Annotated in this window: 90 protein-coding genes and 3 pseudogenes (1 of these 93 running past the window's edge); 53 read left to right on the top strand and 40 right to left on the bottom strand. The window is 70.4% G+C overall.

Features of this window, described 5'->3' with window-relative positions; translation table 11 throughout:
• Both ABT025_RS13880 and ABT025_RS13875 read left to right on the top strand, forming a co-directional pair.
• Positions 1-29, top strand: the final stretch of a protein-coding gene (locus ABT025_RS13880; protein ID WP_350993461.1) for an SDR family NAD(P)-dependent oxidoreductase. The gene continues 706 nt to the left of window position 1, outside the view; only the last 29 of its 735 coding nucleotides appear in the window; its start codon lies off the left edge, out of view; it ends in the stop codon at positions 27-29.
• Between the two features lie 22 nt (positions 30-51).
• Positions 52-570, top strand: coding sequence for an HAD domain-containing protein (locus ABT025_RS13875; protein WP_350993459.1), 519 nt, complete (start codon positions 52-54; stop codon positions 568-570).
• A gap of 16 nt (positions 571-586) precedes the next feature.
• On the opposite strand, the gene ABT025_RS13870 is transcribed toward ABT025_RS13875, so the two are convergent.
• Positions 587-1,456, bottom strand: a complete 870-nt coding sequence (locus ABT025_RS13870; protein ID WP_350993457.1) for a UbiA family prenyltransferase — start codon at positions 1,454-1,456, stop codon at positions 587-589.
• A gap of 118 nt (positions 1,457-1,574) precedes the next feature.
• Between ABT025_RS13870 and ABT025_RS13865 the strand changes: the two genes are divergently transcribed.
• The 7 genes from ABT025_RS13865 (at position 1,575) to ABT025_RS13835 (ending at position 7,269) form a co-directional block, all read left to right on the top strand.
• Entirely contained in the window at positions 1,575-2,630 is a 1,056-nt protein-coding gene (locus ABT025_RS13865; protein WP_350993455.1) for a type III polyketide synthase, read from the top strand.
• 12 nt (positions 2,631-2,642) lie between these two features.
• Positions 2,643-3,170: an isoprenylcysteine carboxyl methyltransferase family protein gene (locus tag ABT025_RS13860; RefSeq protein ID WP_350993453.1), complete on the top strand. Its 528-nt coding sequence runs from the start codon at positions 2,643-2,645 to the stop codon at positions 3,168-3,170.
• The gene (locus tag ABT025_RS13855) at positions 3,167-4,180 is read left to right on the top strand and encodes an NAD(P)/FAD-dependent oxidoreductase (RefSeq protein WP_350993451.1); all 1,014 of its coding nucleotides are present in this window, start codon (positions 3,167-3,169) and stop codon (positions 4,178-4,180) included. Before ABT025_RS13860 ends, ABT025_RS13855 begins: the two co-directional genes overlap by 4 nt.
• 183 nt (positions 4,181-4,363) lie before the next feature.
• Positions 4,364-5,149, top strand: a complete 786-nt coding sequence (locus ABT025_RS13850) for an SAM-dependent methyltransferase (protein WP_350993449.1) — start codon at positions 4,364-4,366, stop codon at positions 5,147-5,149.
• A gap of 37 nt (positions 5,150-5,186) precedes the next feature.
• Positions 5,187-5,822 (top strand): class I SAM-dependent methyltransferase, encoded by a 636-nt coding sequence (locus ABT025_RS13845; protein WP_350993447.1) that lies wholly within the window; start codon positions 5,187-5,189, stop codon positions 5,820-5,822.
• 142 nt (positions 5,823-5,964) lie between these two features.
• Positions 5,965-6,312 (top strand): DoxX family protein, encoded by a 348-nt coding sequence (locus ABT025_RS13840; RefSeq protein WP_350993445.1) that lies wholly within the window; start codon positions 5,965-5,967, stop codon positions 6,310-6,312.
• Positions 6,313-6,846: 534 nt separating this feature from the next.
• On the top strand, positions 6,847-7,269 hold the full coding sequence (locus tag ABT025_RS13835; RefSeq protein WP_502971940.1) for a hypothetical protein: 423 nt from the start codon (positions 6,847-6,849) through the stop codon (positions 7,267-7,269).
• Between the two features lie 28 nt (positions 7,270-7,297).
• Here ABT025_RS13835 and ABT025_RS13830 read toward each other — a convergent pair whose 3' ends face one another.
• Entirely contained in the window at positions 7,298-7,807 is a 510-nt protein-coding gene (locus tag ABT025_RS13830; RefSeq protein ID WP_350993441.1) for a MarR family winged helix-turn-helix transcriptional regulator, read from the bottom strand.
• 116 nt (positions 7,808-7,923) lie between these two features.
• Between ABT025_RS13830 and ABT025_RS13825 the strand changes: the two genes are divergently transcribed.
• On the top strand, positions 7,924-8,337 hold the full coding sequence (locus ABT025_RS13825) for an organic hydroperoxide resistance protein (protein WP_350993439.1): 414 nt from the start codon (positions 7,924-7,926) through the stop codon (positions 8,335-8,337).
• Positions 8,338-8,454: 117 nt separating this feature from the next.
• On the opposite strand, the gene ABT025_RS13820 is transcribed toward ABT025_RS13825, so the two are convergent.
• Together ABT025_RS13820 and ABT025_RS13815 are read right to left on the bottom strand one after the other, a co-directional pair.
• Positions 8,455-10,290: a serine/threonine protein kinase gene (locus ABT025_RS13820; RefSeq protein ID WP_350993437.1), complete on the bottom strand. Its 1,836-nt coding sequence runs from the start codon at positions 10,288-10,290 to the stop codon at positions 8,455-8,457.
• 167 nt (positions 10,291-10,457) lie between these two features.
• Entirely contained in the window at positions 10,458-11,216 is a 759-nt protein-coding gene (locus tag ABT025_RS13815; protein WP_350993435.1) for an IclR family transcriptional regulator, read from the bottom strand.
• A gap of 285 nt (positions 11,217-11,501) precedes the next feature.
• Here ABT025_RS13815 and ABT025_RS13810 point away from each other — a divergent pair, with 285 nt between their 5' ends.
• Positions 11,502-13,835 carry an FdhF/YdeP family oxidoreductase gene (locus tag ABT025_RS13810; RefSeq protein ID WP_350993433.1) on the top strand — a complete coding sequence of 778 codons (2,334 nt, stop codon included), beginning with the start codon at positions 11,502-11,504 and terminating at the stop codon, positions 13,833-13,835.
• Between the two features lie 150 nt (positions 13,836-13,985).
• Here ABT025_RS13810 and ABT025_RS13805 read toward each other — a convergent pair whose 3' ends face one another.
• From ABT025_RS13805 to ABT025_RS13780, 6 genes are all read right to left on the bottom strand, one after another.
• A complete protein-coding gene (locus ABT025_RS13805; RefSeq protein WP_350993431.1) occupies positions 13,986-14,378 on the bottom strand; it encodes an SgcJ/EcaC family oxidoreductase in 393 nt (130 codons plus the stop codon).
• 197 nt (positions 14,379-14,575) lie between these two features.
• Complete coding sequence (locus ABT025_RS13800; protein WP_502971942.1) at positions 14,576-16,579, bottom strand: galactose-binding domain-containing protein; 2,004 nt, start codon at positions 16,577-16,579, stop codon at positions 14,576-14,578.
• 306 nt (positions 16,580-16,885) lie between these two features.
• Positions 16,886-18,142, bottom strand: coding sequence for an MFS transporter (locus tag ABT025_RS13795; RefSeq protein ID WP_350993427.1), 1,257 nt, complete (start codon positions 18,140-18,142; stop codon positions 16,886-16,888).
• A gap of 14 nt (positions 18,143-18,156) precedes the next feature.
• Positions 18,157-19,524, bottom strand: a complete 1,368-nt coding sequence (locus tag ABT025_RS13790) for a GH1 family beta-glucosidase (protein WP_350993425.1) — start codon at positions 19,522-19,524, stop codon at positions 18,157-18,159.
• 446 nt (positions 19,525-19,970) lie between these two features.
• Entirely contained in the window at positions 19,971-20,630 is a 660-nt protein-coding gene (locus ABT025_RS13785) for a TetR/AcrR family transcriptional regulator (RefSeq protein ID WP_350993423.1), read from the bottom strand.
• Between the two features lie 188 nt (positions 20,631-20,818).
• A complete protein-coding gene (locus ABT025_RS13780) occupies positions 20,819-23,353 on the bottom strand; it encodes an ATP-dependent Clp protease ATP-binding subunit (protein WP_350993421.1) in 2,535 nt (844 codons plus the stop codon).
• 237 nt (positions 23,354-23,590) lie between these two features.
• Here ABT025_RS13780 and argB point away from each other — a divergent pair, with 237 nt between their 5' ends.
• Positions 23,591-24,499: an acetylglutamate kinase gene (argB, locus tag ABT025_RS13775; RefSeq protein WP_350993419.1), complete on the top strand. Its 909-nt coding sequence runs from the start codon at positions 23,591-23,593 to the stop codon at positions 24,497-24,499.
• Positions 24,500-24,617: 118 nt separating this feature from the next.
• Here the strand turns inward: argB and ABT025_RS13770 are convergent, their stop codons facing one another.
• Together ABT025_RS13770 and ABT025_RS13765 are read right to left on the bottom strand one after the other, a co-directional pair.
• Positions 24,618-25,139, bottom strand: coding sequence for a GNAT family N-acetyltransferase (locus tag ABT025_RS13770; RefSeq protein ID WP_502971939.1), 522 nt, complete (start codon positions 25,137-25,139; stop codon positions 24,618-24,620).
• Between the two features lie 4 nt (positions 25,140-25,143).
• On the bottom strand, positions 25,144-25,356 hold the full coding sequence (locus ABT025_RS13765; protein WP_350993415.1) for an MbtH family protein: 213 nt from the start codon (positions 25,354-25,356) through the stop codon (positions 25,144-25,146).
• Between the two features lie 155 nt (positions 25,357-25,511).
• On the opposite strand from ABT025_RS13765, the gene ABT025_RS13760 reads away from it, so the two are divergent.
• On the top strand, positions 25,512-26,618 hold the full coding sequence (locus ABT025_RS13760; protein WP_350993413.1) for an alpha/beta hydrolase-fold protein: 1,107 nt from the start codon (positions 25,512-25,514) through the stop codon (positions 26,616-26,618).
• A gap of 250 nt (positions 26,619-26,868) precedes the next feature.
• Here the strand turns inward: ABT025_RS13760 and ABT025_RS13755 are convergent, their stop codons facing one another.
• The 8 genes from ABT025_RS13755 to ABT025_RS13720 form a co-directional block, all read right to left on the bottom strand.
• Complete coding sequence (locus tag ABT025_RS13755; protein ID WP_350993411.1) at positions 26,869-28,569, bottom strand: ABC transporter ATP-binding protein; 1,701 nt, start codon at positions 28,567-28,569, stop codon at positions 26,869-26,871.
• The gene (locus tag ABT025_RS13750) at positions 28,556-39,445 is read right to left on the bottom strand and encodes a non-ribosomal peptide synthetase (protein ID WP_350993409.1); all 10,890 of its coding nucleotides are present in this window, start codon (positions 39,443-39,445) and stop codon (positions 28,556-28,558) included. The genes ABT025_RS13755 and ABT025_RS13750 overlap by 14 nt, the downstream gene beginning before the upstream one ends.
• 58 nt (positions 39,446-39,503) lie before the next feature.
• Entirely contained in the window at positions 39,504-41,291 is a 1,788-nt protein-coding gene (locus tag ABT025_RS13745; RefSeq protein ID WP_350993407.1) for an ABC transporter ATP-binding protein, read from the bottom strand.
• Positions 41,292-41,331: 40 nt separating this feature from the next.
• Positions 41,332-42,393, bottom strand: coding sequence for an iron-siderophore ABC transporter substrate-binding protein (locus ABT025_RS13740; RefSeq protein WP_350993405.1), 1,062 nt, complete (start codon positions 42,391-42,393; stop codon positions 41,332-41,334).
• Between the two features lie 114 nt (positions 42,394-42,507).
• Positions 42,508-43,350, bottom strand: coding sequence for an ABC transporter ATP-binding protein (locus ABT025_RS13735; protein ID WP_350993403.1), 843 nt, complete (start codon positions 43,348-43,350; stop codon positions 42,508-42,510).
• A gap of 39 nt (positions 43,351-43,389) precedes the next feature.
• Entirely contained in the window at positions 43,390-44,451 is a 1,062-nt protein-coding gene (locus ABT025_RS13730) for a FecCD family ABC transporter permease (RefSeq protein ID WP_350993401.1), read from the bottom strand.
• On the bottom strand, positions 44,448-45,506 hold the full coding sequence (locus ABT025_RS13725) for a FecCD family ABC transporter permease (protein ID WP_350993399.1): 1,059 nt from the start codon (positions 45,504-45,506) through the stop codon (positions 44,448-44,450). The genes ABT025_RS13730 and ABT025_RS13725 overlap by 4 nt, the downstream gene beginning before the upstream one ends.
• Before the next feature lie 85 nt (positions 45,507-45,591).
• Positions 45,592-46,947 carry a lysine N(6)-hydroxylase/L-ornithine N(5)-oxygenase family protein gene (locus ABT025_RS13720; RefSeq protein ID WP_350993397.1) on the bottom strand — a complete coding sequence of 452 codons (1,356 nt, stop codon included), beginning with the start codon at positions 46,945-46,947 and terminating at the stop codon, positions 45,592-45,594.
• 247 nt (positions 46,948-47,194) lie between these two features.
• On the opposite strand from ABT025_RS13720, the gene ABT025_RS13715 reads away from it, so the two are divergent.
• The 6 genes from ABT025_RS13715 (at position 47,195) to ABT025_RS13690 (ending at position 51,022) form a co-directional block, all read left to right on the top strand.
• Positions 47,195-48,142 carry a methionyl-tRNA formyltransferase gene (locus ABT025_RS13715; RefSeq protein WP_350993395.1) on the top strand — a complete coding sequence of 316 codons (948 nt, stop codon included), beginning with the start codon at positions 47,195-47,197 and terminating at the stop codon, positions 48,140-48,142.
• Positions 48,143-48,375: 233 nt separating this feature from the next.
• Positions 48,376-48,717 (top strand): ArsR/SmtB family transcription factor, encoded by a 342-nt coding sequence (locus ABT025_RS13710; protein WP_350993393.1) that lies wholly within the window; start codon positions 48,376-48,378, stop codon positions 48,715-48,717.
• Between the two features lie 100 nt (positions 48,718-48,817).
• Positions 48,818-49,189: an ATP-binding protein gene (locus tag ABT025_RS13705; RefSeq protein ID WP_502971941.1), complete on the top strand. Its 372-nt coding sequence runs from the start codon at positions 48,818-48,820 to the stop codon at positions 49,187-49,189.
• 85 nt (positions 49,190-49,274) lie between these two features.
• Complete coding sequence (locus tag ABT025_RS13700; protein ID WP_350993389.1) at positions 49,275-49,649, top strand: zinc ribbon domain-containing protein YjdM; 375 nt, start codon at positions 49,275-49,277, stop codon at positions 49,647-49,649.
• A gap of 201 nt (positions 49,650-49,850) precedes the next feature.
• Entirely contained in the window at positions 49,851-50,234 is a 384-nt protein-coding gene (locus ABT025_RS13695) for an ArsR/SmtB family transcription factor (RefSeq protein ID WP_350993387.1), read from the top strand.
• A 254-nt stretch (positions 50,235-50,488) separates the two neighbouring features.
• Positions 50,489-51,022: a GNAT family N-acetyltransferase gene (locus tag ABT025_RS13690; RefSeq protein WP_350993385.1), complete on the top strand. Its 534-nt coding sequence runs from the start codon at positions 50,489-50,491 to the stop codon at positions 51,020-51,022.
• Positions 51,023-51,077: 55 nt separating this feature from the next.
• On the opposite strand, the gene ABT025_RS13685 is transcribed toward ABT025_RS13690, so the two are convergent.
• Positions 51,078-51,593: a DUF5133 domain-containing protein gene (locus ABT025_RS13685; protein ID WP_350993383.1), complete on the bottom strand. Its 516-nt coding sequence runs from the start codon at positions 51,591-51,593 to the stop codon at positions 51,078-51,080.
• Between the two features lie 626 nt (positions 51,594-52,219).
• Here ABT025_RS13685 and ABT025_RS13680 point away from each other — a divergent pair.
• Positions 52,220-53,002 (top strand): VOC family protein, encoded by a 783-nt coding sequence (locus tag ABT025_RS13680; RefSeq protein WP_350993381.1) that lies wholly within the window; start codon positions 52,220-52,222, stop codon positions 53,000-53,002.
• A gap of 145 nt (positions 53,003-53,147) precedes the next feature.
• Here ABT025_RS13680 and ABT025_RS13675 read toward each other — a convergent pair whose 3' ends face one another.
• On the bottom strand, positions 53,148-54,635 hold the full coding sequence (locus ABT025_RS13675; protein ID WP_350993379.1) for a SulP family inorganic anion transporter: 1,488 nt from the start codon (positions 54,633-54,635) through the stop codon (positions 53,148-53,150).
• A gap of 406 nt (positions 54,636-55,041) precedes the next feature.
• Between ABT025_RS13675 and ABT025_RS13670 the strand changes: the two genes are divergently transcribed.
• On the top strand, positions 55,042-55,464 hold the full coding sequence (locus ABT025_RS13670) for a MerR family transcriptional regulator (RefSeq protein ID WP_350993377.1): 423 nt from the start codon (positions 55,042-55,044) through the stop codon (positions 55,462-55,464).
• A gap of 513 nt (positions 55,465-55,977) precedes the next feature.
• On the opposite strand, the gene ABT025_RS13665 is transcribed toward ABT025_RS13670, so the two are convergent.
• The gene (locus ABT025_RS13665) at positions 55,978-56,835 is read right to left on the bottom strand and encodes an RraA family protein (protein ID WP_350993374.1); all 858 of its coding nucleotides are present in this window, start codon (positions 56,833-56,835) and stop codon (positions 55,978-55,980) included.
• Between the two features lie 109 nt (positions 56,836-56,944).
• On the opposite strand from ABT025_RS13665, the gene ABT025_RS13660 reads away from it, so the two are divergent.
• The 5 genes from ABT025_RS13660 to ABT025_RS13640 all read left to right on the top strand — a co-directional run bounded on the left by ABT025_RS13660 (position 56,945) and on the right by ABT025_RS13640 (position 63,603).
• Positions 56,945-58,222 carry an alpha-L-fucosidase gene (locus ABT025_RS13660; RefSeq protein WP_350993372.1) on the top strand — a complete coding sequence of 426 codons (1,278 nt, stop codon included), beginning with the start codon at positions 56,945-56,947 and terminating at the stop codon, positions 58,220-58,222.
• Positions 58,223-58,481: 259 nt separating this feature from the next.
• On the top strand, positions 58,482-59,726 hold the full coding sequence (locus ABT025_RS13655) for an ABC transporter substrate-binding protein (protein ID WP_350993370.1): 1,245 nt from the start codon (positions 58,482-58,484) through the stop codon (positions 59,724-59,726).
• Positions 59,705-60,634: a carbohydrate ABC transporter permease gene (locus ABT025_RS13650; RefSeq protein ID WP_350993368.1), complete on the top strand. Its 930-nt coding sequence runs from the start codon at positions 59,705-59,707 to the stop codon at positions 60,632-60,634. The genes ABT025_RS13655 and ABT025_RS13650 overlap by 22 nt, the downstream gene beginning before the upstream one ends.
• A gap of 9 nt (positions 60,635-60,643) precedes the next feature.
• The gene (locus ABT025_RS13645; protein ID WP_350993366.1) at positions 60,644-61,555 is read left to right on the top strand and encodes a carbohydrate ABC transporter permease; all 912 of its coding nucleotides are present in this window, start codon (positions 60,644-60,646) and stop codon (positions 61,553-61,555) included.
• Positions 61,556-61,611: 56 nt separating this feature from the next.
• Positions 61,612-63,603 (top strand): right-handed parallel beta-helix repeat-containing protein, encoded by a 1,992-nt coding sequence (locus ABT025_RS13640; protein ID WP_350993364.1) that lies wholly within the window; start codon positions 61,612-61,614, stop codon positions 63,601-63,603.
• Between the two features lie 63 nt (positions 63,604-63,666).
• On the opposite strand, the gene ABT025_RS13635 is transcribed toward ABT025_RS13640, so the two are convergent.
• The 3 genes from ABT025_RS13635 to ABT025_RS13625 form a co-directional block, all read right to left on the bottom strand.
• Positions 63,667-64,434 carry a GntR family transcriptional regulator gene (locus ABT025_RS13635; protein ID WP_350993362.1) on the bottom strand — a complete coding sequence of 256 codons (768 nt, stop codon included), beginning with the start codon at positions 64,432-64,434 and terminating at the stop codon, positions 63,667-63,669.
• Between the two features lie 68 nt (positions 64,435-64,502).
• Positions 64,503-65,489, bottom strand: coding sequence for an acetylxylan esterase (locus ABT025_RS13630; protein ID WP_350993360.1), 987 nt, complete (start codon positions 65,487-65,489; stop codon positions 64,503-64,505).
• A 122-nt stretch (positions 65,490-65,611) separates the two neighbouring features.
• Complete coding sequence (locus tag ABT025_RS13625; protein WP_350993354.1) at positions 65,612-66,451, bottom strand: amidohydrolase family protein; 840 nt, start codon at positions 66,449-66,451, stop codon at positions 65,612-65,614.
• Positions 66,452-66,561: 110 nt separating this feature from the next.
• Between ABT025_RS13625 and ABT025_RS13620 the strand changes: the two genes are divergently transcribed.
• Together ABT025_RS13620 and ABT025_RS13615 are read left to right on the top strand one after the other, a co-directional pair.
• Positions 66,562-68,505: a DUF8034 domain-containing protein gene (locus ABT025_RS13620; RefSeq protein WP_350993352.1), complete on the top strand. Its 1,944-nt coding sequence runs from the start codon at positions 66,562-66,564 to the stop codon at positions 68,503-68,505.
• Entirely contained in the window at positions 68,502-69,461 is a 960-nt protein-coding gene (locus tag ABT025_RS13615; RefSeq protein ID WP_350993350.1) for an aldo/keto reductase, read from the top strand. Before ABT025_RS13620 ends, ABT025_RS13615 begins: the two co-directional genes overlap by 4 nt.
• A 263-nt stretch (positions 69,462-69,724) precedes the next feature.
• Here ABT025_RS13615 and rhaS read toward each other — a convergent pair whose 3' ends face one another.
• The 4 genes from rhaS to ABT025_RS13595 form a co-directional block, all read right to left on the bottom strand.
• Complete coding sequence (rhaS, locus tag ABT025_RS13610; RefSeq protein WP_350993348.1) at positions 69,725-70,813, bottom strand: rhamnose ABC transporter substrate-binding protein; 1,089 nt, start codon at positions 70,811-70,813, stop codon at positions 69,725-69,727.
• A gap of 139 nt (positions 70,814-70,952) precedes the next feature.
• Positions 70,953-72,005, bottom strand: coding sequence for an ABC transporter permease (locus ABT025_RS13605; RefSeq protein WP_350993346.1), 1,053 nt, complete (start codon positions 72,003-72,005; stop codon positions 70,953-70,955).
• Positions 71,998-73,053, bottom strand: a complete 1,056-nt coding sequence (locus tag ABT025_RS13600) for an ABC transporter permease (RefSeq protein ID WP_350993343.1) — start codon at positions 73,051-73,053, stop codon at positions 71,998-72,000. Before ABT025_RS13600 ends, ABT025_RS13605 begins: the two co-directional genes overlap by 8 nt.
• Positions 73,050-74,579 carry a sugar ABC transporter ATP-binding protein gene (locus ABT025_RS13595; protein WP_350993339.1) on the bottom strand — a complete coding sequence of 510 codons (1,530 nt, stop codon included), beginning with the start codon at positions 74,577-74,579 and terminating at the stop codon, positions 73,050-73,052. Before ABT025_RS13595 ends, ABT025_RS13600 begins: the two co-directional genes overlap by 4 nt.
• Positions 74,580-75,152: 573 nt before the next feature.
• Between ABT025_RS13595 and ABT025_RS13590 the strand changes: the two are divergent.
• From ABT025_RS13590 to ABT025_RS13555, 8 genes and pseudogenes are all read left to right on the top strand, one after another.
• A pseudogene (locus ABT025_RS13590) lies at positions 75,153-75,908 on the top strand (uracil-DNA glycosylase); the annotation flags it as partial.
• Positions 75,902-76,185: pseudogene (locus ABT025_RS13585) on the top strand (MFS transporter); the annotation flags it as partial. The pseudogenes ABT025_RS13590 and ABT025_RS13585, both read left to right, overlap by 7 nt.
• Before the next feature lie 473 nt (positions 76,186-76,658).
• Entirely contained in the window at positions 76,659-76,787 is a 129-nt protein-coding gene (locus tag ABT025_RS13580; RefSeq protein WP_350993337.1) for a hypothetical protein, read from the top strand.
• A 280-nt stretch (positions 76,788-77,067) separates the two neighbouring features.
• Positions 77,068-78,264 (top strand): glycosyltransferase, encoded by a 1,197-nt coding sequence (locus ABT025_RS13575; RefSeq protein ID WP_350993335.1) that lies wholly within the window; start codon positions 77,068-77,070, stop codon positions 78,262-78,264.
• Complete coding sequence (locus ABT025_RS13570; RefSeq protein WP_350993333.1) at positions 78,239-79,201, top strand: DUF6895 family protein; 963 nt, start codon at positions 78,239-78,241, stop codon at positions 79,199-79,201. Before ABT025_RS13575 ends, ABT025_RS13570 begins: the two co-directional genes overlap by 26 nt.
• Positions 79,198-80,385, top strand: a complete 1,188-nt coding sequence (locus ABT025_RS13565) for a radical SAM protein (RefSeq protein ID WP_350993331.1) — start codon at positions 79,198-79,200, stop codon at positions 80,383-80,385. The genes ABT025_RS13570 and ABT025_RS13565 overlap by 4 nt, the downstream gene beginning before the upstream one ends.
• The gene (locus ABT025_RS13560) at positions 80,382-81,302 is read left to right on the top strand and encodes a DUF6895 family protein (protein WP_350993329.1); all 921 of its coding nucleotides are present in this window, start codon (positions 80,382-80,384) and stop codon (positions 81,300-81,302) included. The genes ABT025_RS13565 and ABT025_RS13560 overlap by 4 nt, the downstream gene beginning before the upstream one ends.
• Complete coding sequence (locus ABT025_RS13555) at positions 81,299-82,666, top strand: MFS transporter (protein ID WP_350993327.1); 1,368 nt, start codon at positions 81,299-81,301, stop codon at positions 82,664-82,666. Before ABT025_RS13560 ends, ABT025_RS13555 begins: the two co-directional genes overlap by 4 nt.
• Before the next feature lie 455 nt (positions 82,667-83,121).
• Here the strand turns inward: ABT025_RS13555 and ABT025_RS13550 are convergent, their stop codons facing one another.
• From ABT025_RS13550 to ABT025_RS13525, 6 genes are read right to left on the bottom strand one after another with little or no spacing between them, the layout of a single operon-like run.
• Positions 83,122-83,733: a GAF domain-containing protein gene (locus ABT025_RS13550; RefSeq protein WP_350993325.1), complete on the bottom strand. Its 612-nt coding sequence runs from the start codon at positions 83,731-83,733 to the stop codon at positions 83,122-83,124.
• The gene (locus tag ABT025_RS13545; RefSeq protein ID WP_350993323.1) at positions 83,730-84,590 is read right to left on the bottom strand and encodes a S8 family peptidase; all 861 of its coding nucleotides are present in this window, start codon (positions 84,588-84,590) and stop codon (positions 83,730-83,732) included. The genes ABT025_RS13550 and ABT025_RS13545 overlap by 4 nt, the downstream gene beginning before the upstream one ends.
• Positions 84,587-87,748: an AAA family ATPase gene (locus ABT025_RS13540; RefSeq protein ID WP_350993321.1), complete on the bottom strand. Its 3,162-nt coding sequence runs from the start codon at positions 87,746-87,748 to the stop codon at positions 84,587-84,589. Before ABT025_RS13540 ends, ABT025_RS13545 begins: the two co-directional genes overlap by 4 nt.
• A complete protein-coding gene (locus ABT025_RS13535) occupies positions 87,748-87,957 on the bottom strand; it encodes an aroma-sacti cluster domain-containing protein (protein WP_350993319.1) in 210 nt (69 codons plus the stop codon). The genes ABT025_RS13540 and ABT025_RS13535 overlap by 1 nt, the downstream gene beginning before the upstream one ends.
• Positions 87,950-88,642: an iron-containing redox enzyme family protein gene (locus ABT025_RS13530; RefSeq protein WP_350993317.1), complete on the bottom strand. Its 693-nt coding sequence runs from the start codon at positions 88,640-88,642 to the stop codon at positions 87,950-87,952. Before ABT025_RS13530 ends, ABT025_RS13535 begins: the two co-directional genes overlap by 8 nt.
• Positions 88,639-89,688 carry a radical SAM protein gene (locus ABT025_RS13525; protein WP_350993481.1) on the bottom strand — a complete coding sequence of 350 codons (1,050 nt, stop codon included), beginning with the start codon at positions 89,686-89,688 and terminating at the stop codon, positions 88,639-88,641. The genes ABT025_RS13530 and ABT025_RS13525 overlap by 4 nt, the downstream gene beginning before the upstream one ends.
• Before the next feature lie 406 nt (positions 89,689-90,094).
• On the opposite strand from ABT025_RS13525, the gene ABT025_RS13520 reads away from it, so the two are divergent.
• Positions 90,095-92,011, top strand: coding sequence for an AfsR/SARP family transcriptional regulator (locus tag ABT025_RS13520; protein WP_350993315.1), 1,917 nt, complete (start codon positions 90,095-90,097; stop codon positions 92,009-92,011).
• Between the two features lie 185 nt (positions 92,012-92,196).
• On the opposite strand, the gene ABT025_RS13515 is transcribed toward ABT025_RS13520, so the two are convergent.
• The gene (locus ABT025_RS13515; protein WP_350993313.1) at positions 92,197-93,150 is read right to left on the bottom strand and encodes a helix-turn-helix transcriptional regulator; all 954 of its coding nucleotides are present in this window, start codon (positions 93,148-93,150) and stop codon (positions 92,197-92,199) included.
• 208 nt (positions 93,151-93,358) lie between these two features.
• On the opposite strand from ABT025_RS13515, the gene ABT025_RS13510 reads away from it, so the two are divergent.
• From ABT025_RS13510 to ABT025_RS13490, 5 genes are all read left to right on the top strand, one after another.
• Positions 93,359-93,550, top strand: a complete 192-nt coding sequence (locus ABT025_RS13510) for a hypothetical protein (RefSeq protein WP_350993310.1) — start codon at positions 93,359-93,361, stop codon at positions 93,548-93,550.
• Positions 93,551-93,764: 214 nt separating this feature from the next.
• On the top strand, positions 93,765-94,292 hold the full coding sequence (locus ABT025_RS13505; RefSeq protein WP_350993308.1) for a hypothetical protein: 528 nt from the start codon (positions 93,765-93,767) through the stop codon (positions 94,290-94,292).
• Between the two features lie 604 nt (positions 94,293-94,896).
• On the top strand, positions 94,897-96,150 hold the full coding sequence (locus ABT025_RS13500; RefSeq protein WP_350993306.1) for a GAF domain-containing protein: 1,254 nt from the start codon (positions 94,897-94,899) through the stop codon (positions 96,148-96,150).
• Positions 96,151-96,268: 118 nt separating this feature from the next.
• Positions 96,269-97,792 carry an acetaldehyde dehydrogenase ExaC gene (gene exaC / locus ABT025_RS13495; protein WP_350993304.1) on the top strand — a complete coding sequence of 508 codons (1,524 nt, stop codon included), beginning with the start codon at positions 96,269-96,271 and terminating at the stop codon, positions 97,790-97,792.
• Positions 97,793-98,048: 256 nt separating this feature from the next.
• Complete coding sequence (locus ABT025_RS13490) at positions 98,049-99,059, top strand: hypothetical protein (RefSeq protein ID WP_350993302.1); 1,011 nt, start codon at positions 98,049-98,051, stop codon at positions 99,057-99,059.
• Positions 99,060-99,110: 51 nt separating this feature from the next.
• Here ABT025_RS13490 and ABT025_RS13485 read toward each other — a convergent pair whose 3' ends face one another.
• Both ABT025_RS13485 and ABT025_RS13480 read right to left on the bottom strand, forming a co-directional pair.
• Positions 99,111-103,478: a S8 family serine peptidase gene (locus tag ABT025_RS13485; protein ID WP_350993300.1), complete on the bottom strand. Its 4,368-nt coding sequence runs from the start codon at positions 103,476-103,478 to the stop codon at positions 99,111-99,113.
• Between the two features lie 225 nt (positions 103,479-103,703).
• Positions 103,704-103,958 (bottom strand): hypothetical protein, encoded by a 255-nt coding sequence (locus ABT025_RS13480; protein ID WP_350993298.1) that lies wholly within the window; start codon positions 103,956-103,958, stop codon positions 103,704-103,706.
• A gap of 353 nt (positions 103,959-104,311) precedes the next feature.
• Between ABT025_RS13480 and ABT025_RS13475 the strand changes: the two genes are divergently transcribed.
• The 9 genes and pseudogenes from ABT025_RS13475 (at position 104,312) to ABT025_RS13435 (ending at position 112,531) form a co-directional block, all read left to right on the top strand.
• A complete protein-coding gene (locus tag ABT025_RS13475; protein ID WP_350993296.1) occupies positions 104,312-105,574 on the top strand; it encodes a DUF6357 family protein in 1,263 nt (420 codons plus the stop codon).
• Positions 105,575-105,759: 185 nt separating this feature from the next.
• Positions 105,760-106,044 carry a S1 RNA-binding domain-containing protein gene (locus tag ABT025_RS13470; protein ID WP_350993294.1) on the top strand — a complete coding sequence of 95 codons (285 nt, stop codon included), beginning with the start codon at positions 105,760-105,762 and terminating at the stop codon, positions 106,042-106,044.
• Positions 106,041-106,343, top strand: a complete 303-nt coding sequence (locus ABT025_RS13465) for a S1 RNA-binding domain-containing protein (protein WP_350993292.1) — start codon at positions 106,041-106,043, stop codon at positions 106,341-106,343. Before ABT025_RS13470 ends, ABT025_RS13465 begins: the two co-directional genes overlap by 4 nt.
• A gap of 920 nt (positions 106,344-107,263) precedes the next feature.
• Positions 107,264-108,004 carry a beta-phosphoglucomutase family hydrolase gene (locus tag ABT025_RS13460; RefSeq protein WP_350993290.1) on the top strand — a complete coding sequence of 247 codons (741 nt, stop codon included), beginning with the start codon at positions 107,264-107,266 and terminating at the stop codon, positions 108,002-108,004.
• The gene (locus ABT025_RS13455) at positions 108,001-110,361 is read left to right on the top strand and encodes a glycoside hydrolase family 65 protein (protein ID WP_350993288.1); all 2,361 of its coding nucleotides are present in this window, start codon (positions 108,001-108,003) and stop codon (positions 110,359-110,361) included. The genes ABT025_RS13460 and ABT025_RS13455 overlap by 4 nt, the downstream gene beginning before the upstream one ends.
• A 104-nt stretch (positions 110,362-110,465) precedes the next feature.
• A pseudogene (locus ABT025_RS13450) lies at positions 110,466-110,580 on the top strand (transposase); the annotation flags it as partial.
• Between the two features lie 64 nt (positions 110,581-110,644).
• Complete coding sequence (locus tag ABT025_RS13445; protein ID WP_350993286.1) at positions 110,645-111,316, top strand: SMI1/KNR4 family protein; 672 nt, start codon at positions 110,645-110,647, stop codon at positions 111,314-111,316.
• Positions 111,317-111,842: 526 nt separating this feature from the next.
• A complete protein-coding gene (locus tag ABT025_RS13440) occupies positions 111,843-112,112 on the top strand; it encodes a hypothetical protein (protein WP_350993284.1) in 270 nt (89 codons plus the stop codon).
• A complete protein-coding gene (locus tag ABT025_RS13435) occupies positions 112,109-112,531 on the top strand; it encodes a hypothetical protein (protein ID WP_350993282.1) in 423 nt (140 codons plus the stop codon). The genes ABT025_RS13440 and ABT025_RS13435 overlap by 4 nt, the downstream gene beginning before the upstream one ends.
• Before the next feature lie 298 nt (positions 112,532-112,829).
• Here ABT025_RS13435 and ABT025_RS13430 read toward each other — a convergent pair whose 3' ends face one another.
• Positions 112,830-113,438, bottom strand: a complete 609-nt coding sequence (locus ABT025_RS13430; protein WP_350993280.1) for a TetR/AcrR family transcriptional regulator — start codon at positions 113,436-113,438, stop codon at positions 112,830-112,832.
• A gap of 68 nt (positions 113,439-113,506) precedes the next feature.
• Here ABT025_RS13430 and ABT025_RS13425 point away from each other — a divergent pair, with 68 nt between their 5' ends.
• Together ABT025_RS13425 and ABT025_RS13420 are read left to right on the top strand one after the other, a co-directional pair.
• Positions 113,507-114,556, top strand: coding sequence for an alcohol dehydrogenase catalytic domain-containing protein (locus ABT025_RS13425; protein WP_350993278.1), 1,050 nt, complete (start codon positions 113,507-113,509; stop codon positions 114,554-114,556).
• 20 nt (positions 114,557-114,576) lie between these two features.
• The gene (locus tag ABT025_RS13420) at positions 114,577-115,179 is read left to right on the top strand and encodes an NADPH-dependent F420 reductase (protein ID WP_502971938.1); all 603 of its coding nucleotides are present in this window, start codon (positions 114,577-114,579) and stop codon (positions 115,177-115,179) included.
• The last annotated feature ends 164 nt before the right edge of the window (positions 115,180-115,343 follow it).

Below are 115,343 nucleotides of genomic sequence, written 5' to 3'. Positions count from 1 at the left end.
CGATCCTGAGGGTGGCGGGCGGTCGCTGACGTCCGGTTGTACCGTGCAGCGGTGACCGGTCCCGGCGGGCTTCCGCTGCTCTTCCTCGATGTCGACGGCCCCCTCATCCCGTTCGGCCCCCGCGCCGGCGGGCACCCCGTGTACCCGGGAAGCCCGCTTCCACCGGCAGCCGGGGCGAATCCGCTGCTCGACAGGATCGACCCGGCTCTCGGGCCCCGGCTCGCCGCGCTCGCGTGCGAGCTGGTCTGGGCGACGACGTGGACGGACGAGGCGAACGCGGTCGTCGCACCGCGACTCGGCCTGCCGGAACTCCGCGTGGTCACCTGGCCCGCCCCTTCGGAGGAGGAGGAGCGGGACACGCGGGCGGGGCTCCACTGGAAGACACGCACTCTCGTCGGCTGGGCCGCGGGGCGCGCCTTCGCATGGGTGGACGACGAGATCACCGAGCGGGACCGGCGCTGGGTGGCGGCCCACCACGGCGGGCCGTCCCTGCTCCACCGCGTCGATCCCGGACTCGGACTGACCGACGCCGACCTGCGGCTGCTCGACGTCTGGCTGCGGACCGTCTGAGGGCCGCGCGCCCGGGTCACACCGGGGCGGTGCCGCGCACCAGCAGGAGCGCCACGTCCGCCCCGGCGACGACGGCCGCGGCGGCGAGCGGCGCCTTGCGCCAGGTCCCGGCGAGCAGGAGCCCCGCGAGTGCCGCCGGAACCGAGACGGCGAGCGTCACCGCTCCCCACGGACCGGCCGGGCCCGCCGGGCCGAGCGCCAGGACCACGGAGGCCGCCACGAGGGGAACCGGCAGCAGCAGGCCGGTGGCGGTGGCGCCCAGCCGGTGCGGAAGGCCTCTCACGCCGTTGCTCAGATCGTCCTCGATGTCGGGCAGGACATCACCCAGGTGAGCCGCCAGCCCCAGTAGCGCACCGGCGGTCACCGCCCACCACGTCGGTCCGGGGCGGGCGGGCAGGGTCAGTGCGGCCACGGCGGGCAGGGTGCCGAACCCGATGACGTACGGGAGCCAGGACAAGGCCGTGGCCTTCAGCTTCAGGTTGTACGCCCAGGCAGCCGCCACGGCCGCCAGATGCAGCACGCCGGCGAGCGGGCCGCAGGCCAGGGAGAGCGGAACGCAGAGCAGGGCGGCGGTGGACGCCGCCGTCCAGACCGCTCCCCTGCTCACCGCCCCCTCGGCCACCGGTTTGCCTCTGCGTCCGGAGGCGGCGTCCCGCCGGGCGTCGAAGGCGTCGTTGCACCAGCCCACGGAGAGCTGGCCGCTCAGCACGGCGGCGACGAGGAGGACGCAGCGGATCCTGTCGAGGCCGGCGCCCGCGCCCAGGGCGCCCGCGGTCGCGGTCACCGCGACCACCGGCCCCGGATGGCAGGAGCGGGTCAGCGCCGCTGCGCGGCGGAGCGGCCATGCGGTCGCGGCGTAGGCGCGGGACGGGTCCGGAGTGCCCATCCCGTGATCGTAGGTACTCCGGACACCGAGAACCTGACAGCCGCACGGGTTGTTTGCGGTGTTTTGTCCACCATGTGGGGCAGGGATGGGCCATGACGCCTGACAAGCAGGGCTCGGGATGAGCCGGATCGCAGCCGTGCACGGCACCCTGGCCCCGTACCGCCACACCCAGCGCGAGATCACTGACATGGTGGCCCGCACCTGTCTGCCGCAGGGGGCCGACCGGCGGGTCCTGGACCGGCTGCACGAGAACGCCCGGGTGCGCACCCGGAACATGGTGCTGCCACTGGAACGCTACGCGGAGCTGGACGGTTTCGGCGACGCCAACGACGTGTTCATCGGAGCGGCGGTCGACCTCGGTGCCGAGGCCCTGCGCGGGGCGCTGCGGACGGCGGGGCTGCGGCCCGCCGACGTGGACCTGCTGATGTTCACCTCCGTCACCGGAGTCGCGGCTCCCTCCGTGGACGCCCGGCTGGTGGGGCGTCTCGGCCTGCGGCCGGATGTGAAGCGGCTGCCGGTCTTCGGGCTCGGCTGCGTCGCCGGGGCCGCGGGAATCGCCCGGCTCCACGACTACCTGCTCGGCCGGCCCGACGACGTGGCGGTGCTGCTCTCGGTCGAGTTGTGTTCCCTCACCTTCCAGCGGGACGACGCGTCGCCCGCCAATCTGGTGGCGACCGCACTGTTCGGTGACGGTGCGGCCGCGGTGGTGGCGCTCGGCGAGGACCGGGCGTCCGCTGCCGGGCCCGAGGTGGTGGCCACCCGCAGCCGGCTGTATCCGGACACCACGCACGTGATGGGCTGGGACATCCGTGATTCCGGCTTCAAGGTGGTGCTCGATCCGGGCGTTCCGGAGGTGGTGCGCCGCTATCTGGCCGACGACGTACGGGACTTCCTGGCGGAGCACGGGCTCAAGCCGAAGGACGTCGCCCACTGGGTGTGCCACCCGGGCGGGCCCAAGGTCCTGGAGGCCGTCACCGATGTCCTCTCGCTCCCCGACGGCGCGCTCGACGTCACCTGGCGCTCGCTCGCCGAGGTGGGAAACCTTTCTTCGTCCTCGGTGCTCCACGTCCTGCGGGACACGCTGGAACAGCGGCGGCCCGAACGGGGTTCGCCCGGGCTGCTGATGGCCATGGGCCCCGGATTCTGCTGCGAACTGGTGCTGCTGCGCTGGTAGGTCGGAGGACACATGATCTGGTACACCGCGCTGGTGCTGGCCGTGGCGGTCGAACGCCTCGCCGAGCTCGCCGTCGCCCTGCGCAACACGCGCTGGGCGCTGGCCAGGGGCGGGACCGAGTCGGGTCGCGGCCACTATCCGGCGATGGTCGCCCTGCACACCGCGCTGCTGGCGGGGTGCCTGGCCGAGGCCGGACTGGCCGACCGGCCGTTCGTGCCTCTGCTCGGCTGGACGACGGCGGCCGTGGTGGTGGCCGCACAGGCCTTGCGCTGGTGGTGCATCCGTACGCTCGGGCCCCGGTGGAACACGCGCGTCATCGTGGTCCCGAGGCTGCCGCTGGTGACCGCCGGACCGTACCGCCTGCTGCGCCACCCGAACTACGTCGCCGTGGCCGCAGAGGGGATCGCGCTGCCGCTCGTCCACGGCGCGTGGGTGACCGCGGCGCTCTTCACGGTGCTCAACGCGGCGCTCATGGCCGTACGTGTCCGGTGCGAGGAGGCGGCGCTCGCCGCCGCGCCGGCCGGGGGCGTGCCGGCGTGATCGACGTCCTGGTCGCGGGCGGCGGCCCGGCCGGCCTTGCGGCGGCGATCCGGGCGGCCTCGCTCGGCATGGAGTGCGTCGTCGTCGAACCCCGCACCGCCCCCGTCGACAAGGCGTGCGGCGAGGGGATCATGCCCAGCGGGGTCGCCGCGCTGCGGGCCCTGGGCGTAGAGGTCTCCGGCCACCCCTTGCGCGGGATCCGCTACCTGGAGGGCGCGCGCAGCGCGGAAGCCGAGTTCCGTGGCCGGACCGGGCTCGGCGTCCGGCGGACCGCGCTGCACATCGCGTTGCACACGCGGGCGGTGGAGCTCGGCGTGCGGATCGTGCCGGACAGAATCAGGGACGTGCGGCAGGGTCACGACCGGGTGGCCGCCTGCGGGCTGACCGCCCGCTGGCTGATCGCGGCCGACGGGCTGCACTCGCCCGTGCGCCGCGGGCTCGGCCTGGACGGCCCCGGCACCGCGGTCCGCCGGTACGGGCTGCGCCGGCACTACCGCGTCACGCCGTGGACGGAGTTCGTCGAGGTCCACTGGTCCCGGCACGGCGAGGCGTACGTGACGCCGCTCGGAAACGGCCTGGTGGGTGTGGCCGTGCTCAGCGGTGAGCGGCTCGCGTACGACAGGCATCTGGCGGCCTTCCCCCGCCTGGCAGCCATGCTCCTCGGCCAGGACACGGGTCCTGTGCGGGGAGCAGGCCCCTTGCGCCAGCAGGCGCGGGCGCGGCAGGCCGGCCGGGTGCTGCTGGTCGGCGACGCGGCGGGCTATGTGGACGCGCTGACCGGCGAGGGGGTCGCGCTGGCCGTGGCGACGGCCCGGGCGGCGGTGGACTCGCTGGCCTCCGGCCGTCCGCAGGACTATCCGGCCAGATGGGATCACCTGACCCGCCGTCATCGACTGCTCACCGCAGGGCTGTTGGCGCTGGCCCGCTGTCCCGCCACGGCGCGGATGATCGTTCCCGCCGCGCACCGGGCTCCGGCCCTGTTCCGCGCGGCGGTCCGGGCCCTGCAGTAGGAGTCCCGACCGTGCAACGAAGGGCAGGGCGGAGCGGAGCGGGGCCGGACGGAATCCGGGCAGGCGCAGGTCAGCGGCCCTGCAGGTAGCCTCGCACTCCCCAACACCGCATGATCATCATGAGGTTGCTGTGGCAGACTTCACCGAAGGAACGGTTTCACCTCATCTGTAACGGAGTTCGCCATGACGGCAGAGACGTCCCGGCCCCCGATAGACACCAGCAGGCCGCAGTCGGCGCGCGTCTACGACGCGCTCCTCGGCGGCAAGGACAACTACCCCGTCGACCAGGCAGTGGCGCAGCAGCTGCCCATCGAGGCGAAGATCGGCGCCCGGCAGAACCGTGCGTTCATGCACCGTGCCACGGCCTGGCTGGCCGCAGAGGGCATCGACCAGTTCCTCGACATCGGCACGGGCATTCCGACGGCACCGAACCTGCATCAGATCGCCCAGGAGATCAACCCCGGCTCACGGGTGGTCTACTGCGACAACGACCCGATCGTCCTGCGTCACGCCGAGGCGTTGCTGATCAGCCGGCCCGAGGGCGCCACCGACTACGTACCGGGGGACGTCCGCGAGCCGGACACCATCATCGAGGCGGCCCGCAAGGTCCTGGATTTCCGGCGCCCCGTCGCCCTCTCCATGCTCGGACTGCTGCACTTCCTGCCCGACGACGTCGACCCGGTCGGCATCGTCCGCACACTGACGGGCGCACTGGCACCGGGAAGCCATGTGGTGCTGTCCCAGGGCGCGTCCGACGTCAACCCGGAGAGGGGGCAGCAGGGTGCCGACGAGTATGACAAGGGCGGCATCCGGCTGGCACTGCGCACCCGGGACGAGTTCGCCCGGTTCCTCGAAGGACTGGACGTCGCCGAGCCCGGCCTGGTGACGGCCCCCGAGTGGTTCCGTGGGACACCCGCACCGGAACGGGAGCACAGCGGACTGTACGTGGCCGTCGCCCGCGTTCCGTAGCGGATCAGCGGAGAAGTCGAACAAGGAGAGAACCAGGATGGATTCGGAACAACGCCCCACCGCCGCATCGGTTTTCGACGCCCTCGGTGCCGAATACGAGCGCGCTTTCGCCGGCTCCGCCGCGCACCGCGCTTCTCTGGAGCTCCTGCTGGAGCAGCTCGATCCGGGCAGCCGGGTACTGGACATCGGCAGCGGTACGGGGCGGCCGACCGCCCAGGTGCTGACCGAAGCCGGCCACGAGGTGCTCGGCGTCGACGTCTCCCCTGTCATGGTGGACATCGCGTCCCGGCAGGTGCCCGCGGCCGAGTTCCGCTGCGCCGATGTCCGTGAACTGCCGTTGACCGACGGGAGTTTCGACGCGGTCTGCGTGTACTTCTCGCTCCTGCAGTTGTCGCGTGCCGAGCAGGCGGACGTACTGCGTCTGGCCGCTCGGGTGCTTCGGACCGACGGGCATCTGGCCGTGGCGACGGTGCCGCTGGACGTGGAGGGGGTGAGCGGCACGTTCATGGGCCAGCCGGTGCAGGTGACCAGCTTCGCCGAGGACGCGTTCACCGAGGTGGTGGAAGGAGCCGGATTCACGGTCCTGGCGCGGGAGACCGACCTGTTCGTCCCGGACCATCCTGCAGCGGTGCCCGAACCGCATCTCTTCGTGCTGGCGCGGCGGAGCCGCTGACGCGCCGTCGCGGGCGCAGGCTCGGAAAGATTTTCTCGCGGATGTGTCACGTTTCCCCGTCGGGGCGTTTCAGTGCAGTGCCGGACCGGCCACCGAGGCCGGCGAGAAGACACCGGCACCCGCCCGATGAGGAGCCTCCACCATGTCCGTCGCCCACGTCGTCGTCACTCTCGTCGCTGCCGCCATGGCCGGGTACTCGGCCGGCGCCCTGCTCTTCCGCGCCCAGTGGGTCGTCCAGGCCCTGACCGACTACAGCGTCCCCCGCTCCTGGTGGACCTGGCTCGGAGCGGCGAAGGCCGCCGGGGCCGTGGGCCTGGTAGCCGGACTGTTCGTACCGGTCATCGGGTTCCTGGCGGGGACCGGCCTGGTGCTGTACTTCGCCGGTGCGGTCGTCACGGTGATCCGGGCCCGCTGGTACACGCACATCCCCTTCCCCCTGGTGTACGCGGCACCGGTCGTCGGGGCCATGGCGCTGGGGCTCGCAGCCTGAACCATCTGCCGGGCGGCGGGGCGGCCGGCAGGCGGTTCAGGAATCGCACAGCCCGGGCCCACGCCCGGCCGCCGGTTCAGAGACACGCCGACGCGCGCGGGCCTGGCACGTTCCGACGCCCCCCCGCAGCGAAGTTGCATCTGCCGGGGCCATGAGGGCGGCGGGTACGGGCGCGCCCGGGCTGTGCGGCCCGCCACTGAGATGCCGAACCCCGCGCGAGGACATACCGTCCAGGTGGCTCATACCGCGCTTCGGGAGGTGTTGATGCGGAACGCGAGTCGCACCCGACGCCGCGCCTCCCGGGTACTGCCCAGGGAAACGGCACACCGGGGGTGCGTGCCTGGGGCCCCGCCCGTTGCGACGTTCACCCGTGCGGCGGCTCGTCGCGTGTCGGCCGTTCTGCTCGCCGTCTCGCTTCTGCTCTTCGCGGCGCCCCCGGCTTCGTACGGCGACGCCCCTCTCCTCCCGCCACCGGGCAGCGGTGGCGCCGTGACCGAAGGGTGCGGCGATGGGCCCGCTTCGTGCCACGGCGGCGTGAGGTGGCTGTACCGGTACAACTACTCGCTGGGGGTGCACCCTTTCACCAGCGCCCACGACGTGCGCCGACAGCTCACCGACAACTTCTGGCTGTTCCCGGTGAGCGGTGGCTGTCCGGCCCGGATCCGGCCGGCGGACGAGTGCGATCTGCTGGGCGGAAACCCGGTCCGGGTGGAGGCCGTCGGTGACACCGACCTGCAGATCTCGACCCTGCCCGGCCACGACCTGGGCGACGGTCTGCACATCCGGTTCGCGTTCACCCGCACCTTCGGCTTCCACTACCTGGTCGTGAGCGCCTGGCAGGACCGGCCGACGCGGTGCACGGAGAGCGTGTGGTGCGGTGCGGCGAGCCGGGCCGGCGCCTGGGCGCTGTGGAAGGTGCTGTCCGGGACGCTGGCGGTCACGGCGTACGCCGCCTGACCGAACGCGCGATCCGCGGCGTGGTGCGCTACTGCCGGGCGCCGGCGCTGTCCGGCTCCTCTTCCGGTGTCGCCGAGTCGAGTGCGGCCGTGAGCCGGTCGAGGCGGTCCCGCAGCTCGTTGATCTCGTCGAGGTCGAAGCCCGTCGCGGCGGCGATCCGGCGGGGCACGAGCCGTGCCCGCTCCCGCAGGTCCGCGCCCTCGTCCGTGAGGTGCACGTGCACGGAGCGCTCGTCACGGGCGCTGCGCTCGCGTCGCACCAGGCCCGCCGCCTCCAGTCGCTTCAGCAGCGGCGACAGCGTGCCGGAGTCGAGCCGCAGGTGCTGCCCGAGCACCTTCACCGGCAACTCGCCGTGTTCCCAGAGGACCAGCATCACGAGGTACTGGGGGTAGGTGAGCCCCAGGTCCTTGAGGAGCACCCGGTAGACGCTGCCGAAGGCGCGCGAGGCGGCGTTCAGGGAGAAACAGATCTGCTGGTCGAGGCGGAGGTAGTCAGCCTCGGACGAGGCCTCGCGGGTGCGGCTGGGCGTGGCGGTCATGGATTCAGCATAGCGCCGCTCACCCCATTTGATTGTGCACAATTCAATTGTGTGCTTCACTTCAGGGAAGCGGCCGGACCGCCGCAGGAACATGACCTTCGAGAGGAACGGTTTCCATGGAATCGATCTACACCGCCGTCGCCACCGCCACCCACGGCCGTGACGGGCGCGCCGTGAGCTCCGACGGCAAGCTGGATCTGCAGCTGGCCATACCGGTGGAGATGGGCGGAAACGGTCAGGGCACGAACCCGGAGCAGCTGTTCGCCGCCGGCTACGCCGCGTGCTTCGCGAGCGCCCTGGGCCTCGTGGGCCGGCAGGCCAAGGTCGATGTGACCGACGCCGCCGTGACGGGTGAGGTCGGCATCGGCAAGCAGGGCGAGGGCTTCGGCCTCGCGGTGACGCTGCGCGTGGAGCTTCCCGGGACCGTCGACGAGGCCACCGGCCGCAAGCTGGTCGAGCAGGCTCACCAGGTCTGCCCGTACTCGAACGCGACCCGCGGCAACATCCCGGTCCAGCTCGTCATCGAGTAGTCGAGCAGTCGAGCAGCGGATTCACGGCGGCGACGGAAGCGTCGCCGCCCGTCCCGCGGTTGAGAACCTCCCCGTGGGGCGTGCGTCAGGCGTTGAGGACCTCCCCGTGGGTGTGCGTCAGGCGTGGAAGCCGTTGCAGACGACCGAGGTGTACTCCGAGGGCCCGCCCTCGACGTGGTAGATCACGACGGTCCAGTCGCCCCGGTCGTCCCCCACCGGGATCCCGTCGACGGCGCGTTCGCCGAAGTGAGCCCGGAAGTCGTCGGGGTACCTGAGCCTGATGGTGCCGCCGGAGGACCAGAGCGAGTAGAGGTCGACCGGTTTGCTGGTGAAGCCGATGCCCTTGCCGACCGACGTGAGCGGACGGCCGGTGGCCCGGTCGGTCTCGTGCGGGGGCCGTACCCCGACGGAGACGTAGTAGGGCGCGGGCCGTTTCCCCTTCCCTACGTCCTTGGGGCGCATCGACACGGTGGCCGTGTCCGCGCCGGTCGTGTGCGAAACGAAGGACGTCAGGCCGTCCGGTGGCACTTCCTCGGGGAAGTTGTCCGGATCACAGGAACCACCCCCCATGGCGGCCTGCACCGAATCCGGGGACAGGGTCCAGCGGTCCTGCGAGACACGGTCGTTCGCCAGGTGATCCGGAGGTCCGGCGGCCGGTTCCTCGCCGTCCGGTTCCTCGCCGTCCGGATCCTTGCCGTCCGGACTCCTGCCCGCCGGACCGGACGCGGCCGGCTGCCCGGACCGGGTGGCCTCGGGCCCGGCCGCGCTGCCGCCCTTGTCGTCCGATCCCGGGAGCAGCCAGACCGTCAGTGGTACGGCGAGCGCCACCGCGCACACCGCGAGCCATGTCGTGCCCCTCGGGGCGCGTCCGGAACGGCGCCGCCGGTCCGGGCCGTCTGACGGAGCCGTGGTTCCGGGCGCCCGCGTCGGCTCGGTCGCCGCCGGTCCCGCGGCCTCCCGCGTGGCCGGCCCGCCTCCCTCCGGCCGGGCACCGGCCCCCGTTCCCGCAGCCCGCACGGTGTCCGGTTCCGGCCCCACCCCTGGCTGCGGTCGCGCACCGGACACCGTGGACGGCGTGTCCTCGTACCCGGGTACGTGCACGGGGTCGGCCGCCTGCACCACCGCGCGGTAGTGGGGGTCGGACGCCAGTGGAGAGTCCACGGCGCAGCCGGCGATCACGGCGGCCGGGTCCGGTCGCTCCCCCGGATCCTTGGCGACGCAGGCACGGATCAGTGCGGCCAGCGCCGGCCGCACCCCCTCCAGGTCGATGTCCTCGTACACGGTCCGGAAGTTCACGGCCGCCGCGTCGCCCGCACCGTACGGGGGCCGGCCCGTCGCGGTGTACGCGAGGGTCGCGCCCAGCGCGAAGACGTCCGCCGGCGGCCCCGCCTCGTTGCGAAGCAGCACCTCGGGGGCCGTGAAGCCGGGGGTCCCCGACGCCATCCCCTCGCGGGTGAGGATGGTCTGCTCCAGCCCTCGCGCGATCCCGAAGTCGATGAGCTGCGGTCCCTGCGGCGACAGGATGACGTTCTGCGGCTTCAGGTCGCGATGCGTGACCCCGTGGACGTGGACGGCGGCCAGCCCCTCGGCGAGCGCGGCGAGCAGGCGCAGCGCGCTGTCCGGCGGGAAGGGCCCGCGCGCGCCCACGGCGCCGCGCAGGGTGGGCCCGGCGACGTACTCGGTGGCCAGCCAGTAGGGGGACGCGTCGAGCGAGGCCTCGATCAACTGCGCCGTGTACGCGCTGCGTACGGTCTCGACCGTCGCGGCCTCCCGCCTGAAACGCGCCAGGGCTTCGGGGTGATCGCTGATCTCGTCGCGGATGACCTTCACCGCCACCAGCCGTCCACCGGGAGAACGGCCGAGGTACACCTGCCCCATGCCACCCGCGCCGAGGCGGGCGAGCAACTGGTAGGCGCCTATTCGCGCGGGGTCCTGAGGCCGCAGTGCATCCACGGCCCGACTGTGCCATATCCGTCCGCGCTGCGGACCGGCAGGTGACAACTCGCCCTGTTCTCCGGGGCGGTAGCCCGCCGGCGCGGCAACCGGAAACAGCGCCGGGGACGGTTCGCAGCCGAGTGGACCGTCGCACCGGTCCGGATGCGGTCGCAGCCCCCGGAGCCTCAGTGGGGAAGCGAGAGCTGCCTGGACACGCGGACAGCGGAGGACAGCAGTCCCTCCCTGACCTGAGTGGTCCGGTACATCCGGTCCGACCGGAAGGAGATCCCGAGGGAGCCGACCTGATCGCCGTTGTACACAGGCACCGCGATGCAGGTGGTGCCGCGGGCGTACTCTTCCCGGTCCATGACCAGCGGCACGGCCGACGAGGCGTCGAGCTGCTGGATCAGTTCCTCCGGGCGGGTGATGGTCCGGGGTGTGAGTCCGGCGAGGGAGTGCCGGGACAGGTAGTCGGCACGCGCCTCCTCGTCCAGTTCGCGCAGCACGCTCTTGCCCAGGGCGGTCGCATGTCCGGCGTCCTCGAAGCCCGCCCAGAGATCGACCCGTGGCGTCCTGGCGCTGTCGACGATCTCCATGACCCGGATCTCGCCGTCCACGTAAAGGGTCAGATAGACGGCGGCCAGAAGATCGTTCCTCAGCGCTGTGAGAACGGGGCGCACACGCTCCGGCAGCTCCTGGCCGTCGCGTCCCCCGCCAGGCCCGGTGCCCGCGTCGGCGAGGACGTACGTCCCGTCGCTCAGCTCCGTCACGAAGCCGTCCCGGGCCAGGCCGGGCAGCAGCTCGCGGACCGTGACGAGAGGAAGCCCCGCTTCCCGGGCCAACTGCTGCGCGGTCGCCTCGCTCGCGCGCGCCCCGACGGTCTCCAGCAGGCGGAGCGCACGTCTGACGGCCGTGACGGGCTCAGGTCCGGCTTGGTCGGCCATGCCCCCAAGCATCGCCCCGCGCGGCGGGAGCGGCAAGGCGTCCCGCCGTGGGGGCGCCGGGCCCCGGCAGGAGAGGCACGCGTGGCGGGTGAACGTTCCTCCGGTGGAGAGGAGGGAGAGCAGGGCCTCACCGGTCGGACGGCGGGGGTACACCCCCGCTCTCCGGTCGGACGGCGGGGGTACACCCCCGCTCTCCGGTCGGATGGCGGGGGTATACCCCCGGGCATAGCCTGCCGGAAGGCGTCGCTTCGTCAGCTGCCCCACGTGTTCTGTCAGCCACCCCACATGGTTGAAGGGTTAAAAAAATTGAGCGCCAACGGTGACGGTCAGGAATCACGGGAGCCCGAGGTCGGCCCCGCGCCTGAGGGGGATCCCGCATTTCGCCCCTACCACCATCCCGCGGCAGGCTGGGGCGCGGCCAAGAGCGTGAGCCGGTTCCTGGTACGTGAGGGCGCGCTGGTCGACGGCCCGCGGGCGATCATGCGGATGAACCATGAGAACAGCGGGTTCGACTGCCCCGGATGTGCGTGGCCCGACGACACCAAGGGGCTGCACCTGGACATCTGCGAGAACGGCATCAAGCACGTCACCTGGGAGATGACACGCAAGCGGGTCGGGCGCGAGTTCTTCGCCGCCCACTCGGTGACCGAGCTGGCCGGATGGAGCGACTACGACCTGGAGAACCAGGGCCGGCTGACCGAGCCCATGGTCTACGACCCCGAGTCCGACCACTACGTGCCGATCAGCTGGAAGGACGCGTTCGAGCTGGTCGGGCGCGCCCTGCGCGAGCTGGACAGCCCGAATCAGGCCTCGTTCTACACGTCGGGACGACTCGGCAACGAGGCCACGTTCCTGTACCAGTTGATGGCCCGCGAGCTGGGTACGAACAACCTGCCGGACTGTTCCAACATGTGTCACGAGGCGAGCGGCCGTGCTCTCACCGCATCCCTGGGTACGGGCAAGGGAACGGTCGACCTCAAGGACTGGGAGTCCGCCGACGCGCTGTTCATCCTGGGCGTCAACGCCGCCTCCAACGCGCCGAGGATGCTGACCGCCCTCGCCGAGGCCCACCGCCGCGGCGCCCGGATCGTGCACGTCAATCCTCTGGTCGAGGCAGCTGCCACCCGGACCATCGTGCCGCACGACTTCGTGGACATGGCCCTGTTCAAGCCGACCCGGACCAGCACCCTGAACCTGCAGCCCCGCATCGGCGGCGACATGGCCCTTCTGCGTGGCATGGCCAAGGCCGTCCTTGAGCAGTCGCCGACCGACCCCAAGGCGCTGGACCAGGAGTTCATCGACCGGCACACCACCGGCTTCGAGGAGTACCGCACGCTGTGCGAAAGCACGCCGTGGGAGGAGATCGAGACCCAGTCCGGCCTGAGCCGGACCGACATCCTCGAGGCAGCACGCGTGTACCGCGAGGCCGACCGTTCCATCGTCAGCTGGTGTCTCGGGCTCACTCAGCACGAGCACGGCGTCGACACTGTCCGGGAGATCGTGAATCTCCTGCTGCTCCGCGGCAATCTGGGGCGCGAGGGGGCCGGTCCCTCCCCCGTACGAGGACACAGCAACGTCCAGGGCAACCGCACCTGCGGCATCGACCACCGCCCCGGCGACGCGTTCCTGGACCGCCTCGGCGAGGTGTGCGGCATCGAGCCGCCCCGTGAGCACGGTCTGGACACCGTCCGCACCATCCGGGCGATGCACAGCGGCGATGTGAAGGTGTTCGTCGGCATGGGCGGCAACTTCGCCCTCGCCGCGCCCGACACCCCGTACACCTACGAGGCGCTGCGTGCCTGCGACCTCACCGTCCAGGTGAGCACCAAGCTGAACCGCAGCCACATCGTCCACGGCAGCCGGGCCCTCATCCTCCCGTGCCTCGGCCGTACCGAGAAGGACCATCAGCGCAAGGGGATCCAGAGCACGTCCGTCGAGGACTCGATGAGCATGGTCCATCTCTCGATCGGCATGAAGCGCCCCGCGTCGCCGCACCTGCTGTCGGAACCGGCCATCGTCGCCGGCATGGCGCGCGCGGCTCTCCCGGACAGTGCCACTCCCTGGCACTGGTACGTCGAGGACTACGACCGCATCCGGGACACCATGGCACGGGCTCTGGACGGCTTCGAGGACTTCAACCGCCGCGTTCGCCTGCCCCTCGGCTTCCGTATCAAGCAGCCGGCCCGCGAGCTGGTCTTCCTCACCCCGTCCGGACGCGCCGAGTTCTCGGCCGCCGTCCTGCCCGACGTCGTCCCCGCCGCCGGCACACTCGCCCTGGGGACCATGCGGTCCCACGACCAGTGGAACACCACGATCTACTCCGACAACGACCGCTACCGCGGCATCAGGAACCTGCGCACGCTCGTCTTCATGAACCGGGCCGACATGCGTGAACGCGGCATCGCCGACCTCGGCCCCGTCGACATCACGAGCACGGCGAAGGACGGCAGCCGGCGGTCCCTCAACGGCTACCTCGCGATCCCGTACGACATCCCCCGAGGGTGTGCGGCCGGCTACATGCCGGAGATGAACGTGCTGTGTGCGCTCAGCGACTACAGCACCCAGAGCGACCAGCCGATCATGAAGCACCTCAAGGTCACCATCGACCCCGCCACCTGAACAGAAGCGGCCGGAACGGCCGGGAGAGGGTGGAAGCAGGCGGAACACTCGGCGTCCGGCAGGAGTTGCCGCCGGGGTCGCACCGGAGGCGGTAAGGCCGTTGCCCCACCGCCTCCGCCCGCAGCAGCCGGCCAACTGGCCGTCCTGGCTCTACCCGAGCCGCACTTCGGTGTTCTGGCATGCGTGCAGCAGCCATCTCCCGTCGTCCTGCTTCGTCATGACGTAGAGCGGAGACCCTTCCGATTCGCCCTCCGGCGCATGGTGGACCTGCCGAACCTTGACGGCCGCCACGTCGGGCCGCAGAAATCGCGTGTGCACTGCCTCGTAGGTGATCTCGCCGTCCCGGACGGCTGCGGGCAGCACGGCGCGGGTGAACTCGGCGATCGCGTCCAAGCCGATCAGGACCTTGCCGTGGCCGGTCGTCCAGAGGGCTTCGGGGTGGAAGAGCGCCAGGAACCCTTCCACGTCCTTGGCACGCTGAGCCTGTTCTACGGTGGCGACCACCTCTTCGATGGCTTTCAGGTCTGCGGTTTCGGTGTTCATGCAGATCACTCTGTGACCTCAAGCAGGCTTGAGGTCAAGCACTGTCAGTGGCGTACTTTCGATCACTTGCCGCGCTCACCCAGGGCCTGACCGCACCGGCAGGCACATGCTCTGCCTGAAGTGCCGGGACGTCAGGCCGGCCGGATCGGGAAAATCGATCCGGCCGGCCCCGGTCCGGCACACCGCAGCCGGTGCCGTCAGTCGCTGTAGACGCCGACCTCCTGGAGCGAGTAGCCCCACTTGGTGCCGCGCTCCAGGCCGTGGACCCGTACGTAGCGGGCCTGAGTCCGGGTGAACCGCGCCGTGTCCAGGCCGCCGTCACCAGCGGTCGTCGACCATGCCGTCTGCCAGTTCGCGCCGTCCTGCGACAACTCGACGCGGTACGACTTCGCGTATGCCGCCTCCCAGTCGAGGGTGACGCGCTTCACCGGCCTCGCGGACCCGAGGTCGATCTTCAGCCACTCGTCGTCTCTCCACTCGCTGGCCCAGCGGGTGCCCCCGTCTCCGTCCACTGCCCGGCCGGGAGCGAAGCTGACGGCCGGGTTCCACCACTCCGACGTGGACGCCGAGGCGGCCGCACCCGAGGCCAGATTCACACCGGAGCTGTGCTTCTCGGCGTTCCCCCAGGTGCGCAGGTAGGACTCGGCACCCGTGAAGAGATCGTCCACGACCTCCTGGCCGCCGACGATGCGGATGTCCTCGATCCAGTCCGGGACCATGCCGTAGTGCGCCGCGCCGTCGGTGTTGAAGTCCCACGTGCGCTCACCGGTGGTCTGCTTGTCGATCACCGAGGCGCCGTCCGTGCTGCGGAACGGGTACTTCACCGGGTTGGGGGTGTTCCCTCCCCGCGGGGCGGGCCAGCCGCCGACGCCGTTCATGTCGGTGCCGTAGCCGTAGCCGACCTGGTACTTCTCGCGGAGCGCGTCCGTACGTCCGGCCTCCGCGCTGAACGCCGCGGAGCCGCTCATGTACTGGGCGGCGAACCCGCCGAGCTTGTAGAGCCGCTCGGTCCACCCCAAGTCCATCCAGCTGTGCGAGGAGATGACGCCCGGGTACGACTCGGACTCAAGGACTTCGAAGGCCTGATCCGCGGCCTTGACGCTCATGTGGTCGAGCTCCAGCATCATGTGACGCTTCATCAGTCCACGCACCGCGTACTCGCCCAGGCCGGTCAGCCCGCGAGTGTTGCACTGCGCGTCCGAGGCGTACGCGGGGACGGCCACCCCGCTCGGCAGCAGCTTCTCCGCCTCCGCCGCCACCGCGTTGCCGATGGGGTTGTCGTGCTGCGGGCCGCGGCAGGTCTCCGTCTTCCAGAAGGTGCCGGTCGACAGGAACTGGCCCACGTTGATCGCCGTACCGAGGGCGCCGGAGTCGTACCGCACCCCGCACAGTGCGTTGTCGAACTTGTGGCACAGGAACATGCTGCTCACGCCCAGCTCCTGCAGCTCGTCCAGGCCTCGGTCGATGTCCTCCTTGCTGCACTGCGCGATGTCCAGGATCTGCTTGCATCCGAACGGCTCGGACGTCTCGACCCCCAGGACGACAGCCAGCTTGCCCTGCTCGACGACCTGACGGGCCTGCGCGCTGCTGGTGACGATCCGGAACCAGCCCTTGCCGCTGCCGCCGTACATCTTGTCGATGAAGGCCTGCATGTCGTACGACTTCTTCGCCTCAAGACGGATGGCGGTCATCTCGTCGCAGCTGCGGTCCTTGAAGAAGTAGACCGAGCAGATCACGCCGTTGGTGACGAGGTCGTTGACCAGCACCCGCTGGCCGCCGCGCCATGCCCGCTCGATCTCGGCGTAGTAGTTCTGCTGGTGCGTCAGCGAGTCATGGGCAGGCCAGTCCTTGAAGGTGGGCCACCCGTCGGGGTCGTGTCTGCCGTCTCCCCCCTTGGTGACGAAGTCGAAGACGGCGAGCGAGCCGTCGGGGTAGTGCTCGGGGCAGTCCTTGAGCGCATCGGCGACGCCCTGCTCCGAGAACGGCTTGCCGCAGATCAGCCGGCCGCCGAAGCCCTCGTTGGCCATGATGTGGTCGTGGGCGTCCACGAAGCCCTTTACGCGGCCCTGGGCGTCGGTGCCCTTGAAGGGCTCTCCCGTCACGTCGATCTGCGCATCGGGCGCGGGCCGCGCGGTCGGGGTCCACCAGCCGGGGTCGGGCTCCGCCGCGGAGCTGGGCATCGGGCCCAGCACCAGGGACATCACGGCGATGAGCAGTGACACCACCGTGAGGGATCTGAATCTGCGGCGCGGAGGTCGAGTCATGGTCATCACTCACTTCGATTGACATGCCCATGTAGTTACTGATGGGTTTTCAGAATCGCGACCATGGTCCGCGGAGTCAACGGTCCGGGCAGGAAAACCTGAGGATTCCTCAACTTTCGTGAACTCCGTTGAGAATGTGGTTAGTTGAGAGTGCATCGATGGGGTACCGAATGGCCCGGACGGCTGCACGGGTCCACCTTCCGCTGTGCCGGACGGACGGGGACCCGGCCGTCCGGCTGATCGTCAGGCCACGCTGCGGATGCGGTTGACGAGGAGTCCGCCGATGAGGATGACCAGGGCCGCGGTGGCGTAGAGGCCGGTGTAGCCGCCGAGGTGGGTGATGATCGGCGATGCGAGGGCGGGGGCGAGGACCTGCGGGCCGGAGTTGGCGATGTTGATGACGCCGAGGTCCTTGGCGCGGTCGGCGGCCTCGGGCAGGACCTGGGTGACCAGGGCCTGGTCGACGGCGAGGTAGATGCCGTAACCCGCGCCGAGGACGGCCGCGGCAGCGATGGCGGACGGCCAGGTGTGAAGCAGGGAGAGAAGCACGGCCGCTGCGGCCATGACCAGCGAACAGAGGACGACGAAGACCTTGCGGCGCCCCATGCGGTCGGACAGGACACCCGCGGGGATGGCCGTGAGTGCGGCGCAGAGGGTGTAGACGACCGTGAGGATCAGCACTCCGGTGCCGGGGTCACCGTAGTGGACGGCGTCGGCGAGGAAGTAGAACAGGTAGAGGGTGCCGAGGGCGTTGCCGAGATTGATCAGGAACCGGGTGAGCCAGGCCCAGCCGAAGTCGGGGTGCCGCCGGGGGCTCACCCAGAGTGAGCGGGCGAAGGTACGAGCGTCGAAAGCGGGGCGCAGCGCCCGGGTCAGAGGCGGCTCGGAGTGGCGCAGCACGAAGGGGAGGGAGAGTGCGACGGTGAGCACGGCGAGGGTTACGTAGCCGGAGCGTACGCCGGTGATCAACAGCGCGGTGATCAGCGCGCCGAGGACGAGACCGAAGGACTGCATGAGGCCGGTCCAGCCGGATACCTGAGCGCGTTGGGCGAGCGGCACACGGTCGGCGATCGGGGTGGTGACCCCGGCCAGCATCGCGTTCAGGCCTGCCTGCGCGAGGCACCAGCCGACGGCGACCCCTGCCACGGTGTGCTGAGTGGCGGTGATCGACAGCCCTCCTGCCCCGGCGAGGGCGCCGCCGAGGATCCAGGGCCGTCGGCGGCCGAACCGGCTTGTGGTGCGGTCCGACCATGCACCGGCGAGCGGGTTGGCAAGCACCGCGACGAGCGCGCCCAAGCCGGTGACGAGCGAGAGCGCATCGTTCTTGTCGTTCGGATCGATGTGCTCCAACTGAAGTGGCAGCAGGATCTGAATGGGCGTCATGAACGCCATGAAGACGGCCAGCGTGGCCAGCGAGAGGTCCACCGTCCACGCGGCCCTGACCGGGGCGGTGGGCTCGGCGAAGACGGCGGCGTCGTCCGCTGCGGAGACGTGGGGCATGACGGCTCCGTCGCTCAGGACCGCTGGGAGGCGATCAGGTCGCGGTACCACTCGAAGCTCGCCCGGGGCGTGCGACGTCGGGTGGCGAAGTCGACCTCGACCAGGCCGAAGCGCTGGTGATAGCCCTCGGCCCACTCGAAGTTGTCGAGCAACGACCAGGTGAAGTAGCCGCGCACGTCCACCCCGCGGGACACGCCGTCGGCGATCGCGGTGATGTGTCCGGCGAGGTACTCGATGCGCGCCCGGTCGTGCAGCCCGGCCGGCTGCGAGCAGCCGTTCTCGGTGATCCACACCGGCGGAAGGGCTTTGCCGTAACGGTCCTTGAGGCCGGTGAGCAGTTCCGTGAGCCCCTCGGGAACCACCGGCCAGCCGAACGCGGTTCGCTCGTACGGCTCCGCGGGCTCGGCCAGGTCGAAGGGCAGCGCGGAGGCGGGATCGGCCGGGGCGGTGACCCAGGTGGGGTTGTAGTAGTTGACGCCCAGCCCGTCCAGCGGTGCGGCGATCGTGGCGAGATCGCCCTCGCGCACCACTCCTCCCCAGCTCGCGTCGGTCATGCCGTAGGCCGACAGGTCGGGATAACTCCCCAGCAGCAGAGGATCGTTGAAGAGGCGGTTGTGCAGGGTGTCATAGGCGGAGGCCGCGGCCACGTCCTTGTCCTGCCGGGCGTCGTGGCGCAGCCGGACGGGCGTGCAGTTGTTGGCGATCAGTATCTGCGCGCCTGGAACGGCGGCTCGCAACGCCGCGGTCGCGAGGCCGTGGCCGAGCAGTTGGTGATGTGCGACGGGCAGTGCGTCCAGCATCAGTGCGCGGCCCGGGGCGTGGACGCCGAAGCCGTAGCCGAAGGACATGTGGACGAAGGGCTCGTTCAGGGTGATCCACCGCTTGACCCGGTCTCCCAGCCGTTCCGCGACCACAGCCGCGTACTCGGCGAACCGATGGGCGGTCCCGCGGTTCAGCCACCCGCCCTCGTCCTCCAGGGCCTGCGGCAGGTCCCAGTGGAACAGGGTGGGCAGGGGCTCGATCCCGGCGCCGAGCAGCGCGTCGACCAGGCGGTCGTAGAAGTCCAGTCCGCGCGGCTCGATCCTGCCCGCGCCGGTGGGCAGGACACGGGGCCAGGACACCGAGAAACGGTACGCGTCGAGCCCGAGCCTGCGCATCAACGTGACGTCCTCGTCGAACCTGTGGTGGTGGTCGCAGGCGATGTCGCCGGTGTGGCCGTCACGTATGGCCCCGGGGCGCCGCACGAAGGTGTCCCAGATGGACGCCCCCTTGCCGTCCTCGTCGGCGGCGCCCTCGATCTGGTACGCGGCGGTCGAGGCGCCCCAGGCGAAGCCGGCCGGGAGCCGGGGAAGTCGGGTGGCATCGGTGGAGCTCGTCGTCACTGGCGCCTGCCTTCATCGGTGATGTACGAGTCGCCGGGGCCCGGCCGCCCGCGCGGCTCCGCAATCCTGCCGAAGGCCGCGCTACGCGCCCCAACGGCAGCCTGGAGGCGGCTGTTTGCGACCGGGTACGCCGTCCGAGGTGGGCCGCAACATAACATGAACTCTTGTTCACGTTCTATGGGTCGGACATGGCCACGATCTGACCGGCGGGGAGGGGCGGGGCGCGGGCGGCCGGACGCGGGCGCCGGGCAGGCGGCCAGGCGCGGGCGGCCGGGCAAGCGGCCAGGCGCGGGCGGCCGGGCAAGCGGCCGGGACGGACGCGAGTGGCCGGGACGGACCGTACATGTCACGCGCCCGGGTGCGTGCCGGTCAGCCGCGGTGCGGGCCGCGGACCCGGCGGTCCGGGCCCGCGGCCCGAAGCGGGGCGAGCCGCCGAGCGCCTGGGGTCACCCTTGCGCGGCCGTCAGCCGGCCGCGCAGGTCCTCCCAGTAGGCATTCAGCATCCGCTTGAGCTCGTCCACTGCTTCCATGTCCGGCTCGCCGTCGCCCTTGAACACTTCGTGCAGCACCGCATTGGCGGCCCACACCACCATCCGTGTCGCCCGTTGCGCCCGGTGGCCGCCGGGCCCGCCGGTCAGGTGCTCCACGATGCGCTGCAGGCCCTCGGCGATGAGCGTGTTGCTCGCCTCGTCCGCTCGGGCGAGTTCGGGGCTGAGATGCCTCCCGGCCCACAGAGCCATGCCGCCCGCCTGGGACCGGAAGAGCTCGGCGTAGACACCGACCATCATGCCGACCGGATCGGACAGTTCGCCCTCGACCGTACGCTCGACGAGGTCGTCGATGGCGGCCTTGAAAGCATCGAGGTACCGCTGGCCCAGCGCGTCGACGACAGCGCTCTTGTCCGCGTAGAACTGGTAGATGGTGCCGACCGGCGTGCCCGCCTCCTCGGCGATCCGCCGCATCGTCAGCGCCTCGTACCCCTCCTGGGACAGGATCCGGTCGGCCGCGGCGAGGATGGCCTCGACCCGGGCCCGGCTGCGTGCCTGCTGAGGCTGCCTCCGCAGCCGCGCCCGCGATACCGGCTGCTGCTCGCCTGCTTCCGTCACCACGTGCCCCCGGTCGTCCGATGCCGCGAACGTAACACGCGGCTACGGAGCGGAGGCCCGGTCAGGCCGCCGCCCGCCGGCCAGGACGCCCCGGCCGGCTTCGGCACCACCACGTCACCCTCGCCGCAGTCGCCCGCCCGCCCGCACGGGACGCAGACACAGACCCAGACGCGGATTGCGGCGAAGCGCTACTGGGCGGCGTCGCTTCCGGCGGTGTCCTGCTGCTCCGCACCGCTCCCGGCCCCGCCCTTGCGCACCGTGCAGTGCAGCGAGTTGTCCCGCACATCGGCGACGATCGTGTCCCCGGGGTCGCTCTCGCCGCCCAGGAGCAGCGAGGCGATGCGGTTGTCGAGTTCCGTCTGGATCGTACGGCGCAGCGGACGGGCGCCGAACTCCGGCTGGTAGCCGTGGGCGACCAGCAACTTCTTTGCCGCCTCGCTCACTTCCAGCGTCAGACCCTGTGCGCGGACACGGTGCTTGCTCCGGTCCAGCAGGTGTTCGACGATCTCCGACAGGTCCTCCTCGGTGAGGCTGTGGAAGATGATGATGTCGTCGATCCGGTTGAGGAACTCGGGCAGGAAGCGTCCTCGCAGATCATCCATCAGCTCGTCCTTGAGCTCGGCGGCATCGCCCTGGTGGGCGAGGATGCGATGGGCGCCGATGTTGGACGTCATGATGACCACACAGTGGCGGAAATCGACCGTGCGGCCCTGAGCATCCGTCAGACGGCCGTCGTCGAGGATCTGCAGCAGCGTGTTGAACACATCGGGGTGTGCCTTCTCCACCTCGTCGAACAGCACCACGCTGTACGGCATGCGGCGGACCTTCTCGGTGAGCTGGCCGGCCTCTTCGTAACCGACGTATCCGGGGGGTGCGCCGACGAGGCGGGCGACGGTGTGCTTCTCCTGGAACTCGCTCATGTCGAACCGGATCATGCGGTCCTCTTCGCCGAAGAGCAGTTCCGCCAGCGTCTTGGCGAGTTCGGTCTTGCCAACGCCGGTGGGTCCCAGGAAAAGGAACGAGCCCACTGGGCGGTTCGGGTCCCCCATGCCCGCGCGGTTGCGGCGCACGGCTTCGGAGACCGCGGTGACCGCCTCGTCCTGGCCGACGATCCTGGCGTGCATCTCCTCCTCCAGCCTGAGGAGCTTCTCCTTCTCGCTGGCGGTGAGCTGGGAGACCGGGATCCCCGTGCGGCGGGAGACGATGTCGGCGATGTCGGAGGCGGTGACGGAGACGACGCCTTCGCGGCGCTCCTCGATGCCGGCGAGCTCACCCTCCACCTCGGCGATCTGCCGCTTCAGCTCCGAGGCCTTCTCGAACTCCTCGCCGGCGACGGCCTGATCCTTCTCGCGTCGCAGTTTCGCGAGGCGGTCCTCCCGGCTGACGACCTCGGTGGAACGGCCGGCGCTGCGCAGCCGTACCCGGGCGCCGGCCTGGTCCATCAGGTCGATCGCCTTGTCCGGCAGGAACCGGTCGCTGATGTAGCGGTCGGACAGTTCCGCGGCCGCGGTCAGGGCTCCGTCGGCGAAACGGACCTGGTGGTGCGCCTCGTACGCGTCGCGCAGCCCTTCGAGGATCTGCACCGCCTCCTCGACGCTCGGCTCGGGGATGAGCACGGGCTGGAAGCGTCGCTCGAGGGCTGCGTCCTTCTCGATGTGCTTGCGGTACTCGTCGATCGTCGTCGCTCCCACCACGTGGAGCTCGCCGCGTGCGAGTGCGGGCTTGAGCATGTTGCCCGCGTCCATCGCTCCCTCGCCCGTCGCGCCCGCGCCGACGACCGTGTGCAGTTCGTCGATGAAGAGGATGATGTCGCCGCCGGACGCCTGGACGTCCTCGATGACCTTCTTCAGCCGCTCCTCGAACTGACCGCGGTACTGCGCACCGGCCACCATGCCGGACATGTCGAGGGAGACGACCCTCTTGTCCTTGAGGGATTCGGGTACTTCGCCGGCCACGATGCGCTGGGCCAGGCCCTCCACGATGGCGGTCTTGCCGACGCCGGGCTCACCGATGAGCACCGGGTTGTTCTTGGAGCGCCGCGAGAGGATCTCGATCGTCTGCTCGATCTCCTCGGCCCGGCCGACCACGGGGTCGAGCCGGCCCGCCTTCGCCTCCTCCGTCAGATCCCGGCCGAACTCGTCCAGGGTCGTCGAGGGCTCCCTCGCGGCGGCGGGGGCGCCGTCCGCCCGTGCTGCCTGGTCCGTGCGGCTCCTCAGCTTCTGTGCGTCCATGTCCTCGGCGCGCAGGAACCGGCCGGCACCGGAGTCGGGGTCCTCCAGCAGCGCGCCGAGGATGTGTTCGGGGCCGATGTAGGACACTCCCGCCGCCTGCGAGCCGGCGTAGGCGGCGGCGAGGGTGCGCTTCGCCGCCGGTGTGAGTCCGGGCTCCGCCGACGGTTCGCCCGCCTCCCGGGGCAGCACCTCGGCGATCCGGTCCGCGAGCGTGTCGGCATCGACACCGGCCTGGGTGAGGAGTCGCCGCGCGGGGTCCACCTGCGTGGCCGCCCACAGGAGGTGTTCCGTGTCGAGGTCGGAGGTCCCGTTCTCCGTCGCCTTCTGCGTGGCCAGACCGAGGAGTTCGTGCGACGACTCCGTGAGGAGGCGTCCGATGGGCACCCGCTGCACGGCCGGTGGCGACGATGCAGGGGACGTACCGAAGAAGCGGTCGAGCATCTCGCTGAAGGGGTCGGACGAACCGAAGGGTGAACCGAACGCCATCGACATGTCAGCTCCAGACAGACAAAGGGGTCCTCCCACTCAAACCCGATGTCCAAGGCTCCGCAAACGGAGCGGAACCGCCCTTCGGGGCCTGCGACGTGGATGCCCCGGGCAACCGGAAGCACCCGCGGATACGGCCGGGCGCGACGGCGAATCCTCCCCGAGACCCCGGCCATTCAGGTTAGGCTAAGCTAACTTTTCGAACGGGGTGGGGTAGACATGCGACCGGTCCTCACAGATCGAATGAACGCGGACGCGGATTCACCGACCGGGTCACCGACCGGGCCTGCGGAACCACGGCACCGGGCGGTCGTCGTCAAGTTCGGCGGCAACGCCATGGTGGACGCGAACCTGCAACGCCTCTTCGCGCGGGACGTCGTGGAGCTGTGGCACGCGGGCCTGCGCCCGGTCGTGGTGCACGGTGGCGGGCCCCAGATCAGCGCGATGCTCGACCGCCTCGGCCTGGAGAGCCGCTTCGAGGCGGGCCTGCGCGTGACCACGGCGGAAACCATGGAAGTGGTGCGCATGGTGCTGTCCGGCCGGGTCCAGCGGGAACTGGTCGGCCAGATCAATGCCCACGGACCCTTCGCCGTGGGCATGACCGGCGAGGACGCGCACACGATGACGGCCGTACGGCGGCCGGCCTATGTGGACGGCCGCCCGGTGGACATCGGTCTCGTCGGAGACATCGTGGACGTGAACCCGGGCATGGTGCGCACGCTCCTGGAGCGGGGGCACATCCCGGTGGTCTCCCCCGTAGCCCGCGGCGACGACGGACAGGTCTACAACGTCAACGCCGACCTTGCCGCGTCCGCGCTGGCCGTGGCCCTCCGAGCGGAACGGCTGGTCATGCTCACCGATGTGGCGGGGCTGTACGCGAACTGGCCGCGCAGCACCGAGGTGATCAGCCGCCTGTCGGCCGACGCACTGGCCGAGCTGCTGCCGGGCCTCGCGGGCGGGATGCTGCCGAAGATGGAGGGCTGCCTGCGGGCCGTCCGCGGCGGCGTGCCCCGGGCTCAGGTGCTCGACGGCCGGGTGCCACACGCGGTGCTGCAGGGCGTACTCGGCGAGGACGGTCCCGGCACCACCGTGGTCCCGTGCACCGCCGTCGCACCCGGCACCGGTCCGGACCGCGACCTGAGCACTGTGTGACCGCCGGTGGCGGCGCGCCGCGGACCGCCGCCCGGCGTCAGGGGCCGGGCGTCACAGCACCCCGCCCCTGACGCCGCCGCCCAGCACGGGTCCTCCGCGCGGCCCTCCGCACGGCGACCTACACGGCCCTCGCGAGGATCCGCGCGTTGCGCCGCGGATCCAGCGACTCCGCCCAGGACCGGGGTGCGAGACATGCCGCCGTTGAGGTGAACCCGTACCGCTGGAACAGCCGTCCGTCGCCGGTCGTCGCGGTGAACAGCGCACCGAGCGACAGGGCACGCGCCCTCGTCAGCACGGTGCGCAGCAGCACCGCTCCCACTCCGCATCCCTGCCGGCGCCCGGCCACACAGAAGTTGTACAGAACACCCGCGGGCGCACCGGCCCCGGCCGGACCGGCCGGGTGCACGCACAGACCCACGCAGCCGTCGAGCCGGCCTCCGGGACCCACGGCCACCAGGAAGTCGGCCGCCTGGGCGGCGTAGAGCGAGACGGGCCGCTCCCGCAGGGCGCCCGAACGGACGAAGGGCCGGGAGAGTTCGGCGAGTTCGGCAGCGTCCTCCGCGAGGCCGAAGCGCACGGATGACGCCGGTGCACGCAATGCACGCGTCGGAGGGGCGGGGCTCGGCGTGGCCGTGGTCAACGTGTCAGGCGTCCATGGACGCCGCGAGGGACCGGGGCCGCAGATCGGTCCAGTTGGTCTCGACGAAGTCCAGGCACGCCTCGCGGGTGTTCTCGTCGAAGGCGATCGTCCACCCTCCGGGCACCTCCGCGAATGACGGCCACAGCGAGTGCTGGCCCTCACCGTTCACCAGGACCTTGAACCGGCCTTCGGGGTCGTCGAACGGATTGGTGCTCATGCGTCAGTACCTCCTCGGATCCGACGGGCCGGTGACAGCCGCGTCGAGCGTGTGCGTCAGCCCGCCGGGCTGGATGGAGCAGTCAAGATTAGGTTAGGCTCCCCTAATTGATGCGAGCTTAGCCTTTTCCGCTTCCCTCTCACAAGGAGACGTTCATGCCCCCGGTGACCGAACGGATCCGCACCGAGAAGGGCTTCGCCGCGTTCGGCCTGTCCGGCTCACCCGGTTCCGACGCGTTCTGGGCGACGGCGCGGGGCCCCGCTTCTGTTCCGGCCGGCGACGACGGCTGGACAACCCTGTTCCTCTGGCGCGGCTCCCCCGCGACCATCGGCTTCGAGAGCTGGTCGGAGCCGGTGCCCCTGCACCGGTGGGGCGACACCGACTGCTGGTACGCACAGGTGTCCATGCCCGCACGGCTGCGGGTGACGTACCAGTTCCTCGTGGCCGACGAGGCGTACGCCGACCCGTTCAACCCGGTCGGGGCCGGCGTCGACCGCTCCGTCGCCGCGACCCCGGACGCCCCGGCCCAGCCGCACTGGCCCGTCGTCGGCGCCGACGACGTCCTCCCCGTCCCCCGCACCCGGCTCCGCTGGAACAGCGAACGGCTCGGCGGACGGCGGACCGTGCGCGTCCACCCGGCGGGTGGCGGCGGCCCGGTGGTCCTGCTGCTCGACGGGGACGACTGGCTGTACCTGCACCCGGCCATGAGCGCGTTCGACTCGGCCGTCGCGAGCGGCGAGATGCCGCCGGTCACGCTGGTCTTCCTTCCGGCCAAGGACCGGGCGGCGGAATTCGCGTACGGATCCGGGCTGTGGGAGGCGGTCCGGGACGAACTGCTGCCGCTGGTGGCGGAGTCCGGAGTGACCGCGGACGTGGGCCGACTGGTCGTCGCGGGCCAGAGCCTCGGCGGTCTGAGCGCGTTGAACGCTGCACTCGAGTTCCCGGCGCTGGTCTCACGGGTCGCCTGCCAGTCGGGGTCGTTCTGGTGGACACCCGGAGCGCCGGACCTGCCGGACCCCCTGGGCGGCCCGGCCGGCGGCGCGGTGGCCGCACGTCTACGGGAGCGCCCCGAGCTGTCCGAACTGCGGATCGCGTTCGACGCCGGCGAGCACGAGACGCGCATGCTGCCCCACTGCGAAGCGGTCGAGAGCCTGACCGAACAGGCGGGCGCGACCGTACGGGTGTCACGGTCGGCGTCCGGCCACGACCGGGCCGGCTGGCGGCACGCCCTGCTCAGGGACGTCGCCTGGGCACTCGGCTGAGGGCTGTCAGCACGGGTGGATCGGCGCGCGGCGTCGGACGCGGTGCGTCGCAAGGCCCAGGAACGCCCGAATGCTGGATGCACTCGGGCGTTCCGTCAACGGAGGGGATGCCCCATGCCGTTGAAGCACGAAGGGAACCCTCCGCCCTCGAAGCACGGAGGGTTCCCCGCTGCCGTTGAGGCTACGGGGAAGAGGTGCCGCACCTGTCGTCGTGCGTCCCGCCAGGAATTGCGGGACAGCCCTCAGCGGCTTACCTGGCCACCGCCCGGCAGTAGGCCTCGTCGGTGGCGAGGAGATTGCGATGGGTGTCCTCGGCCGTGATGACGCCGTCGTCCAGGACGAGGACCCGGTCGGCGGCGTCCAGTACGGCCGGGCTGCTGGTGATCACGACGGTGGTACGGCCCCGGCGCAGTTTCGCGAGGTTGCGGGCGATGAGCTGTTCGGTGACTGCGTCGACTGCCGTGGTCGGGTCGTGCAGCACCAGGACGTCAGTGTCGGCCGCCAGGGCGCGGGCGAGGGACAGCCGTTGGCGCTGCCCGCCGGAGAGGTTCGCGCCGCGGTCGCGGACGCCGTGGTCGAGCCCCGCGCGGTGCAGGGCGACGACGTCGGTCAGCATCGACGCCTCGACGGCCTCGGGCACCGTCCGGCTGGTGCCCGACGGATCGATGTTCGTCCGGAGGGTGCCCGCGAAGATCTCGGCGTCGTACGGGTTCACCAGCATGTGCTCGCGGACCGCCTCGACCGACAGGTCCGCGAGCTCCCGCCCGCTGATCCGTACCGCTCCCTCGTAGTCCTGCGGCGGGACGTTCACGGCCAGGACCGACGCGAAGTCGGCTGCGGCGCGAGGCTGGTAGGCGGCGATCGCGATGAACTCACCGGCGGGAACCCGCAACTTCAGCCCGCGCAGCGTCCCGTACCGGACGCCGTCGATCTCCAGGTCGCCGCCCTCGGAAGGGCGTTGCGGCCCCGGCTCCGCCACCGGCGGGGCGGACAGCACCAGCGCCATCCGCTCGGCCGAGGCCCGCGCCATCATCACGTACTTCGGCATCTCCGAGAACATCTTCAGCGGGTCCATGATGAACTGCGCGAGGCCCACGGCCATGACGAGTTCCCCGATGCTGATCTGGCCGTCGAACGCCAGCCAGCCGGCCGTCAGGGTCACGGCGGCGGCCAGGACCGCGTTGAGGGCCTGCGCGGCGCCGGCGTACGCGCCGTTCACTCCGGCGACGGTGATCGCCTGGCGCCTGGCCTCCGTGCTGACCTTCCGGTAGGACACGAACGCCGCGTGGTTGCCGCCGAAGCCGTGCAGCGGGCGCAGGCCGGTGATCAGGTCGGCGACCTTCGCGCCCGCCCGCGCCACCCTGGCCTGCTGCTCCTGGGTACTGGCGCCGATCCGCTTGGACATCACACTCAGGATCGACAGGATCACCACGGTTCCCATGATCACCAGCAGTCCGAGCCGGAGGTCCGCCAGACCCAGCGCGACGGCGGCGACCAGCACCGCGACCAGCGAGCTGATCAGCAGCGGCACCACCTCGATGATGTCGGCGGTCGAGTCCGCGTCCTCGGTGGCGATGGTCAGCACCTCACCGGACTTCAGGCCGATGTCCCTGTCCACCGGCTGGAGCCCGCACGCCGCGACCTGAACCCGCCACCGGTGTGCCTCGGTCGTGTTGGCCTTCTGCAGGATGCGCATCCCGAACCGCCACGACAGCGAGACGGTCGTGATGATCACGGCCAGCGCGCCGATCGACACCCCGAGCGAACCGGGGCTCCGGTTCTGCAGGGTGTGTTCGACGATCAGGCCGAGTGCGATGGGGAAGGCGGTCTCGCCGGCCTGGTACAGGCCCATGAGAACCGTGCCCCAGATCATGGCGCCGACGTTGCGGCGCAGCGCGGTCCGCAGGATGTCGGCTCCCCGGAGGGGCCTGCGGGTGTCAGGAGTTGGCATCGAGGTGACCGGCAATCGCTTCGGGGGTTCGCAGGGTGAGCAGATCACGGATCGTGATCACTGGACCGTACTCCCGGCGGAGCAGCCCGATCAGACGAACCGCCAGCATGGAGTGCCCGCCCAGGGACACGAAGTCACTGACCGCGCTCACTTCGTCGTCGTCCAGGTCCAGCGCCTCGGCGAAGAACTCGCACACCGTGATCTCGGTCCCGGTCTCCGGTGCGCGCTCGGCCCCGGTGGTCAGCACGCCCAGCGGCCTGGCCTCCGGCAGCGCCTTGGTGTCGGCCTTCCCGTTCACGGTCAGCGGGATGCTGTCGACCTCGGCGTAGTGCGTCGGCCGCAGGAAGTCCGGGAGAGCCGCACCCACTTCGGCGGCGACGGTGGCCGTGTCGGAACCGTCGAGCACCAGGTAGGCGGCCAGCCGGTACGCGCCGTCGACCTGAGGGTCGGGCTGGGCGACCGCGGCGGCGAACCGCACCGCCGGATGGGCGGCGAACGCCGCCTCGACCTCGCCCAGTTCGACCCGGTGGCCGCGGATCTTGACCTGCTGGTCGGTGCGGCCCAGGTACATCAGGTTTCCGTCGGGCCGCCGGATCACCAGGTCCCCGGTGCGGTACATGCGCTCGCCGGGTTCGCCGAACGGGCAGGCGATGAACCGGTGGGCCGTCTGCGCGGGCTGCCCGAGGTAGCCGCGCGCGATGCCGATGCCGGAGACGTACAGCTCGCCGGGAACCCCGTCCGGCAGCGGGCGCAGCCACGGGTCCAGTACGTACACCTCGGTGTTGTCGATCGCGACGCCGACCACCGGGTCCTCGCACTCGAAGGTGCCGACGCCGAGGGTGTTGATGGTGTACTCGGTGGGCCCGTACAGGTTGTAGCCGTCCGTCCCCCCGGTCTCCGCGAGCCGCTGCCACAGCGTCGGGGTGACGGCCTCACCTCCCAGCAGCACGAGCGCGGGCCGCCGTCCGGGCTGGTCGAGCAGTCCCTCGGCCACCAGTTGCTGCGCGTAGGTCGGGGTCACGTTGATGACGTCGATGCCGTGCTCCAGGCAGTACTCGACCAGCCGGGGCGCGTCACGGCGCAGTTCCTCGTCGCAGATGTGCACCTCGTGGCCGTCGGCGAGCCACAGCAGCTCCTCCCACGACATGTCGAAGGCGAAGGACACGGTGTGCGCGATCCTGAAGACCCGGTTGCCGTGCTGCGCCAGTACCGGTTCGAAGATGCGGCGCTGATGGTTGATCAGCATGTTGGTGAGCCCCGCGTACTCGGTCACCACGCCCTTGGGCTTCCCGGTCGATCCGGAGGTGAAGATCGTGTACGCGGGATGGCGCAGCCGGTCCGGGTCGTCCGGCGCGAACGTCGCGTACGGCTCGGCCTCGGGCAGCGGTCGGTCGAGCTCGATCAGGTCGCCGCTCAGCCGGGGCGATACGGCGCTCACGGTGAGAGTCACGTCCGGGCGGGCGTCGTCGACGATCGCGGCGATCCGCTCGTCCGGGTGGTCGAGCTCCAGCGGGACGTACGCCGCGCCGACGCGCAGCACGGCGAACAGTGCCACGATCGATTCGAGCGAGCGCGGGATCGCGAGGGCCACGGTCCGCTCCGGTCCGATGCCACGCCGGGCGAGCACACCCGCCACCGCACGGCTCCTGTCCCGGAGTTGGGCGAAGGTCATGGCCGATCCGTGGGCGACCAGCGCGACGCGTCCCGGGTCGCGGTCGGCCGCCCGGTCGAACCGGTCGACGACGGTGTCCGTACCGATGTCCGTACGTCCGGCGGGCTCGGGGGCCGGTCCCGGGCCCGGCAGGGATCCGACCGGGCCGGTCGTCCTGGCCAGGTCCTCCAGCACACGCAGGTAGTCGTCGAGGAGGCGCCGGGCGTTCGCGGGGTCGTCGTCGCGGTGCTCCAGCTTGACCGTGAGCCGGTCACCGGGCGTGACGACCCAGGTGAACGGGTAGTGGGTCGAGTCGTCGGCCCGCACCGACGTGATGCCGTGCCTGGAGTTCATGGCCGCGAAGGCGTCCAGGTCCAGGAAGTTCTGGAGCACGAACAGGTTGTCGAACAGGCTGTCGTGGCCGCCGGCCCGCTGGATCTCGCCGAGACCCAGGTGTTCGTGCTCCATCGCCTCGACCCGGGCCGCCTGGACGGCCGTCAGGTACTCGCGGACCGTGTCGTCGGGCCGGGCCCGTGTCCACATGGGCACGGTGTTGAGCAGTACGCCGACGATGCCGGAGAGGTCCTCGCCCTCCCGGCCGGAGACGGTGACGCCGAACACCGCGTCGCTCCGGCCGGTGTGCGCGCCGAGCAGAAGCCCGAACGCCCCGGTCAGCACCGAGTTCAGCGTGACGCCGTGCTCCTTGGCCGCGTCCCGCAGCAGGTCCGACAGTTCGGCGGACATCGTGTGCACGAGCGCACGCGGCAGCGCGTCCGAGACGGCCGGGCGGGGTCCGGCGAGCAGGGTCGGTCCGGTGAGACCGGCCAGGTGCTGCGACCAGAAGCGTTCCGATGCGGCGGGGTCCTTGGCGGCGAGTGTGCGGGCGTAGTCCTCGAAGCCGGGCGAGAGCGGTGCCGCGTCCAGCGGCTCTCCCGCGACGGCCGCCCGGTAGGCGTCGAACAGGTCCCGCAGCAGGATCTCGCGGGACCAGCCGTCCCAGAGCAGGAGGTGGTAGCTCAGCAGCAGGCCGTCGCGGTCGCCGGGCAGACGCACCACGGTCAGCCGGACCAGTGGCGGGACACCCGGGTCGAAGCCGGTGTCGCGGTCCCTGGCACGCAGGGCCTCGGCCTCCGCTTCCGTCTCCAGGGTGACGGTGCGGACGTCGACGCGCCGGCCCGCCTTGAGGACCTGGACCGGGTTTCCGCGGTCGTCGGTGGTGAAGCCCGCGCCCACGACCGGGTGCCGTGCGATCACGTACGCCATCGCCTCGGCCAGCGCGTCGGTGTCCAGGCGGCGGTCGAAGGCGAAGTAGCTCTGAGCTACGTAGTGCCCGGCCGTTCCCGCCATCTGGGCCTGGAAGTACAGGCCCCGCTGGAGGGGGGTGACCGGTGCGGTGCGCTCGGCCGTGGCGGAGGCTTCGGCGATGCGCTCCAGTGCGTTCCGCCAGTGCCCGGTGATCTCGTCGGGGATGCCGTCGGCGAGGGTGAAGGCCGCGTGCAGGCTTCCGGTGGCCTCGTCGGTCCACGCGTTGACCTCGACGGCGTACGGGCTTCGCCGGTCCGCGTCCGTGATGTGCAGTGCCTGGGACTCGCCGCCCCTGCCGAGGTAGTTGAACAGCACCTGCGGCTGGGTGGTCAGCAGGGGGGCCGTCTGCGGGTTGAGGTACCTGAGCCGGCCGTAGGCGACGTGCCCGTCCTCGTCCGGCTGACGTGCGGCGACTTCGCGCGCCGCCTCGACGGGGTCGGTGTGCGCGGTGATCCGGACGGGCGCGATGGCGGTGAACCAGCCGACCGTACGGGTGTAGTCGTGGTGTTCCAGGGCGGGGACCCTGCCGTGCCGCTCCAGATCGATCGCGAGATCGGTGGGCGAGGGCTGGATCCGGGTCAGCGCGGCGCGGAGCGCGCCGCACAGCAGCTCCGTGAGACCGACGCCGAGCGCGGCGGGCGCGGTACGCGTCACCCGGTCGCTCACCTCGGGCGTGAGCACCATGGTGGTTTCGCGCAGGCCGTCTACGGAGGGCAGCAGTGCGGGCGCCCCGAGCGTGGTGAGCCAGTCCCCGAGGCCGGTCACCTGGGCGGACCGGACGCCCATCGCTTCGGCGTACTCGGCGTAGGACGTGGTGGGCGGAGCCAGGGGCGCGCCGCGCAGGGCGGTGGCCAGGTCGTCCAGCAGGACCAGCCAGGACACCGCGTCGACGGCGAGGTGGTGCACGGCGACCACGAGGGTCCGGCTCGCCGCGAGCCAGGAGAACGCGATGACGGTTCCGGACTCGGGGTCGAGGCGCCCGGCGGCTTCGTTCGCGGCGGTCGTCGCGTCGGCCGTCTCCGTCTGGACGACGGTGACCTCACGGTCGGGTTCGGTACGCAGGGCCCATGCCCCGTGCGCGACGTCCAGGCTCAGCCGGAGTACCGGGTGCGCGGCCACGACGGCGTTCGCGGCGCGCCCGACGTCGGCGAGCCCGACGTTCTCGGGGACCACCAGCGACCTGGCCTGGGCGAACCGGGCGAGCGAGCCGCCCAGTCCCCGCCGGCGCAGGATGACCGGCGTCGGGACCAGCGGGCCGTCCGCACGGCGGTCGGGTCCGGCGGCCGCTGTCCGCGGCGTGCGTGTCTCCAACTGCTCGGCGAGCGCGCGAGGGGTCTTGAACAGGAAGACGTCCCGCGGCGCGATCGACAGTCCGAGGGCCCTGGCCCGGTTGATGACGGTGATGGCGAGGATGCTGTCGCCGCCGGCCATGAAGAAGTCGGTGTCGGCATCCACGCCCGAGCCCGGCAGCGTCTCGCCGAAGATGCCGGTCAGTGCGGCGAGCGCGGAGCCGGTCGCGGCCTCCGGGGCGTGGTCCTGGGCGGCACGCGCGGTCAGGGCCTTCCGGTCCAGTTTGCCGTTGACCGTCAGGGGCAGCGCTTCGACCGTCAGCACCTGGCCCGGCACCATGTGTCCGGGCAGCGTCGCGGCCAGGAGGCCGGTGAGGTCACCCGGCGCCCGGCCCACGACGTGCGCGACCAGATGGTCGCCGCTGTCCGCCACGGTGACGGCCACGTCGACCACTCCGTCGAGTTCCCTGATCGCGGACTCCACCTCGCCGAGCTCGATCCGGAACCCCTTGAGCTGGACCTGGTCGTCGGCCCGGCCTGCGAACTCCAGCTCGCCGTCGAGCGTCCGGCGGGCGAGGTCGCCCGTGTGGTACATGCGGGAGCCGTCGCCCACGAACGGGTTCGCCACGAACCGGCCCGCGGTCAGCCCCGGCCTGCCGAGGTAGCCGAGCGACACCTGATCGCCCGCGACGTAGATGGCTCCCACCCGGCCGGGCGGCACCGGCCGGAGCCGGTCGTCGAGCAGATAGGTCTCCAGACCGGGGATCGGACCGCCGATCGGGCTGGCGGCGGCGTCGGCTTCGAAGTCTTCGTCGGTGAGCACCCGGTGGGTGACGTGGACGGTGGTCTCGGTGATGCCGTACATGTTGACCAGTTCGGGCGCGGCGGTGCCGTACCGCTCGGTCCAGCCGCGCAGCCGTGCGGGATCGAGCGCCTCGCCGCCGAAGATGATCCGGCGCAGCGCGGTGGCCGGTTCACCGGCGTGCCGGTCGGCCTCGATGAACCGGTAGAACGCCGACGGGGTCTGGTTGAGCACGGTCACTCCGCGCTCGCGGACCAGGCGGTGGAAGTCCACCGGGGAACGGGTCAGCGCGTAGTCCGGCACCAGCAGCTCGGCGCCGTGCGCCAGCGCGCCCCACAGCTCCCAGACGGCGAAGTCGAAGGAGTACGAGTGGAACTGGACCCACACGTCGTGCGGGCCGAATGCCATGTCGGGCCCGGTGTTCGCGAGGAGCGTCACCACGGCGGTGTGCGGGACGACGACGCCCTTGGGCCTGCCGGTCGATCCGGACGTGTAGATCACGTACGCGGGATCGTTCGGGCCGGGCCGTGCGGTCTCCGGCACCGGGCCTTCCGTCTGCGGCAGTTCGTCCCCCAGGACGAGGACACGGGCCTGTACGCCCGCCCGGGTCAGCAGCCCGGTGAACCGGTCGCGCTGTTCACGGTCGACGAGGACGGCCTGCGGTGCGGCGTCGGCGAGGATGTACTCCAGTCGTTCGTCCGGGTAGGCCAGGTCCAACGGTACGTACGCGCCACCCGCGGTGACGATGGCGACCAGGGCGACGACCTGTTCCAGGGAACGCGGGACGGCTACGGCGACGCGCCCGCCCGGTCCGACGCCGGCTGCTCGCAGGACCGCCGCCAGCTCGTCCTTGGCCGAGGCGAGTTCACCGTACGTGAGCGAACCGGTGCTGCCGTCGAGGGCGCACTGGGTGACAGCGACGGCGGTCGGGTCGCGGTGGGCGGAGGCGTCGAACAGCGCGACCAGTGTCGTCGGGGCGGCCGGCGCGGGGCGCCGGGCGTCCTCGGCTGCGAGGTCCTCGATCAGGGCGTCAGGCCGGGTGAGCAGGCCGGTGAGGGTGCGGGTGAACGTGCGCAGGATCGCCTGGGCGGTCGCTTCCCGGAGCAGTTCCCCGTCGTAGATCAGGTTGAAACGCGGGCGTCCGTCGCGGGCGCGTTCCACCACGAGTGTCAGCGGGTAGTGCGGGGCTCCCTCGTTCACGATGCCGGTGATGACCAGTTCGTCGTCGGGCCCGCGCAGGGAGGTCACGTCCGTTGCCACGTCGAACACCACCAGGGTGTCGAAGCGCGCGTCGGCGCCCGCCTGCCGGCCGATCCTCGCCAGCGAGACGTGCTGGTGCGGCAGCACGGCGCTCTGGTGTTCCCGCACCGAGGCGAGCAGGCCGGACGCCGTCGTGTCCGCGGCCCACCGGGCGCGTACGGGAACCGTGTTGATGAACAGGCCCACCATGTCCGCGATGCCGGGCACCTCCGCGTCACGTCCGGACACGGTGGAGCCGAACACCACGTCCTTGCCGTGCAGGAGACCGCCGAGTGTCACCGCCCAGGCGCTGTGCACGGCGACGCTCAGCGGCACGCCGGCCGACCTGGCGGCAACGTCGATGTCGTCCGTCGGCTCCACCGCCGTGTCGGCGAAACGGTCGGACGGGGTGTGGTCCTCGGCGACCAGCGAGGGGCCGGGCAGTCCGGCGAGCTGGTCGCGCCAGACGCGGTCGCTCTCGTCGTCGTCCCGTGCGGCGAGCCAGTGCACGTAGTCGGGGAAGCCGCCGGCCTGGTACACGGTCCCCGGCCGGTGGTACTCGGCCAGCAGCGTGCGGAGCATCGGGGGTACCGACCAGCCGTCGGCGATGATGTGGTGCACGGTCTGCACCAGGACGTTGCGGTCCGAGCCCTGCCGGATGAGCGTGTAGCGCATCAGCGGTCCGGTGGCCAGGTCGAATCCCGCGCGACGGTCCCGCTCGGCGTAGTCGTGGATCTCGGCGTCGGTGATGCCGGGACGGTCCAGTGTGGTGAAGGGTGCCTCGGCACCGCTCTCCAGTACGGATACGACGCGGCCGTCGGCGAGCGCCACGAACCGTGCGGCCAGGTTCGGGTACAGGGTGAGCAGCCGGGTGGCAGCCGCCGCGAGCCGTCCGGCGTCCACCTCGCCCTCCAGCGTCAGCAGCTGCTGCTCCACGTAGCTGCCGGCCGATTCGTCGTCGAAGACCGAGTGGAAGTACAGGCCTTCCTGCAACGGGGTCAGCGGCAGGACGTCGCGCAGTCCGGGACCGTCCAGCGCGTCGACGTCCGTCTGGGTGAGCGACACCAGGCCGAAGTCGCTGGGCGAGTGGCCGCCCTCGTCGAGTGCGGCCAGGCCGGCCAGGGCTTCCCGCAGGTACTCCCCGATCGTCGTGATGTCCTCGTCGGTGAACATGCCGTCGGGCCAGGAGATGGTGGTGACCAGTTCGTACGAGCCGGTCGCCGCCTGTTCCGCGATGAGGTTGAACTCCAGGGCGCGCGGCAGGCGCATCCGCGGGTCACGCTTCTCTCCCAGTTGTCCCGCGGTTCCCGCGAGCTGCCAGTCCCCCGAGGTGTCCGAGTCGAAACGGCCGAGGTAGTTGAACAGCACCTGGGGTGCCGGTGCGTCGAACCGGGTGTCGCCCAGGTACCGCAGGGCGCCGTAGGAGAGACCATTGCCCGGCACTCGGGCGAGGTCCTCCTTGACCGCCTTGAGCGCGGCGGCCAGGTAGGCGGGTGAGAGGGGACCGGCCGCGGCGCCGGGGTCGACGGTCACCGGGAAGAGGGTGGTGAACCAGCCCACGGTCCGCGACAGTTCCGGCTCGAAGCCGGCGGCGTCCGCCACGAACCGTCCTTCGCGGCCGTGGCCCTCCAGTTCGATGTGGGCGAATGTCTGGTCCTGCCCGAGGTCGCGGCGCCACCGGGCGAGGGCGACGGCGAGCGCGGTCAGCAGTACGTCGTTGACACCCGCGTGGAACTTCGCGGGTATCTCGCTCAGCAGCGCGGCGGTGACCTCGGGTCCGACGAGGACGGTCCGCTCCCGTTCCCGGGCGACGGTGTCGGCCTCGGACAGCGGGCGCCTGCCCAGCGGTCCGTCCGCTCCCGGCAGGTGGCGCCCGAAGTAGGCACGGTCCGCGTCGAACGGGGTACGCCCGAGCAGCTCCGTCCAGCGCCGGAACGAGGTGCCCACCGGGGGAAGTTCGACCGGTGCGCCCGTTGTGAGCTGACGCCATGCCGTGGCCAGGTCCTCCATCAGGACCCGCCAGGACACACCGTCGACCACCACGTGATGGACGACCACGACCAGTTGCCGTGCCTCCCGGCGCCAGACGGCGCGCAGCATCACCCCGTTGTCCGGGTCGAGGCCGTCGGTGGCGAGCGCGACGCATGCGTCGAGCGGCCGGTCGCTCTCCCGCCACCCGGCGACGGCGCCGTCCGCCTCCGGTATGTCGAAGCCCCAGCGGTCACCGCGCACCAGCCTGGCCCGCAGCATGTCGTGCCGCCGGACCACGGCGGTGAGGATCTCGTCGAGGGCACCGGCGGTCAGGCCCGCCGGGGTGTTGAGCACCACCGACTGCACGAAGCCGTCGACCGCGTCCGTGGTCGCGCCGAGCCACTGGACGATGGGCGATCCCACGACGGACCCGGTGGCCACGTCGTCGTCCTCCACCGGGGACACGTCCTCCCGGCTCGCCACCGCTGCGAGCGCGCCCACGACGCCGTGGGTGAAAATCTGCCGTGCCGTGACGTAGAGACCGGCTTCACGCAACGCGCTCAGCAGGGAGATCGCCAGAATGCTGTCTCCGCCGAGCCGGAAGAAGTCCTGGTCGACGCCGACTTCGTCCAGCCGCAGCACCGCGGCGACCGCCTCGCAGACCAGGCGCTCGTTCTCGGTGGCGGGCGCGGCGACCGGCCCGTCCGAGATCACGGGCTCCGGCAGCGCGGCCCGGTCGGTCTTGCCGTTGGCGGTGAGCGGGAACTCCTTCAGCACGACGGTGTGGGTGGGCACCATGTACTCCACCATGTGCTCGACGGCCCACGCCCTGACCTCGTCGGCGCGCAGGTCCTCGCTCCCGGCGGCAGGGATCACATAGCCGATCAGATAGGTGCCGCCCGCCGAGTTCTTCCGGGCGACGACGCAACTGTGGCGTACCCCGGGGTGTTCCGCGAGACCGGCCTCGACGTCCTCGGTCTCCAGGCGCATGCCGCGGATCTTGATCTGGTTGTCCGCCCGGCCGAGGAAGTCCAGCGAGCCGTCCGGGGCGAACCTGGCGAGGTCGCCGGTCCGGTACAGCCGGGAACCGTCCCCGGCGAACGGGTTGGCCACGAAGCGGGAGGCGGTCAGACCGGGTGCGTTGACGTACCCGCGTCCCAGGAGGAACCCGCCCACGTACAGCTCGCCGCCGACCCCGACCGGGACGGGGCGCAGTTCGTCGTCCAGCACGTAGAGCTGGGTGTTGGGATTGGCCTTGCCGATGGATGTCGACAGCCGTTCCGCCGCGCCCCGGTAGATGACGTGCGAGACGCCGATCGTCGTCTCGGCGGGGCCGTAGCCGTGGTACATGGGGATGTCGAGCCGGGTGCGGAAGCGCTCGTAGAGCTCCGGGGTCAGCACCTCGCCGCCGCACCACACGTGCCGCAGGCTGTCGAGCCGTCCGGAGTCCCCCGCCATCTCCAGCAGGACGTCCAGCATGGACGACACCAGGTAGGTGAAGGTGACGCGCTGTTCCGAGATCACGCCGAGCAGGTGGTGCGGGTCGCGTTCACCGCCCGGCCGCAGGACCACCAGCCGGCCACCGCACACGAGCGGCAGGAAGATCTCGTTGATGGAGATGTCGAAGGAAAGCGGCGCCTTGAACAGCGACGCGTCGTCGTGGCCGAAGTGCAGGATCTCGTCGACCTGCCACAACAGGCGTTCACTGATCGCTTCGTGACGGATCATCGCGCCCTTGGGGCGGCCGGTCGAACCGGATGTGAAGATCACATAGGCCAGGGCGGAGCCGGGCACGGACACCTCGGTCCCCTCGGCGGGGTGGGAGGCGAACCCCCAGTCGTCGAGGTCGACCGCGACGGCCTCCGGCTCGCCCGGACCGTGCTCGCCCGAGCTGTTGAGCTGGAGCACGACGCGGGCGTCCTCGACGACGACGGCCCGGCGCGCGGCGGGCCACACCGGATCGAGCGGAACGAAGGCGCATCCCGCCTGGAGCACACCGAGGAGCCCGATGACCATGTCGGCGGAACGGGCAAGCGAGATGCCGACGACCTGTTCGGCGGTGAGTCCGCGCTCGATCAGGTGGTGGGCCAACTGGCTCGAAAGTTCCGCTGCCTGACGGTAGGTCAGTGACCGGTTCCCGTCCACGATCGCGACGGCGTCGGGCCGCGCTCGCGCCTGCTCGCGGAACATCTCCACGATGGTCGGGCGGACCCGGCCGGCCTCGGTGTCGTTCCACTCGGCCAGGGCCTCGATCCGCGCGGCGATCCCGGAGGGGCCGATGGTCCCGAGGGGCCGGTCGGGGAAGTCCGCGAGGTCGTCCAGGGCGAGCTGCGCTTCGGCCGGCGCGACGCCTTCGGGTACGGCGATGCTGCGATCGTCCGCACCGACCTGCCAACCACCGCTTGCCGAACCGCCGTTGTCGACCCACCCGAGGACGTCGGCGAACAGGGTGCCGGGGGTGAGGTCGATTCCTTCGGGGCTCCGGCCGGTCGCCCAGTAGGACAGGCCGACAGCGCACGCCGTGGTGAAGGTCCGGTCACCGTAATCGCCGGTTCGCCGACGCAGGCCCGCCAGGGCCGCGTCAGAAAGCAGTACGGGACGAGCACCCGGTTCCATCATCGAAGACTCCGCTTCCCATCCGAGATATGCGACTGAGCCTAGCCTAACTAAGGCTTACCTAACTACCCTCTCGCCAGGCCCGCCACAGTCGTGCGTAGCGGCCGCCCAGGGCCACCAACTCCTCGTGCGTCCCCTGCTCCACGACCCGCCCCGCATCCAGCACGGCGATCCGGTCCGCGGCCATCGCCTGGGTCAGCCGGTGCGCCACGAACAGCGTGGTCCGGCCCGCACAGGCGGCGAGCACGCCCCGCTCCAGCTCGGCGGCGCCCTCACTGCCGGCCTCCGCCGTCGACTCGTCCAGGACCACCACCGGAGACCGGGCCAACACCAGCCGGGCCAGGGCGATCTGGGCGACCTTGGTGACGTCCAGGCGCTCGCCGCCCTCGCCGACCATGGTCCGCAGCCCGTCCGGCAGCGCGTCGGCCCACACCCCAGCGCCGACCGTCCGCAGCGCGTCCGTCAGCTCCGCGTCGGTCGCCTCCGGCGCGGCCAGCCTCAGATCGTCGGCGAGCGGACCGGAGAACACGTGCGTCTCCTGCGTCAGGATGCTGACCAGGGCCCGGGCCCCGGCCTCGTCCAGACCTGCGAGGTCGTTCGGCCCGATCCGCACCGAGCCGGACTGCGGGGTCCCGATACCCGCGATCAGTGCGGCGAGGGTCGACTTGCCCGCACCCGTCGCCCCCACCAGAGCGAGTGAGCCACCGGCCGGGATCGTCAGACTGACGTCCCTCAGGACCGGATCCTCGGCATCGGGATAACTGAACGTCAGCCCCTCCACCGTCACTTGGTACGGAGCGGATTCCGCGGGCGCCACGGTGACGTCGCCGACCAGGCGGTCCTGCGCGCCCTCCCCCAGCACCCCGACCAGCCGGGTCAGGCTCGCACCCGACTTCTGCGCCTCGTCGAACGTGAACATGATGGCGCCGAGCGGCGTGAACAGCCGGTGGAACATCAGCGGGGCGGCCGACACCTCGCCGAGCGTGGCCGCATCGCCTTCCAGCAGGGCGTATCCGACCAGGAGGATCAGGACCAGCCCGATGAACTCGGCACGGTTCTCCCTGCCGACGAAGCGGCCGAAGAACCGGAACACCTCGATGCCGAGTTCGCGCACCCGCCACGACTCGCTCGTGACCTTCTCGCGGAACGCGCCCTCCAGGCGGTAGGCCCGGACCGTGTCGATCCCGTTCAGACCACTGATCAACGCCTGAGCCCGGTCGGCCTGGGCCGCCCGCTGCTCCCGGTAGAGCGGCGCGGACCGGGGGAGGTACCAGCGCAGGGCAAGCGCGTACGCGGGCAGCGCACCCGCGCCGGCCAGGCCGAGCCGCCAGTCCAGCCCGAACATGCCGGCCGTGGCGATGACGACCAGCACTCCCGCCGTGAACACGGTAGGGATGGCCGACCGGATGCCCCGGGACAGGACAGCCACGTCGTCACCCACCCGGGAGAGCACGTCTCCCCGGCCGACCTGTTCGATCCGCGCACTCGGCATGCCCAGCACCGCGCGGACGGCGCTCTCCCGCAGCCGGGCGAGCAGGTCCGCGCCCAGCCGCCCGATCAGGTACGTCGATCCCGCGGTGGCCGCCGCTCCGAGCAGCGCTGCGGCCACCATCAGCACCCCGATCCTGACGAGGAGCGAACGCGACTCGCCCTCGACCACCCCGTCGACCACCTGGCCGAGCAGAAGTACCGGGAGCACCTGGAGCGCCGCCCCGGCGACCGTGGTGAGCACGGTGGCGGTGGCCAGCCACGGCACCTCACGGCAGTGTGCCGTGATCCACCTGGTGGCCTCACCGCCGGTCGCCGTGCGCAGGGTCGCCGGGGCGGAGCGGGTTCCGGTGGCGCTCACACGCGCGCCGGTTCGAGCCGGCCGAGAGTATCGGCCGACGTCACTGGTCGACCGACTTCACGAGCTCGTCGATCGCGTACGGCATCGACAGCAGGGTGCCCTGGGAGATGGCCGCGCCAACTGCCGGCCCCTCGCTGTCGAGCAGGTACGACACCTTGCCCTCCTTGACCACGGACAGGTTGCTGAAGAGCTCGGACTTCTTCAGCGCCTCCTGGTCCGCCTTGTCGTTGATGACGAAGACGCGGTCGACATCGACGAGGTCCATGCGCTCCGGGGAGAGCTTGGTGTAGAACGAGCCGCCCGCGATCTTGTCGATCTCCGTCGCACCCTTGTAGCCGATACCCGTCACCAGCCGCCCGCGCACGTCGGTGGTGGTGAAGGGCGCCACGGACTTCTCGTACCAGGACAGCGCGACAGCGGTCTGCTTCGCGAACTCCGGGTGGGCCTTGGCTGCCGCGTCGAGCTGCGTCTGGACACCCTTCACCATCGCGGTGCCTTCGGCCTCCTTGCCGAGCGCCTTGGCGATGTGGAGCGCGTTGTCCTGCCACGACGCGCTGAAGGGTTCCTTCTCGGCCTTGGTGCGGCCCACCGTCGGGGCGATCTTCGACAGCTTGTCGTACGCGGCCTGGTCGACCTCGGAGTAGACCGCGATGATCAGGTCCGGCCGAAGTGCGGCGATCTTCTCGTAGTTGGGGCCCGCGTCACCGTTCTTCATGATGACCTCGGGGCGGGCGTCGCCCCACTTGTCCTTCACCCAGGGCCACTGGGTGTTGATGTCGGGCGTCTTGCCCGCGGGGTTCGGGTACTGGTCGACCATGCCGACCGGCTTGATCCCGAACGCCAGGATGGTCTGGTCGTCCGTGTAGCCGACCGAGACGACCCGCTCGGGCGCCTTGGTGATCTTCGTGGATCCGAACGCGTGCTCCACGGTGACCGGGAACGCGCCGGAGGCGGCGGTCGGGGCCTTGCCGCTCGCCTTGTCCGTGTCGTCCGTCGAGTCTGAACCGCATCCCGCCAGGAGGCCGATGCCGAGGGCCGCGGCGGACACCGTCGCCGCCAGCCGCCGCCAGGGCTTCGTGAGCATCGTTCTATGGGTGAGCATCCGGAATCCCTTGCTTTCGCACTGTCCACTGACCCCCGTGTAAGGGCAGCCAAACCTTACCCCGACCGAATGAGGGCAGCCTAGCCTAACTGGCGTATTCCCCCTGTCCGAAACCTAGTTGAGATGTACGTGGGTGCGGCCGATCGGCACGATGAGAGGCCGGTCGCCGACCGGGTCGTCGATCACCATGGCACGCAGCCCGAACGCCTCGTGCAACAGCTCGGCGGTGATGACGTCCCGCGGGTGCCCCTGCGCCAGGATCGCCCCCTCCCGCATCACGACGAGGTTGTCGCTGTACCGCGTGGCCAGATTGAGGTCGTGCAACACCATGACCACGGTGCATCCCGACTCGTGCAGGTCGTCCACCAGGTCGAGCACATCGATCGCGTGCGCCAGGTCCAGGTAGGTGGTCGGTTCGTCCAGCAGCAGCAGGTCGGTGCCCTGAGCCAGCGTCATCGATATCCAGACGCGCTGGCGCTGTCCGCCGGACAGCGAGTCGACGGGACGGTCGGCCAGATCGGACACCCCGGTCATGGCCAGAGCCTTCTCCACGACGCCCGCGTCGTCCGACGACCACTGCCGCAGCCAGCTCTGGTGCGGATGGCGCCCCCTGGCGACCAGGTCGGCCACCGTCAGCCCCTCAGGGGCGACGGGAGCCTGCGGAAGCAGGCCGAGCTTCTTCGCCACGTCCCTGGTCCTGAGCGCGGCGATGTCCTCGCCGTCCAGCACCACCGCACCCTTGGCCGGCCTGAGCAGACGTGTCAGGGTGCGCAACAGGGTCGACTTCCCACAGCCGTTGGGGCCGATGATCGTGGTGATCACGCCTGGCGGGATCGCGACGTCCAGACCGTCGATGACCGTCCGGCCCCCGTATCCGACCGTGACACCTCTGGCCGCCAGCCGTGAAGTGTCCCTGCCCACCGACTCGACCTCGGTGGTGGTGTGGTGAACGGCCACAGGCCCTCCTTTCTCCGGGTGGTCCAACTCGTCTGTCAGCTATCTGAGGTTCGCGCGCACCAGCAGATACACAAGGAAGGGGCCGCCGATCGCGGCGGTGACCACACCGACGGGGAGGGAGACCGGCAGCGCCGAGCGCGCGACCAGGTCGGATCCGATCAGCAGCAGTGCGCCGACCAGTCCGGAGGCCACCATCGGCGGTGTGGGGCATCTCGCCAGACGCATCGCCACCTGCGGCGCCACCAGCGCGACGAACGGGACCGGGCCCGCCGCACTCACCGCCACCGCGGCCAGCAGCACCGCGCACAGCAGCAGGACGGCCCTGATCACCGTGTACCGGACGCCGAGGCCCGCGGCGACCTCGTCCCCGAGGTGCATCGGCTTGAACTGGAACGCGACGCAGGCCACGACGACCATCAGGAGGAGCGAGCACCAGAGCGCCACCCCGACCTCGTCCCACGACCGGTTGTCCAGCGAGCCGACCAGCCACGCCTGCGCCCGGGCCACGTCCCTGATGTCCGCCGAGACCAGCAGCCATGTCGTGATCGCCTCCGCCATGGCGCTCACCGAGATACCGATGAGGATGAGCCGGAAGCCGTCGATCCCCCGCCGCCACGCCAGGAAGTACACCAGCAGCCCTGCCCCCAGGCCGCCCGCAAGTGCCGCGGCCGACACCCCCACGGCACTGACGACCGCCGCGGCCGTCCCGCCCGACACCGTCACCAGGAAGACCGCGACCACGCTCGCGCCCCCGGTGATCCCGAGAATGTCCGGGCTGGCCAGGGGGTTGCGCGCGACGGACTGGGTGATCGCTCCGGACACGCCGAGCGCGATCCCGACCACGAGGCCGGCCATGGCGCGCGGCATACGCAGATCCATGATCACGAACTCGTCGATCTGCTCGCCCCTGCCGAGGATCGTGGCGATCACCCGGGTGAGGCCGATGGGGAAGTCCCCGACCCCGATGGAAAAGCAGAACACCAGGAAGACCGCGGCCGCCAGCACCAGCGTGACCAGCACGATCCAGGGCCGCCATACGAACGACACCTGGCCGAACCGTACGCCGGGCGCCAACGAGGGCTTCGTCTCTGTCACGTTCATGCGCTCCTGAACTTTCCACGCCACACCAGAGCCGCGAAGAACGGCGCGCCGAGGACGGAGACAACGACACCCGCGTCCAACTCTCCGGGCCGCACCACCAGTCGGCCCACGATGTCGCAGACCAGGAGGACGACGGCACCGAGGAGCCCCGCGTACGGAACCAGCCAGCGGTAGTCCGGTCCGGTCAGATAGCGGGCCACATGCGCGACCATGAGCCCGAGGAACGCGATGGGGCCGCACGCCGCGGTCGCCGCGCCCGCCAGCAGGGTGATGGCGAGGATGCCGACCGTCCGGCTCAGCGCGATGTTCACGCCCAGCCCCCGCGCCACGTCGTCGCCCAGGTTCAGCAGGTTGAGCGAGGGCAGCATGGCGAGGGCGAGCACCAGCCCGACGGCGACGAACGCGGTCACCGGCCAGATGACCTCGAAGCCGACGCCCGCGACGGACCCGGCGTTCCAGAACCGCAGCGCGTTCAGCGCCTTCTGGTCCGACAGCGCGACCGCGGTCGTCATGGCGGCGAGGAACACGGTGATCCCCTGACCGGCCAGTGCGAGCGTCAGCGGGTTGCCCGCGCCCCTGCCGACGCTCGCCAGGCCGAACACGACGACACCGGCGACCGCCGCCCCCAGGAAGGCGAACCAGACGTACTGGAACGGACTGCTGAACCCGAACACGGCGATCACCGACACCACGGCGAACGAGGCGCCCGCGTTCACCCCCAACAGCCCCGTGTCCGCAATCGGGTTGCGCGTGTAGCCCTGGATCAGCGAGCCGCCGACTCCCAGGGCGATGCCCGCGACGACGGCGAGCACCGTCCGGGGCACCCGCACGGTCTGCACGATGAGCCGGATCTCGGTGAGCCGCTGGTCGGGCTCCGGCCCCGCGAACAGTCCGTGCCACACCTCGGCGGGACTCAGCGCACGCGCACCCACGGCCAGGGACACCGCCCCCGCGGCCAGGAGGATCACCAGCAGCACCCCGAAACCCACAACCCGCCTCCGGCGGGCCGTCGTTGTCCCCCTGGGCACGGGGCGCTCAACTGCAGTCGTGCTCATGTCGACGTACGCTATCCCTTTGATCCACTCGGACGACACGGCGGTACGGAACCGGTGGCCGGTCCGCACCGTGTCGTCGCATCGTCTAGCGGGGCGTGCTGCCCGCTCCGCCGGCGACCGGCCGCGCCCCGTCGGAAGCGGGCCTGACGCCCCGTTCGAGCAGCGAGTCCAGGATCTCCCCGACCCGGATCGCGGTGTTGGACAGCAGCGCCGACGTGATGCCGTGCGTGTGCTCCGTACCTCCCTGGAGGTAGATGCCGCAGCGCAGACCGGAGTCCGTCGCGATGCGGTAGTCCCGCTCGACGCGGACGCGGCCCTGGTCGTCCCGCAGGCACCGGTCCGCGACATCGCCCAGGAGTCCGAGGGGGTCGGCGGGGCTGTAGCCGGTGGCGAGCACCACGACGTCGGCGTCCAGGACCGTCTCCTCACCCGTGACGAGGGACCTCACACTGGCACGGACGTGGTCGGGCGTCTCCTTGACCTCTTCGAGCCGCGACACGTTGAGGAAGCGCAGCCGCTCGGTGCCGAGCACCTTCTCCTGGTACATCTGGCGGTACAGGTCGTCGATCAGGTCGATGTCCACCACGGAGTAGTTGGTGTTGCCGTGGTAGTCCATCAGCCTGCGCTTCACGCCCTCGGGGGCGGCGAAGTACTCGTCGACCGCCCCGGGGTCGAAGATCTTGTTGGCGAAGCTGCTGTCGTCGGCGGGGCTGTAGCCGTAACGGGAGAAGACCGCGCAGATCTCGGCCCCGGGGAAGCGGCGGTGCAGATAGGCGACATTCTCGGCGGCGCTCTGTCCGGCGCCCACGACCACGAACCGCGAGGGCGAGGTGCCCTCCAACGTGTCGACCTTCGCCAGCAGTTCGGAGTTGTGCCAGATCCGGTCGCCGCGCTCCACGCCCTCCGGCACGAGGGGGCGCAGCCCGGTCCCTATGACGAGGTTGCGGGCGCGGTGAACCGTGAGCCCCTCCCCCGACCGGACCGTGACGTCCATGTACTCCACGGCTCCGTCGTGGACTACGGGTGTGACACCGACGACCTCGTGATCGTAGGAGACCATGCTGTCGACCTGCGCCGCGGCCCACTCGAAGTAGTCGTGGAACTCCACCCTCAGCGGGAAGAGGTTCTTGTGGTTGATGAAGTCGATCAGCCGCCCCTTGCTCTGCAGATAGCAGAGGAAGCTGAACTCGCTGGAGGGGTTCCGGAGCGTCACCAGGTCCTTGAGGAAGGACACCTGCATGGTCGCGTCATCGATGAGCATGCCGCGGTGCCAGCCGAATCGCGGCTGCTGCTCGAAGAAGTGAGCACTGACCGCCTCCTGGGTGCCGCTGCGTGCGTTGTGTTCGCTGATCGCGATCGCCATGGCCACATTGGACGGCCCGAAGCCGATACCAATGAGGTCGTGGACCGGTGGTGCGTCGCCAGGACGAACCTGTGACATGTCACTCCCATCGTGCGGGGAAGCCGCCTGTCAGGTGGGGGGAACTGCGAAAGACGGGCACGCCGACGGAGTGGCCCGATTGAACTTAGGTGAGCCTAAGCTAATCCTGTGAAGCTGTCGATAGGCCTGAAACGGACAACCGGGGCATCAAGGGCGACCAACTCGGGTTCTGTGTGCACCCGTTGCCAGATTAGGTAAGGCTTGCTTTACTGACTGTCGCTCCATTCCTACGCTGAGGAGGAACCCCATGCGGGTCGTCATGTTCGGTTACCAGACCTGGGGGCACCGCACCCTGCAAGCCCTCCTGGACTCCGAGCACGACGTGGTGCTGGTCGTGACGCACCCGAAGAGCGACCACGCGTACGAGAAGATCTGGAGCGACTCCGTCGCCGACCTCGCCGAGAAGCACGACGTCCCGGTGCTGATCCGCAACCGCCCCGACGACGAAGAACTCTTCGAGCGCCTCAAGGAGGCCGACCCGGACATCATCGTGGCCAACAACTGGCGGACCTGGATCCCGCCGCGCATCTTCGCCCTCCCGCGCCGCGGCACGCTGAACATCCACGACTCGCTGCTGCCGAAGTACGCCGGCTTCTCACCGTTGATCTGGGCCCTGATCAACGGCGAGCAGGAGGTGGGCGTCACCGCGCACATGATGAACGACGAACTCGACGCCGGTGACATCGTCCGGCAGGAAGCGGTCCCGGTCGGACCGGCGGACACCGCCACCGACCTCTTCCACAAGACCGTCGACCTCATCGCCCCGGTCACCACGGGCGCACTCGACCTCATCGCCTCCGGGCAGACCGAGTTCACCAAGCAGGACCGCTCCCGGGCAAGCTTCTTCCACAAGCGCTCGACCGAGGACATCCGCATCGACTGGACCTGGCCGGCACAGGACCTCGAACGCCTGGTGCGCGCCCAGTCCGCGCCGTACCCCAGCGCCTTCGCCTTCCACAAGGGCAAGCGCCTGGAGGTCCTCGACGCCGTGGTGTCACAGGCCCGCTACGGCGGAACGCCCGGCCGGATCTTCTACCGCGAGGGCGAGGGCGTGGTGATCGTCGCCGGCGCGGACGCCCGCACCGGCCGCAACCACGGCCTGGCCGTGACGCGCGTACGTACCGAGGACGGCCGGGAGATGCCGGCGACGGAGTACTTCACCTCCATGGGCGGCTACCTGACCAGCCGCCCCTGACGCGCCAGTGCGCTGCCGCGTGCGGGACCTTCGGATCCCGCACGCGGTGGCACGACCCGTCCCCCCTCACGAGCACGGCCCGGCCCTCGCCCGTAGGCCACCTTCTTCGTGATTCCATGAATTGCGAATCTCTGCAATTCACTACATGCTGTGCTGATCGTGTCCGCCGCCAGCCGCGGACGCAGCACGCATGAAGCCCTGGGGTACCGGGGTGGTGAGGGGAGTTCGCGACCGTGCCGGTTCCGCTGTACCAGGCCAAGGCCGAGTTCTTCCGCATGCTCGGGCATCCGGTCCGCATACGCGTACTCGAGCTGCTCCAGGACGGTCCCATGCCGGTACGGGACCTGCTCACGGCGATCGAGGTGGAGCCCGCGGCCCTGTCGCAGCAGCTCGCCGTGTTGCGCCGCTCGGGCATCGTGTCGTCGGTCCGTGAGGGCTCGACGGTGGTGTACGAGCTGGCCGGCGGGGACGTGGCGGAGCTGATGCGGGCCGCGCGCCGGATCCTGACGGAGATGCTGACCGGGCAGAACGAGCTATTGGCCGAGCTGCGGGACGCCCAGGCCTCCGCACAGTGAGCAGGACGGCGCCGGGCGGGCGTCCGGCCCGTGCGGGTGGTGTCCGGTGAGCGACCGGCCGAAGGCACTCCCGCTGCGGCACGTGCTCACCCTGCCCACGATGGGGGCGGCGGTCCGGATCGCCCGCGAGACCGCCCAGCAGGTCCTGGCGGAGTGGGGCGTCAACGGTGGGCATCCATGCGTGGACCCGGCGCTGCTGATCCTCTCTGAACTGGTGACCAACAGCGTCCAGCACGCCGCCGGCCTGTCTCCGACGGTCACCGTGATCTACGCGGCGGATGCGGACACGTTCGCGTTCGCCGTCCACGACCGCCATCCGTACCGGCCCCCGCTCCTGTCAACGGTCACCGCGGGCGATGCCACCGGGCTCGCCACCGTCATGGAACTCACCCTCGGCCTGGGCGGGACCGCAGTGGTCCGGGGCGACGCGGACGGCGGAGGGAAGAGCATCTGGATCACGCTCCCCCTGTGACCGGCGGACGGCCCGGACAGCACCCCGCAGCGACACCACACCTGAGCAGGAGACGCTCAGGAACGAACAAGGCAAGGAAGACACCATGAGCGACGCAACCGAGGCACTTCCCCCGTGTCCCGAATGCTCCGGCGCGTACACCTATGAGATGGGCGCGCTCCTGATCTGCCCCGAGTGCGGCCACGAGTGGTCACCGACGACCACCGGGCCCCCGGAAGGCGGCACGGCCGAGAGCGCGGACCGCACCATCAGGGACGCCGTCGGCAATGTGCTCACCGACGGCGACACCGTCACCGTCGTCAAGGCCCTGAAGGTCAAGGGCGGCCCGAGCGGGATCAAGGCCGGCACCAAGGTGCGCAACATCCGTCTCGTGGACGGCGTGGACGGTCACGACATCGACTGCAGGATCGACGGGTTCGGCTCCATGCAGCTCAAGTCCAGCGTCGTCAAGAAGGTCTGACCGGCACCGGCACCGCTGGCGAAGGCAGGCGGTGCCCTCCTCGGCCGAGGAGGGGACCCGCGGCCCCAGGGTCATCCGGTACGGCCGGGGCGGGGAAGATGTCCCCATGGCGAAGAGTTCTCGGTGGACGCGATGCGCGGTGCACACACGACAACGGCCGTCCGGTGCCCCGGCGGCCCCTGCCGGTGTGAGGAGGATGCGGTGAGCGCGCCTCTGTACCAGCTGAAGGCGGAGTTCTTCAAAACCCTCGGCCACCCGGTCCGGATCAGGGTGCTGGAACTTCTCAGCGAGCGTGAGCACGCCGTCTCGGAGATGCTGACCGAGGTCGGTGTAGAGGCGGCCCACCTCTCACAGCAACTGGCCGTCCTGCGCCGGGCCAACCTCGTCGTCCCCCGCCGGGAAGGCTCCACCGTCCACTACTCGCTGGCCAATCCGCAGGTCGCGGAGCTGTTGCGGGTCGCGAGAAGCATCCTGTCCGGCGTGCTGACCGGCCAGGCCGAACTCCTGGCCGACCTCAAGGCCACCGAACCCGGCTCCGTGCCGCCGGTCCGTCGCCACAGGTCGTCCCGGGCCATGCGCGAGTGACCTGGGGCTCGATCTCGGTGTTCGTCGCACGGACCCACCGCAGGTCTCCCGCCCGCCTTTCCCCAGGGCGCCGGGGTCCCGCCCACCACAGCGCGCCGGCCTGAAGGCGGCAGGGACGTCCGTCCGGCCCAGGGCCATCAGGTGCCGGCGGACGTCGCGCGGGCACCGCCCTGCCGCACCGTGGAACCCGCAGCTCCGTGCGGCGGATCGCCAAATCCCTTGGTGCCCAGCGGATTCGGGGCGAGAATCGCCGGATGCGTGAAGCAGTACTGTCCGACGGAATCGTCACTCTCTCCCCCCTGCGCCTCGACGACGTGGATGCCCACCTCACCGGCGAGGACGAGCTGCTCGTTCGCTGGCTCAACGGCGGTCCGGAAACGCGCGAGAACGTCGAGACCTACTTCCGGCACTGCCGGGATCAGTGGGACACCGCCGGGCCGCTCCGCGCCTTCGGTATTCGGGCGGGCGCCGGCCGGACACTCGCGGGAACCATCGACCTGCGGTTCGCGGAAGACTGCTTGGATCCCGGCCAGGTGAACATCGCGTACGGCCTCTACCCGCCCTGGAGGGGACGCGGGCTGGCAACCCGCTCGGTGCTCCTGGTGTCCCGGTACGCGGCGAGCGAGGGCGGGGAGGAGGCGGTGATCCAGGTGGATCCGGAGAATCTCCGATCCGGCGCAGTCGCGCGGCGGGCGGGGTTCACCCACACCGGGAGGACACGGACGAAGGACGGCACGTGGTTCGACCGGTACGTCCGGGACCTGCGCACCGATGCTCCCGCCGTCTGACGGCTCGGTCAGATCGCCATGAAGCAGGGCAGGTCGCCCGGGTGCACGGCCCGCGCTACGCCTGAGTGGTGAGGTGCTGTTCCGCAGCCAGCACCGCGTCGTGCGCGCAGGTTCTGCCCAGAAGTACGCACAGGGTGTACGCGGCGTCGTCCAGTGCCTGCCGCGCCCGCATGTCGGACGGAGCGGCGGTCAGCCGGGACCGGCAGCCACGGAACTCCTCCAGTACCTCCGCGGTCCGGGCACGGCTCGGCATCAGCCCGATGCCCGCCTCCCGGGGCGACACGGTACGGGCCGTCGCCACGGCCCGGTGCAGTGCCCGCTCCACACGCGCCGGCATCGCGACGCCGCGTGAGTGGGCGGCCATGGCGGCAGCCACCTCGGCCGACGTGATACCCGCGGCCTTCGCCGCCGCGCCCAGTACCCGCCTCGCGTCCCGCGCCGAACACGGAGTGACCACCATGACCGTGCCGACCGCCCACGCGGCCCTGGGCTCGTCGATGGGGGGCTGTGCCGCGGACACCGCCACTTCGGGTGAGGCGCGCCTGCCGCCGGACTCGGGGTTGCAGGTCATGCGAGCAGACATCATCAGGGCCATTTCTCGACGAGGCCACGGAGGAGTTCCGTGACGACCGACGGGGGACATACCGGTTGTCGCGCACCCCCGCGTGCTCACACTTCCGAAACATGGCATCCGGAACGGCAGCGCGCCTGTGGACGGAGCCGCTCGGGTGACCGCCCGCCCCGCCCCGGCAGCGTGCGACGAGGGCCCCGGCTCCTGCCCGGCATGAGGAATGTGCGGTGCAGGGGGGTACGGCCTGGGTGCGGCGGAGTTCCTGCCGTGCACACAGTTGAAGCGGAGAGTCGGGGGTCACGCCGCTACGGCAACAGCGGCGTGGACGGTCAGCGGTGCGCAGTGCTCTGTTCCCGCTCATGCTGTTCCCGCTCATTGGGCCGGAAGGTGAGAACCCGATCCGATGCGGCGCACGGCGCCCACTCGGGCAGGCATGGGACTGGTTGGCTCGGTCCGCACGCTCCCGCGGAGCCGTGGTGCCGTGGTGCCGTGGTGCCGTGGTGCCGTGGTGCCGTGGTGCCGTGGTGCCGAGGATGGTCCCGCCCGATCTCCGACGCCCCGCTGAGCGGACGACGGGTCGCGCTCGGTATCCGTATGTCAGCAACCCTCACCCCAAGGAGTCCTTGATGCCGGCCCTCGGAACGACGATGCCGGTGACCGGCGCGCCCTGCTGGGTGAGTCTGGTGACGCCCGATCCTGACGCGTCCCGGTCGTTCTACGCACAGGTGATGGGATGGGAATTCCGCGACAGCAGCCTCGGACGCGACTTCTCGGTCGCCGTCACGGACGGCGAACCCGTCGCAGGGATGGGGTACTGCCACGGTCGCGACCTCGCCGCCCGCTGGACGCCGTACTTCGCCGTGGCCGACGCCGACGAGACCGCGGACCGTGTCAGGGAGCGGGGGGCCACGCTCGCCGTCGGGCCCACGCCACTGGGGGAAGGGCGCGCCGCCCTCGCGGCGGACCGCGACGGAGCCGCCTTCGGCTTCTGGGAGGGGCCCGCACTGGCCTGGACAGTGGGCCGGGGCAGCGCGCCCGCACGTCTGGACCTCATGACGCGTCACGCCTTCGAGGCGGCGATCTTCTACGCCGGGATCTTCGACTGGGCGAAGCCGAGCAGCGGCTGCGCGGTGGATTACGCGCAGGACCACGTCGTCGTTCAGGTGGGCGGACACACCGTAGCCACCCTGCGGGGCGGGGGCGTCGAATCCGCTCCGGACCCGAGGATGCGGCCGAGGTGGGTGGTGGACTTCCGCGTGACGGACAGCCGGGCGACCGCGGCGGCAGCCGACGCGGCCGGCGGAGAGTCCGCGTCGGCGCCTCCCCCGCTCGGCTGCTCGAGGGACGCCTACATCATCCGTGATCCCGGCGGCGCCCTGTTCACCGTCTCGGGCCCGAGCAGCGCCTGATGCAGGAGGCCCGCCGAGCCGGAAGGCCCGCAGCCGGTCTCAGGTGCAGGGACCGCGAAGCCCCGGCTGCGTCCGGTGTCCGACCGGCCGGGTATCCATGGGGCCGCTATCCGTCCGGCCGCGATCCGTCCGCGCGCCACGGGGATCAGTGGCTGGTGAGCTCCCCGGTGAGCCTCCCGTGAAGATCGGCGCTCTGATCGTTGAGGCCGATGATCTCGACGGTCTTGCCGCGCTGGGCGTACTTGGTCTCGATGGCGTCCAGGGCGGCAACGGAGGAGGCGTCCCAGATGTGGGCGGCGGACAGATCGATGACGACCCTGTTGGGGTCACCGGCGTAGTCGAACCGGCCGACGAGATCGTTGGAGGAGGCGAAGAACAGCTCTCCGTTCACGGAGTACACCACGCCGGTGCCGTCGGGGTCCGTGACGGAGGTGACGTCGGCGAGGCGGGCCACGCGCTTGGCGAAGATGACCATCGCGGTGACGGATCCGACGACGACACCGATGGCGAGATTGTGGGTGGCGACCACCACGGCCACGGTGATGACCATCACGGCGATCTCACCAGCGGGCATCCGCTTGAGGGTCTTCGGGGCGATGGAGTGCCAGTCGAAGGTCGCGAACGACACCATGACCATGACGGCGACCAGTGCGGCCATGGGAATGTCGGAGACCACCGGGCCGAAGGCGATGCACAGCAGCATCAGAAAGGATCCGGCGAGGAAGGTGGACAACCGGGTGCGGGCTCCGGAGACCTTCACGTTGATCATCGTCTGGCCGATCATCGCGCAGCCGCCCATGCCGCCGAAGAACCCGGTGACGATGTTGGCGATGCCCTGACCGATGGACTCGCGAGTCTTGGAGGAGTGGGTGTCGGTGATCTCGTCGACCAGCTTCGCGGTCATGAGCGACTCCATCAGCCCGACCAGCGCCATCGCGAGCGCGTAGGGGGCGATCGTCGTCAGGGTGTCCATGGTGAACGGGACGTCCGGCAGACCGGGCACCGGCAGCGAGGACGGCAGGGCTCCCTTGTCCCCCACGGTCGGCACGGCGATCCCCGCCGCAATCGTGATGACGGTGAGGACGACGATGGAGACCAGCGGCGCCGGGATCACCCCGGTGACCTTCGGGAAGAACACCATCAGCGCGAGACCGCCGATGAGCAGCGGATACACGGCCCAGGGCACATCATGCATCTCGGGTACCTGCGCCATGAAGATCAGGATCGCCAGGGCGTTGACGAAGCCGACCATCACCGAACGGGGTACGAACCTCATGAGCTTCGCCACCCCCAGCGCGCCGAGTGCGACCTGGAAGATCCCGGCCAGGATGACGGCGGCGATCAGGTAGCCCAGGCCGTGTTCCCGGTTCAGCGGTGCGATCACGAGTGCGACGGCGCCCGTGGCGGCGGAGATCATGGCTCGGCGGCCGCCGACGACCGAGATGACCACGGCCATGGTGAACGAGGCGAACAGGCCGATCGCCGGGTCGACTCCCGCGATGATCGAGAACGAGATGGCCTCGGGGATCAGCGCGAGCCCGACGACGAGGCCCGCCAGGATCTCGGTACGCCAGACCTTCGGATCGGACAGCCAGTCGGGCTTCAGGCCGCGCAGAACAGCGGCGGGCGTCATGACGGAAGAAGACAAGGAGGTGAGTACCTGTCGTGCTCGGGCAGTCCCCCGCCGACGGGCCGGGGCTTGCGGGAAAGGCGCGAAGGGGCCGGGCCGGCACTCCGCGGGCGGCCCCGACGGGCCGGAAGCCGAGGTGACGGACGAAGCGCGGGCACACGGCCGGGCAGCTCACATCCGGGGGCGATGAGTCACGGCGGGCAGGCGGTGGCCATCAGCACCATCTGCTCGCTCACGCTCACTCCTGCAAGAATCGGGGCTTCGCCGTGCGCCATAGCTCCCGGGGGTGTGGGGCGAGGCCACAGGGCCACGCTCACCGCCAGCAACTCTACCCTAACGTTAGGGTAGAGGTCGGTCGAGGCCGTGCGGAATGCGGCCCGCCACGAGGAGAAGGGCCAGGACCACAGGCGTGGACGACAAGCACATGCAGATCGGCGAGGTCGCTGCGCGGACCGAACTGTCCCTGCGCACCATCCGCCATTACGAGGAGACGGGGCTCGTCGCCCCCTCCGCTCGTTCGCAGGGTGGCTTCCGGCTCTACACCGAGAGTGACGTTCAGCGGCTCATGGTCATCCGCCGGATGAAGCCGCTCGGCTTCACCCTCGACCAGATGCGCGACCTCCTCGACGCGACGGACCGTCTCGACGCCGACGACGACCTGGACACCGACGAACGCGATCGCCTGGTGGACCGGGTACGCGTGTACGAGCGGGCCGCCACGGAACAGGTCGCCAGGCTCCGGATCCAGCTCGCCCGGGCCGAGGAGTTCGCCGACGCCCTGCGCACACGCCTGCCCCAGGAGACCCCGCCCTCCTCCGCCGCACGGCCCTGATCGACCGCGCCGGCTTCGCGTGGACAGCCCCTGGCCGGGGCGCGAGCGCAGGCATCTGTCCGACAAGGCAGGGCAACCTCGACTCCCGGCCCCTGTGTTCGCGGACGGGGCGTGCTGCCGGGCCGCCCGCGAGTGACCTCATGGGCCGTCGCGGACCAACTGGCTTGTCCGAGGTCGCGTTTCGAAAGTCCCGACTGCCCGGCGGTGTCCGGTGCGCACGCTCGCCGCGTGCCGGTGTCGCCCCGACCGTCCGGTGCGCACGCTCGCCGCGTTGTCGGGGTCACCCCGATACGTGACCGGCTCCGCCCCATCCGTCGTTCGGTCGACCACGGCTCAGCTGACGTGCGGCGACGCGCTGCCGGCATCCTCGAACGGGCCCGTCGGTGCGCGGCACCGCGCACGGCTGAACCGGCGGCGTTCCCGGACCGCTCCTCCTCTGCTCCGGGACACCGCGGTGGTCCACCGGCCCCCCGCACGCCACGCATTCGCGAAGCCCGTCGGGGTGCCCCCGGTTCAGGTGGCAGAACGGCTGGCCAGGTACTCGGTCATGCCCGAGCCGGTGAGCGGGTAGTAGTCGGAGAGACGCCCGCCCTCATCGAGGCGGCGGCGGGCGAACGCCTCGCGGTCCTGGTGAAGCAGGGAGTCCTCGGCGAGCGGGATCGCGTTCTGCTGCGGCACGACGACGGCACCGTCCTCATCAGCGACGATCAGGTCGCCGGGCGTCACCAGAGAGCCACCGACGCCGACGGGCACGTTGAAGGCGGACGGGAACAGTTCGGTCTGCGAGGCGTAGTGCGGGGTGACGCCGGTGCACCAGATGGGCACGCCGAGCGCGCGCACCCGGGCCGCGTCCCGCACTCGTCCGTCCACCACGATCCCGGCACCGCCGCGCAGTTTGAAGTAGCGCACGAGCATGTCGCCGAGGCAGCCGGTGAAGTGACTCCCGTGGGCCGAGATGACCAGTACGTCCCCGGGCTGAATGGATTCGAGGACGCCCCACAGCGGAGTCCTGCGCTCGATGTCCTCCTGCTCCGCGCCGTTGAAGACGTCTTCGCGCTGCGGAAGGAACTGCAGCGTGACAGCGCCGCCGGTGACCTTGACGTCCGGTTCGCGGTGCAGCGGTACGGGGCCGTCGATGAACGTCCGGGTGATGCCCATCTGATGCAGCTTCGCGCAGGCCGTCGCCGCGCTCACGTCCTTGAGAGCGTCCACCATCTGAGAGGTGGGCCGCACATAGGTGGAGGTGTGGACCGGCGCTCGCATCGATTCATAGGCCCGGCCCCCCTCCGGCCCACTGATGCCGGGCTCCCCCGTCGACTCGATGCGGGTCTCCCCCGTCGACGCCGTTTCCTGGTCCCCAATCGGGTGCATGCATGTGCCTCTCCGCGCGCTCGTCGCACGCAACGCCAGTGACATCATCGCCTATCGATGGTAGATAACAGCCAATCGATTAGTGCTGTCAATGCGTCAGGAGCCTCCCATGAACGGTGCCGCCACAGATTCCCCTGATCCCGCCGGAGCCACCGAGTGGTTCGAGGCGGCACGCTTCGGGCTGTTCGTCCATTTCGGCCTCTACAGCATGGCGGCGCGGCACGAGTGGGTCCGCAGCCGGGAAGCCATGTCCCAGCAGGAGTACGACCGTTATCTGTCCAGGTTCGATCCCGACCTGTTCGACGCCCGGCAACTTGCCCGTACAGCACGCGAGTCGGGGATGCGTTATGCGGTACTGACGACCAAGCACCATGACGGTTTCTGCCTGTTCGACTCGGCACTGACCGACTACACCTCGGTGCGTACGACAGGCCGCGACCTGGTCCGCGAATTCGTGGACGCGATGCGCGCCGAGGATCTGCGCGTCGGCCTGTACTACTCACTGCTCGACTGGCACCACCCCGACTTCACCGTCGACGAGCACCACCCGCTGCGCGGCACCGCGGCCGAGCAGGAGCCCCGCGAAATGGAGCGCTACCGCGCCTACATGGAGGGGCAGATACGCGAACTCCTCACCGGATACGGCCGGATCGACACCCTCTTCTTCGACTTCACGTATCCGGAGAAGGGCCCCGAGGCGTGGGGGGCGGAGCACCTCCTGGCCACCGTGAAGGAACTGCAGCCGGACATCCTCGTCAACGACAGACTCGGGATCCCCGGCGACTACGTCACACCCGAGCAGTACCAGCCCGACCGGCCGCTGGAGCGCCGTGGCGAGCGGGTGACATGGGAGGCCTGCCACACGCTCAACGGCTCATGGGGGTACGACCGCGACAACCACGACTACAAGGACCCCGCACTGCTGGTCCGCATGCTGGTGCAGTCGGTCGCGTGCGGCGGCAACCTCATCCTGAACGTCGGGCCCACGGGCCGCGGCTCCCTGGATCCGCAGGCCCGCGCCACGCTCCGGGCCATCGGCGAGTGGACCGGGCTGCACGCACGGTCCGTGCACGGTGCGGGGCCGAGCGCGTTCGAGCCGCCCTCGCACACCCTCTACACACAGTCCGGAAACCGCCTCTATCTCCACCTGCCGGTCTGGCCGCTCAAACACCTTCACCTTCCGGGACTCGCCGGGCGCGTGCGCTACGCCCAACTCCTGCACGACGGTTCGGAGATCCGCTTCCACGAGACCGACGGCATGTCGCACGAGCACAACAACCTCGCGCCGCCGAGCCAGCCGGCGGGAACCCTGACGCTGACCCTGCCGGTCGCCCGGCCCGACGTGCTCCTCCCGGTGATCGAGCTGGAGCTGGACGGGCGGCAGTGAACCCGTCGGCCAGGAAGCAGAACTCAGAGGTTGCGGCAGCACCCTTGAAGAAGCAAGAAGCCGGCTTTAGCATCAACAATCGATAGACGATAGGCATGTTGGAGGCGAAGGCATCGCCCCGCCTCCAACACATCGCACCACCCGCCGGGCGACACGCACCCTCGACCGCCCGCACACCTCGCGCCGCTGGTCCACCGGGAACACTTCGGCTGAACAGCAGCTATCGATTATTCACGACTACGCAACGGAGCGTATCCCGATGAAAACAATGTGGCGCCGCGCTTGCGGGCTCACCGTGGCTCCCCTGGTGATGGCATCGGCCGTCGCCTGCGGGGGCGGGTCCGACCAGGCGTCGGAGGGCACGACCCTCCGCGTCATCGTGAACATCACCCCGAACCTGACGGAGAAGTACTGGAACGATCTCTTCGCCACGTACGAGAAGGCTCACCCCGGCGTGAACGTCAAGCTCGAACTGACGGGCACGATCTCGGCGGACGCGAAGCTGAGGCAGGACCTGGCGGCGGGCGATCCGCCGGATGTCGCCCAGCAGATCGTCCCGACCGCCGACAACGCCTCCCTCTTCGCCGATCTCTCCGACCAGCCGTGGACCGCCAAGACACCGCTGGCCGACCAGTACGCCATCGGCGGCAAGCACTACGTGGTCGGCGTGGGTGAGCAGATCCAGTCACTCGTCTTCTACAACAAGGCCGCCTTCGAGAAGGCGGGACTGGACGCCGCGAAGATCCGGACGATAGATCAGTTCACCTCAGCGATGGGTGAGTTGAAGGACGCGGGCTACAAGCCGCTGCAGTCCGCCGGTCAGTGGGTCACCGGATCACAGTTCTCGATGATGGCCGACGCGGGGGTACTCACCGCCGACCCCGAGTGGACGGTCAAGCGCAACAACGGCAAGGCCTCCTTCGCGAAGAGCGGCTACCTGCCCTACCTCGAGCACTACAAGGGCTGGATCGACAAGGGATATCTGGAGAAGAGCGCGCTCGGCCTCACCTACGCGGACGGTCAGACAGCCTTCCTGAACGGCAAGTCCGCGATGTACGTCATGGGTTCGTTCTTCGTACCCGCCGCGGACGCCGCGAAGAAGAGCGACGACATCGGGGTGTTCACCATGCCGACCGACGGGGCCTACCCGTCCGGCCAGTTCGGCAACATCTCGAACCCGTACGTCGTGGTGAACAAGTCGCGGCACAAGGCCGAGGCGCTCGAGTTCGTCAAGTGGGCGACCACCGACCCGGAGGCCATCAAGAGCCAGCTCGCCTCCGACGCGAACCTGCGGGAGGGCTTCACGTACCCGATGTCCAGCCTCGGCACCTCCGTACAGCAGATCCTGGACAAGGCACCGTCGGTGATCGTGAAGTCAGGCGAGGGCCAGCCGATCGCCGGCTTCAGCGACGAGCTCAACAAGCAGGTCCAGTCCCTGTACACGGGTTCGTCCGCCTCGGGTGCGGCCGACGGATTGGACAAGTGGTGGAACTCGCAGAACTGAACGCGGGGCTGGACCTCCGGGCACGGCGCCGGGCACGGCTCCGTGAATCGGCCGTCTCCTTCGGGATGATGGGTCCGGCCGTGCTGCTCTACACGGTGATGACCGTCGTCCCGGTGGGAGTCGCGGTCTATCTGAGCCTGACCGACTGGGACGGTTTCTCCACCGCCACGTTCACCGGGCTCGACAACTACAAGCATCTGTTCGACGACCCGAGTTCGACGGACGCCTGGTACGTGACGGCGCTCATCGCCGCGGCCGGCACGGTCCTCATGGTGGGCCTGGGGCTCGTGTACGCGCTCGCTCTCAAGGCCCGTTCGCGCACGAACTCCTTCTTCCGGGCCGTCGCCTACTTCCCGCACGTCATCAGCGCACTGATCCTGGGCTATCTGTGGGCGGCGATCCTCGGCACCAACGGTGCCATCAACAACACCCTCGCCAAGTTCGGGATCGAACCACTCGGCTTCCTCTTCGACGAGCAGTTCGCGCTGATCTCACTGATCGCCGTGATCGTCTGGGCCGGATTCGGCTTCAACGTCGTCCTGTTCGTGGCCGCCCTGCAGACGGTGCCCGCCGAGCTGCTCGAGGCCGCGGCGCTCGACGGCGCCTCCAAACGGCAGATCAACCTGCGGATCGTGATCCCCATGATCGCACCCGTGGTGACCGTGGCGACGGTGCTGAACCTGGTGGGGCTCATCCGGGCGTACGACATCGTGGTCAGCCTCACCGGAGGCGGTCCGGCCGGGTCGACGCAGACGTTCACCTATCTCATTCTCGCCCGGTCCTTCGAGGGCACCAAGGTCGGCTACGCGACCGCGCAGGCGGTGTTCCTGATGGTGGTGTCCGCGGTGCTCGCCCTCCTGGTGACGGCGCTGCGCAACCGTCAGGACCAGGCCGCGACAGGAAGTTAGGAGCCGTTGGTGGTTGTACTGGAAGCAGAGGTCCGCGACAGGCCGAAGTCCGCACCGGCCAGGACGGACGAGGCGCGGCGCGCGGAACGCGGGGAGTCCCGGTCGCCCGTGCGATGGGCCATGCTCGCTGTGCTCTTCGTGGTCATGATCGTGCCGGTCTACCTGCTCGTGGTGAACGCCTTCAAGTCGCAGCAGGACATCCTCGACAACCCGTTCTCGATCCCGCTGAACGGGCTGACCTTCGAGCACATGTCAGCTGCGATCAGCAGCCCGCAGTTCAACGTCATCGACGGCTACGGCTTCACGCTGTTCCTCGTCGTGCTCGTGGACGTGCTGTGCATCCTGCTCGCCGGGCCCGCCGCCTACGCGATCGCGCGCAGCCTCAAACGGCGTACGCAACTGGTGCTGCTGTACTTCCTGGCCGGCACGTTCATCCCGGGCGCCGCCGTGATCATCCCGGTGATCTACGTGCTGCGCGAGATCGGCCTGGCCAACACCGTGACCGGCCTGGTCGCGCACGACGTGGCCACGACGCTGCCGGTGAGCATCTTCCTGTTCGTCGGCTTCATCCGCACCATCCCGGTGGACATCGACCACGCGGCGACCATCGACGGCGCGGGCCGCTACCGGACGTTCTGGTCCATCATCTTCCCGCTCATGCGCCCCGCGGTGGTCACGGTGCTCATCCTCAACTCGATCGGAATCTGGAACGACTTCATCTCCCCGCAGATCCTGCTCAGCCCGTCCTCCGGGCATTACACGGTCACGACGGCGGTCTACGCCGGCATCAGCCAGTACTCGACCGATCTGACGAAGGTGTTCCCCAACCTTCTGCTCGCCATCGCACCCGTCGTCATCTTCTTCATCTACATGCAGCGCCACATCATCAGCGGGCTCACCGTAGGCGCCGTGAAGGGATGACCGGGTTCGTCATGCCCCGCCCGACAAGAAGCCGAGAGTAGAGAAAGGACCACGTAGTGCTGAGGAGTTGGAAACCACGGTCCCGCAGAGGGTCATGGTCCGCAGCCGCCCTGCTCGCATCGCTGGCCATGGTGGCGGTCGGCCATCCGGCCGCCGCTCATCCCGTCAAACACCGTGCGGGCACGGTCTATTACGTGTCGCCCGCGGGCCAGGACGGGGCCGGCGGCAAGACCGCCAAGTCCGCGTTCCGGCACATCCAGAAGTGCGCCGATGTGATGGTGCCGGGCGACACCTGCCTGGTCCTGTCCGGCACCTACGAGGAGACTGTGGTGCCGGCCCGTTCCGGCAGCGCCGGACTGCCCATCGCCTATCGTGCCGCGCCGGGTGCGCAGGTGACGGTGAGCGGTGCGTCGAGGATCGGCGGCTTCGAGCCTGTCACCGCCGCCGATGTCACGGAGATCGCCGCCGCCGACCCGTTCGCCGCCGACTCACAGTTCAGCGCCGCGGTGGCGGACGGTCACATATACAGCACCGATGTCGATCTCGGCCCGGACGTGACCATCGTGCAGGTGTTCACCGACAAGAAGATGGGCATCGAGGCCCAATGGCCCTATCCGGGTCTCGACCTGCTCGCCCCCTCGCTCCAGTACGCCGGCGAGGGCAGCGCGGACGCCACCGTCGCCGACGCGGATCTGACCCGCCCGGAGGGGTACTGGGACGGCGCGCGCGCCCTCACCGGATACTGGTACGTCTCGGCCACCACCACGGTCAAGAGCTCCGCCGCCGGCTCGGTGACGCTGGACGCGGCGCCGCCGTGCGTCCACAAGGTCGTGCCGAAGGAGACCCGGTACGCCCTGTCCGGAAAGATCGGTGAACTCGCGCACCCGGGCGAGTGGTTCTACGACCCGGTCGCGAAGCGCCTGTACATGTACGGCACCGAAGACCCGGACACCCACACCGTCGAGGCCAAGCGCCGCACCCTCGGCTTCGACCTGACGAACGCCTCTCACACGACGGTCGACGGCGTCGGCCTGTTCGCCACCACGATCGCCACGGGCCCCTCCAGCACAGGTGTCACGCTTGACGGCATCCGGGGCCAGTACCTCTCGCACTACACGGACATCACCCGGGGCGCGACGGACTGCGGCAGCACGGTGACCCGGGGGGTCGGCGACAGCGGAATCATCCTCGACGGCACCCACAACAAGATCGTGAACAGCGATCTCTCGCTGAGCGCCGGGAACGGCGTCGCACTCCGCGGGCAGAACAACACCGCCACGGACAACGTGATCCACGACGTCGACTACATGGGCACCTACGCGGCGGGCATCGCCGTGCAGGGCAACAGCCAGACGGTCACGCACAACACCATCTCCCGGGTCGGGCGCAGCGGGATCAACCTCCAGTGGAACGAGGTCCCCGGTCTCACCCCGGGCAAGGACCTGATCGCGTACAACGACATATCCGGATACGCCCGGATGAGCCTCGACGTCGCCGCCGTCTACACCTGCTGCAGCGCCTGGATGATGGGAACCTCCATCGACCACAACGTGCTGCACGACCCCGCGCCCGCCACGACCTCCACCACATTCGGGATCTCGGGGATCTACGCGGACAACGGCCAGAGTGACCTCGTGATCGCGAACAACGTGGGCTGGGGCAACCGGGAGGGCACCGTGATGCTCAACGGCCTGGGGACCGGATCGCACGACAACCTCGTCTACAACAACACCGGCGGAATGACGCTGTTCTATGTGAAGGAACCGGAGGCGTCGACCGGCACCAGGATCTACAACAACCTCGGCACGATCCGGGGTCTGAGCGGCGCCACCGATGGCGGGCTCGTTCTCTCCAACAACCTCCCTCCGGAGACCGATCCGCTGTTCGTCGACGCGGCGAACCACGACTACCGGCTGACCGCCGGCTCACCGGCACGCAATCAGGCGATTGCGCTGCCGGGGATCAACGACGGGTCCACGGATCCGGTCCCGAGCCTGGGTGCCTACCAGTACGGGGCTCCCGAGTGGACTGCGGGCGCCCGCCGGTAGTCCGCACACGCAACGGCCATGGGCCCGACCCGGGAAACTCCGGATCGGGCCCATGACATTTGATCAGTCCGACTTCGCCGCAGTCTTCCTGGGAGTCGTCCGCTTCGCCGCGGCAGCCTTCTTGCGCGGCTGCTTCGTCTCCCGCTCGTCCGGAACGGGTCCGCGGCCGGCGGCGTGGTCGGCGAACGCCTGGGCCGCCTTGCCCGGCTCGCCCTCCCTCAGCAGAGCGACCAGACGGCCGTGTTCGTCCGCCATCGCACGCCTGTCACCGTCGAAGAGCGGGTCGGAGATGGCACGAAGGGTGCGCAGACTCGGCTCGATGACCTCCCACATACGGGCGAGGAACGGATTGCCCGCGAACTGGGCGACCAAGCTGTGGAATTCGATGTCGGCGTCGCGGAAGCTGCTGATGTCGTTCGTGGCGACCGCCCCGTGCATCCGCTCGACCTGCGCATCGAGTTCGGCGAGCTGCTCCTGCGTGATGTGCTCCGTGGCGAGTTGCGCGGCGAGACTCTCCAGCGGCTCACGCACCTGCCGGGCGTACACCGCGTCCTGCGAGGAGACCTCGACGACGAAGTGGCCACGTCTCGGTACATGCGTGAACAGGCCTTCACGGGCAAGCCTCTTGACGGCCTCGCGCACCGGGGCCTGGCTCACGCCGAGCCGCCGCGCGATCTCGGACTCGACCACGCGGTCGTTCGGCGCGAGATCGCCTTCGACAACGGCCTGGCGGAGCAGGTCGTACACCTGGTCCGAGATCAGGGTCTTGCGGAACCGGTCCTTGTTGGTGGCCAGCGTGGAGACGAATCCACCGGAAGCATTTGATGCCATGAATTCCCAATCCTGCACTGGGGCACGTCAGTTGCGACATAATACGCGCCCGTCTTCCCTCGATGGAGTCACACCGAGGTTTCCAGCTGATCGGCCAGCCACTCCAATTTGACTACCTCGTGGGCGGGCCCGCCGCCTTCGTGATCGTTGAAGGGATACACCCGTATCTGCTTGTCGGACCGATTCACATTCCGCTGGGCGCCGTAGTGATTGAACGCCGCGTACACCGTGGAGGGCGGGCAGATGCGGTCCATCAGGCCGACGGAGAAGAGTGTCGGCGCATTCGCCCGCCGGGCCAGAGTGGCACCGTCGAAGTAGGACATGGTGCGGGCCACCGTGGCCGCGTGCTCGCGGTGCCGCTTCACGAACCTGGTGACCTCGTCGTACGGCGGCATGTCGGTGATCGTGGTCGCGCGCGGGAAGTGGCACAGGAACGGCACGTCCGGCATGGCTGCCACGAGGTCGGGGACCAGGCCCGCGGCGGCGAGCGCGATGCCGCCCCCCTGACTGGTGCCGGTGACCACGACGCGGGCCGGGTCGACGTCCGGGTGCGTGCGCGCCGCGGCGACGGCACGCACCGCGTCGGTGTACAGGCGCCGGTAGTAGTAGCGGAGCGGGTCGAGCACGCCGCGGGTGAGGAAGCCGGGCGCCGCGATGTCACCGCTGGCCGGGTCGGGATCGGGCGTCTCGGCCCCCTGGCCGCGGGTGTCCATGACGAAGTGCGCGTACCCCGCGTCGGCCCACAGCCGTATCTCGTGCGGCGCCCCCCTGCCGCTTCCGTAGCCCAGGAACTCCACGATGACCGGAAGTGGACCGGTGCGGGTCACCGGGAGATGGAACCAGCCCCGCACGGGGTGGCCGCCGTAGCCGGCGAAGGTCACGTCGAAGGTGTCGATCGTCGCGAGCCCGTTGGGCACCGGATCGAACGTCGCGGCGAGGCCGAACCCCTCCTGCTGCGCAAGCGTCTCCTGCCAGAAGGCATCGAAGTCGTCCGGCTCGGGGAGAGCCGGGAGGTACTTCTCCAGCTCGTCCAGGGGAAAGTCGAAATGTGCCATGAGCATCTCCGCGGAGGTCGGGGCCGACTCCCGGCGAGGCGGAGTCGGTCACTGATCATCGCCTATCGATCATCGAGGGAATCGAATCAGGGGCGTTCGAGCACTGTCAACCACGTGGACGGTCAACCACGACGACGCTCACCGCCGAGGCCGTACACGCGGACCGCCGTCATGTGCAGTACCCGCTCCCGTTGATCGCCCGTCAGGTGCGCCAGTCCGGACCGGGACATCGCGAGCGAGTCGGCCCTTGAGCCACGGGGCAGGCAGATCGGCCAGTCGGAACCGATGAGGCAGCGGTCGGGGCCGAGCGTGTCCACCACGTGCCGCACCATGTGCGCGACGCGCCCCGGCGGAGCCCCGTGCTGCTGGGTGAGCAGCCCGGAGACCTTCACGACCACGTTCGGGCTGGCCGCAGCCCGCTCGATGTCGCGGTACCACTGGTCCGCCGCCGGCAGGCGCGGGTCCGGCGGGTTGCCCAGGTGGTCGACGACAACCGTCAGCTCGGGGTGCCGGTCGGCGACGCCGGCCGCCGCAGTCAACGCCCCCTGATGCAGATTGAGCTCCAGCACAAGGCCCTCCTCGGCCAGCACGGGGACGAGGGCGCGGGCCGGCTCGGGAGTGTCCGCCCACGAGGCGCCGCCGAGCCTCATTCCGTTGGGACGCGAGGCGCCCCACTCGTGCAGGAGGAGGCGGAGCGGGCCTGGCCCGTCGGCGCCGTGGACGTGCAGGTTGGCCACGTATCCGGCCACCAGGTCCGGGCGACCCAGGCGCAGTTCGCGCAAGGCCTGCGTCTCTCCCGCATCACCGCGCGAGGCCTCGACCAGTACCGCTCCGGTCAGGTCCAGGCCCGTGGCGGACTGCTCCAACTCACCTTCGCCGAAGGTGTGATGGTGCTCACCACCTGGCCTGATCCACGGGAATCCCTCAGCCGGATCCCACAGGTGAACATGACAGTCGATCACGATGCGCCTCCTCCTCGGGGCGTGCGGGGCGGCTCCTGAGTATTGACACGTCGGCTCCCCGCCGGTGAGTCTAACCATCGGCTATCGATGGGCGATTATTCAATGCTTACGTGACGAGGGAGCAGGTGTTCTCGATGCTCAGGCCTGAGCGGACCGGCACACACACAGGGGCAGCGGCCCACGGACCACTACTGACCGCGACCCGGAGCGTCACCGACCTTCCCCGATGGGCGGAGCTGGAACGGCAGTTGTTCGCCGTCCAGAACAAGGCATGGCGGCTCTTCGCCGACCGATACACCGAGGGGGACGGCCGCCTCGTCTTCAGGGACACACTCGGCCGGGGGCTGGACGGCCGGGACGGCGTGGACGACTTCTACGAGCCGTTCTTCAACTGGCCGACGCTGTACCTGCTGGGCGGCAGCGCGGACCTGCTGACCGCCGCGCGGCGGCACTGGAGCGGCGTCACCGCACAGCTCACCGAGATGGGCATGCTCCGCGACGGCCTGGAGCGGGGCTACGACTGGTTCCACCAGGGCGAGGGCCTGCTGCTCTTCTACGGTCTGTGTCTCGCGGACCCGGACGACAAGGAGTTGCGCGAACTCGCCCTCCGTTTCGCCGACTTCTATCTTCCCGGCGGCCCCAACTACGACCGCGGGAACCGGGTGCTCCGCGCCCCGCACAACGGCTCGGCGGGACCACGATTCGGCTTCAGCGACGAAGAGCCGTACTTCCCGTGGAGCCCGGCTCTGCGCCCGTACGGCCTCCCGCTGGACGGTTTCGACGACGGCGCCTCGTTCGACGACCTGGAGGCGTCGCCCGAGCGTGCCCGCGCCTACGGCCGCGCGATGTGGGACCGGATGGGGCGCGGTGACACGATCGTGAACCTGGCAGCCACCGGCCTCGCGACTCAGGCCTTCCTGCTCAGCGGCGATCAGCGCTACGCGGACTGGGTCGCGGAGTACGTCGGCGTGTGGCAGGAGCGGCTCGCGGGCCGCGACGTCGTGCCCGACAACGCGGGCCTGAACGGTGTGGTGGGCGAGTATCTGGACGGCCGCTGGTACGGCGGCCACTACGGATGGTCCTGGCCGCACGGCCTGTCCCCCGTCGGCAGCGCCACCGTCATCGGCGCGGCCAACGCGACTCTCCTCACCGGCGACCGGGGGTTCCTGGACCTCGCCCGCAACCCCCTCGACGTGGTGCTGTCACACGCCGAACAGCGCGGCATCGGCGGCATGGGCACGCTCGGTGAGCGCTGGGAGCCGCACCTGAGCGCGATGACGGCCGAGCGCACACTCATGGTGCCCCAGCGGCACAACGACTCCGGCTGGTTCGACTACACCGTCATGCCGGGTCAACTGCCGGTCGGCCTGTGGCACTTCAGCCGCGACGAGGCCGACCGCGAGCGGATCGAGCGGCTGCGTTCCGCGTCCCGCTGGGACTGGACCGCCGTACACACCCAGCGCATCAAGGACGAGGCCGGGCACGAGGAGCCCTGGTACGAGTTCCTGCACGGGCGGAACCCGCAGTACCCCGAGCGGATGCTGCGCAGCGCCCTGGCGAGTTGCGCCGAGCGGGTCGAGGCCATCGAGAACGACACCGTGGACCCGGCGGTCGGCCCGGACGCGCTGGACATCCACCACTGGCAGCACCTCAACCCCGTGCTGACCGAAGCCCTGTTGCAGCTGACCACCGGCTCCCCGCAGGTCCTCTACAACGGAGGCCTCGCCCACCTGCACGTGCGCTACCACGACGCGGACGCCCGCCGTCCCGGCCTCCCGCCGGAAGTCGCCGCGCTCGTCTCCGACATCCGCCCGGACCACACGGTCGTGGAGCTGGTCAACCTGGGCGGTACGGCACGCTCCCTGCTGGTGCAGGCGGGTTCGTTCGCCGAGCACCACGTCGCCTCGGTCCGCATGGACGACGGCCCCGAGCAGCCGGTCGACGGACCCTACTGCCGTGTCGGCCTCCCCGCGAACTCACGGATCCGGCTGACCCTGACCATGACGCTGCGCGCAGGCCGCGCGGCCTGCACCTCACCCTGGGAGACGGCATGACCGACCGGCCGGCAGCGAAGCGGCTGCCCTTCACCCTGCCCCGCCTCGGTCTGGGCACCGCCCCCCTGGGCGGTCTCTTCGAGGCCGTCGGTGACGAGGACGCCGCCGCGACCATCGAGGCGGCGGGCGCCGCCGGGATGACGTACTTCGACACCGCGCCCCGCTACGGACACGGCCTCGCCGAGCAGCGCCTGGGCCGGCTGCTCGCCCCCTCCGGTGTCACCGACCCGGTGATCTCCACCAAGACGGGCTGGCTCCTGCGCCCCCGGCCGGACGGCTCGCCCGGCGAGGTGATCACCGACTGGACGGAGCGCGGCATCCGGGAGTCCCTGGAGTCGAGCCTGACCCGCCTGGGCCGCTCCAGCGTCGACATCCTGTATCTGCACGACCCGGACCACTACCCGGACGAGATCCGCCGCACCGCCTATCCGGCGGTGCGCAGACTGCGCGACGAAGGGCTGGTCCGGGCCATCGGGTTCGGCATGAACCACAGCGGTCCGCTCGCCTCGTACGTGGAGGACTTCGAGGTCGACGTCGTACTCATCGCGGGCCGCCTCACCCTCCTCGACCACGAGGCGCTCACCACGCTGCTGCCGCTGTGCGCCAGGACGGACACCGCGGTGGTCGTCGGGGGCGTCTTCAACACCGGCCTCCTGGCCGACCCGGCTCCCGGCGCCATGTTCAACTACCGGCAGGCTCCCGCGGAGGCGCTGGAGCGGGCGCGGCAGTGCCGGGCCCTGTGCGACGCGTACGAGGTGCCGATCCACGCCGCTGCGATCCAGTTCCCCCTGCTGCATCACGCCGTCGACTCGGTCGTCCTCGGCTGCCGTTCAGCTGCCGAGGTGGCGGCGAACGCGGCGGCCGCCCGCTTCCCGGTCCCGGAGGAGCTCTGGCAGCGGCTCGCGAGGGCCGGGTTCGTTCCCGAGCAGCTGCTGGAGGAGCGCGTCGGGCGGTGACCGAGAGCTGCTGCAGTGCTGCGGGCCCCGTTCGCAGCACTGCAGGCCCGGCCTCGCAGCACTGCAGGCGGGCCTGCGGGCGCCGCGCCGGTCATCCCCGCAATCTCCGCTCCCACCGCGGTGGTTGCGGGGACCGGGTCCCGCCGGCGCAGGCCTGTCCGAAGTTCGCGTCCGCACCCCCTGCCGCCATGAATCGCTTCACCCACCTCTTCCCCGGCCGCCTCCCACCCTGCACCGGCGCGACCCCACCGCGCTCATGGGGCTCAGAACCTGAACTGATCGATGTTGGCCTTGTCGAAGACGGTCGGCTTGCCGAGCAGGACCACGCCGTCCTTCCCGATCGTGAACTGTCCCAGGTCGCCTGCCTTGAAGGTCTCCCCCTCGGCGCCGGTGATCCGGCCGGACTCCAGGGCGACGGCCGTGTGGGCGGCGAGGGCGCCGAGCTCGGCCGGGTCCCACAGCTCGAAGCCTTCGACGGTGCCGTTCTTGACGTAGGCGCGCATGTCGTTCGGGGTGCCCAGGCCGGTCAGCTTGACCTTGCCCCGGTACTTGGAACCGGACAGGTACTGGGCGGCCGCCTTGATCCCGACCGTGGTGGGGGAAACGATCCCCTTCAGGTCGGGGTACTCCTGAAGCAGGCCCTGGGTCTGCTGGAAGGACTTCTGGGCGTCGTCGTCGCCGTAGGCGGTCTTGACGAGCTTGATGTCCTTGTACTCGGGCTTCTTCAGCTCGTCCTTCATGAAGTCGATCCAGGTGTTCTGGTTGGTGGCCGTCTGGGCCGCCGAGAGGATCGCGATCTCGCCCTTGCCGCCGATCTGCTTGGCCAGCAGCTGGATCTGGGTACGGCCGAGGTCCTCGGCACCGGCCTGGGAGACGAAGACCTGGCGGCAGTCGGTCTGCGTGTCGGAGTCGTACGTGACGACGCTGACGCCGTTCTTCATGGCCTGCTTCAGGGAGGTGCACAGGGCGCCCGGGTCCTGGGCGGAGACCGCGATGGCGTCGACCTGCTGCTGGGTCAGGGTGTTGACGTAGGAGACCTGTCCGGACGTGTCGGTCCCGCTGCTGGTGCCGACCTCCTTGTACGTGGAGCCGAGCTGCTCCAGGGCCTTCTTGCCCCCGTTGTCCGACGTGGTGAAGTAGGGGTTGTTGACCTGCTTGGGCAGGAAGGCGACCGTGAGGCCCTTCTTGATGGCCTTGCCGGGATCGGCCTTGCCGGTGGCCGCGGCCGGGCCGGCCTCCTTGTTCGCGGAGTCCTTGGTGGTGCCGGAGCAGGCGGTGGCACCGAGGGCGAGGACTGCGGTGACGGCGAGGGCTGTGGTCAGCCTGGCGTTTCGGGCGGTGGGGCCGTACATGACGGTTTCCTTTCACTGCCGCGGGCGGCAGGGACTGGCGGGCGGATGCCCGGACGGTGAGGGAATACGTGCAGGGATGTGCACGGCTCCACGGTGGTGCGGCGTGCGGGAGCCTGCCGGGCCGGGCGGTGACGGTAGGTCAGGACGTTCCGGCCGGGGACGAGATGACCGTCGCAGCGGTTCTTCTGCGGGCCCTGGCCAGGGAAACCCGGCGGCCGACCCGAGGAGCGAGGACGGAGATCACCAGCAGGACACCGGTGACCACGATCTGGGACTGGGCAGAGACGTTGATCAGGCTCATGACGTTCTGCAGGGTGCCGAGCAAGAGCACGCCGGCGACGGCTCCGCCCAGGGTCCCCTTCCCGCCGTCGAAGTCGATGCCTCCGAGCAACACCGCCGCGATGACGGACAGTTCGAGACCGGTGGCGTTGTCATAGCGGGCGCTTGCGTAGTGCAGCGCCCAGAAGACCCCGGTGAGCGCGGAGATCACGCCGGTGGTCACGAACATGGAGAGCTTGAGCCGCTTGACACGGATACCGGAGAATCGCGCCGCCTCCTCACTGGCGCCGGTGGCGAACAGGGAGCGGCCCATCGGTGTGGCGTGCAGGACCACGACGGCCACGGCGAGCAGCACGGTGAAGGGGATGGCGGCGTACGGGACGAAGGTGTCACCAATACGGCCGGCGCCGAAGTCCAGGTACTGGGTGGGGAAGTCGGTGACGGAGTCGGAGCCCAGGACGATCTGCGCGATGCCGCGGTAGGCCGCCATGGTGCCGATGGTCACGGCGAGCGAGGGCAGCCCGAGCCGGGTGACGAGCAAGCCGTTGATCAGGCCGCAGACCACGCCGAGCAGCAGGCACAGCGGGATGATCGTCTCGATCGCCATCCCGGCGTTCCACAGCGCGCCCATCACCGCTCCGGACAGACCTGCCGTGGAGCCGACGGAGAGGTCGACCTCGCCGGAGACCACGAGCATGGTCATGGGCAGGGCGATCAGGGCGATCGGCAGGGTGTTGCCGATCAGGAACGAAACGTTCAGCGCGTTGCCGAAGTTGTCGACGAGGGAGAACGAACAGATCAGCAGGGTCAGCAGCAGGGCGCCGACGGCGGTGTCCCAGCGGACCGCTCCCCCGAGACGGGCGAGGACCGGTGTCTGAGCGGCGGGGGACGTGGTCCTGACGGTGTCAGGCATGGCGGGCACTCCTCATCTGTGCGGCCTTCCTGCGCAGCCCCGCGGCCACCCGCAGGGCCAGGATCCGGTCAGCTGCGATGGCGAGCAGCAGCAGGAACCCGTTGATCGCGGTGACCCAGACGGAGCTGACACCGATGGCGGGGAGCACGCTGTTGATGGAGGTGAGCAGAAGGGCGCCGAGGGCGGCGCCGTACACCGTGCCGGAGCCGCCGGTGAAGGCGACGCCACCGACGACGACGGCGCTGACCACGGTGAGTTCGTATCCGCTGCCGGTGGCTGAGTCGACGTTGCCGAAGCGGGCCAGGTAGAGGGCTCCGGCGAGACCGGCGAGGGCACCGCAGAGCACATAGGCCGTCATGGTCCTTGCCCGGACCGGGATTCCCGCGAGCCGGGCGGCCTCGGGGCTGGAGCCGAGTGCGTAGAGGTCGCGTCCGCCGGGGTAGCTGCGCAGGTAGTACGCGACCCCGGCCAGCACGGCTACGGCGAGCAGGGCGAGACAGGGCAGCACCCAGATGCCGTCGTGGCCGAAGTCGACGAAACCGGCGGGCAGTGCGTCGGCGGTGATCTGGCGGGAGCCGACCCAGATGGAGTCGATTCCGCGGACGATGTAGAGCGTGCCCAGGGTGACGACGAGTGCGGGCACCTTGCCCAGGCTCACCAGGGCTCCGTTGAGAACGCCGAGGAGCGCGCCGAGGCCGACGGCAAGGAGGACCGCGACCAGCGGGTTGCCGCCGTCCTGGAGGTAGACGCCGGCGGCGAAGGCGGAGATGCCGAGCACGGAGCCGACCGACAGGTCCACGTTGCGGGTGATCACCACCACTGCCTGGCCGACGGCGACCAGCACCAGGATGGTCGCGTTCAGCATCAGGTCCTTGATGCCCTGCTCGGACAGGAACTCGGCGTTGTAGAGCTGGGTCGCGCCGAGCATCAGAACGAGCACCAGGGCGACGGCCAGTTCACGGGCTCTGAACACCCTGTCGACGAGCCGTCGGGAGGCGAGGGACCGGGGGGCGGGCTCTTGCCGCACCGGGTCTGCGGTCACGGTCATGCCGCCTTCCTTCCTCGGTCGGTTCGGCCGGTCGCCGCCGCCATCACCGTCTCCTCGGTCGCCTCGGACCTGGGGATCTCGGCGGTCAGCCTTCCTTCGTGCATCACGAGCACCCGGTCGGCCATGCCGAGAATCTCCGGGAGGTCGGAGGAGATCATCAGCACCGCGACCCCCTTCGCGGCCAGCGAGGAAAGCAGTCGGTGCACTTCGGCCTTGGTACCGACGTCGATCCCGCGGGTCGGCTCGTCCACGATCAGCACCTGCGGGGCGGTGGCCAGCCACTTGGCGAGGACGACCTTCTGCTGATTGCCGCCGGAGAGCGTGCCGACGACATCGGCGAGCCGGGCGTACTTGACCTGGAGCCTGACCGCCCAGTCCACCGCTCGGTCACGTTCGGCGGAACGGTTCATCAGACCGGCGCGGGTGGTCGTGGCGAAGCCGGTGAGCCCGATGTTCCGTTCGATGGACATGTCCGTCACCAGGCCCTGGGCCCGGCGGTCCTCGGGTACGAGGGCGAGGCCGGCGGCCATCGCCAGGCTCGGGGCACCCGTGCGCAGTTTCCGGCCGAGGACCTCGACCTCGCCGCCGTCGAACCGGTCGACGCCGAACACTGCGCGGGCCACTTCACTGCGGCCGGCTCCGACGAGGCCCGCGAGTCCGACGATCTCACCTCGCCGGACTTCGAAGGAGACGTCCGTGAACACCCCCTCCCGAGTCAACCGGCTTACCCTGAGGGCCACTTCACCGAGCTCCGTGGCCTGCTTCGGATAGAGCTCGTCCAGGTTGCGGCCGACCATGCGACGTACGAGGTCGTCCTCGCTCAGACCTTCGAGCGGCTCACTGGCGATCCAGGCGCCGTCGCGCAAGGTGGTGACGCGCTGGCAGAGCGCAAAGATCTCCTCCAGCCGGTGCGAGATGAACAGCACAGCCACGCCCTGCGTACGAAGCGTCCTGACGACGCCGAACAGGCGGGCGACCTCGCTGCCGGTGAGCGCGGCGGTCGGCTCGTCCATGATCAGGACGCGGGCGTCGAAGGAGAGAGCCTTGGCAATCTCGACCAGCTGCTGATCGGCGATGGACAGCCCGCGCGCCGGCTGGTCGGGGTCGAGGTCGACGCCCAGGCGTTCGAACAGGTCGGCCGCGGCCTGCCGGACCGCGCGGTGGTCCACCCGTCCGAGGGAACGCTTCGGCCGGCGGCCCACGAAGATGTTCTCCGCGACGGACAAGTCCGGGAAGAGCGTGGGCTCCTGATAGATCACGGCGACGCCCGCGTCGCGGGCGTCGGCCGGACCATAGAACTCGACGGGCTCGCCGTCCAGCAGGACCGTGCCCGAGTCGGGGCGGTGCACACCGGCCAGCGCCTTGATCAGGGTCGACTTGCCGGCGCCGTTCTCACCGGCAAGGGCGTGGGCCTCTCCGGCATACAGCCGCAGGGACACACCGCGCAAAGCCGAGACGGCACCGAAGGACTTGCTCACCCCCTCCAGCGCGAGTACCGGAGTCGTCTCCGGTTCGGGGTGCGTCATGGGCACTCTCCCGTGCTTGTGCCGAGCAGAGCACTCGACATGAAATGTTTCAGTGGAGTTTCCGGGAAGCTAGCCCCGCTACCATGAACACGTCAAGAGGGCGCCACGCATCAAAAGCGGAGGAGCGGACCGGAGCTTGAGAAAACGTTGTCATGCACCACTGGACTGCGAGCGCGAGGCGGCGGCGACGACGCTCGGCCGCGGCGACGGACACGATCCGATAACACGGCCGCCCCAATGGGGGGCCTTGACGACGCCCGTACGGACAGTTAAATTCACCCAGCTGGATGAATCGATTCACTACCTACCTGGCTTCAGATACCTGCCGCTGCCCGAGCCGCCACTCCCGTTGACTCCCGCCCGGCCGGGACCCGCCTCCCCGGCGGCCGCAGGTGCGGGCGAACGCAACGCGTCAGGGGCCAGGAGCAGGTAAGGCGTTCGCCCCGCCCAACCGCGACCGGGGACACACCCGGCCTCCGACAGCCGAGTCGGACCGTGCCGCCGCCCGCCGTCCGGCGCAGCCTCCCCCACGCGGCACACCGCGCCGCCCACACCGGCGACATGGGGTCGTCCATGTGTCATAGCGAGGAATACCCCGTTTCGGCCGCGGCCGAGGCCCGCACGTTGGCCGGCCCGGACGCGAGGGTGGTGGGATGTCGTGCCTGCCCCCGCCTCGTCGCCCGGCGCGAGGAGACCGCTCTCGTCAAACGGGCCGCCTATCGCGACTGGGAGTACTGGGCGCGCCCGGTGCCCGGGTTCGGGCCGGCGGAAGCGGCCATATTGATCACAGGTCTGGCGCCCGCCGCGCACGGTGCCGACCGGACCGGCCGGATGTTCACCAGTGACCAGGCCCGCGACCTGCTCTTCGCGACACTGCACGAACCTGGTCTCTCCTCACGGCCCACGGCGACGCACCGGGGCGACGGCCCGGAGCTCCACGGAGTCGGGGTCACCTCGCCCGTGCACTGCGCGCCACCCGCCAATCACCCCGCAACCGGGGAGCGCGACACCTGCCGCCCCTGGCTGACACGCGAGTTGCAGCTGCTGCGACCGAAGGCACGCTCCGTCGTCGTGTTGGGCGGCTTCGGCCGGCAGGCCGCCCTGCCGGCACTTGCGCAGGCAGGCTGGGACCTGCCGAGCCCTCGTCCCTCGTTCGGACACGGCGTACGGACGACGTTGTCGCCGGCGGGCGGGCCCACCGGCGCGGTGACGGTCTCCGGCTGCTACCACGTCAGCCGGCGCAACGTGTCCACCGGCCGCCTCACCCCGGCCATGCTGCGCGAGGTTCTGGTCGAGGCCGCAGAGGCTGCCGGACTTCCCGTCTGGAGACCAGCGCCATGGCTATCGCCTTCTTCTGTGCGATCGGTACGGCGGTCGGCGGGATCAGCGCCCGCTCGTCTTCGGGGATCTCACCGAGTCGGGCGTCCCCGGCTACACGGCCCTCGCCTTCTGCATCGGCGCCGGACTGATGTCCGCGGCGGGCGTCGTCGCCGCCTTCCTTGCCGTCAACGCCGAGCAGCGCTCTCTGGAGGACATCGCGAGGCCGCTCTCCCAGGCTGAGGACACCGACGGTGACGCGCCCTCAGCGGGTACGACGACGCGCTGAACGAACGCGCGAGCCCGGGCCCCGGGCGTGCCCCTGTGCGGGGTCGCGGGACAGTGCGGGCCGCGCGTCCGGGCGGCGGTGCAGGCAGCCGCCGCCGCAGGCCGGTTCGCACGACGGCACCGCCGCGTCAGCCTCTGTCAGCGGTCGAGGAGAACGGCCGGGGGCCGGTGGGCCAGGGCGTGTTCCGAAAGTAGCGACGTCCGCCCGAAGGACGGGCCCCGCGGCGTCCGGTCCGTGCGCTCGCAAGGCGTGGGACGGGTCTCGGACGGGGTCTCCCCTGCTCGAACGCATGTGAGAGCTCAGGGAAAGAGCTACCAGGGCGTTTCCGCAACGCGGCCAGCGTGCGTGCGGGACAGCCCTGAGGGTATTTCGCGCGTACCGGCGTCGAACCTGCGTCCAGGCGTTCCCATACCGGGGGCTCGTACGTTCTGTCTCAGCCGGCGCAGCAGTCGCCGTCCATCAAGGAGGACCGGATGCCCGAGAACACGAACCCGGAGCAGGAGCAGGACGACACCGAGGCCGAGGTCGTCGCGCACAGCGAGAACGACGGGTTCGAGCCGGAGGTGCCCGGCTGCATCGTCAACGGCAGCAGCGCACTCTGACCCGGTTCATCGAGTCCTGAGCACTGGGCGGGCTACTCGGTTCTCGGCTTCGCGCCGCGAACCGGGCAGCCCGCGCCTGCGTCCGACCCGAGGTTACGGCAACGGGCTCGCCCGTCCCCGGCCACGCCATGAGAGAGCGCAGAATGACATACGTCGCCCGTACTCCGGCACAGCACCGGTCCTCCCGCACGGTCCGGCAGGACCGCGCACACGAACTCGCCGAATCTCCGGCCCGCTTGAGCGGACGGCCAGGCTCCACCGCGCCCGGCCGGGTGACGTCGTGAGGATCCTGCTCTGCCCGCTCAGCGACGGCGGCTACCTCTACCCGGTGATCGCTGCCGGGCGTGAGCTGACGCGCCGGGGTCACCACGTCAGTGTCCTGGGCCGGCCGAGTGCCGCGCCCGTCGCCGCCGAGGCCGGACTCTCCTTCATGACGGCGGAGGACTACGGGGGCCCGCGGGCGTTCTCGGCCGCCTGGTGGGGAACGACCGGCCAGGCGCAGTACCTGGCGACCGTGCGTGCCACCCGGGAGTCGGGAGCCGATCTGCTGGTCACCTCCGTCCTGTGCAACGGGGCCCTGCTCGCCGCCGAGGTGCTGGACATTCCGGTGGTGGTGGTCGGCCTCTCGGCCCATCTGTGGGACTACCGGTCGGGCGGGGACGGGGAACCGCAGCTGGGCAGGACCCGCAGGAGCCGCACCGGCGAAGGGCTGCGCCTGTACGCCGAGTTGCGGGAGCAGGCGGGTAAGGCCGCACGCGCCTGTCGGTGGGGGGGCAGCCCGCTCCTGGGTGACGCGTTGCTGCTCCGCGGCGACCCGGCGCTGGAGCACCCGGGCGCAGAACTCCCCGAGCGGGTACGCCACGTGGGACCTCTGGCCTGGGAACCGGCCGCCGATCCGGCCGAGGTCGCGAGGGTCGAGAACCACCTGGAACGGTCTGGCAAACCCGTCGTCTACGTCCACATGGGCCGCTTCTTCGGGGGCAGGAGCCTGTGGCCCCTGCTCAACGCGGCCTTCACCGGCGGCCGGTTCCAGGCCGTGGTCGAGCAGGGCCGGTCCACGGACCCGCAGCCCGCGCCTGAAGCCGATCTCATCCTCGTACGCAAGCCGTGGATGGGTCCGCTCATCGACCTGGCCGGCCTGGTGCTGACCAACTGCACCTCCGCCCCGGTCCTGGGCGCCCTGCTGCGCGGACGGCCCCTCGCGGTCTCGCCCAACGGTGCCGAGCAGCCGCTGCTGGCGGGCGCCTGCCTGCGCGCCGGTGTGGCGGCGCACATCCCGAACGCCCCGTCCGAGGAGTCGTCCGCCGCGCTGGAGCCGGTGTGGGACGACGAGGGCCTGCGGACCAGGGCGCGCGCCCTCGGCAGCCGACTGGCCGCGACAAACAGCGCCGCCCTCGCGGCCGACATCGTCGAGCGGACGGCCCAGGCCTCCGCCACACCGAAGGAGGGTCATGGGTACGCGATCAGCCGGCCTTGAGGAGACCGCGAAACGTCTGTCCGCGGGCACACGGCAATGGGTGGGGCGTCACGCCGACTACCTGGGTTCACCGGCGGCCCACGCAGAGCTGCCGACGACCCCGCATGTGAAGGCGCTGCTGCAACTCGCGCTGCTCTGTCGTTTCTGGCGCAGGATCGCGCCGGCGGACGTCGGCCTCCTCTCGCCGGCCGCTGTGGTGGAACGCGCCTGGAGGCGTGCGGACTTTCCCCGTCTGGTCACCGCCGACCCGAGGTACGCGCGGCAGTTCCAGCTGATGTATGCGGCGCTGGCACCGGCCGGGGCCGTTTCGGACGCGTACCGCGTCGCGCCGGCCCGGCTGGAGACCGACGGCTTTCTGGCACCGCGGCGGAAGTCTCCGTATCTCCACCTGGAGACCCGGTTCTACGCCGATCTGGCGGGCGTCGGGCACCGGTTGGCTTCCTACCGGGAGCTGTACGCGTGCAGTCTGCTGGCTCGGGCCTCCACCCTGCGGGTGGCGGACCTGGACGTCTGCGAGATCACGCACACCGTCTTCCACCTCAGCGAGTTCGGGTTCCGTGATCCGGGGCTGACCCCTGGCGAACGGCAACGGGCGGTGCGCGTCGTGGAGAGCCTCACGGAGCACTGCGTACGGCAGGGCGCGTGGGACTTCACCGCGAAGCTCGTGCTCGCCCAGTACTGCCTGGGTGCCGATCCGCTGAGGACGCCTTCGGGAGCGGCCGGCATCCGGATGCTGGCGGACGCGATGTCGCCCGACGGTGCGATTCCGGGGAAATCCCTGACCGAGCGAGCAGCGCCGACCGCGACGCCCGTGGCGTTCTTCCGGCGTGCCTACCAGTCGACCCTCGGTACGGCCCTGGCGATGCTGATCGTCACCGATGGCCGGTCAGACGAACTCACGACAGCGGGTGTATCAGCGATGGGGAGTGTGCGATGAGCCTGGACCAGATATCCCGTACCGGGGGCGAGCGCCTTCTGCGTGGCAAGCGGAACTGGTGGTTCCTTGGCGCCGGTGGAATCGCCCGCCTGGGCTCCCGGCACCTGACCGCCGACGGGGCGCTGCTGCCCGAGACGGAGCGCTGGCTGGACGAGAAGGGGCTGTTCAACACCAGTCCGGTCCGTTCCTACGCGCTGACCGTCCTCACCAGCACCCATTGCAACCTGGGCTGCGGATACTGCTTCCAGAACACCGCCCAGGACCCGGCGGGCGGCGGACGCCCGCCCCGGATCGCCCGGAGCCGGCTCACCTCGAAGACGATCACCTCGGTCCTCGACTTCACCCGGCGGCAGATGGCCGCCGCGGACCTGGAGAGGCTGCGGATCCTCCTCTTCGGTGGCGAGCCCCTGCTCAATCCGCGGGGCTGTCTGGAACTGCTGGAACGGGCCGCGGACATCGGGCAGACATCGGCCTGGATGATCTCCAACGCCACGCTGCTCACCCCGCGACTGGCCCGGCAGCTCAGCGACCTCGGACTCGACTCCGTCCAGGTCACCTTCGACGGCGACCGCCCCGACCACGACCGGATCCGGATCGGCAGGGCGGACGGCGGCGGGACCTTCGACACGATCATCGGCAACATCGTCGGGGCCTCGGAGGCCGCACCGGTCCGGTGGACCCTGCGGGTCAACGTCTCCCAGGAGAACATCCACGGGATCGACGGCCTGATCGACCGTCTCGCCGCCGCGCTCGACCCCGCCCGGTGCACGCTGTACTTCGCCCGGGTCGGCGACGTCGGCATCGGATACACCAACGACCTTCAGACGGCCGAGCTCTCGGCCGCCTTCGTGCGGTGGCAGCGCCGGGCTCTCGGCCTCGGCTTCACCGTGACCCGCCCCGGCGCCCGTCGGCCCTGCACCACCTGCGGTCACTCCGGCGGACGCTACGGGGCGGTGGTGAGTGCGGACGGGACGCTCTCCAGTTGCTGGGAGACAGCGGGCAAGTCCGACTGGGAAGTCGGCACGGTAGCCGACGGATACGTGTCCGGCGCGAAGGCAGATGACCGCTGGATCGCCTGTGAGGATCTCTACCGCTACGACGAGGGAGCACGGGCACTCGCGGAGTTCCGCGACACCGTCGACACGGCACTCCTCGACCACCTGGACGAGACGGGGCGCCTGTGACCACGACCTCCCCCCTCGACCGGCTCGCCGACGGCGCGCTCGACTGGCTGGAGGGAAACCTGGACCACTTCGACCCGTACTCGTCGAGCGCACCGTCGGCAACGCACACGAAGGCGAAGGCGGCACTGGAACTTGCGCTGCTCTGCCACTGCGCGACACGCCTGGACAGCGTCCCCGACTCGCTGACGGGGGCTGCCGACCTGATCCGGGCACTCTGGCGGCGTCCGGACTTTCCGGACCTCTTCGACGTCCACCCCGGGCACGCTTCCTCGTACTGGCTGATCTACACGGCACTCGCCCCCGACGGGGTCGACGGCACGCCGATGCGTCTGAGCCCCGGCTTCCTCTCACCGCACGGGAAGTCCGCGTACCAGCGCATCGAGATCCGCTACTACGCGGACAAGGCCGGTGTCCGCCACGGGATCGAGCCGTACGCCGACCTCGTCGCGCTCAGCCCGCTCGTCGCGCACGCGGCCCCGGAGCCGGAGGCCGCACACCCCGAGCACACGGAGCCGCTCGCGGCTCCGCAGGCGTACGCCCTGACGCACACCGCCTTCTATCTCGGCGACTTCGGCCGGGCCGACCCCGGGCTGACCGACGACGTCACGGCGAACGCGCTCGGCCTGGTCCGCCGCATGCTGGACCACTGTGTCGCGCACGACCGGTGGGACCTGGCCGCGGAACTCCTCCTCACGGAGTTCATCCTGGGCGCCCATCCGCTGCGTACACCATCGGGAGCCGCGGCCGTGGAGTGCCTGGTGCGGGCCCAGTCGCCCGACGGCTCGATACCCGGCCGGTCGGCCGCGCTCAGGGCCACGGGGTCGGACACGGCGGGGGAATTCTTCAGCAAGGCCTACCACACGACCCTGGTCACTGCCCTTATGGCCCTGATCGTCTCGTCGGGGAGGACGTCATGACAGCGCGTCTGGTGCTCATCAACCCCGACTACACCCGGCTCTGGTTCGGGCAGGCGGTCTCGTCCGTCGGGGACGCCGTCTTCAGCACCACCCTGGTGCTGTGGGTGGCCACCGTGCTGGCGGAGGGCCGGAGTTGGGCCCCGATGGCGGTCAGCGGCGTCCTGCTGGCGACGGGCATATCCGTCCTGGTCATCGGTCCGCTCGCGGGCGTGTTCGTCGACCGCTGGGACAGACGTCGCACGATGCTCCGCACCGAGGTGGTCCGCGGCGGGCTGGTGGCCGTGCTGACCGCCCTGTCCTTCCTGCCGGTCGACGCCCTCCCGGTCGGGGTCTGGCTGGCAATCGTCTACGCGACCGTCCTGACGCTCAACGCGGCGAGCCAGTTCTTCACTCCGGCGCGCTTCTCGGTCATCGGTGATCTGGTGACCGGGGAGGCCGACCGTGCCCGGGCGGCGGGCATCGCCCAGGCCACCGCCCAGACCGCCTGGATCATCGGGCCGCCCCTTGCCGCGCCGCTGCTCTTCACCGCCGGCCTCCAGTGGGCGCTGCTCCTCAACGCGCTGTCGTACGCGGTGTCCTACGTCGTGATCCGCTCCATCGGGGCGGACCGCCGAGCGGCCGGCTCCGAGAAGCCCGGCGGCGGGGATACCGCTCAACCCAAGAGCCTGCTGCGGGAGTTCGCGGAAGGCATCCGCTTCTTCCGGCGCAGCAGGTTCCTCGTCGCGCTGACCGTGCTTGCCGTCATAGGCCAGTTCGGGACCGGCGCCCTGAGCACCCTCAACATCTTCTTCGCGACCGACAACCTCCATATGCCCGTCCACCTCTACGGCTACATCGGTACGGCCATGGGGCTCGGCGGCATCGTCGGCGCGCTGTGCGCCGGGCGTGTGGTGCAGTGGATCGGGGCGAGCCGCACCACCTGGGCGGGCCTCATCGTGAGCGGCCTCCTTCTGTTCGTCTACTCCCGGCAGACGGGCTTCGTCGGAGGCGTCGTCCTGCTCTTCGTCTTCACCGTTCCCCTCACCATGCTGAACACGGCGATGGCACCGCTCCTGCTCGACGCCGCGCCTGCCGAGTTCCGGGGCCGCGTCGTTTCCGTGTTCTACCCGGTGACGCGGCTGGCTTCGATGCTCTCCGCCGTGCTGTCCGGCTGGCTCGCCAGCTCCGCGTTGCGGGACGTGGGGGGCTCCGTCGCCGGTATCCGGTTCGGCCCCGTCGACACTGTGTTCGCGATGTCCGGCGCCCTAGTCGTCCTGTCCGGCGTCTACGCCTGGGCCGCTCTCCCGCGCGGGGAGGCCGGCGCCGGGCCGGCCGCCGCACCGGGCGAGTCGGTGCCCGTCGCACCCCGTGGGAGCGCCCAGTGATCAGAGGGCGCGGGGCTCACGGTCATCCGCCGCACGCGGCCGCCCCACTTCACCCTCGGCCGGATGCGGGACCTGCTCGACGCGACAGGCCGCCCCGACGCCGCTGACGATCCGGACGCCGGCGAGCGCGATGGCCCGCTGGGTCGCGTACGCGGGTACGCACGGGCCCCTGCAGAGCAGGCCACCGGGCTTCCGCGTCCAGCCCTCCCGGGCCCAGGACGGCGCCGGCGCCCTGCGCGCGCGTCTGCCGCAGGAGACCCCGCCCGCTTCCGTACGGCCCTGATCGGCCGCGGCGCCGACGGCCCGGTAGACGCCTTGCTCCCCGTCCGCCCGCCTGCCCGCCGCTCCTCGCACCGGCCCGCCGGAGGCGTAGGGGTGGGCCCCCGTCCCCGTAGGCCGGAGGTCCGCAGGACCGCCGACGCCGTGGAATCGGCGGCACACCGACCGCCTGCGCCTCAACCGCCGTGCGGGCCCTGCGGCGGCATACCGTCGAGCAGCACGTCCCGCAGCGCGTCCACCAGCTCCAGACCCCGCACGCGAACCTCCGCCGGCGCCTCGTCGCGCCGGCGTTCGGTGACGACCGCGAGGGCCGCCGCGGCCTGGCGGGCGAAGAGGGCGAGCAGATCGAGTTCGGAGAGGCTGGACCGGGACTGCTCCACGGGGTCGAGCACTTCGAGCACGCCGAGAATCCGGTCGCGGTGGGCCAGCGGCGCCGCCATCAGCGCGTCCGGCACATACCCGGTCGATTTCGCGACGTCCCGTGCGAACCTGCCCTGTTTCCTCAGGTCGTCCGCGACCATCGGCTCGCCCGAGACGAGCACCCAGCCCGCCAGCCCCCGGCCGGCGGGGAACCGGGAGCCGACGAGGGACTGCTCGCCCTCCCCGGCCACCGCCTGGAAGACCAGCTCGTCGGCGTCCTCGTCGTGCAGCAGGACGGAGCTGGCCGCCGCGCCGAAGATGGCGCGCGCGGTATCTACGACGGACTGCAGCAGATCGCGCTCGGCGCTGCCGGCCTGTGTCGCGGGGCCCACGTCGGTGGCTGGGACGAGGCCGTGGTACTGGCTCATGATTCACCTCGGGTTTCGGGTTCGCCGATGCGTACGTTCGCGGCGGAGAGGTAGAGCGCGTGCTTGATCTGGAAGGGCGTCAGCTTCGGCCTGCTGCCGAGCAGCCGTGCGCACATCCCGCTGATGAAGGGGGTGGCGAAGCTGTTCCCCGTGGTGCGGATGGTCCTGCCGCCCGTCCAGGCCACCTGCACGTTCTGGCCGGGTGCGAAGAACTCGACGGGTGGTGCGGGGTTGTAGAGGAAGAGCCCGGAGTCGTCCTCCCGGTGCGTACCGACCGAGATGACCGACGAGAACCGCCAGGGGAAGCTCTCCACCGGAGTGTTGTGGGCCGACGCCACCAGCGTGGTGCCGGTGAAGAATGCCTGGTCGGCCAGGGACCTAAGCGTTTCGAGGAACTTCGGACGGGTCGTGGACAGGCTGAGGTTGACCACGTCGAAGCCCTGGTCGACGGCCCAGCGCAGCCCCGTGAGCAGGGCGTCGCCGCTGCCGGTGAAGCCCTCGCCCAGCACCCGCACGCTGTACAGGTCGCAGCCCGGTGCCACGCGCCGGACGATTCCGGCGCACGCCGTTCCGTGCCCGCAGCCGTCGCCGGCGCCGTCGGGCAGCGGACCGCTGTCGATGACGCGCAAGGTCCCGTCGGGAGCCGGCGCCACCTCGTAGGAGCCCTGGACCGTGCCGACCGAGGGATGACCGCACTCCACCCCGGTGTCGACCACACACACGCGCACGCCTCCGCCGTCCGACCACGCCGAGGGGTCGGCGGGCAGCGCCTGCACCGTGTCGGCGAACATCGTGAGGTCCTCGGGGGCACGGTCGCGCAGGCTCCAGGTGAGCCTCCCTGCCATCCCGGTGGTCATGTGGTCCCGCCTTTCCGCCCGGCCGGGCGTTCGGTGCTCCGGGCCGCGGCCGCGCTGTCGTCGGCGAACACGGCCGCGCGGTCCGCGCCGAGTCGGTGTCCCTTGGTGGTGAAGTGCCGTTGCGCCGTACGCGCCTCCCGCGCGGCGTCGCCGGGGAGATCCAGTGTGCGCAGTGTGTGCGCGCGGTCGAGGGCAGCGGTGCCGCGGACGACCGGGGAGTCCGTGTCACCGGCCGCGGCGGTCGCCCGGTCCGCGCAGGCGCGTGCGGCGGCCGGCTCCCCGGCGAGAGCGAGGGCGCGGGCCCGCAGCCCGTGGGCGTCGGCGGACTCCGCCGGGGGCAGGCCGGACTCCTGAGGGTCCGGCAGGGCCAGCGCCTGCGCCGGTTCCCCCCGGTCAAGCAGGATGCGGGCCCGTTCGCGGGCGATACCGGGCAGCGCACCGGTGACGCCGAGTTCACGCCCGGCGCGGGCGGCCTCGTCCAGCAGGGCGAGCCTGCGTTCCGGAGTACCGGTCAGGGCCTCGACCTCGGCGGCGAACAGCGGGACGAACAGCGCGCTCTCGGCGTAACCGAGGCCGCCGGCGAGCCGCGCCGCCTCGGCCAGCCGTTCGTGAGCCTCGTCGTGGCGGCCCTGGAGGGCCAGGAGTACGGCCAGGGGGCAGGCCAGGGTGGCCCGGACGGTCGGCCGGCCGGCGCCGTGGGCCGTCAGAAGTTCCTCGCAGCGGGCGACGGCACGCGCGACCGGGGTCGGCCCCCGCCACAGGGAGATGCCGACCGCACCGAGCGCCAGGGCCCGTTCGGGTTCGGCGTCGGCGCGGCCGGCGTGGTCCAGGGCCCGGCTCAGCAGTGCCTCGGCCTCGGCGTGCCGTCCGCGCCGCTGGCGGTCCTGGGCGATGCGGACGCAGGCCCGGGCGATGCCCTGGTCGTCGCCCGCCACCGTGAAAAGTGCGAGCGCGGCCTCGGCCACGTCGGCCGCGGACCCGTGCCGGGGATCGAGGGCGGTCAGCGCGAGCCGGGCGTGGGCGGCACCCAGCCGGTCACCGGCCCGGTCCGCCGTGTCGAGGGCGCCTGCCAGCAGTTCCCGGCCGCGCACCGGCTCGCCGCGGGCGACCTTCGTCTCGCCGAGCCGGCGGGCGGCCTCGGCCGCGGCGGGCTCGCCGGGGGCGGCCAGGTCCAGGCCCTGGGTGAGGAGGTCGTCGGCCCACGGCAGGTCGGAACGGGCCAGGGCGGCCGCGCCGGCCCGGGTGAGGAGTCCGGCGGCACGCGCACGCAGCACGTCGGTGTCGTCGTCGCGTATCCCCAGTTCGGTGAGCAGGCGATGGGCGCGGGCCAGGTGGGTGCCGACGGCCGCCTCACCCGCCTCGTGCCGGACCAGCACGCCGGCGGCGTGTTCGTGACGCCGGGCACGTACCTTCTTGGCCATCCCGCGATAGGCGGTCTCCTGCACCAGAGCGCTGCCGAACCGGAGTACGGGGCTCGCGGCCCGGGTGCGGCCCCCGGACTCGATGAGCCGCCGCCGTACGAGGCCGCGCAGCAGACCGGCGGCGGACTCCGGGGGGCCGGAGTCCTCGGCGGCGGCCAGTTCGGTCAGGTCGGCGCGGTGGAAGTCGCGTCCCAGGACGGCGGCCAGTTGCAGCAGGGTCCGCTCCTCGGGAGGCAGCGCGTCGATGCGGGCGCCGAGCAGGGCGTGCACGGTGAGCGGCAGGTCGTCGCCCTCGGCGGCCATGGCGGTCAGGTGCTCCAGGTACAGCGGATTGCCTTCGGCCCGGTCGAGGGCGCCCTCCAGCACTCCCTGCCGGTGGGCCGCCACCTCGACCAGTTCACCGGCGAGGACGGCGGCCTCCTCCCGGGTGAGCGGCGTGAGCATGAGTGACGCGGAACGCATCCGGCCGCTGCCCCAGCCGGGGTGGGTCTCCAGCAGCTCGGGACGCGCCGCGCACACCAGGGCGACGGCCGAGCGGTCGAGTTCGTCCAGCAGCCGGTCCGCCATGTCGAGCAGCGGCGCCGATGCCCAGTGGCAGTCGTCCAGCACGAGCACTACGGGCCGCTCCCGGGCCAGTCCGTCCAGTAGGCAGGCCAGCGCCATGAGGGTGTCGTCCGTGGAGGGGCTGGGTGTCCCGTCCGTGAGCAGACCGGTCCGCAGCAGGCTCAGCGCCTGCTGCGCCTCCGCCCGTTCGTGCCCCGGCAGCCCTGCGAGCGCGGCGTCCTCTCCGACCGCGGCGAGTACCTGGCGTACCGCTTCGGCGAGTGGTGCGAGGGTGCCGGTCTCGCCGTACGGGCGGCACCGGCCCTCCCCGTACGCCGGGCAGTCCCTCAGCCATTCGCGCAGCAGGCGCGTCTTGCCGAGCCCCGCCTCGCCGTACACGGTCATCAGATGCGAACGGGGTTCCGCCGCCAACTTGCGTGACAGCAGCCGAAGTTCGGCCAGCTCCTGCTCACGTCCGATGAAGGGGGTGTCGAACCGGCGCACCCGCTCCGGGTCGTCCTCGTGCAGGGCCACCAGGCGGCGGGCCGGGACGGGTACGCCGACCCCCTTGAGGGACAGCGATCCGGCTGGTTCGGTGACCGCCGAGGGCCCGGCCGCGCGCAGTGTGGCGGGGCCGATCAGGATCTCGCCCGTGCCGGCGTGCTGTTCGAGCCGGGCGCCGATGTTGACCACCTCGCCGGAGACCATGGCCTGCCGGGCGCCGGGGTCGACGCTCACCACGACCTCGCCGGTGTTCACGCCGATGCGGACGGCGAGCCGCACCCCGTGCTCCCGCTCCAGCTCGGTGTTGAGTCCGTCGAGGCCTGTGACCATGGCGCGGGTGGCGGCCAGGGCACGGTGGGCGTCGTCCTCGTGGCGTACGGGAACACCGAAGACCGCCATCACGGCGTCACCGATGAACTTCTCCACCGTGCCGCCGTGTTCCTCGATCCGTGCCCGCATCAGCGCGAAGTACCGGAGCGTCACCGTGCGCAGCGTCTCCGGGTCGAGCCGGCCGGACAGGGCCGTCGACCCGACGAGGTCGCAGAAGACCACGGTCACCACCCGCCGTTCCTCGGCCGTGGCGGAACCGGCCGCGGCGACGCAGGCGGTTCCGCACCGGGGGCAGAAGGCCGCACCGTCCGGCGGTGGTTCGGGGCACCGGGGGCAGCTCATCCGTGCGATCCCGGTCATCAGAACAACGCTCCGCCGGCGATCTCGCTGTGTGCCTGCACCTCCGGCTCGGCGGCGTCCAGCCGCTCCTTCAGGCCCAGCAGCAGGGTCAGTTCCTCCTCACTGAGGTCCTGGAGCACCTCCCGCTGCTCGGGGGAGAGACTGTGCAGTGGGAACCCGGCGTCCTCCAGCACACGGAGGCGGTCGCGATCCTGTGCGTGCTCATTCATGGAGGCTCCCCGATAGGGTTGGTCCCGTGGCGATGCGGTCGAACAGCTCAGCGAGGGCGGCGACCGTGTGCAGTGCACTGACGGCGACCAGGGAGCGCTGCGCGCGGTCCAGAGGCAGTCGGCCGATCAGCCGGTCGAGGTCGGCGCTGTGCCCGTCGTCGAGGTCCGCGTGGAGGCGTACGGTCTCGAAAGCGGCCTGCGGCAGCCCGGTCTCACGCGCCAGTCGGCCGGCCAGCCCCGGCGCCGGTGCGTTGCCCTCCAGTACCGCGATGTAGCCGAGCAGGGCCACCGGATGGCTGTGCTCGATCCAGTAGTACTGCGCCCCCACCAGAGCGGCGACGCAGGACGGCGGGGCGGTGTCGGTCAGCTCGCCCGGCGCGGCCCCGGCTGCCGCGGCGTCGGTGAGCAGCCAGTCGTCGTGGCCCCGTTCCTGTTCGGCGTGCGCCCGCAGGTAGCGGGCGAGTGGCGGCGCCACGGGGTCGCGCGGCAGCAGCTCGCACCGGGCGGCGGCCCGCTCCATCAGGGGAACGGAGGCGCGGATCACCTGGTGCATGGACCGCAGATAGTCCCGGTACCGGCCGGGGAGCCCCGCGTCGGAGCGCCACATGTGGGCGGCGGCGGACCGCAGCACGGGCTGCACGAGCGACAGTTCGAGTCGCAGGCCCGCGACGGCAGTGGGGCTCATGCGGGACGCTCCTCGTCCCCGTGCCCGCCGAGCAGCACGAGTGGCGCATACCGTCCGCTTCCGTACCGCCGCAACAGCGCCGCCGCTCCCGCGTCGCGCTGGAGCCGGGCGCCGAGCGCGTCCATCGCGCCGGCCGCCGGCCGGGACCCGGCCCGCGCGGCGGCTTCCAGGGCCGCCGGCCGCACGGCCAGAGCATGGCAGTCCGCACAGGACCCGACGCCCGCGGTACGGATGGTGCGCAGCACGGGCGACTCCTGACAGCGGCGCCGGATCCGCGTCCAGCCGTCCACGGCGATGTGTCCCAGGCGAAGGTGTTCCGGCATGGGGCGGGCGTCCACCACGCGCTGGTTGCAGCAGGCCGTGACCGTGCCGTCGAAGGCCACCACCGGCCAGGCCGCCATCGCGCAGGGAGCCGGCGGTCCTCCGGCGCCGTCGAGCGGGGCCTCCCGGGCGGCCGCCCAGGCCGCCGCCCGCCCCACCGGCCGGACGTGATTGACCAGTACGGCCGCCCGGTCCCGGAACTCGGCCCGTATGGACGCGGTGATGTCCGCGAGATAGGGATCATCCGCCCCATTACCCACCACGTGAAAACTCACGCCGATTCCGCTTTCCATGATGCGATGGACCGCGCGGAAAGCCGCTGCGCGCGGCACTTCACGCTCATGGAATACGTCGATGCTCGCCGAGAAATGGGCGACGTGCCGAAGTGCGCGCATGATGCGGGCGGGTATCCGCCCGTCGGCCGCGAAGAACATGCCACTGAGCACAGACGTCCGCGTTCCGGCGGACGCGGCGAGCGACGCGAGGTCACCCACGAGCGTGGGCCGCAGCAGCGGCTCACCGCCCGTGAGCATGAGCACCTCAGGACGGTCCCCGGGGGTGAAGCCGCCGACGAAGCGGCGCAGCGCCTCGGCGGGGGTGTCCTCACCCCGCGGCCCCGACGACGTGGAGCAGTGGGCGCAACTGAGCGGGCAGCGCCTGGTGAGGGTGGCGAGCAGCCCGGCAGCCGGCACCGGCCGCAGTTCGATGATCTCCGCCAGTCGCATCGCGTCACCTCCGTAGGTCACCGGGACATGCGGCGCCAGGGTGCGCGGAAGCGGTTCGGTGCCGGTTGGCACCCGGTTCGGTGCCGGTACACGACGCATGGCGGCCCGTGGGCGCGGGTCCCGCGCACGGCCTGCCGATTCGCCTGACTATGCACGTGTCCTCACCTTTTGTCCCGGCGGGTGCGTTGCTGCATGCACCTTGAGCCACCCCCGGGCCCATAGCCCAGCCATCCGCTTGTGACCATGCTGTGAAGAACGGAGGGAATTCCATCTAATTCCCGACGCATTCACGGCTCCTTGCGGATTCGCTCACCCCCCCGACCGCTCCCCGGAGGCTTTCGTGTACGCAATTGTTCTCTTCTCCCGGAACTCCGACGACACCGGCTGGGGAAGGGGCTGAGATAAAATGACCGACACCTTCACGGAACGCCACAACGGGACGGCGGGTCCCGGGATTCCGCGAGAGCACGAGGGCGCCGTCGGCGCAGGAGTCGTCGCCCCTCTGCACCTTTCCCTTCTCGGTCCGCTGCGAGCGTCCCGCGGCGGTCTGGCGTTGCCTCTGGGTCCGCTGAAGCAGCGCCTCGTTCTGGCAGTCCTGCTCACCCGGCCGAACACTCCTGTGTCGCTGGAGGAGCTGACCGACGCCGTCTGGCCGGACGATCCGCCCCGCACCGCCCGCAAGAACCTCCAGGTGTACGTCTCGGCTCTGCGCCGGGTGCTCGACCCCGACGACCTCGGCCGGCTGCGCCACGGTCCCGGCGGCTACGTCCTGCACCTCACCGCGGACGAGTGCGACGGTCTGCGGTTCGAGGAACTGGCCCGGCGCGGCGATGCCGAGGCACGCGCGGGAACTCCGAGCCGCGCCGCCCGGCTCTACCGACAGGCCCTGGACCTGTGGCGGCATGATCCCTTCAGCGATCTCGCCGCCCGCGCCGACGTGCTGCGTGCCGCTGTCGACCGGCAGCACGCCCGTCGGCTGGCCGTCTACGAGGCTTGGGCGGAGGCGCAGCTGGAGACCGGCGACCCGGCCCCGGTGGCCGACACCGTGGACGAGATGGTGAGCCGCCACCCGCTGCGGGAGCGGCTGCGCGCCGCCCAGCTCACCGCGCTCCACCAGGTCGGGCGCAGGACGGAGGCGCTGGCCGCCTACGACGAGTGCCGCCAGCAGCTCTCCCGGGAACTGGGCCTGGAACCCGGTGCGGCGCTGCAGTACGCCTACCGCTCCCTGCTGGAGGACGCGGCCCCTCCCCGCCCGCGCGGCGGAGCGACCGGGTCGCGGCTGCTCCCGCCGGACCTCGCCGACTTCACCGGGCGGACGCGGGAGCTGGACGCCGTCACCGCACAACTGGGGCGTGAGGGCGGACCGCCGGTACTCCTCACCGGCCCGGCAGGCGTCGGCAAGACGGCGCTGGCCGTGCGCGTCGCGCACCGTCTTGCCGCGCGCTACCCCGACGGCGTGGTCGCCACCCGGCTCTGCGCCGAGGACGGCTCCACCCGCCCGTGGACATCGGTGCTGGCGGAGCTGGCCCGTTCCCTGGGCTGCACCGAGCGGTTTCCCTCCGACCGGGAGGAGGCAGCCACCGCCTGGCGCTCCTGGCTGTCCGGGCGCCGGATCCTGCTGCTGCTGGACGACGTTCCCGACGCCGCCGCCCTCGGCCCGCTGCTGCCGCCGTCGGGCCCCACCGCCGCGCTGGTCACCTCCAGGAGCCGGCTGCCCTGTCTGGAATCCGCGCACCGGACCGAACTTCCGCCCCTGTCCGCCGAGGAGGCGCTGGACCTGCTCGGCGGAATCATCGGCAGGACCAGGCTGGCGGCCGAGCAGCCTGCCGCCGTACGCATCGCCACCGCCACCGGACTCCTCCCGTTCGCCCTGCGGGCCGGCGGGAACCGGCTTTCGGTGCTGCGCCACATGCCGCTCGGGCAGTACGCGGACCGTCTCGAACACCCTTTGGAGGCCCTGGACGAACTCGCGGCCGGCGGCCTCGGTGTCCGTGCCCGTCTCGCGGGCGCCTGGGCCCGGCTGGCCGTTCCCGCCCGCGACACCCTCCATGCCCTGGCCGCGCTGCCGGACCCGGCCTTCTCCCTGTCCACCGCCGCCCACGCCCTGGGCCTCGACGGACGGAACGCTCAGCGCGCCCTGGAGAACCTGATCGACGCCGGTGTCCTGGCTCCACCACTCGGACCCGACGTGACCGCGCACACAGCAGTGGGAGAGGACGCCGCGCACACAGTGACAGGAGAGGAGGCCGTTCACTACGAACTGCCTTGGCTCACCCTGCTGTTCGCGCGAGAACAGGCAGCCGGGCCGGGAGTGCGGTGCTAGGGCCACGTCAGCCGGGTCGTACCCGGTCCGCGCCGGAACCGGGATCCGGTCCCCGGACCGGGCCGGCCCGGCCCGGTGCCGTCCGCCCGGCTCAGGGCCGAGCCGGGCGGAGGACGCCGGAGCAGCCCGCGCCGCAGCGGGCGCAAACGGCGGGCAGCCACCGGCGGTTCCCTCCTGTGCGGTGGTCAGGCGCCGCCCGCGGCCGCCGCGGCGGGACCGGAGGACTGCACCCGTGCCAGATAGCCGGCCTGGAAGCGGCTGGCCGCCCCCAACTGCTCCATGATCTCCGCGATGTGCTTGCGGCACGTTCGCAGCGACATGCCCAGCCGCCGGGCCACCATCTCGTCCTTCATCCCCTCCGCGAGCAGCCTCACGATGGCCTGCTTCACCTCGTCCCGCGCCGAACTCTCCGTCCAGGCGGGGTGATAGGGCTCGGCCAGCGACCAGGTGTGGTCGAAGGTCGCGCACAGGTACGCCACCGTGGACGGCTCCTGGATGACGATGGCCGCGTCCAGGTCGTCCTGGTGAGGGATGAACACCGTCTCCTCGTCGAAGGCGACCATGCGGCCGAACAGTTCGCTCATCGTCCTGATCTCGGCCCCCTCGTCGGTCATCCGCCGCGCGTACTCCTGCGTGGGCAGGTGGTAGCGGGCCGTGTGCTGGTACAACGTGCGCATCCGCACACCGCGGCGCAGCATGTCCCGGTCCCGGATGAACGCCTGCTCCAGCAGCGTCGGGGAGCGGCCGCCGCCGGGATGGCAGGTGCGGACCTCCTGCCGGCACCGCATGGTCGCCTCGGTGATCATGCCCACGACGGTCTTCAGGTCGGTGACCTCCGTCAGCGGCGCACGCCCCTGCCATCGGCGCCGTCCCTCCGCGTAGAACGGTGCCAGGAGCGCCAGCTCGCCCCGCAGCTGGTCGATCTCGGCGAGCTGTCTGCGCAGCCCCGCCTCCTTCGGCGCGACCAGCGCGGCGATGGCCGCGTCAGGGGCCACCGGCACCAGCCGGTCGGAATCCTCGGGCAGGTACCGCAGCAGCAGCAGTTCGGTCAGCGTCACCACCGCCGAGGCCGCGCAGCCCTCCGGCAGCCCGAGTTTCGCGCCGAGCGTCTTCGCGTCGCACGATCCCTGATCACTCACCCACCGGAACACCCGGACGGCATCCTCGGACAACTGCGCGCCGGAAGACGTCCTCCCAGCCGTTCCGCGGAGACCCGCTAACTTGTCGTCCTCACCTATGCCGCCCATCCAACCCCCTCATCAGCCAGATGGCTCCACTCTCACCCATACAGATGTCTATTGTTCAGATGCGCGGTAGATATTCCCAGACCCCCTGGAAGGAATCACCGTGGAACGAACCAAAGGGGCAATCACCCTGCTCCTGGGACTCGTCACGCTCCTCCTCAGGGGCCGGGTCCGCTTCCGGCGCCACCGTGCCGGTGGCGACGCGGGCACGGCCCGCGAGGTGCTCAACCAACCCCCGCGACCGGTACGGAGCGACGATGACGACGCACCGTCCGTACCCACGCCGCACTGGTGACCGGGTGACCGGCCCATGTCCGACGGGTCCCGCACCCGAGACAACCCGTGTCCCCGGAAGCCCCGACGCCGAAGTCCGGATTCCTTCGTGCGACGGGCAGGGCGGGCGTGAACGCCCTGTCGTAGCACGGAGGAACACACAGCACACCGGCCCGGCGGTGACCTGAGTACCCGTACTCACAGCGCCATGGCATCTGTCGGAGAGAATGGCAGCCATGACCCGACGTACCAGGACGGCCTCAGTCACCCTGCTCTGTGTCTTCGCCCTGACGAGCTGCGGGAAGAGCGCGGACGATCTCTTCTCCAATCTCAACGGCACCCAGTCGTCGGACACTTCGGACCACCGGGCACCTGCGGGCGGCGCCTCCCCCGCGAATGAGCCCCCCAATTACGGCGACAACAGCCGGGCGACGCGCCCGGATCGTCCGAGCGCGGCGGACGAGCAGCGCGCGCACGAGAAGGCCGATGAGATCCGGGCGGCGCTTCAGGACCTCAGGCGTCAGCATCGGATCGATCCAATTCAGGTCCGTCCGGTCCTCGCACGGCTGGCTGCTCCAGCCCACCTGGCCGTGGAGCAGCGGCCCGGCCGGAGCGGACAGAGTCCCGCCCGGGGCAGCGTGTACGGAATCTGGATCGGAAAGTCCGCCTGCCTCACCGGCGCCGTCACACAGGAGCGCGTCTGGACCGAGATCAACGGTCATTTCCCGGAGACAGGCTGCCTGCCCCCGGCAGCCACGCACTGAGGCCGGCACGGACCGACCGGCAGCCCCGCCGGCCCTGCCCGCTCGCGGCGCGCCCGGCACCTGGACCAGGTCCTTGAGGTCTCCCGGCTCGATCGCCCGACTCCGGCTCGCGAAACGTGATGGCAGGCAGGCTCGTACGAGTTGTGCTCATCGGAGGGCTCCGGAGCGTTCCCGCTCGTGGGCCGAGTCGTCGTCTGCGGGAGCCAGGCAGGAGCAGGGCAGGCGCGGAGGTGATGTCCGCCGGTGCACGAGCCGGGTCGACGCCTGCGGGGGCCGAGTCGTCGTCTGACGGAGCGAGGCAGGAGCAGGGCAGGCGCGGAGGTGATGTCCGCCGGTGCGCCAGCCGAGTCGACGGCCATGCCGGACACGCGGCCGAACCGGTCAGTCGCAGCCGCCGGCAAGCACATCGACGACCGTGGTGAGACGCCCCCGGACACGTCTCACGTTCTGCCGCCCTGCGCACGCACCCGCGACGGCGGGATCACCGGCCCTGCGCGCCTCCTCAACCTGTCGGGAACAATGCGACCCCGCGCATCCCAGCGGTTGTCGCGAACGCGCGTTGCCCCGACGATGGGCAGGAGTGCCGCTACGGACGGAGGGCGAGTTGACGGATCCCTGGGTGGCTCTGACGGCCGACGCGAACCCCGGCGCCCGGCTCGGTGAACTACGCCATGCGCACGAGGTGTTCACCTCCGAAGGGCGCCTGGAGACACCGGTACGCTCAGTGGTGGGCCAGTCGTGGCGGCGCTCCGCCCGGGCGCGGGTCAGCCCGGACGGCGCGGCATCGGTCGAACTCTGTGCGGACGAACTCGGAACGTACCGGGACACGCACCCACTGGCTCACGTCATGCCGATGATCCGCGAACTCATGGGCGCCTACGCGATGGACGGCGAGCATCTGCTCGCGGTCTGCGATGCGCACGGCAGGCTGCTGTGGGTCGAGGGGCATGCCCGGGCCCGTCGGCGCGCTGAGCGGATGAACTTCGTGGAAGGCGCCCGCTGGGCCGAGTCGGAGGCCGGGACGAACGCACCCGGCACGGCACTCGCGGTCGGCCGCCCGGTCCAGGTGTTCGCCGCCGAGCACTTCCTCCGGCCGGTTCAGCAGTGGACATGCGCCGCCGCCCCGCTGCACGACCCGCGCACGGGCCGGGTGCTCGGTGCCGTCGACATCACCGGCGGGAACGAGCTCGCGCATCCGCACAGCCTGGCGTTCGTCCACGCTGTGGCGCGTGCCGCCGAGTCCCAGCTCGCACTCGTCGCACCGGGGCCCGCCGGTGGGTCGGCACAGCTCTCCGCGCTCGGCAGCGACGAAGCGCTCCTGGTCCTGGGCGGGCGCAAGATCCGGCTCAGCAGACGCCACAGCGAGATCCTGGTGACGCTCGCCCTCCATCCGGAGGGCCTCGGCGGTGACGAACTGCTGGTCGAGCTGTACGAGGACGAGTCCGTCCCTCCGGTGACGTTGCGGGCCGAACTCGCGCGGCTGCGGCGGCTTCTGGGGCCCGAGCTGCTGTGCTCGCGTCCGTACCGGCTGGGCGCGCCGGTGGACGCGGACTTCGACGCCGTCGTACGCAGGCTGGAGTCCGGGGCGGTGGCGGCGGCGCTCGGCACGTATGCGGGCCCCCTGTTGCCGCGTTCGCAGGCACCGGCGGTCGTCCGGCTGCGGCGCCGGATCGTCGGCCAGCTGCGGGCCGCTCTGATCGCGCGGGGGGATCCGGGGTTGCTCGCCGACTGGGCGTACAGCCCGTGGGGTGCGGAGGACCTCCCTGTCTGGCGGGCACTCGCAGCGGCGGCGCCCCGGGAGCGGCGTGCGGCACTACTGGCCAGAGCCCGGGTGCTCGACGAGGAGCAGCGCGCGTAGTGCCGCTCGCGGGAGCTCAGGGGGCGTTCTCTGCAACGGCGTTGCAACGTCGCGCTGCCTAGCCTCACCCCGAGGGCCGTCCAACGGCGGGCGGCACCGGATCCGGGAGGCCACAGAAATGACCCGCTACGCCGCGCCGGGCACCGAGGGCGCCATCGTCTCGTACGAGTCCCGCTACGACCACTGGATCGGTGGCGCCTACGTCCCGCCGGCCCGTGGTCAGTACTTCGAGAACCCGAGCCCCGTCAACGGCCGTCCCTTCACGGAGGTCGCCCGCGGCACCGAGGCCGACGTCGAGCGCGCCCTGGACGCCGCCCATGCGGCGGCCCCCGCCTGGGGGGCCGTGTCCGCGGGTGACCGTGCGACCGTCCTGAACCGGATCGCCGACCGCATGGAGGAGCATCTGGAGGAGCTGGCGGTCGCCGAGAGCTGGGAGAACGGCAAGCCGGTGCGCGAGACGCTGGCTGCGGACATTCCGCTGGCCATCGACCACTTCCGGTACTTCGCGGGTGCGCTGCGCGCCCAGGAGGGTTCGCTCAGCGAGATCGACGACGACACCGTCGCGTATCACTTCCACGAGCCGCTGGGTGTGGTGGCTCAGATCATTCCGTGGAACTTCCCCATCCTGATGGCCGTCTGGAAGCTCGCCCCCGCGTTGGCTGCCGGGAACGCCGTGGTCCTCAAGCCGGCCGAGCAGACCCCCGCATCGATCCATGTGTGGATGAGCATGGTGGCGGATCTGCTTCCCCCCGGCGTCGTGAACATCCTCAACGGCTTCGGCGCGGAGGCGGGCAAGCCGCTCGCCTCCAGTCCGCGGGTCGCGAAGATCGCCTTCACCGGTGAGACCACGACGGGGCGCCTGATCATGCAGTACGCCTCGGAGAACCTCAAGCCCGTCACACTGGAGCTGGGCGGCAAGTCGCCGAACCTCTTCTTCGACGACGTGTGGGCGCTGGACGACGACTTCCGCGACAAGGCACTCGAAGGCTTCACGATGTTCGCCCTCAACCAGGGCGAAGTGTGCACGTGTCCGTCGCGGGCCCTGATCCAGCGCGGACATTACAGCGAGTTCCTCGAAGCGGGCATCGCCCGTACCGAGAAGATCGTGCCAGGGCACCCGCTGGACACCGACACGATGATCGGCGCGCAGGCCTCCGACGAGCAGCTGAAGAAGATCCTTTCGTACCTCGAGATCGGACTGCAGGAGGGTGCGAAGATCCTGACCGGCGGTCAGCGTGTCGAGCACGGGGGCGAGTTGGCGGGTGGCTATTACGTCCAGCCGACGATCTTCGAGGGTGACAACCGTATGCGGGTCTTCCAGGAGGAGATCTTCGGCCCCGTGCTCGCCGTGACGTCCTTCTCGGACTTCGACGAAGGGATCAGGACGGCGAACGACACGCTGTACGGGCTCGGCGCGGGCGTATGGACCCGGGACACCAACACCGCCTACCGGGCGGGCCGGGCCATCAAGGCGGGCAGGGTCTGGACGAACTGCTACCACGCCTATCCGGCGCACGCCGCTTTCGGCGGATACAAGCAGTCGGGCATCGGCAGGGAGAACCACAAGATGATGCTGGAGCACTACCAGCAGACGAAGAACCTCCTGGTGTCGTACTCGCCGAAGAAGCTCGGCTTCTTCTAGAGACACAAAGCAGGGCGCCTGACCTGGCCTTTTGCCGGGATGCTCGCGTGTGGCCGTGAGCTCTTCCGGACCGTCCGGCGTGAGATGGTGAGCGTATTGAGTTGCTTCGGAGTCGAAGCAATCGCCGTCCGGCGACGGCTGGCCTGTTGCGATGCCGCCGGACGGTGGTCGGTTGCGGCCGACGTTGTGGAGGACGGTGCCGAGCAGGCTGCGGCGGCCTACTGTCCGGCAGCCCCGGGCGATACTGTCGAGCATCATGGATACCGACCCCGCCGTACAGATCCCACCCGGGTCGTTGTCAGGCGTCGGTCTTACGGATGCCCCGGAATCTGTGTACCGGGCGATCGTCGCACGGCTGGCGATCCAACCGGATGAACTCGTCGAGGCCACTGGGCTGACCGCCGATTCCGTCACCGCGTCCATCGAGGCACTCGTCTCCCGTGGCTTGGTCAACGCCAGCGGCGGCACGCTCACCGCTGTTTCCCCTTTGCTGGCTCTCGGCGACCTGGTCGCCAGGAGCGAGAGGGAGGCCAGGATGGCCCGCGCGGCGCTGGATGAACTCGCCGATCATCATCGGTCGATACGCCAACAGGAAGAGTTCCGCGGCCTCGAGGTGATCCATGGGCGCGCGAACATCGGTGATTGGATCAATCATCTGATGCGCGCCACCGAACGAGAGCTGCGGTTGTTCGCCAAACCGCCGTTCGGAGTGGTCGGTGTCGAGGAAACCGACTCGGAGAAGGAGTTGGCCGTCCGCGGGTTGGCCGAACGCGTGATCATCGAGCGGTCGCTGCTCGATGAACCGGAGGCCGAACAGGATCTGCTGGCATCCCTGGACCGCGGCCAGCAGATCCGATTGGCCGAGACGCTGCCGAGCAAGCTGCTGATCGCCGACGATTCGATGGCCCTGGTGCAACTCGACGAAGGCGGTCCGTCCCATGATGTCGTGGTGGTGGTGCGGCCCGGCGGTCTGCTCACGTCCCTGACGACGCTGTTCGAGTCGTTGTGGGAGCGTTCGATCCAGCTGCGGGAGGCTCCGGGACGACGGATCGAGCCGTATCCGGCGTCCGAGGACGCCCTGGGCGATCCCATGGACCGGAAGGTGTTGGCCTTGTTGCTCGCCGGGCACACGGACGGGGTGGTGGCGAGCCGGCTCGGCGTCGGGCTGCGGACGGTTCAGCGTCGGGTCCGGCATCTGATGGACATGGCCGGCACCGACTCCCGGATCCTTCTCGGCTGGTACGCGCGCGACCGTGGCTGGCTCTGAGTCGCCTCGGGCCGGCCACGGTCGCGGCTGGTGCAGAAGAGCTGTTCGGATCTACTCGGCGATCAGATCCGGAATGTGCAGCAGAGCGGTGCTCGACGACGAGCCGTTGGGTCCGCCCTCGCCGTAGATCATCAGATCGTGCTGGTCGTTGATGCCGAAGGAGTAGGTCGGCAGGAACCAGTCATTGCCGGGAATCATCGACGACAGGTCCCACAGTCGGCCCTGCGGATCCCACAGTGCCGAGACCTCGACTTCGGGCTGCAGTTCCACCGTGCCGAGGATCCAGCCATCAGTGGTGATCTTCTCCGCCGTGGCGTTGAATCCGTAGTCCGGCAGGCGTTTCATGCCGGCCGACGGCGTCCACACGAACGCGTCGTCCCCACTGGCGCCGACCACCGAGCCGGCCGCGTTGATCCCGATGGCCACCGAATTGAACTGCCCCGAAAGGGTGCCGAGATTCGTGATCTTGCCGGTCGAGGTATTCCAACTGACGGCCCGTTGCGCACCTTCGGTGGTGAGCGACGATCCGACCGCAGTCCCTTGGGCGTTGATCGCCCTCGGCTGGGTTTCCGTGGTGTTGGCCGACAGCTGAGCCAGTTTGGTGAATCCGCTGGTCCTGGTCCAGCTGAACGGGTCGACGTAGGAGTGTCCCTGACGGTTCTCATCCAGATACGTGAGGCTCGCGAACCCGACGACGGTACCTCCGTCGGTGATGCCGGTGGCGTATCCGCTGGTGTACGCCTTCTCCCGCCACTCCGGCAGCCCGAGATCGGTCACACTGCCGTCGCCCGCCCACGTTGCCGGACGGTCGTTCGCCCCCGCGTAGTGGAGCATCCCGGCCGCTTCCTTACGCTCGTTCATGTCCAGCGCCGAGCCGTACGCCCCCGTGCCGAGGTCCAGGTCGGTGAAACCCGTGTCCTTGGTCCAGGTGGTCGGCGTCATCTTCGCGTTGACCTGCCGATCGCCGGCGACCACGCCGCCGTTGGTGAGTTTCGCGCCGACGAAAGGCTTCTCCCACTTCAGCGCCTCCATCTTCGGCGCGACAACGCTGTTGATCCGGACCTTCGCAGCACCCACGATCGTGCCGTCGGCGTTCGCGACCCGGACCCGGCCGATGACGGGCTCGGACGTCTGGGTGACGGCGCTCAGGTCGATGTCGGCGGCCACCGGCATCGACTGCCCCGGCCTCAGCCGGGACGCCTCGTCCGACTCGGCGGTTATGGTGCCGATGCCGCGGGAGAACATCTCCTCGTGATAGTCGAAGGTCGCCGACCCTGATGGAACGTTGGCGCCGGTCACCACCACGAAGTAGGTGCCGGGCGCCGGATCGTCCAGGACGATCTGCTCGGCACCGGGCCCGATCTTCATGCTGGTGCCCGCGATGCCGCGGGCACCGACGATGTACATGTCGAGATCGGCGTCGTCGGCGCGGGAGGTCAACGCCACGTCCAGTCGCGTCGACTGCCGCGGCACGTCGACGCGATTCGCCGTGAGCTGTCCGTTGGCGACGGTGGAGAACAGGTTCCTGACGAACCCGAGCTCACCGTCAGTGGCGTGGAGCTTCGCGGTGCCCCAGGTGTTCGTCCCGGTGAACTGGACCGACTCCTTCTGATGCACGGTGGCCGACTGAAGGGTCGTCACGTCCGGCGCGAACGACATGCCCTGCAGGGCGACCGTCGCCGTAAAGGGATTGTCAGCAACACCGGAGGTCCGTCGCGCTTCGACCACGAACTCCCAGATGCCCGCCTTCGGTCGCAGCACGGCCCTTGATTTCGGATCACATCCGGCCGGGTCGGGGTAGCCGGTGTAGCAATGGTCGCTGGCGTTGGAGTCGGCCGGGATCCCGTCGGGATCGATGGGCAGGACTCGCATCTGGCTGCCCTTGGCCTGTCCCGCCAGGTTGAGTTGCAGGGCCTCGACACCTTCCGGCACCGCAACCAGGAACGAGTTCGTTCCGGTGCGATCCAGGGTTCCGGCCCTGCTGACCTGATACGTCGGGCCGCTCAGCGGTTTCGCCGCCAGCACGGTCACCGCTACGAACCGGTCGATGCCGGCCGTGGTCGGATCGTCGATGGTCATGATCGCGCTGTGCACGCCGGTCGTCTTCGGGGTGGCGGTCACCGTCACCGTGCTCGAGGCACCGAGAGCAGACGACAGGGTCTTCGGTGCCCGGAACGTGCCGTCATTGCCGACCCAGCCGATCCGGCTCGTGGTGTGCCCTGCCTTCCCGTCGGTCCTGGTCACCGTCACCCGGTACGACTTGCCGGACCCGACCGGCTGGCCGCCCGACCCGGGCAGGCACCGGTTGTAGATCCCGGCTCCCCTGTTCGGCGTGGCCAGATTGCCTGACAGCGCCGTGCACACCGGGGCGGAGACGTCGAAGTTGTTGATCCGCACGCCCTTCGAAAGCTTCTTCCAGGCTGCCGGGATGCTGACCAGTCCGGCACCCTGGGCGGTAGTCGGCACACCGTCGATCGGCCTCGCCGTTCCGGTGAGCACGGAGCGGAGCGCCGTCGGACCGGCTTCGACGTTCCGGGACTTCGCCGCCGACAGCAGCAGGGCCGCAGCCCCCGTCACCTGAGGTGCCGCCATCGAGGTGCCGTTCATCATGCCGTAGCCGACCGGCAGGGAGTAGCCCGCCTCCGGAACGGCCTGTCCTTCCAGCCAGCCGGGTATCGAGGAGATCGCAGCTCCCGGGGCGCTGACCGCGGGTGCGAGCGCACCGTCCTCGGACGGGCCGTGCGAGGAGAACCCGAACAGGCCTTGCGGTGCCTCGACCGCGGAACCGTAGTCGGCCCACCAGGTTTCCTTGCTCACCGATGCTGCGACAGCCAGCACCGAGGAGGAGACCGACGGGGAGCCTACGGTGTTGGTGCCCGCGCCCTCGTTACCGGCCGCCACCACGATCTGCACGCCGAAGAGGCTGGTCAGCTTGTTGTACAGCTGGGAGATCACGTCGGATCCGTCGTTGAGCGCCGGCAACCCGCCGATCGAGAGGTTCACCACGTCGACGCCGCGATTGATGACCAGGTCGATCATCCCTTCGGTGAGGGCCGCTTCGGTGCAGCCGCCACCCCAGGTGCAGGCCCGTGACGAGACGATCTGCGCGCCGGGAGCCACACCGTGCATCGCGCCGCCGAGCAGAGATGTGCCGGCGATGATCCCGGCGACGTGCGAGCCGTGCGCCCCCGACGACAACCCGATGTTCACATAGTTCATCACCTTCCCGACGTTGCTGCCGCCCAGTGGCGACAGGTCGACGTTGTCGCGGTAGTCCACGACGAACGGAATCCGTTCGGTGACAGCGGTCTGCGGATCCTCGGTGCCGAAGTGGCCGATCTGCCGTTGCCGGCCGTAGGGCGACATCGCCGGCGTATCGGTGAAGTCGTGGTCACCGTCGGAGTCCACCCACACCCGATGGGTCTCCGGGTCGTACAGCACGCCGAACCGGTCGTTGGTACTGCGGTTGTTGTTGAGGTCGCCACCGAAATCACTCTGGGTGGTGGTCATCTCGTAGAACAGGCCGAGCTGGAACTTTCCTTCCGGGGCCGTCCACGTGGCCCCGGCGTAGTCGAACCGGGGTCCCGCCACCGCCTTGCTCATCTTCACCCAGGTTCCGTCGCCATCCGTCACCGGATCGGTGGCCGTCACCCAGTCGACCACCTTCGGCCGACCGTCGCTGGTCTTCTGAAGGGCTGCGTGATCGAGGTCGACGCCGGTGTCGAGCACCCCGACGGTGATGCCGCGCCCGTCCCACCTATGGTTTGCCGCAACAAAATCAGTGGCCCCGATGTCATTGACCGGCAGGTACGGATTGTCGGCAGGGGTGCTCGCGTTCGGCGCCGCCGGGTGAGCGGCGCCGGCCTTGGCATCAACCGGGCTGACGGTGTTGCCCAGTTGCGGGCTCGGCACTCGGTAGGTCTTGTCGAGATCGATGGCCTTCACCACCGGGAGGGCAGCCAAGCTCTGTACCTTGCCGGTCGGGACGGTGGCCCGGACGTAGCCGATCTCCGGCTGGATCCTGCCAACTGTCCCGCCGGCTTCGGCGACGGCGGCGGACACCTCCTTGGTGCTGCCGGAGTTCGCGAGCAACATCACCGTCACGGTCTTGGCCTTGGTGGCCTGCGCCTGCTGCAACACCTGGGTGTCGTGGGCACCGAGCTTCTCCGAACTCCGGCCGGCGGGCGCCGTGGCGTCCAGCGGCTGGAAGCCCTTGTCGTCCGTGGGTGGCTGGTACGGATCGCCGGCAGCGGGCGACGTCGCAGAGAAGGTCGCCCGAGAGCCGTTGGCCGCCGGACCGCCGGTACCTGGACCGTCCGGCGCCGCGGCGGCGATGGTCGGTTGCCCGATGCCGAGGGCCGCGGCGGCCATCACCGCGGTGCCGATGACGATGAGTGAGCGGGGTCGCCGTCGTCTCATATCGCTCCTTCGGATTCCGTTGCCGGGCTCGGTCGCGGGCCCGTCCTGGAAACCTCGCAGTTGGAACAGGAACGCAGCAATGCCCAGTGACGGGCGGACGTGTGACATGGCGGCATTCCGCCATGACCCGGGACTGCAAGACGAACAGGACGGCGGCGAAGATGGCCCAGGACAGGAGGAACTCGAACGACTGGCTCGAGAAGAGTCCGCCGATGACGTCGGGAATCAGGCCGAAGACGCTGCGGGTGTTCCGCACCAGCCACACGGCAGCGAGCAAGCGGAACGGTGCAGCACCGGGTCGAACTCATGGGAGACCGGTGTTGAGCGGAAGACGCCGATGCAGGCCACGGAGGGCAGCACCTCAACGGGGCCGAAGGCGCCGGCCGTCTGGTCCGGATACTCGCGGGAGGGCGGAACCAGATGGACCGGCATGGAGGAAAGCGCATGTTCAGCCTGCCGCTGGAGGCCGCTGACCTTCATGTCGTTGGGGGGTCCTGATCAAAGGAGAAGCCCTCCGGTGCGGTGGAGCTGTTCAGAACTCCCCGCACCGGTCGAGGTGTCCGGGACGAGCCCGGCCGGACGTGCCTCGGTGACGCTGGAGATCGGTTCATCCACTCGAACGGCAACGACCTCCGCCGCATCGCCGCCGCCGCCGACCTCATCGGCACCACCGTCGACCGGTACGACGCGGCACCGACTCGGCATAACTCGTTACGACTCGGTACACGATGAGCCTGCTCCCTCTGAGCAGCGTGGATGTACACGGAAGCGGCGGGCCCAGATCGGGTACGGGCAGGACCCACCGGCCTCGTCCGATGGGGAAGACTGAGTCCATGAGAGACATCGTTTTCACGCGCAGGAGCGGCTGGATCCCGAACGTGATCCGCGAGGACGGTGAGCTGAAACTGACGCTCGGTGCCGGGGCCGACGCCAACCATGAGCCCCGTACGTTCACGTTCAGGATCGGGGAGGCCCATCTGGCAGTGATCCGGGAAGACTTGGCCAGGCACCTGCTGCTGTGGAGTGCGGTCCTTCCCCTGTGCGATGCCGCCGGAACCCGGGGCCGGCTCGACGAGAACGCTGCCGTCGCGTTCCTGGACCCGATCCTCCTCTCCGCGCCCGCGGACGTCGACGCGTTCTTCCAAGGCATCCGGTGGGACAAGGGCCGGCTCATCGCCCATGGAGCCGACATCGGTCTGCTCGAGCGCGGTCAGGTCTGCGCGGCGATGCGCGCGGCGACAGAGACGTCCGACGGGAAACGCGCTCAGGAGTACCACGCGAACCGTCGTCGCGCCGAGCGCGGACAAGTACTCGGTCCACTCGACGCCGCGATCCTGATGTACACGGGCCAGTACCTGCACGGCGCGACGGTTCCCCGGCGAGCGCCCGACGCCGTCGACCCCGCGCTGCTGCCCGAGGTCATGCGGGTGATCGCCGCCGCGGAGCAGGCGTGCGCCGGGATGCGGATCGGCCGCGATCCGCGACGCGGAAAGCGCGCCACGGACAAGGGCGACTGGAATCGGATGGCGACGACGGCAGAGACGGCCGTGCGCCGCGCACGCCCTGAGCTCGTCGATGACGCGGTGCGTACCGTGAGCTTCCTGGTGTGCTCGGAGGCCGCGGACCGTTCCAGGAACACGCCCATGGAGGATGACGAGGGGGCTGCCGGCAACCCCGCCGCCTTCGGTGAGAGTGCGCGGAGGACGATCCTGTCGTTCACCGACGACAAGGGCGTCGAGAAGAAGTGGCTCCCGGACAATCCCCGCACCGCCAACGCGGAGTTCTGGGAGTTCGTCGGCGATCGCTCTGCCGCGGACAACGAAGTGTTCACCATCGAGGACGAGGAGATGGGTGAAGGGATCCAGCTCCACTTCTACGCGGACTCCATCGCCCGGATCACGACGGTGCACGAGGGGGAAGGCGGGTCGGATCCGGAGTACCGGGTCGAGTACAGCCTGGTCGACGGAATCAGCGCGTACCGGACCCTGGTGGGCGCCTTCGTCCGCGGCGGCTGCGCCGCACTCGAACAACACGGCTCCTGGATACCGGATGCCGCTGAGTTCGAGCGCACACGCCGGCGGCGCGACACCGCGTGAGGGCTGTCCCGCAAGAGCCCGCGTGCCCTGCATGGCCCAAACGAGAGGCCCTGGGGGGACAGCCGTCAGGACCTGTCCGGGCGATCAAGGTGCTGGCGGGTGGCCGAGACATGACGGGACTCCGGATGGTCGCTTCAGCTTGAGGACATGGCTGGCACACGACGTCGTGTGCGAGGGTTGCGCGTATGGATTGGCAGTCTGAGAGCCCGGAACTCTGGAGGTTCCTTGAGGCCCTGCACCACGGCGACATCATGTCCGGCACCGTTGCGGCGATCGAACCGTTCGGTGTCTTCGTGGCCCTGGACGACGGGCCTGACCATCCCACCCTGCCCGGTGTCGGGTTCCTCGGGATCCCCGAACTGTCCTGGCGGCGCTTCGACGATCCCGCCGACGTTGTTCAGGCAGGGCAGGCGTCTCGTGCGAGTTCATCGGGTTCGACACCCACAACGCCGAGGCCAGACTGTCCTTGAAGGCACTGGAGCCCGACCCCCTATGCGCTTTCGCCGAACGCACAGTGGTGGGCCAGGAATTCCGCGGGACGGTTGAGCAGGTGCTTCCCATCGGCGTCCTCGTCGGCCTCGGGGACGGGGTCTTCGGGCTGGTCCCCTTCAGAGAGATCGACGGCAGCCCTGCGGCGATTCCGGCAGAAGACTTCGAGGTCGGGGAGGACATTGCCGTCATCGTCGCGGAAATCGAGCTGCCAACCCGCCGGGTGTTCCTCTCCAGGCCGAAGAGCGGCCGGTACGCAGGAGTCGTGCTGCCCCCGTGACGGCCGCCGTACCCGAAGGGTTGAGGTGAGCACACTCAAGCCCGCAGGAGTCGCCACCACCCGATAGGACAAATACGGCTACGCCTTCGTCGGCACCGCCACCGCCACCGCAGCAGCGCTCGCCATCCGGCTCCGCACCTGATCACCCGGACAGGTCCGGGTCCCGGCGGGAGCCCGCGCACGCGCCGTCGGAAGGACCTGCGAAAGAGCGGATGCCGAAGTCCGCGCACTGGCCGACGCGGCCGGCCGGCCCGGCCGCATCGCTCACCGGGGACCCGGCTGGGCGCTTCCTTCCGGTTCTGGGCCGACACCGGGTACAACGCCCCACGGACTCGCACTGCCCTCGGCCTGGAGGCCGTCGAAGCCCCGCCAGGAGCCGCCGGCGGCAGAGCGTGGGTGGACGCGGCCCGACGGTCGCGGCCGGTCGAAGACGCACGTCATCCGACCGCGACGGGCTGCCCGGTCACGGGTGGAGCCGCGTCGTCGTACCCCGGTAGGCAGCCGGGTCCGGAAAGCGCACCTCGACCTCAAGCGGGCGCGGCGGCGTGGTCCTCGTCGTGGAACGCGACCCTGGACACCTCGCGATCTTCACAGTCGTGCACCCCGCCCGGCAACGGTCTCCGCAGTGCTGAATCTGCCGTCGAAACCCGTGGACCTTTCGATTGGCTCACCGGATCGACCGCCTCCCGAACCGACGAACATTGGCTCTGTCCGTTCTCCCGGACAGAGCCAATCACCCCGTACGCCGCCGAGTTCTGCGACCGCCCTGTCACTTCGACGCCCAGGTCCCGACCGAACCCGCCCCTGCCACCGACACGGACCCCCTCGTCGCCCTCGGTGTCCTCGTCCGTGCTGGCCGCCCGGCACACTCCACAGCGTGTCGTCTGATCAGCCGCGCCCCGGCAGGAAACTGTGGGGGCATGACGACAGAGCTCGGACTTCCTGAAGACATCCAGGCCTGCCTCTTCGACCTCGACGGGGTGGTCACCAGGACGGCGGTGGTGCACGCCGCCGCATGGAAGGCGACATTCGACGCCTTCCTGCGCGAGCGGGACGGAGCGGGCTTCCGCCCCTTCACCGACTCCGACTACGATCAGTACGTCGACGGCCGCCCCCGAGCCGACGGCGTCCGCTCCTTCCTCACCTCCCGCGGCATCGAGTTGCCCGAGGGCACCCCCGACGATCCGCCGGACACGCAGAGTGTCAACGGCATCGGCAACCGCAAGAACGAACTCCTCCTGGAGAAGATCCGCACCGACGGCGTGCAGCCGTACGAGGGCACGCTGCGCTACATCGACGCGGTCCGCGCCGCCGGACTCGCCACCGCGATCGTCTCCTCCAGCGCCAACACCCGCGACGTACTGCACTCCATCGACGCCGAGCGGCTGTTCGACGTACGGATCGACGGCGTGGTGGCCAGGGAACGGAAACTGCCGGGCAAACCACACCCCGACACCTTCCTGGCCGCCGCCCGCGACCTCGGCGTCGAGCCGTCCCGCGCCGCCGTGTTCGAGGACGCGCTGTCCGGCATGGACGCGGGCCGATCCGGGCACTTCGGCTTCGTCGTCGGCGTCGACCGCGTCGGGCAGACCGACGCCCTCTACGCCCACGGCGCCGACCGTGTCGTCAAGGACCTCGCCGAACTCGGAGGCCACTCATGATCACCAACGGGACGTACACCGTGGAGCCCTGGCGCTTGCGTGAGACGGCGCTCGACCTCGACCTCCTGGCGCAGAGCGAGTCCGTCTTCGCCCTGTCCAACGGGCATGTCGGCTGGCGCGGCAACCTTGACGAGGGCGAACCGCACGGCCTGCCCGGCAGCTACCTCAACGGCGTGTACGAACTGCACCCGTTGCCCTACGCCGAAGCGGGCTACGGCTACCCCGAGTCGGGCCAGACCGTCATCAACGTCACCAACGGCAAGCTGCTGCGGCTGCTGGTCGACGACGAGCCCTTCGACCTGCGCTACGGGCGGCTCGGCAAGCACGAACGCACCCTGGACTTCAGGCGCGGCGTGCTGGAGCGGAGCTGCGAATGGACCTCCCCGGCCGGTACGACCGTCCGGGTGCGTTCCACTCGCCTGGTCTCCCTCGCCCAGCGCGCCATCGCCGCTGTGGAGTACGAGGTCGAGGCCGTCGACAGCCGGACCAGGGTGGTCATCCAGTCGGAGCTCGTCACCAACGAGAGTCTGCCCTCCTCCGACGGCGACCCGCGGACCGCCAAGGCGCTGCAGTCCCCACTGGAGCCGGAGGAGAACCAGGCCATCGGGTCGCGGCTGCGCCTGGTCCACCGCACCCGGCGCAGCGGTCTCAGGGTCGCAGTGGCCGCCGACCACGTCGTGGACGCCCCCGGGAAGATCACCATCAGCAGCGAGAGCAACACGGACGTCGCCCGCCTGACCATCACATCTGTCCTGGACCCGGGACAGAGGCTGCGGGTGCAGAAGACCGTCGCCCACGGCTGGTCGGGCATCCGCTCCCGGCCCGCGATGAGCGACCAGGTCGAGGCCGCGCTGGCCGCCGCCGCACATGGCGGCTGGGACGAACTGGTGGCCCAGCAACGGGCTTACCTCGACGACTTCTGGGCCCGCGCCGACGTCGAGGTGCACGGCGACGAGGAGATCCAGCAGGCCGTCCGCTTCGCCCTGTTCCATGTGCTGCAGGCCGGCGCCCGCGCCGAACAGCGTGCGATTCCGGCCAAGGGGCTGACGGGTTCCGGATACGACGGCCATGCCTTCTGGGACACCGAGATGTTCGTGCTGCCCCTCCTCACCTACACCGCGCCCAAGGCGGTCGCCGAGGCGCTGCGTTGGCGGCAGGCCACTTTGCCCGCCGCCCGGGACCGCGCCACCCAGCTCGGGCTGCGCGGCGCCGCGTTCCCGTGGCGGACCATCGACGGCTCGGAGGGCTCCGCGTACTGGCCGGCCGGCACCGCCGCCTTCCACGTGGCCGCCGACATCGCGCACGCCGCGGTGCGTTACACGGCAGTGACGGGCGACACCGGCTTCGAACGCGAGACCGCCCTGGAACTCCTGGTGGAGACGGCCCGGCTGTGGCGCTCGCTGGGTCATCACGACCTCCACGGCGTGTTCCACATCGACGGCATCACGGGGCCGGACGAGTACAGCGCCGTCGTCGACGACAACACGTACACCAACCTCATGGCCCGCTCCAACCTCCTAGCCGCGGCCGACGTGTGCGAACGCCACCCGGAGGAGGCAGCCCGGCTGGGCGTGGACGAGGAGGAGAGCGCCGCCTGGAGAGATGCCGCCGATGCCGTGCACATCCCCTACAACGAGGAGATCGGCGTCCACGAACAGCACGCCGGCTTCACCCACCACCAGCGCTGGGATTTCGCGGGCACGGGCGCCGACCAGTATCCGCTGATGCTGCATTTCCCCTACTTCGACATCTACCGCAAGCAGGTGGTCAAGCAGTCCGACCTCGTGCTGGCCATGTACACCTGCGGCAACTGGTTCGACGCCCACTGCGACGACGACCAGATGGCGGCGAACTTCGCCTACTACGAGCCGCTGACCGTACGGGACTCCTCCCTGTCCGCGTGCTGCCAGGCTGTCGTCGCCGCCCAGACCGGACATCTGCGGCTGGCCTACGACTACGCCACCGAGGCCGCCCTGATGGACCTGGCCGACTTGGAGCACAACACCCGCGACGGACTGCACATCGCCTCGCTGGCCGGTACGTGGATGGCGCTGGTCGCCGGATTCGGCGGCACCCGCCGGGACGGCGACAGCCTGCGCTTCGCGCCCCGCCTGCCCGAGAAGTTCAGCCGCCTCGCCTTCCGGCTCCAGTTCCGCGGCCGGTGCCTGCAGGTGGAGATCGGTCCCGACAAGGCGACGTACGCGCTGCTGTTCGGAGACCCTCTGACGATCCACCACCACGGGACGGAGGCTCACGTGAACGGGGAGGGGCCCGTCACCCTCGCCATCTCCGCGCCGAAGCGGCGGCCCACCCCGGAACAACCACCGCACCGCCGTCCGGGCGCCGCCGACCGGTGAGGCCCGGAGCAGGGATGAGACGGCGTGACTGAGCGAGCTCCGCTCTGTGTATCGGGGCACCCCCCCGAGCGTGTCTCTTCGAATGGTTGGTCAGTTGATCGGATGTGTCCGTCCGGTTAGTGATCACTGATGCGATGTGGGGACGGGATCGAGCCGCTGATACCGGCCGATCCGGTCCCCGGCCGGCGATGGGCCGACCAGCGCCGCACCTTGGAAGCCAACACTTGAACCGGGCTCGGACATGGGCGGAGCCTAGCCCGAGTGCCTCCCGGGCGCAGCGGACATGCACTCCACCAGGCACCGCTTCTGTTCGGTGGTGGGCACGCATCCCTCGCCGTTGGGCTTCGGGACCGAACGAGAGAAGATCACGTATGGGCCCCGCCTGCCCCGCCTGCGCCGGAAGCTCGCCCAGATCCCCTTCAGCCCTCTTCGCAGCCACTCCTTCGGCGAGGAGAAGCATCGCTTCCAGCTCGGGCGAACCGTCAGCCCGGCGACGCTCGACGCCTTCGAGACGGACCACGGAGTCGTGCTTCCTGCCCCCTACCGCGACTTCCTGACGTTCCTTGGCGCGACCGGGGCTTCCCCGTTCTACGGACTCCTGCCCCTGAGCCGGTGCGAGCTGTTCACGATGGACCCGAAAGGGGCCGAGGATGGGGCCCCGCGGGGCTTCACCACGGTCGAGGATCGTGCACGTCCAGGCGACAGGTTCCTGCACATCATCGAAGCAGGATGCAGCGACGTGGTTCTGCTGGGAGTCACGGGACCGCTGACCGGCCGTATCGTCACGGGCAACTCCGATGGCTTCCGAGGCCCCGACCTCTCGTCGGCCCCCGACTTCATCGCCTGGTATGAACTCTGGCTGGACGAGATGGCGGCAGGTCACGACAGCCGGGCGCTCGAACTGACCTCGCCCGCCAGCCGCAGCGCTGAAAGAGGCGCGCGTCCCACCTCATAGCAGCTCCGGACGGCATCCGAGGACATCGGTCCTCACTGACATTGATCAAGAAGATCGTGCGTCAGTGACTCCCAAAACCATCTTGGAACGACATCCATGACGACTGACGGCTTCATAGCCACGAGGAGGCCGTTGCAACCTGCCAGTGGTCAATGGCCAGCGCAGAACAGCGTCCACAACCTGGCGTGGCACATCGCCCGTCGGCCCGGTGGGCTGGTCGCTCTCGCGATTCAGTACGGACATCTGCGCACTTCGGTGTCCGCCGGCTACGCCGCGCGCAGCCGGGACGGCATTCACGACCTCCTCGACGTGGAGACGGCCCGCGCGACCATCGACACCGTCCCCGACCTGAAATGCCGATCTCAAAGACGGCATCGGGATCTCCGGTCCCCGCGCTGCCCGCAGAGCGATCAAGGCCGCCGCCACCGTTCCGCAGTACACCGGCAACATCGTCACCGCCCGGCAGGCCCGCCGGATCCGCGCCAATCCTCAACTGGCCGTCTACGACAATCCCAACACGCTGCTGATGTGTGTCTACAAGCGCGACAAGGCCCTGCGCCACCGCGGCATCAAGGACACCCCCAGTCTCGATCGGTGCGTCCCCACCTGCGCGAACATCGCCCGCACCGATCGGCACGCCGCCGGTCTGCGCCGCCGCGCCACCGTTCTTGATCAGCGGGCTGCCCAGGTCCCCGGCCCGCTGGGCGAGCGGCTGCGCAGCAACGCCAGGCATCTACTCGACCTTGCCGACGCCCACCGCCACACCCGCATCACAGTCCAGGACGGCACCGCATGAGCCCGGCACCCGACGAACGCGACCGTATCCGCGCGGCCGTGCACCGCATCCTGCAGGGCACACCGCAGCACTCCAGTGGTGCGGTGACGATCGTCGCCCTGGCCGAAGAAGCCGGCGTCCCCCGCAATGCGCTGACCCAGCGCCACCCCGACCTCAAAAACGACTTCTACGCACAGGTCAGGGCCCGCGGACAGACCCCGGACTCCGAGATCCGCCTGCGCAAGCAGATCGTCAAGCTGAAGGAACTCCGCGCGAAGGACGCCAAGGAGCTGTCGCAGCTGCAGACCGATATCGATCACCTCGTCCGCGCCGTCAACCAACTGACCCTGGAGAACCGGCAACTGCGCGGTGCGCTGTCGCAGCCCAGCTCCCCGGTCAGAGCACTGCCGACGCAGCCGCGGCCCAATCGGATCCCGTGAACCGCGCTCAGGGGCCCAGCCGGCCGTGGGAAACATCGGTACAGCCGTTGGCAAGAACCCTCAACTTCCTGGGCCGATACAGCTTCAACGCCTCCATGCCGTGCGAGGGCCTGCATCCGCTGCGTGACCCGGACGCGGTCGAGCTCGACGATGACGAAGACGGCGCGGAGGAGTGGAGCCCTCAACCAGGCCAGTCCGATCAGCCTTGTAGGGAGCGTGTCCATTCCTGCGCCCTCGGGGCCGGCCCGTCTATCGCGAACGCCTCAGTGCCACGTCCCGCAGCGGCCCTGAGTTGGCATCAGTCGAGGGCGTGGCTGCGGCCGGTCTGCAGGATCTCGTCGGAGAGCTCGGGCTCGACGTGGCCTACGGCGCGGGCGAGCATCAGCGCGCCGACCATTTCGCTGAGCAGGCGGATGGCCCTGTGGCGGGCCTCGGCCGGGTCGAGCTCGTGGCCCTTCTCCTCGGCTTCGTGCAGGAACTCGGCGGCGAAGCCGGTGAGGTAACCCTCGACGCCTTCGGCGTACGCGCTCTGCACGGCTTCGCTGTGCCGTCCGGCGTCGGTGACCAGGGAGGCGGAGGGACAGCCGCCGTCCGGGGCGTCACGGTGCGCGGTGGACAGATACCCGGCCACGACCCGCTCCAGCGGAGAGCCGGCCTCGTCCGGACCGTCCTCGATCGTCCGGGCCAGGCCCCCGAGCGAGGCGGCAAAGGAGGCGCCGCACACCTCCACGGCCAGGTCGTTCTTGGAGGCGAAGTGGTTGTAGAAGCCGCCGTGGGTGAGTCCGGCTTCCTTCATCAACTCGGCGATGCCGACCGCGTCGATGCCCTGCGAGCGAAACATGCGGCTCGCCGCTTCGAGGATGTTCTGCCGGTTGCGGGCCTTGTCCTCCTTGGTGATCCGCGGCATGGCCGTCCTTTCGCGTCGCTCCCGAATTGACATTTTTAATGACGCCTCTCATCATAGCAGGAGTTCCAATGATGACCATCATCAATAGTTCGTGGAAGGGGAGCGCCATGCGCGCCATCGCCTACGACCAGCACGGAGAAGCCAGGCAGGTACTACGCCTGAGCGAGCAGCCGGCCTCTGCTGCGCCCCCGGCCGGGCAGGTGCAGGTGCGGGTGCTGTCCCGGCCGATCCACCCCGGCGACCTGGCGGGAGTGGAGGGCCTTCCGGGTGGGCCGCGGCAGCGGTTCGCCACGCCACGGATTCCCGGCGTGGAGGGAATGGGCGTCATCGAGACCGTCGGCGAGGGTGTGCAGGATCTGCGGCCCGGTCAGCGGGTGGCGTTCTTCCCGGTGCCGGGCGCGTGGAGCGAACTCGTCACGGCGCCGACCGATCTTGTGGTGCCGGTGCCCGAGGACCTCAGCGACGAGACCGCGGCTTTGATGCTGGTCAACCCGCTGACCCTGCTCTCCTTGCTGCGGGCGGTCGAGGACGCCCAGCACGGCCAGGCCGGTCCGGTGGTGCAGACGGCCGCCGGTTCGTCGGTGGGAAGGCTGGTCAGCGCCGCAGCACTCAGGCACGGCATCCCGCTGGTCAACCTGGTACGCAGCGCCACGGGGGCGCAGACCTTGCGGCAGCGCTTCCCCGGACTGCCGACCATCTCGACGGCCGACGCGGACTGGCGCACTCAGGTCCAGGACACGACCGGCGGCCGGGGTGCCCAGGTCGTACTGGACGCGGTGGGCGGATCCCTGACCGGTGAAGTGGCCGGGCTGCTCACCGACGGCGGCACGCTGATCACCTACGGACAGCTCGGTTCCGGCAGCACGCCGCTGGAATCGCTCGCGCTGACCCCGCGGGCCCTGACCGTGCGGGGCGCGTCCATCGACCAGTGGATGGCCGCCCGCACGCCTGAGGAACGGGCCGAGGACGTCGCCTTCGCCGCCCGTCTGGCCGCGACCGCCCCGGAACTCTTCGAGGTCGCCGCCAGCTACGACCTCGCCGACTTCGCGAAGGCCATCGACCATGTCCGCCGCCCCGGCAAGAGCGGAACCGTCCTGCTCACCAGCCCCGCACCCTGAACCCCACGAAGGGCACCACCATGAAGATCGGAACCCTCGGCGCCGGAACCGTCGCCCAGGCCATCGCCCGCCACGCCGTGGCCCACGGCCACCAGGTCGTACTGAGCAACAGCCGCGGCCCCGCCTCCCTGGCCGGCCTCGCCGACGAACTCGGACCGCTCGCCCACGCCTGCACCCCGGAGGAAGCCGCCGCGGCGGAACTCGTCGTGCTCGCAGTCGGCTGGCCCCGGATCCCGGACGCGGTAGCCGGCCTGCCACCCTTCGACGGGCGCATCGTCATCGACGCCACCAACCAGTTCGCCTCCCCGCCCCCGCACACGAAGATCGCCGACCTGGGCGAGCTGACCGGCAGCGAACACGTCGCCTCACTGCTGCCCGGAGCCCGCGTCGTCAAGGCGTTCAACACCCTCTACGGCCAGTACATCGCCGCCGACCCGCGCCACCGGGCCGGACGCCAGGTGCTGTTCCTCGCCGGTGACGACGCCGACGCCAAGACCACCGTCATGGACCTCACCGCCGCCTTCGGCTTCGCCCCCGTCGACCTCGGCTCCTTGCGCGAGGGCGGACGCCTCATGCAGCTCGGCGGCCCACTCTCCGGCCTCCACGCCCTCAAACAGGACTGAGCCGGGCCCTCGCCCATTCCTCGCTCTCCTCCTCATCCCCCCTCAGCACAAGGAAGTCGCTCATGACCACTCAGCCCCTGCTGCAGCCCGTCCGCCTCGGCGCGCTGGAGCTCCCCAACAGTGTCGTCATGGCCCCCATGACCCGCGCCCGCGCTCAGAACGCC

The organism is Streptomyces sp. NPDC002809, from assembly GCF_040295435.1.
Taxonomy (GTDB): Bacteria; Actinomycetota; Actinomycetes; order Streptomycetales; family Streptomycetaceae; genus Streptomyces.
This window is presented reverse-complemented; position numbering and strand designations above follow the sequence as displayed.

What these genes read in the sequence shown, in the direction of transcription:
- ABT025_RS13870 (WP_350993457.1), bottom strand. Translation starts at nt 1,456, where the DNA reads ATGGGCACTCCGGACCCGTCCCGCGCCTACGCCGCGACCGCATGGCCG.
- ABT025_RS13865 (WP_350993455.1), top strand. Translation starts at nt 1,575, where the DNA reads ATGAGCCGGATCGCAGCCGTGCACGGCACCCTGGCCCCGTACCGCCAC.
- ABT025_RS13860 (WP_350993453.1), top strand. Translation starts at nt 2,643, where the DNA reads ATGATCTGGTACACCGCGCTGGTGCTGGCCGTGGCGGTCGAACGCCTC.
- ABT025_RS13850 (WP_350993449.1), top strand. Translation starts at nt 4,364, where the DNA reads ATGACGGCAGAGACGTCCCGGCCCCCGATAGACACCAGCAGGCCGCAG.
- ABT025_RS13845 (WP_350993447.1), top strand. Translation starts at nt 5,187, where the DNA reads ATGGATTCGGAACAACGCCCCACCGCCGCATCGGTTTTCGACGCCCTC.
- ABT025_RS13840 (WP_350993445.1), top strand. Translation starts at nt 5,965, where the DNA reads ATGTCCGTCGCCCACGTCGTCGTCACTCTCGTCGCTGCCGCCATGGCC.
- ABT025_RS13830 (WP_350993441.1), bottom strand. Translation starts at nt 7,807, where the DNA reads ATGACCGCCACGCCCAGCCGCACCCGCGAGGCCTCGTCCGAGGCTGAC.
- ABT025_RS13825 (WP_350993439.1), top strand. Translation starts at nt 7,924, where the DNA reads ATGGAATCGATCTACACCGCCGTCGCCACCGCCACCCACGGCCGTGAC.
- ABT025_RS13815 (WP_350993435.1), bottom strand. Translation starts at nt 11,216, where the DNA reads ATGGCCGACCAAGCCGGACCTGAGCCCGTCACGGCCGTCAGACGTGCG.
- ABT025_RS13810 (WP_350993433.1), top strand. Translation starts at nt 11,502, where the DNA reads ATGGTTGAAGGGTTAAAAAAATTGAGCGCCAACGGTGACGGTCAGGAA.
- ABT025_RS13805 (WP_350993431.1), bottom strand. Translation starts at nt 14,378, where the DNA reads ATGAACACCGAAACCGCAGACCTGAAAGCCATCGAAGAGGTGGTCGCC.
- ABT025_RS13800 (WP_502971942.1), bottom strand. Translation starts at nt 16,579, where the DNA reads ATGTCCCTGGTGCTGGGCCCGATGCCCAGCTCCGCGGCGGAGCCCGAC.
- ABT025_RS13795 (WP_350993427.1), bottom strand. Translation starts at nt 18,142, where the DNA reads ATGCCCCACGTCTCCGCAGCGGACGACGCCGCCGTCTTCGCCGAGCCC.
- ABT025_RS13780 (WP_350993421.1), bottom strand. Translation starts at nt 23,353, where the DNA reads ATGTCGATGGCGTTCGGTTCACCCTTCGGTTCGTCCGACCCCTTCAGC.
- argB (WP_350993419.1), top strand. Translation starts at nt 23,591, where the DNA reads ATGAACGCGGACGCGGATTCACCGACCGGGTCACCGACCGGGCCTGCG.
- ABT025_RS13765 (WP_350993415.1), bottom strand. Translation starts at nt 25,356, where the DNA reads ATGAGCACCAATCCGTTCGACGACCCCGAAGGCCGGTTCAAGGTCCTG.
- ABT025_RS13760 (WP_350993413.1), top strand. Translation starts at nt 25,512, where the DNA reads ATGCCCCCGGTGACCGAACGGATCCGCACCGAGAAGGGCTTCGCCGCG.
- ABT025_RS13755 (WP_350993411.1), bottom strand. Translation starts at nt 28,569, where the DNA reads ATGCCAACTCCTGACACCCGCAGGCCCCTCCGGGGAGCCGACATCCTG.
- ABT025_RS13750 (WP_350993409.1), bottom strand. Translation starts at nt 39,445, where the DNA reads ATGATGGAACCGGGTGCTCGTCCCGTACTGCTTTCTGACGCGGCCCTG.
- ABT025_RS13740 (WP_350993405.1), bottom strand. Translation starts at nt 42,393, where the DNA reads ATGCTCACCCATAGAACGATGCTCACGAAGCCCTGGCGGCGGCTGGCG.
- ABT025_RS13730 (WP_350993401.1), bottom strand. Translation starts at nt 44,451, where the DNA reads ATGAACGTGACAGAGACGAAGCCCTCGTTGGCGCCCGGCGTACGGTTC.
- ABT025_RS13725 (WP_350993399.1), bottom strand. Translation starts at nt 45,506, where the DNA reads ATGAGCACGACTGCAGTTGAGCGCCCCGTGCCCAGGGGGACAACGACG.
- ABT025_RS13720 (WP_350993397.1), bottom strand. Translation starts at nt 46,947, where the DNA reads ATGTCACAGGTTCGTCCTGGCGACGCACCACCGGTCCACGACCTCATT.
- ABT025_RS13715 (WP_350993395.1), top strand. Translation starts at nt 47,195, where the DNA reads ATGCGGGTCGTCATGTTCGGTTACCAGACCTGGGGGCACCGCACCCTG.
- ABT025_RS13705 (WP_502971941.1), top strand. Translation starts at nt 48,818, where the DNA reads ATGGGGGCGGCGGTCCGGATCGCCCGCGAGACCGCCCAGCAGGTCCTG.
- ABT025_RS13700 (WP_350993389.1), top strand. Translation starts at nt 49,275, where the DNA reads ATGAGCGACGCAACCGAGGCACTTCCCCCGTGTCCCGAATGCTCCGGC.
- ABT025_RS13690 (WP_350993385.1), top strand. Translation starts at nt 50,489, where the DNA reads ATGCGTGAAGCAGTACTGTCCGACGGAATCGTCACTCTCTCCCCCCTG.
- ABT025_RS13685 (WP_350993383.1), bottom strand. Translation starts at nt 51,593, where the DNA reads ATGACCTGCAACCCCGAGTCCGGCGGCAGGCGCGCCTCACCCGAAGTG.
- ABT025_RS13680 (WP_350993381.1), top strand. Translation starts at nt 52,220, where the DNA reads ATGCCGGCCCTCGGAACGACGATGCCGGTGACCGGCGCGCCCTGCTGG.
- ABT025_RS13675 (WP_350993379.1), bottom strand. Translation starts at nt 54,635, where the DNA reads ATGACGCCCGCCGCTGTTCTGCGCGGCCTGAAGCCCGACTGGCTGTCC.
- ABT025_RS13665 (WP_350993374.1), bottom strand. Translation starts at nt 56,835, where the DNA reads ATGCACCCGATTGGGGACCAGGAAACGGCGTCGACGGGGGAGACCCGC.
- ABT025_RS13660 (WP_350993372.1), top strand. Translation starts at nt 56,945, where the DNA reads ATGAACGGTGCCGCCACAGATTCCCCTGATCCCGCCGGAGCCACCGAG.
- ABT025_RS13655 (WP_350993370.1), top strand. Translation starts at nt 58,482, where the DNA reads ATGAAAACAATGTGGCGCCGCGCTTGCGGGCTCACCGTGGCTCCCCTG.
- ABT025_RS13635 (WP_350993362.1), bottom strand. Translation starts at nt 64,434, where the DNA reads ATGGCATCAAATGCTTCCGGTGGATTCGTCTCCACGCTGGCCACCAAC.
- ABT025_RS13630 (WP_350993360.1), bottom strand. Translation starts at nt 65,489, where the DNA reads ATGGCACATTTCGACTTTCCCCTGGACGAGCTGGAGAAGTACCTCCCG.
- ABT025_RS13615 (WP_350993350.1), top strand. Translation starts at nt 68,502, where the DNA reads ATGACCGACCGGCCGGCAGCGAAGCGGCTGCCCTTCACCCTGCCCCGC.
- rhaS (WP_350993348.1), bottom strand. Translation starts at nt 70,813, where the DNA reads ATGTACGGCCCCACCGCCCGAAACGCCAGGCTGACCACAGCCCTCGCC.
- ABT025_RS13605 (WP_350993346.1), bottom strand. Translation starts at nt 72,005, where the DNA reads ATGCCTGACACCGTCAGGACCACGTCCCCCGCCGCTCAGACACCGGTC.
- ABT025_RS13600 (WP_350993343.1), bottom strand. Translation starts at nt 73,053, where the DNA reads ATGACCGTGACCGCAGACCCGGTGCGGCAAGAGCCCGCCCCCCGGTCC.
- ABT025_RS13595 (WP_350993339.1), bottom strand. Translation starts at nt 74,579, where the DNA reads ATGACGCACCCCGAACCGGAGACGACTCCGGTACTCGCGCTGGAGGGG.
- ABT025_RS13580 (WP_350993337.1), top strand. Translation starts at nt 76,659, where the DNA reads ATGCCCGAGAACACGAACCCGGAGCAGGAGCAGGACGACACCGAGGCC.
- ABT025_RS13570 (WP_350993333.1), top strand. Translation starts at nt 78,239, where the DNA reads ATGGGTACGCGATCAGCCGGCCTTGAGGAGACCGCGAAACGTCTGTCC.
- ABT025_RS13565 (WP_350993331.1), top strand. Translation starts at nt 79,198, where the DNA reads ATGAGCCTGGACCAGATATCCCGTACCGGGGGCGAGCGCCTTCTGCGT.
- ABT025_RS13555 (WP_350993327.1), top strand. Translation starts at nt 81,299, where the DNA reads ATGACAGCGCGTCTGGTGCTCATCAACCCCGACTACACCCGGCTCTGG.
- ABT025_RS13550 (WP_350993325.1), bottom strand. Translation starts at nt 83,733, where the DNA reads ATGAGCCAGTACCACGGCCTCGTCCCAGCCACCGACGTGGGCCCCGCG.
- ABT025_RS13545 (WP_350993323.1), bottom strand. Translation starts at nt 84,590, where the DNA reads ATGACCACCGGGATGGCAGGGAGGCTCACCTGGAGCCTGCGCGACCGT.
- ABT025_RS13540 (WP_350993321.1), bottom strand. Translation starts at nt 87,748, where the DNA reads ATGACCGGGATCGCACGGATGAGCTGCCCCCGGTGCCCCGAACCACCG.
- ABT025_RS13535 (WP_350993319.1), bottom strand. Translation starts at nt 87,957, where the DNA reads ATGAATGAGCACGCACAGGATCGCGACCGCCTCCGTGTGCTGGAGGAC.
- ABT025_RS13530 (WP_350993317.1), bottom strand. Translation starts at nt 88,642, where the DNA reads ATGAGCCCCACTGCCGTCGCGGGCCTGCGACTCGAACTGTCGCTCGTG.
- ABT025_RS13525 (WP_350993481.1), bottom strand. Translation starts at nt 89,688, where the DNA reads ATGCGACTGGCGGAGATCATCGAACTGCGGCCGGTGCCGGCTGCCGGG.
- ABT025_RS13520 (WP_350993315.1), top strand. Translation starts at nt 90,095, where the DNA reads ATGACCGACACCTTCACGGAACGCCACAACGGGACGGCGGGTCCCGGG.
- ABT025_RS13505 (WP_350993308.1), top strand. Translation starts at nt 93,765, where the DNA reads ATGACCCGACGTACCAGGACGGCCTCAGTCACCCTGCTCTGTGTCTTC.
- exaC (WP_350993304.1), top strand. Translation starts at nt 96,269, where the DNA reads ATGACCCGCTACGCCGCGCCGGGCACCGAGGGCGCCATCGTCTCGTAC.
- ABT025_RS13490 (WP_350993302.1), top strand. Translation starts at nt 98,049, where the DNA reads ATGGATACCGACCCCGCCGTACAGATCCCACCCGGGTCGTTGTCAGGC.
- ABT025_RS13485 (WP_350993300.1), bottom strand. Translation starts at nt 103,478, where the DNA reads ATGAGACGACGGCGACCCCGCTCACTCATCGTCATCGGCACCGCGGTG.
- ABT025_RS13480 (WP_350993298.1), bottom strand. Translation starts at nt 103,958, where the DNA reads ATGAAGGTCAGCGGCCTCCAGCGGCAGGCTGAACATGCGCTTTCCTCC.
- ABT025_RS13475 (WP_350993296.1), top strand. Translation starts at nt 104,312, where the DNA reads ATGAGAGACATCGTTTTCACGCGCAGGAGCGGCTGGATCCCGAACGTG.
- ABT025_RS13470 (WP_350993294.1), top strand. Translation starts at nt 105,760, where the DNA reads ATGGATTGGCAGTCTGAGAGCCCGGAACTCTGGAGGTTCCTTGAGGCC.
- ABT025_RS13460 (WP_350993290.1), top strand. Translation starts at nt 107,264, where the DNA reads ATGACGACAGAGCTCGGACTTCCTGAAGACATCCAGGCCTGCCTCTTC.
- ABT025_RS13455 (WP_350993288.1), top strand. Translation starts at nt 108,001, where the DNA reads ATGATCACCAACGGGACGTACACCGTGGAGCCCTGGCGCTTGCGTGAG.
- ABT025_RS13445 (WP_350993286.1), top strand. Translation starts at nt 110,645, where the DNA reads ATGCACTCCACCAGGCACCGCTTCTGTTCGGTGGTGGGCACGCATCCC.
- ABT025_RS13440 (WP_350993284.1), top strand. Translation starts at nt 111,843, where the DNA reads ATGTGTGTCTACAAGCGCGACAAGGCCCTGCGCCACCGCGGCATCAAG.
- ABT025_RS13435 (WP_350993282.1), top strand. Translation starts at nt 112,109, where the DNA reads ATGAGCCCGGCACCCGACGAACGCGACCGTATCCGCGCGGCCGTGCAC.
- ABT025_RS13430 (WP_350993280.1), bottom strand. Translation starts at nt 113,438, where the DNA reads ATGCCGCGGATCACCAAGGAGGACAAGGCCCGCAACCGGCAGAACATC.
- ABT025_RS13425 (WP_350993278.1), top strand. Translation starts at nt 113,507, where the DNA reads ATGATGACCATCATCAATAGTTCGTGGAAGGGGAGCGCCATGCGCGCC.
- ABT025_RS13420 (WP_502971938.1), top strand. Translation starts at nt 114,577, where the DNA reads ATGAAGATCGGAACCCTCGGCGCCGGAACCGTCGCCCAGGCCATCGCC.